Raw genomic sequence first — 114,719 nt, 5'->3', positions numbered from 1 at the left:
GAGCAGTGCCGACGTCTGGCCCACCACGTTGGCCGCGCGGGCGCCCCCGACGGACCGGCCGGCAAGCACGTCGACAAGTCGTTCCGAGCCGAGCAGGCTGCCGCGCAGGCGTAGGTCCGGCCAGATGCCCTCCTGCACGCCGGCGATCGCGACCAGGTCCCATTCCAGGCCCTTCGCCGCGTGCGCGGTGAGCAGTCGTACCGCCGCGCCCCGGTCGGCGGTCGGCGCGATGGTGTCGGCCGGCAGGTCCTGGGCGAGCACGTGGTCGAGGAAGACCTCGGTACGGGCCCCGGGCAACCGGTCGGTGAAGCGGGCCGCCGCGTCGAAGAGGACCAGCACGGCGTCCAGGTCCCGGTCGGCCGCCTCGGCCCGCCGACGCCGGGCCAGGTCACCCTCGCCGGCCGCCGGCCGCCCCTGGGCTATCGCGCCGGCCCACCGTTCGGCCAGCCCGCTGGTGTCCCAGACCTCCCAGAGGACGTCCTCCGCGGTGGCACCGGGTTGGGCGGCGGCGTCCCGGGCGGTGGCGAGCAGCCCGGCCACCGCCTGCGCCGGCTCCGCCCACCTCCGGTCAATGCCGGCCAGCTCCGTCGGGTCGCGCAACGCCTCGACGATCAGCTCTCCGGACGGGCGGCGGTCACCTCCGGCCAGCGCCAGGGCGCGCAGCCCCTGCCGGAGCCGCCGTTCGGCCAGCGGGTCCGCTCCGCCCAGCGGCGAGTGCAGCAGCGCGACGGCGGCCTCCTCGTCCAGGCGGGCCGGTTCGAGGGCGCACCGCAGCAGGAGCAGCAGTGGCGCCACCGCGGGTTGCAGGTGCAGGGGCAGGTCCTCGCCGTGCACCACGGTCGGGACGCCGGCGGCGTGCAGCGCACGTTGCAGGGTGGGCAGCTGGAGGGCCGTGGATCGCACCAGCACCGCCATCCGCGACCACGGCACACCGTCGAGCAGGTGGGCCGAGCGCAGCATGTGGGCCAGCCAGGCGGCCTCGCTGGTCGCCGAGCGGAACGTGTGCACCTCGACCGCGCCGGCCGGGGCGTCCGGCAGCGGGTGCAGCCGGCGATGCGCCATCGGACCACGCAGCCGGCGGCCCAGCCGTGCCATCGCGGCGAGCAGCACCGGGCCGGAGCGGTACGACGTGGTCAGCAGCACCTGCGCGGCCGGCGCTCCGGAGGCCGTCCGGAAGCGGTGCCGGAAGGTGGACACTCCGGCCGGGTCGGCGCCCCGGAAGGCGTACGTGGAGGAGTCGGGGTCGGCGAACGCCACGAGCGGCTTGCCCCCGCCGGCGATGACCGAGAGCAGTTCGAGTTGGGCGGGATCGGTGTCGGCCAGCTCGTCGACGTACACGTGGGCGAGACGGCGGCGCTCGGCGGCCAGCAGCTCCTCGTCGTCGCGGAGCAGGCCGGTGGCGGCCCGGACCAGCTCGGCGGGGTCGTACGCGATCGAGCCGCGATTGCTGACGTCACGCAGCGCGAGCACCGCGACGTACTCCCGCAGGAAGCGGGCCGCTGCCGGCCAGTCGTTACGGCCCAGCTTCTCGCCCAGCCGGGCCAGCTCCACCGGGCCCACACCGCGTTCGGCGGCACGCATGAGCAGGTCACGCAGTTGACCGGCGAACGCCCGGGTCCGCAGGGCCGGGCGCAGGTCGGTGGGCCAGCCGACCGGGTCGTCCTCGGGCTCCTCGCCCACCACGTCGAGCAGCTCGCGGATGATCAGATCCTGCTCGGGGCCGGTGAGCAGGCGGGGTGACGGCTCGCCGCGTTCGGCGGCGGCGCGGCGCAGCAGCCCGAAGGCGTACGCCGGGAAGGTGCGCACCAGCGGCTCACGCAGCACCCGGTAACCGTCCTGCGCGATCCGGGCCTCGATGCGCTGGCGCAGTGCGGTGGCACCACGACGACCGAAGGTCAGCACCAGGATCCGTTCGGGGTCGACCCCCTCGACGACCCGGGCGGCGACCGCCTCGACGAGGGTGCTGGTCTTGCCGGTGCCGGGACCGCCGACGACGAGCATCGGCCCGTCGGTGTGCCCGACGATCTCGGTCTGGACGGGATCGACGCGCGAGCGTGGGCTCCCCGATGCGGTCGCCTCGGCCACGACACCGTCGTCACCCGGCGCGGCGGCACCGCTCACGTCCGCGTCCCCCAGCGTCGGCCCCTCGGGCCGCCGCACCAACCGGTACGCCTGCATCACCAAATCCCATCATCCCCCTACGACACCGACCCCACCCCACCTCGTCGCGTCGGACGTGAAGGTGGCGGCACGACACGCCGACGGCCCTGCCGCCACCCTCACATTGAGTCAGGGTAGGTGGGACTCCAGCGCTTTCAAGGCCTCGGGGACCGTGGCGACCACGGTCAGCAGGCCGAGACCGGCGGGTTTGAGGAAGTGCTGGTCGGTGATGGTGTGCAGCCAGTCCAGCAGGGGCCGGTAGAAGCCGTCGGTGTCGATCAGCACCATCGGCTTGGTGTGCAGGGCGAGGGTGGCGGTGGTCCAGACCTCGAACAGCTCGTCCAGGGTGCCCAGGCCACCCGGCAGGGCCAGGAACGCGTCCGACCTGTCGATCATGAGGGTCTTGCGGCTGGCCATCGAGTCGGTGACCAGCAGCTCGTCCGAGGCGAGGTCGGCGACCTCCAGGTCGACGAGCGCCTGCGGGATGACGCCCACGGTGCGCCCACCGGCGGCGCGTGCGCCGTCGACCACCGCGCCCATCATGCCGACACAGCCACCGCCGCTGACCAGCGTGTGACCGCGCCGGGCCAGCTCCGCGCCGGTCTCGGTGGCGAGGTCGAGCCAGCGTTGGTCGAGGGTGCGCGACGAGGCGCAGAAGACGCAGACGGCGGCCATCAGTCCTCCCGGGGCCGGTCGGCGGTCTGCTCGGCGGCGGCCTGCTGGTCCGCACCGGTACGGGCGACGGCCTCGTCGCGGACCGCCTCCTGTTCGGCGGAGAGCGCGGCCTCGGCCTCGACGATGTGGCGGACGGCCGCGTTGACGTCGTCGGTGAGGCAGATCAGGTCCAGGTCCACCGGGCCGATCTTGCCGCTGGCGGCCATCGTGTCGCGCAGCCAGTCGAGCAGCCCCTGCCAGTACGCCACCCCCATCAGCACGACCGGGAAACGGGTGACCTTGCCGGTCTGTACCAGGGTCAGCGCCTCGAACAGCTCGTCCATGGTGCCGAACCCGCCGGGCAGCACGACGAACGCCTGCGCGTACTTGACGAACATGGTCTTGCGGGCGAAGAAGTAGCGGAAGTCGATGGCCAGGTCGACCCAGTCGTTGAGGCCCTGCTCGAACGGAAGCTCGATGCCGAGCCCGACGGAGAGCCCGCCGGCCTCGGTGGCGCCCCGGTTGGCAGCCTCCATCACGCCCGGCCCGCCGCCGGTGATGACCGCGTAGCCGGCGCGGGCGAGGGCGCCGCCCACCTCCTCGGCGAGTCGACACTCGGCGGTGTCCGGACCGCTGCGCGCCGAGCCGAACACGCTGACGGCCGGTGGCAGGTCGGCGAGGGTGTCGAAACCCTCGACGAACTCGGACAGGATGCGCAGCGCGCGCCAGGCGTCCCTGGTCTTCCAGTCGCCGCGCCCGCGCGAGTCCAGCAGCCGCTGGTCGGCGGTGCTGCTCGGGATCGCGCCCCGACGCAGCGTGACGGCACCCCGATGCCGCTCCTGCCCGGGAGCGCGGCCGGCCTCCCGCCCGTTGTTCTGGCTCATGCAGCAACCGTAGTGGAGCCGCACATCCTCAGGGTCCGGGGCGGGGAGCCCGCGAAATAGTTCGCGATCAAGGGCAACTATTTGGCGGTCCCGTACGTCTTACTATTCACATACCGGGTATGCCCGGCGCGCGCCTTCGGGGGAGGAGACAGCGTGATCAGCAACAACGAGATGATCCGGATCCGTCGACAGATGCAGCGACGGATCCGAGACGTGGTGGCCGAGCGCCGCCGCATCCGCGCCCTCGATCCCGCCCTTCCGCCCGCCGCCACCCCTTCCGGAGCCGATCAAGAGGTTCGCGTCGCCGACAACGGGCCAGGCTGACGCGAACCTCTTGATCACCGGAGACGCGGGCAACGACCAGGCCCGACCGGATCAGGCCGGTGCGAGCCAGCGGTGCAGGGTTGCCGCCCCGTCGCGGATCTTGCTGATCTCGACGTGCTCGTCGGGGTGGTGGGCGAGGTTCGGATCGCCGGGGCCGAAGTTCAGCGCGGGAATCCCCATCGCCGCGAACCGGGCCACGTCCGTCCAGCCCAGCTTGCCGATCGGGGCGGCGCCGACCGCCGCCAGGAACTCCTTCGCCGGGGCTGCGCCGAGCCCGGGCGGGGCACCGGCGATCGAGTCGGTGACCCGCACCTCGAAACCGGCGAACACCTCACGCACATGTGCCTCCGCCTCGGCGGGGGTACGGTCCGGGGCGAAGCGGTAGTTGACCTCGACCTCGCACAGGTCCGGGATCACGTTGCCGGCCACCCCGCCGTTGATCCGTACCGCGTTCATGCCCTCGCGGTAGTCGCAGCCGTCGATGGTGACCCGGCGCGCCTCGTACGTCTGGAGGCGGCGCAGCACCTCCCCGGCACCGTGGATGGCGTTCACCCCGTGCCAGGAGCGCGCCGAGTGGGCGCGTACGCCGGTCGTGGTGACCACCGAGCGCATGGTGCCCTGGCAGCCCGCCTCGACGATGCCGTACGTCGGCTCCAGCAGCACGGCGAAGTCCGCCTCCAGCCACTCCGGGTGTGCCTGGGCGACCAGGTTCAGCCCGTTGTACCGGGACTCGATCTCCTCGGCCTCGTAGAAGAAGTACGTCACGTCGTAGCGCGGGTCGGGCAGCGTCACGGCCAGGTGCAGCGCGTACGCGGTGCCGGACTTCATGTCGGAGGTACCGCAGCCGTACATCAGGTCGCCGCGCATGGTCGACGGGAAGTTGTTGTTCAGCGGCACCGTGTCGAGGTGACCGGCCAGCACGACGCGCTGCGACCGGCCCAGGTCGGTGCGGGCCATGACGGTGTTGCCGTGCCGGTACGTGGACAGGTGCGGTACGCCCCGCAGCACCTCCTCGACACAGTCGGCGATCGCCTTCTCGTTGAGGGACACGGACTCTATGTCGACCAGTACGCGGGTCAGCTGCACCGGATCGGCGAGGACCTCGGGGGTCAGCGGGTTCTCCATGGTTCGCACGGTACCTTCAGGTCTGTCAGCGCGAGGAGCGAGCCGAGGCCGGCGTGGCCGCGACCGAGAGGTGCAACAGTGACGTCCGCAGATTCCGCCTGGGGTATCGGCCTGGCCACCGTCACCGCCGAGGGGCAGGTGCTCGACACCTGGTACCCGACCGGCAAGCTGGGCCTGGGTGAGCTGCCGCTGGTCGACGGCGAGGACAAGTCGGACGTGCTGGACCTGCCGCCGGGAGCGTTGGGCGACCGGCCGCTGCCGGGTCTGCGTACCGTGCAGGTGGTCACCGTGATCGGCTCGCTGGACGATCCGATCAAGGACGCGTCCGACGCGTACCTCCGGTTGCACCTGCTCTCCCACCGCCTGGTGCGGCCCAACCAGCTCAACCTCGACGGCATCTTCGGCAAGTTGGCGAACGTGGCCTGGACCTCCGCCGGGCCGTGCCCGCCGGAGCGGGTCGACGAGCTGCGGGTGATCGAGCGGGCGGCGGGCCGGCACCTGTCGGTGTACGGCGTGGACAAGTTCCCCCGGATGACCGACTACGTGGTGCCCGCCGGTGTGCGGATCGCCGACGCGGACCGGGTCCGTCTCGGCGCCCACCTGGCCGCCGGCACCACCGTGATGCACGAGGGCTTCGTCAACTTCAACGCCGGCACCGCGGGCACCTCGATGGTCGAGGGGCGGATCGTGCAGGGCGTGCTGGTCGGCGACGGCTCCGACATCGGCGGCGGCGCCTCGATCATGGGCACCCTCTCCGGTGGCGGCACCGAGAAGGTGAGCATCGGGGAGCGGAGCCTGGTCGGCGCGAACGCCGGCGTGGGCATCTCCCTCGGCGACGACTGCGTGGTCGAGGCCGGCTGCTACATCACCGCCGCCTCCAAGATCACGCTGCCGGACGGTCAGGTGGTCAAGGCCCGCGAGCTGTCCGGCGTGGACGGGCTGCTGTTCTGGCGCAACTCGGTGACGGGCGCGCTGGAGGCCCGCCCGCGCACCGGCCGTGGCATCGAACTGAACGCCGCACTGCACGCCAACGACTGACGTCCCCGCCGGGTCCGCGGCGCACGGCCGCGGACCCGACAGGGGTACACCTCAGCGCAACCGGTACGCCTGGATGATCCGTTCGGTCACCGTGTTGCCGGCGGCGTCCCGTGCGGTGGCCCGCAGGGACGCGTAGCCGGGGCCGGCGGGGTGCCGGACGGTGGCCGTCCACCCGTGCCCGCCGTTGCGGACCCGCGCGGGTTGCCAGGTGCGTCCGCCGTCGTAGGAGACGTCCACGCTGAGCGCGGTGACGCGCGAACCGGGTGCACCGGGCTGTCGCTGCACCTGGACCGGGATGACCAGGCTGGCACCGGCCGACGCCGCGTTGTCGTCATCGAGCGGCGGCGTGAACCGGATCGCCGACAGCGGCAGGTACCGGTAGTCGTCGCCGGGCACGTGCCCGGACCGGAACGTCCACGCCGCGCCGACCTCGGTGCTCAGGTCGGTGAAACTCCGCTTCGCGGACACCTCCAACCGGTAGCCGGCCGCCCCCGGCGGCACCGTGAACTGCCCGTACCCGGCCTCTGGCAGCTCCTGCACCAGGACACCGTCGCGGTAGAGGGCGGTCCGTGCGCTGTCGACGACCGATCCGCCGGCGTGGCCGTCGGCGTCGCCGTGCAGCGGCAGGCTGACCGCGATCTCGTCACCGAGGCGGGTGACGCCCTGACCCGGCCAACGCGGCGTCGGGAACAACGGCCCGTACGGCGCGCTGTTCCAGGTCTCCCGGACGTGCCGGCCGGCCCGGTACTCCGTCGGATCGGAGACGAACATCGCCTTGATGTCGGACCACCCATCCTCGGTGGGCACCCCGAAGGTCAGCTCGGAGGACCAGCGCACGCCGTTGGTGTTGTAGTGCTCGACCCGCTTCCCCGGCACCGCCGTGGGCAGGACCGTGGCCCAGCCGCCCAGATCCGGTTCGAGGTGCGGGTAGACCACCCGGTCGGCGGTCGTCCCGGCGTACCCGCCCCGGAACTCGTGGGTGACCGTGGCCAGGTCCCGTGCGCGGTAGTTCCGGTCGAAGCCGGTCGGCATCCGACCGGGGATCTTCTCGCTGAGCGCGTACAGGTAGGGGCTGCTGGCCGCCTCGGGCTTACTCCACTGACTGCTCACCGTGCCGAAGAACCGTGCGCCGGAGACCGCCCGACCGATGTTGCCGGTGGTCAGGCCGGTGAAGTCGAACGCGAGCAGACCGAAGCCGTAGGCGCTGTCGTCGGGGTTGACGAAGTTCGAGCCGAGTTCGACCAAATCCGGTGCGGCCGAGCGCTCCGGAACCGTGGTACGCACCGGCCGGGCCCTGCGGGCGTCGAGGGTGGCCGTCACGTCGCGATCGAGCACCAGCTCGGGCTGGGCCAGCTGGGCCGCGCCCTCCTGTCCGTTGAAGATGATGGTGACCAACGCGTACCGCCCCCTGGGTACGCGGACCTCGACGGTGCCGTCCGGGTCGTACAGGTCGCGGCCGGCGAGGGTGTCCAGGTCGACAAGCGCGGTCACGTACTCACCGGATGCCGCACCGTCGACGCCGAGGTGCCGGACGGTGAGCTGGTAGCTCTCCACCTCCCGGTTGACGGCGACCGGGGTGACCGCGACGGCGGTTCCGGAGCGGGCCACGATCCGGCCGGTCCAGTAGCCGTCCGTGCCGACCCGGGTGTCCACGGTGACCGTGGTGCCGGCGGTTCCACCGGCCGGTACGGTGACCCGTCCCACGCCGAGGGCGAACATGCCGGCCGGGGCGGGCTGGCCGTCGGGGCCGGTCACCTCCAGGGTCAGGTCGAGGGTGAGCGCGTCCGGGCCGTCGTTGTGCCAGTCGACCTGCCGGCTGACCGGGGTGTCGTCGTCGTGCGGCCAGGCCGGTTGACCGAAGGAGACACTGACCGGCGTGCTGGTCACCCGCTGGGTGATCGCCCGGGCCACGTCGACGCGGCCGGCACCCTGCTGGAACGCCGTCTGCTCCGGGTGCGGCTTCGCCGAGGCCATCAGGGTCGCCTTGAGCTGGGTGGCCGTCCATCCGCCGTGCTGCTGGGCGAGCAGTGCCACCGCGCCGGTGACGTGCGGCGCGGCCATCGAGGTGCCGGAGAGCGCGACGTACCCGTCCCCCACCGGCTCGCCGATCTGTCCGTTCTTGGCGCGAGCGGCGACGATCTCCACGCCTGGTGCGGTGATGTCCGGCTTCAACCCGCCGTCGCCGACGCGCGGGCCTCGGCTGGAAAAGTCCGCGAGGGCGTCGTCGCGGTCCACCGCGCCGACCGTGAGCGCAGCCTCGGCGCTACCCGGCGAGCCGACCGAGCCGTCCGTACCGTCGTTGCCGGCGGACAGGACGAAGAGCGCGCCCGTCTGCGCGGTCAGCGACTCGACCGCCGCCTCCAACGGGTCGACGTCGGGGGTGTCCGTGCCGCCCAGGCTCATGTTGATCACATCGGCGTGCGCGTCGACGGCCGCCCACTGCATGCCGGCCAGGATCGCCGAGTCCTGGCAGCCGTACTCCTCGCAGACCTTGCCGTTGAGCAGCGTGGCATCCGGGGCGACGCCGTGGTACTTGCCGCCGGACGCCGCACCGCTACCCGCGATGATCGAGGCGACGTGCGTGCCGTGGCCGACCGTGTCGTCGGTGTCGGCGGCCTCGGTGAAGTTCTCCGCCTCGGCGATCCGACCGGACAGGTCGGGGTGGCTGGCGTCGATGCCCGTGTCGAGCACCGCCACGCGGACACCGCGACCGGTGAAGCCGGCCTGGTACGCGGCGGGCGCGCCGATCTGCGGCACGCTGTGGTCGAGGGTGACCTGCCGTCGCCCGTCGAGCCAGATCCGATCGGCGCCCCCCGCCGTGCCGATGCGGGCACCGGTGCCGGTGAGCGATGCCCAGACCGCTGCGGCTCGCTGCTTGTCGGCCGTGGCGGCGAACCCGCCGATGGCGGGCAGTTCGGTCGTGACCGTGAGCCCCGTCGGCGCGGCCGTGCCCTTGCGGGCCTGCGCGCCGGTGGTGACCAGCACCGGCAGGTTGTCGCGGCGCGCGTCGTCGTAGCCGGCGGCGATCAGCGCGGTCACGTCGAACAACCGCCGGTCGACCCGGCCCGCTCGGACCAGGGGCAGGGCGTCCTGCGGTAGCACCGTCAGGTGGCCCCGGTCGCGGGTGGTGAGGAACCGCTGGTGCGTACGCCCCGGTCCGGGACGTACGGAGGCGGACCCGGATGTGGTGACGGTGACCCGGTCCCCGGTGAGCAGGGTGACGGTCTGTCCGGTGGCCCTGCTCGCGGACTGCTCGGCGGCGGGTGCGGTGGGGGTGCGCGGTGGGCTGGCCGTGGCGACCGCCGGGTTGCCCAGGGTGAGAGCTGCCACGGCGGTTGCGGCGATGATTTTCCTGCGTCGATGCAACGGATCCTCCTCGGTGGAGCGTCGATACCACTGGAAGCACATTGACCACCGTCATAGTTGCATACCTGGTATGCAAAATTGGCGTCCAAAATATGACGGACCGGCCAACCCGCTCCGAGCCCAGCCGGCATCATCGACCGGGTGACCTCCATGAAGGACCGGATGTTGGCGGGCGAGCCCTACCTCGCCGACGACCCCGAACTCATCGCCGACCTGGACCGGGCCGCCCGGTTGATGGAACGCTTCAACACCAGCTCGGCGGCCGACCCCACGGCCCGACTGGCGGCGCTCCGTGACCTGCTCGGAGACCTGGGCGACGACACCTGGATACGTCCGCCGTTCTACTGCGACTACGGCTGGAACATCCGGATCGGACCCCGCAGCTTCATCAACTACCAGTCGGTGTTCCTCGACGTCGCCCCGATCATCCTCGGGGCGGACGTCCAGGTGGGACCGAACGTGCAACTGCTCACCCCGACCCACCCGGTGCAGCCCGGCCCGCGCCGCGACAAGTGGGAGGCCGCCAAGCCGATCACCATCGGCGACAACGCCTGGCTCGGCGGCGGCGCGATCGTCCTGGCCGGAGTGACGATCGGCGCGAACACCGTGGTCGGGGCGGGCGCGGTGGTCACCCGCGACCTGCCCGCCAACGTCGTCGCCGTCGGCAACCCGGCCCGACCGGTCCGCGACCTCGACGGGGCCTGAGCCGGGACAGCTCGGCGGCGTCGATCAGGCCGCGAGCGCGGTCACGCCTCCGGCGCTTCCGGCAGACGCACCACCAGGTCGGCGTGCTCGGCGCTCGGGGTGATGAGAGCGGCGTTGGCCTCGTCGCTGCCCAGCGCCCAGGCGCGGGCCTCCTCGGGCGACCGCCCGTACGCCTCGTGCCGGGCGGTCAACCGGCGCTGGCGCAGCCCGGCGTCCAGGTCGAGGAACCATGCCTCGTGCAGCAACGTCCGGACCTCCTGCCACGGAAAGTCCGGCACGAGCAGATAGTTGCCCTCGGTCACCACGAGGCGGACCGACGGCTGCACCTCGATCGCCCCGGCCACCGGTTCCTCCAGGTCCCGGCGGAACTCCGGCGCGTACACCGACGTCGGCTCCAGCCGGCGCAACCGGCGCAGCAACGAGACGTACCCGTTGGCGTCGAAGGTGTCGATCGCGCCCTTGCGGTCGGCGCGGCCCAACCGGACCAACTGCGCCTGAGCCAGGTGGAAGCCGTCCATGGGTACCAGCCGCGCGCTCGCCCCCACCTCGGCGACGATCCGCTCGGCCAGGGTGGACTTCCCGGCCCCGGGCGCGCCGGTGATGCCGAGCAGTTGCCGCGGGCCGGCGTCGGCCAGCGACCGCGCCCGCGCCACCAGCTCGTCGACGGCCAACACCTCGGCCGGCGGCATCAGCCGAGCACCGGATCGCTGATCGTGAACCGCGCCTGCACCGCCGCCTGCACGGTCTGCGGCTGCGGGTCCAACTCCAGCTCGGGAACACCGCCGGCACCGCCCCCGACGTCGAAGGCGGCCGCGCGGGCGAACATCGGACGGTCGGCCGGACCGACGTCGGCCAACTCGATGAGCGCGGTGACGCGGGCGCCCAGCGCCTCGGCGTACTCCCGGGCGCGCAGCAACGCGTCGCCGATCGCGGCGTGCCGCGCCTCGCGGTGCGCCGGGCTGTCCGGGCGCAGCTCCCACCAGGGGCCGGCCACCTGCACCTGGTCCTGGTCGGCCAGCCGGAGCATCAGCTCGCCGAGAGCGGTGAAGTCCGTGACAGTGACGGTGGTGGTGACGCTGCCCAGCCAGCCCACCACCCGTTCGCCCGAGCGCTTGGTCTGCGGCCGGACCCACAGGTCGCCGGTCTCCCGCCGGGCCACCGCCGGCTCGGAGCCGTCCAGCAGCACCCGCACGGCGGCCGCCCCCTCGGCCAACTGGGCGAGCGTCGCCTCCCGGTCCCGACCACGGGCCGTCACGGTGACCGCGAACCGGGCCAGCTCGGGCGGCACCTCCCGGGTCACCTCGCCGCGCACCTGCACCACCGGGCCGTCCGTCGCCATGCCTGCCAGCCTAGTCAGCCAGCGGCAGCAGCGCCGGGTAGGAGACGACGTCCGGACCGACCCGGCAGCCCGTCAGATGGCCGCCGGCGTCACCCAGCTCGCGCAGCCAGGCCACCTCGACGGCATGGTCACCGCCGGCCGGGAACTCCCGGTCCGCCGGGACGAACCGGCGGCCCCGCAACGCCGACCGGGCCGCGCCGGCCTGCGCGTACCGGGCGGTCAACCCCGTCGCGTCGCCGGCTCGCAACGCGTCCGCCAGCTCGTCCAGGAGTACGCGCACCTCGGCCAACTCGTCCAACACCCGCTCGCGGTTGCCGAGCAGCATGTTGGCCGTCCGCTCGGCCGGGGTGCCGGCGACCCGGGTGCCGTCGGAGAAGCTGCCCGCTGCCAGCGCCAACACCGCGTCGCGCAGCGGCGACCGCTGCGTCGCCCCGGCGAGCGCGCCGGCCAGCAGGTGCGGGACGTGCGACGCGAGTGCGACGACCGAGTCGTGCGCCGGCGGGGACATCGGCACCACCCGGGCGCCGAACAGCTCCACCAGGAACCCGGCCAGCCAGCGGAAGGCCAGCGTCGCCGCACCCGGCGACGGGCACAGCACCCAGGCGGCACCGGCGAGCAGCGACGGGGAGGCCGCCGCCAGGCCGGCGGACTCCGCCCCCGCCATCGGATGCCCGGGTACGAAGCGGTCGGTGAGCCCGAGCCGGTCGGCGGCCTCGGCCACCTCGGCCTTGGTGCTGCCCACGTCGGTCAGCACGCAGCCCGGCGCGGTCACCTCGGCGACCTGTGCCAGCGTTCGGGCGAGGGTGGGCAGCGGGCCGCAGAGGAAGACCAGGTCCCGACCGGACACGGCCTCCTCGACCGCGTCGGGGGCCGACACACCTCGTGCCCGCGTGCGCTCCCGGGTGACCGGATCGGGGTCCCAGCCGGTCACGTCGAGGCCCGCGTCGCGCAGCCGCAACAGCACCGAACCGCCGATCAGACCGGTGCCGACCACCGCCACCCGCAGCCGGGCGTACGGCCCGTCCGCCTCCCGGCGGCCCTGTGTCGGATTGCCGGTCGACGTGGTGGCAGGGGCATCCGGCGTCGGGACGGTCGTGCCGTCGGTCATCGCCGGGCGTCCCGGGTCAGGCCCGCAGTCGGCCGGCGACCGCGGCGACGTGCTCGTCGGACTCGGTCAACGCCACCCGGACGTACCGCTGGGCGGAGGGGCCGTAGAAGACGCCGGCGGCGACCAGGATGCCACGCCGGGCCAGCCAGTCGACCGTCTCCCAGCAGTCCTCGTCGCGGGTCAGCCAGAGGTAGAGGCCCGCCTCCGAGTGCTCGATCGTGAAACCGGCCTCGGTGAACGCGGCGCTCAGCACCTCACGCCGGGCACGGTAGCGCTCCCGCTGCTCGGCGGCGTGCTGCTCGTCCCCCAGGGCCGCCACCATCGCGGCCTGCACCGGCGCGGGCACGATCATGCCGGCGTGCTTGCGGATCTTGAGCAGCTCGGCGACGAGAGCCGGATCGCCGGCCACGAACCCGGCCCGGTAGCCGGCGAGGTTGGACCGCTTGGAGAGCGAGTGCACGGCGAGCACCCCGGTGTAGTCGCCGCCGCAGACCTGCGGGGACAGCACCGAGACCGGCTCGGCCGACCAGCCGAGCGGCAGGTAGCACTCGTCGCTGGCGACGACCGCGCCGCGCTCCCGCGCCCAGTCGACGACCTTGCGCAGGTGCGCCGCGGGCAGCACCCGGCCGGTCGGGTTACCGGGCGAGTTGATCCAGACCAGCCGGACCCTCGGCGTCGGACCGACCGAGGTGAGCGAATCGGCGCGGACCACTGTCGCGCCAGCGAGCCGGGCCCCGTCCTCGTACGTCGGGTACGCGATCGACGGCACGATGACCACGTCGCCGGGGCCGATGCCGAGCAGGGTGGGCAGCCAGGCGACCAGCTCCTTGGAGCCGATGGTCGGCAGCACGCCCAGCCCGTCGACGCCCGCGCCACAGGCTCGGGCGACCCATGCCGCGATAGCGTCGCGCAGCGCCGGGGTGCCGGCGGTCAGCGGGTATCCCGGCGCGTTGGACGCGTCCGCCAACGCCTGCCGGATCACCGCCGGGACCGGGTCGACAGGTGTGCCCATGGAGAGGTTGATCAGACCCTCCGGATGCGCCGCGGCCAGGGTGGCCGCGGCGTCCAGGGTGTCCCAGGTGAACTCGGGCAGCCGTGCCGAGACCGGCGCGGGCCGGTTCAGTGGCCTTCGCCGCGCGGCGGCTGCGCGGCGACGAAGGTGGCGTCCTTCTCCACCTTGCCGATCTTCGAGGCGCCCCCGGGCGAGCCCAGGTCCTCGAAGAACTCGTAGTTCGCCCCGGTGAAGTCCTTCCACTGCTCGGGGACGTCGTCCTCGTAGAAGATCGCCTCCACTGGGCAGACGGGCTCACAGGCACCACAGTCGACGCACTCGTCGGGGTGGATGTAGAGCATCCGGTTGCCCTCGTAAATGCAGTCGACCGGGCATTCCTCGATGCATGCCTTGTCGAGCACATCCACGCACGGCTCGGCGATGATGTAGGTCACCGGTCTTCTCCTCCGCAAGACGCGCCGCGATCTCCCGCGACGGTAAGAGCCTAGTATCTCGCCGGGGAAGGGGTCGATCGTGCTCCGACAGCAGGATGTGGGACATCGGATCGTGGTCCGCCGGATTGTGGGGATTCGCGAAGGCCGACCGCTGTTCTCCGACGCTCTCGGCGAGTTGGTGGAGTTGAGCGAGACTCATCTCACCCTCGCCACGGCGCAGGGTCCGCTGCGCGTTCCGGTGGCGCAGGTGCACCGGGCCAAGCGGGTGCCGCCGACCCGCAGGCCGACCGCCGCCGCGGTGGTGGCGTTGGAGCGGGCCGCCGACGAGGCGTGGCCGGCCCCGACGCGCGGCCACCTCGGTGACTGGCTGCTGCGCTCGGCCGAGGGGTGGACCGGTCGGGCCAACTCGGCGCTGCCGATCGGCGACCCGGACCGACCGCTGCCGGCGGCGGTGGACGCGGTCGAGCGCTGGTACGCCGAGCGGGACCAACCCGCGATGATCAACACGCCGCTGCCGCTCGCCGCGCCGGTCGGCGCCGAGCTCGACGAACGCGGCTGGGGCACCCGCCCGCCGACACTCGTCCAGACCGCGCCGCTCCCTCTGGCAGCCCTCGCGGTCACCGCCGCTCCCGCCGTCGACACGATCCTGGAGTTGGCGACCGCGCCGAGCGCGGAGTGGCTGGCGGTCGCCGCCGGCCGCAAGGGGGGTCTACCGGACGCCGCCCGGCACGTGCTCACCGCCGTGGACCAGGTCTGTTTCGCCCACGTGTACGTCGACGGCGCGCTGGTGGCGATCGGCCGTGGCACGGTGACCGGCGAGGGCCGCTGGCTGGGCCTGAGCCTGATCGAGGTGCTCCCGCCCGCACGCCGTCAGGGGCTGGCCCGGCGCGTCGTCGACGCCCTGGCCGCATGGGGCGCCTCGCTCGGCGCGACCCACGCGTTCCTCCAGGTGGAGCAGCGCAACACGGCGGCGATAGCGCTCTACCGGACGCTCGGCTTCGTCACCCACCACACCTACCTGACGCGGGTCGCCCCGAGCTGACCCCCCGCTCGTCGATCTTGCACTTGGTGTGGCGACGTAAGGGGCATTCCGCTCATCCCGACAACCGGAAGTGCAAGATCGACGCGAGGTTCTGGGTGGTGCCCGACGGTCAGCGGCGGACCACCCGGCGGGGCTTGGCGGCCTTGACCTCGGCGTAGCGCTTGAGCTGCCGAGAGCGATAGTCGCGGCCGAGCGCGGTGAGCACCAGGTATCCGATCAGCACCCCTGCGCCGGTGGCGAGCAGGTAGAGCCAGATCTGGGCGAAGAACGTACCCGCACCGCCGGCGAACGGGCTGTGGCCGACCAGCAGCGGCCCGACCAGCACGGTCAGGGCCATCGCGGCCCCCACCACGAGGACCATGTCGGCCGCCCAGTCGGCCAGCGGTCGCCGGCTACCCCAGCGGAACGCCACCACAGCCAGGATCAACCCGATCACCACGAACATCGCCAGTGACACCCGGTCGGCGGCAGCGTCGTCGCTGTCGAAGCCGAATCGGGTGATCAGCCGGGCGACCACGTTGACCGCGAACAACGCTCCCGTGAGCACCCCGACATCACGCCACCGTCTGTCCATCGCACGACCTCCTGCCGTACGCCCCTTTTCGCGGGGCCGCTTCCCTGGCAGGAATATCTACCACCCGTACCTGTGTGACGTCACCAGCCGCCGAGTGTGTTCGGCGGGGCGAGGATCTGCCGGAAACCCATCACGGCGAACGTCATCGCGCCGACCACGATCATCGCCAGGCCGACCCAGTTGTCGCCGGACAGCAGCAGATCGCCCTCGGTGGTGCGGATGGCGGCCACCGCCATCAGGGCGAACCACGGCACCGCCGGCAGCGCCACCGCCCAGCGACGGCCGACCACCTCGTGCGCGAACCAGCTCAGCGCGATGTTCGCGCCGACGGCGAGCAGCACCGAGAACCCGATGAGCTGCCCGCCGACCCGGAGGGTGGCCAGCAGCAGCTCCAACACCCCCGTCACGACGCCGGCCACCACCACGACGATCGCGCCGGCCACCCGTAGGCCCAGGTCCAGCAGTCGCGGCGGCGGCCCCGCCGGTGGCGGGGCGTCCTGGTCGTTCAGGAGCGACATCGGCGCGGCGGGCAGCGTCACCGGAGGCCGGCCGCCGCGACCGGGGAGCGGTCCACGTCGGCCTCCTGAGACAGCCCGGCGAAGAGGTCGTCCTCCCAGCGGTACGGGCCGACGCCCGGACCCTTCTCGCCCACGGCCAGGGTGAAGAACTCCACCCCCATGAACTCGCCGCCGAAGTTGCCGGCGATGGAGTAGAGCCACGAGGTTGCCGGGATCTGGGTGGCGTGCGCCCGCATCGCCGCCTCCTTGGCCGAGTGCTGGTCGGTGCCGTCGATCCGGGCGGCGATCTGCTCGTCCGGGGTGCCGAAGGGCAGCTCGGCCAGGTCCTGGATGCCGGCGAACGGGTTGTCCGAGGACTCGGCGAAGTGCGCCATGCCGGCCTCCAGCACGCTGAGCGGCATGGCCGTCCAGTAGACCTTGGCCGGGGCGCAGCCCTCGACCGCTGCCAGCTCGACGGCGCGCATCGCCACCCGGTGCGCCTGGATGTGGTCGGGGTGGCCGTAGAAGCCGTTCGGGTCGTAGGTGATCAGCACCTGCGGACGTACCTCTCGCATGATCTTCACCAGGTGCCCGGCGGCCTCGTCGAGGTCGGCCTGCCAGAAGGCCCGGGGGTGCTCGTTCGTCGCGAGGCCCATCATGCCCGAGTCACGGTAGCGACCTGCGCCGCCGAGGAAGCGGTGGTCGGCGACGCCGAGCGCCGCGCAGGCGGCGGCCAGCTCCGCGACCCGGTACCCGCCGAGCTGGTCGGCCTCGGCGGCGGCGAGCTGCGCGAGCGCCGGTACGTGGATCTCCCCCTCCTCGCCGAGCGTGCAGGTCACCAGCGTGACGTGTGCGCCGGTGGCGGCGTAGTGGGCCATGGTCGAGCCGGTGCCGATCGACTCGTCGTCGGGGTGCGCGTGGACCAGTAGCAGGCGGCGGTCGGGCAGCGTCGTCACGACGGTCACTCTAACCGGCGGTTCTCCCCCGGGGTCGTTCGACGCGTCCGCCCAGGTCGGCCACATCACGCCCGGCGCGGCTCTACGATTTGGCCTGTGGACTTTCCGGAGCTGGCCGCCCGTACCCGCCGGTTCAGCCACGGCGCGCCACGGGCTGTCTCCGTGGCCGCGGACGGCTCCCGGGTGATCTTCCTGCGCTCCGCCGGCCCGGAGGATCCGGCCGACGCCCTGTGGCTGCTGAACGTGGCGACCGGCGAGGAACACCTGGTGGCCGATCCGGCGACCCTGCTGGGCGCCGACGGAGACCTCCGGGCGCTGTCCCCCGGTGAGCGGGCGTTGCGGGAGCGACTCCGGCTCACCGCCGCCGGCATCGGCTCGTACGCGCTGGACGCCGCCGGCCGCGTGGCCGTGTTCGCGCTGGCCGGCCGGTTGTTCCGGGCCGACCTGGTGCACGGCGACGTGGTGGAGGTGGCCGCCGTCGGCCCGGTGCTGGACCCTCGACCCGATCCGACCGGCGAACGCCTGGCCTACGTGACCGACGCGGCCGAGGGCGTACGCCGGGGTGAGCTGCGGGTGATCGACGCCGACGGCACCGACACCCTGCTGGCCGGCGAGGACGCGGGCGTGAGCTGGGGGTTGGCCGAGCACATCGCGGCCGAGGAGTTCGGGCGGTACCGGGGTTACTGGTGGGCTCCGGACGGGCGCATGGTGCTCGCCGCCCGGGTGGACGAGTCCCGGCTGGACCGCTGGTACCTGCACGACCCGGCCGAGCCGGGCCACCCGCCGACGGCTGTCGCGTACCCCCGGGCCGGCGGCCCGAACGCCGAGGTGAGCCTGCACCTGCTCGACCTCGACGACGGCTGGGTCGACGTGCACTGGGACCGCGAGACCTACCCGTACCTGGCCGGCGTGAGCTGGGCGGAGGGCAGCCCGTTGATCACCGTGCTGCGCCGCTCGCAGCAGCACGGGCTGGTGCTCGCGGTGGACCCACGCACCGGCGAGACCCAGGTCCACGCCGAGCTGGCCGACCCGCGCTGGGTGGAGCCGATCGCCGGCACTCCCGCGCATCTGCCCGACGGGCGGGTACTGGTCGGCGGCGAGCTGGCCCACGACGGGTACGACGCGCGCTGCCTGTTCGCCGATGGCACGCTGCTCACCCCACCCTCGCTGTACGTGCGGCGGGTGGTGGGTCGACTCCCGGCCGTCAGCGGTCCCGCCGACCTGCTGGTGGAGGCGAGTGACGGGGAGCCGAGCGAGCGGCACCTGTTCCGGGTCCGTACGACGATCGGCGGTGGGGTGGACGCCCGGCGGCTCACCACCGACCCGGGCTGGCACACGGCGGCCGTCGGCGGGGACGTGCTGGTGGTCGGTACGGCGTCGCTGGACCACGCCGGGGTGCGGTGGACGGTGTCGCGCGGCGGGCAGGAGGTGGCCGAGCTGCGATCTCTGGCCGCCGACCCGCCGTACTCTCCGCTGCCGCTGCTGGAACGGGTGACCGACCGGCGGCTGCCGGCGGCGGTGCTCTACCCGGACAACCACGTGACGGGCCGGCGGCTGCCGGTGCTGCTGGACATCTACGGCGGCCCGGGCCACCAGGAGGTGGTGGCGGCGCGGGCCGCGTGGTTGGAGCGGCAGTGGTGGGCCGACGCCGGCTTCGCCGTCGTCACGATCGACAACCGGGGTACGCCGGGAGTGGCCCCCTCGTTCGAGAAGGCGATCCACCGGCGACTGGCCGACGTCATCCTGACCGACCAGATCGACGCGTTGACCGCCCTCGCCGGCAAACACCCGGACCTGGACCTGGGTCGGGTGGCCGTACGCGGCTGGTCGTTCGGCGGGTGGCTGGCCGGGTTGGCGGTGCTCCGCCACCCGGAGCTGTTCAAGTGCGGCATCGCGGGCGCTCCGGTGACCGACTGGACGCTGTACGACACCGCGTACACCGAGCGGTATCTCGGCCTGCCCGAGGACGGCATGGACGTGTACGCCCACCACTCGCTCATCGAGCTGGCCGCCGAGCGGATCACCGGCCCGGACCAGGCTCGCCCGCTGCTGCTGGTACACGGGCTGGCCGACGACAACGTGGTGGCCGCGCACACGCTGCGGCTGTCGGCCGCGCTGTTGTCGTCCGGCCGCCCACACGCCGTACTGCCGCTGACCGGCGCGACGCACATGGCCGCGAACGGCACCGCCGAGCGGCTCCTCCCACTGGAGCTGGAATTCCTGCGTACGCACCTGCGGTGAGCGGCCAGGATCCGCGCCAGGGAAACTACCTGTCGGGAACCGCCGTGTTTGCCTCCGCGCAGGTTGCGCCCTGTCCCGCGAGGACTGTTTCGCGGAATGACGCCACGACGGGCCGAAGATCGACCCGGTGCCAGGCCGCCCACAGTTGCACGGCTCCCCCGTACCAGGGGAGTTCCCGCACAACGATGCCCTCGACCATGCTCCGGACCATGCTCCGCTGAACGAGCGCGAGGCCGAGACCGGAGGCGACCAGGCCCAGTGCCGTGAGCGGATCGGCCGCGTCGAGGCGGATGTCCGGTGTGAAGCCGTAGGCCAGGCATGACGTGACAAACGTGTCACGCCAGCCCCGGTCCTGCGAGTCGCCAACCGCGATCCACGGCTGCCCGTTAACGTCGTCGGGCATCAGCTTCTCCTGCGCAACGAGGAGATGACTGGCGGGAAGCGCGAGCAGCAGCGGATCTGTCAGGAGGGGGTACGCCTTCAGATCCGGATCGTCCTCGGGTGGCGGCGTGCGGACCAGTGCGATGTCCAGACTGCGCTGGCGTAGGCCTTCGAACTGCTCGGTCGACTCCTGGTCGTACAGCGCGACATGAATCTCCGGACGCTCCTCACGCAGGACGCGAAGAGCAGTGGGCAGGATGCCGGTGTGTATGGCGTCGGTCACGTAACCGATGCACAGCCCACCCTCCTCGCCGCGGCCGAGCCGCCGGCCAAGGTTCTCCAGCCTGTCCGCGTGGCGCAGTAGAGCGCGGGCCTCAGTCAGGAAGAGACGGCCGTCGGAGGTCAGGCGGATGCGCTGCTGACTCCGCTCGAAGAGGGTGAGGCCCAGGCTCTTTTCGAGCTGGGCGATTTGCCGGCTGAGTGGCGACTGGGACATGTGCAGCCGGTCGGCGGCCCGTCCGACGTGCTCGGCCTCGGCGACGGCCACGAAGTACCGGAGTTGTCGGAGGTCAAGCATGTAGGACCTCGCAGGACTCAAGTAAGTCGTGGTAAGTCTTGGACAGTCTCATGAGTGGATCATAATCTTGGACTCGCACAACCGGTCAATCGTACAATTGTTCATGTATCGTACGAATTTACATTAAGAGGCTCACATCATGTCGATCAAGTCCGTCCTTCCTGGTGCACTCGGATTCGGCACCGCGCCGCTCGGCAACATGTTCCGCGACATTCCCGACGGAGAGGCGGCGGCCACCGTCGATGCCGCATGGGACCAGGGCATCCGCTACTTCGACACGGCACCGTTCTACGGCGCGGGCCTCGCCGAGATCCGGCTCGGCAACGTGCTGTCAGAGCACCCGCGCGACGAGTACGTCCTCAGCACCAAGGTCGGCCGCGTCATCCTCGACGAGATCGAAGATCCAGCCACCCGCGACCTGGGCGAGAAGGGTGGCCTCTTCGAGCACGGCCGCCCGAACAAGGTCCTCAACGACTACAGCGCCGACGCCACCCTGCGCTCCATTGACGACAGCCTCAAGCGCCTCAAGACCGACCGCCTCGACATCGTCTGGGTGCACGACGTAGCCCAGGACTTCTACGGGGACGACTGGCTGGCCGTCTACGAGTCGGCCCGCACGGGTGCCTTCCGCGTCCTACAGAGGCTGCGTGACGAGGGTGTCATCAAGGCATGGGGTCTGGGTGTCAACCGGGTGGAGCCCCTGGAAATCACCCTCGATCTTGACGAGCCCAAGCCCGACGCCTTCCTCCTCGCCGGCCGCTACACCCTCCTGGACCACGACCATGCTCTGCAGCGCCTGATGCCGGCCGCTGCGGCCCAGGGCGTGGACATCGTCGTCGGTGGCCCCTACAGCTCGGGAATCCTTGCCGGCGGTACGCACTTCGAGTACCAGCAGGCACCTGCAGCCATCATCGAGAAGGTGACGCGGATCAAGGCACTAGCCGAGCGGTACGGGATTACCGTCAAGGCCGCCGCGCTGCAGTTCGTCCTCGCCAACCCGGCCACGGTTGCCGCGATCCCCGGTGCCACGAAGCCCAGCCGCATCGCGGAAGACGTGGCCGCCCTCAACGAGACGGTGCCGGCTGCCTTCTGGACGGCCCTCCGGGAGGAGAAGCTGATCGCCGACTCCGCGCCCGTACCCGCCGCCTGACCGTTCATCCCCTCTCTGACTCAGTTCCTCAGGAGATTCCCGTGGCCACAGCGACTGAATTCATCGACGTTCCCGTTTCGCCCGACCGCACCTGGCAGCTCATCGGCGGCTTTGACTCCCTTCCCGAATGGCTGCCCTACATCCCGAGCAGCGAACTCAGCGAGGGTGGACGCGTCCGCACCCTCACGAACGAGGACGGCGGCGTCATCGTGGAGCGTCTCGAAGCCTTCGACAATGCGGCACGCACCTACAGCTACTCCATCCTTAAGGCCCCCTTTCCCGTCACCGACTATTTCTCCACCCTCAGCGTGCACGCCGTAGCTGAACAGAACAGCGCCCGCGTGCAGTGGTCAGGAACCTTCACGCCGGTCGGCGTCAGCGACGAAGAGGCCATCGCCCTGTTCCACGGCATCTACCGGGATGGTTTGGCCGCACTGCACCAGACACTCACCGTGGCCGCCGCTTGACAGCTGAGGCTGCCCCCACTGGAACTGGACTTCCTGCGTACACGTATCGACGGTGAGCGGCTACCCCCGTTCTGGCAGCGCTGCCAGAACGGGGGTAGCCCGCCGATCCCCGCTGGCGGACGGGGTCAGCCCTTGGGGCTGGGACCGAACCGGTTGGCTCCGGGCGTGCTCTCCAGCACGAAGGACACGATCAGGACGATGGCGCCCACGATCGGCACCAGGGCGATCAGCAACCACCACCCCGTCTTGTCGGTGTCGTGCAGGCGTCGCACCGCGACGGCCAGCGTCGGCAGCAGCAGCGCCAGGGAGGCGACGAGGCCGATGAAGCCGGAGGGCCCAGCCCCCCGCGTCCCGATATCCGTGCAGCCGGGCGTCGACGGCGTAGGAGTAGCCGTTGTCGAGGTCCGGAAAACGAAACTTGTCGGCTGCGGCGTCGAGCTGTTCGAGGATGTCGGACGAGCGCACAGCCGAGCACTGTACTGCGGTCAACGCGTTCGGCTCTCCCAGGCCGGCTGCCTGGGCCGATCGTTGTGCACGACGACGTCGGCGTGCCGAGTCGGGTGGACGGTGGCGAAGTAGAGCTGCTGGGAGGGGATGTACCGCTCGCGCCAGCGTCGTTCGACGTCGGCCCGGGGTGACAACCGCTCCCGGAGCACGGCACGGTCCACGGTCCTCTCGAGGTCCGTCGACAGGAAGATGCGCAGGTCCCACCGGTCGATCAGTTCCGGACGCAGGAGAAAGACGCCGTCGAAGACCAGCACGGCGTCGACGGGAGCGGTGGTGACCGGCGGGGACAGCACGGTGTCCGTGGCGCGGTCGTACACCGCGTGCTGAAAACGTCGATCTCCGTTCGGGCCGAGCGGATCGAGCAGCACCCGGTTGAGCGCGTCGTTGTCGTGGGTGTCGTGGTAGCAGCCCTCGGCCGAGTACTCGCCGCGCGGATAGCGCCGCGCCCGGGGAAAGAGGAAGTCGTCGATCGTCGCCCGGATGACGTCGCGACCCTGCCCGCGCAGGACGACGGCCAGTTCGTCGGCGAGGGTGGTCTTACCGCTGGCGGGCGGCCCGTCGACCGCGACCCGCGTCGGGTGCACGACCGTGACGGACCCGACCGCCTCGGCCAGGCGACCGAGCAACTCGTCGCGGGTGCCGTGGTCCACGGTCTGCACCGTCCTCATTTCGCGAGGGCCGCCATGCGGCGCGGTCAGTGTCGGAGACGCCCACTCCTTGCTGGAGCTGACCCACCGTACCCATCGGGGTTGGACCGTCACGCTCACAGCACCCCGAGGTTGATGGCGAGCTGGGTGATCGTGGGTGGGGCGTCCGGGTGACGGGCGGCGTGGGCGACCACGTCCCGCGCCGACGGCCGGTGGCGGATCTCGGCCGGCGCGATGCTGTCGGCCCGAACCAGAAGCCGGCCGCGTTGCCGGGGTCGTTCGTCTGGAGGTGGGCGCGCGGCGCGTCGATGAGGTGTGCCGCGCGGTGCTCGACCGGCAGCCACCGCCAGCCGTCCCGCCGGATCGCCTCCCGATGCAGGGTGACCGCCCGCGAGCCGTCCCCCAGCTCCACCGCGGCGGTGACCCGCGCCAGCTCGACGGCCGTCGGCCCGAACGCCGTCCGGTGGTGATCGTGTCCGTCGCCCACCCCAGCGGCCAGCTCGGCTGCCTCGCCCAGCAGGTCACCGGCCGCCCGGTCGCAGGTAGGCGACCCGTCGACCGATCGGAACCGGATCACCGCCCACGACGCCACCGCCGATCCGGCACCGCCCGAGTCGTCTCCTCCACCGGTATCCGCTCCGACTCGGCCTGCGCCAGCAACCGGCGTTTGGCCGCTTCCCGTTCGTCGGCGTCGATCTGCTCGCCACGACTGACCACCTCGTCGTCAGAGTTGGACATCATCGCCTCCGCTGCTGGTGGCACCGGCCGGCTCGGCCGTCGCATGCAATCCACAATGACGCTGCACTGTCATCTGATGCAGCGGCATGTGAGGGGTCATAACGGGCACATTCCCGGCGACATTAAGGCGACGCACCGCTATTGTGGCGAACATGAATGCCCCGAACACCGCCCTACGCGCGGTCCGCACCGGGATGCGTATGAGCCAGGACGACTTCGCCCGCGCGCTCCAGGCCGCCGGTCGACGCGTCGGCGAGCCCAACGATGCCAACAAGAGACTCGTCCAACGCTGGGAGTCTGGCGCGATCGCCGCGCCACGACCCATGTATGCCCGCGCCCTGGAAGTCGTCACCGGCCTGCCGGTCTCGCTTCTCGGCTTCGCCGCGATTCCCGACGGCCGCGCAGTCGACGACCAACACGGTGGGCACGACGTGACCTCACCCATGTCCGATCTGGCCACGCCGACGCCCAAGCCACTCGCGGTCCACGCGTCGTACGAGGGTATCTGGCTCAGCCGCTACCAATTCCACTCCAGCGGCCGGGGAGAATCATTCGCCGGGCAGCACTTCGTGGTCGTGCTCCAGCACGGCGATCGACTGACGGTGCGCAGCCTTCCCGGCTCAGCCGCATCGTCACTGTCGATGGATCTCACCGTCGACGGTGCCGTGGTCACCGGCACCTGGGTGGAGCAGACCGATCCGGCCGGCTACTACCGGGGCGCTCGCTACCACGGCGCCATCCAGCTCCTGGTCGAGCCCACCGGCCGGCGGATGGCCGGAAAATGGGTCGGGTTCGGCAAGGACATGGACGTCAATACCGGCCCATGGGAACTGACCTTCCGAGATGCTTCCACATCGAAGACGACGCTCGACCGTTACAACACGTCGCCCGATTAGGCGCTCCGCCACCTCGTCCGCAGCCTCGTCGTAGTCCGAGCGGTGGTCAGCGCTCGTCTGCCGCCCGTGGCGCAGGTGTGCTCAGCCGTGGGCCCGGATCTGGTCGAGCCAATCGACGGCCAGCCGGCGTCCGTCCGGGAGCCGGTCGTCCCGGCCCCTGAGCATGTCGTCGAGTGTAGGCGGCCGCCGTGTCGGCGCGACCGTCGAAAACGCCCCTCGGGTCCCGCCGGGGCTGTCAGACCGTCGGCGGCCAGCGGTGGGTTCGCCACTCGTGCCACGTCGCGAACCCGGCCGGCGGCTCGTCGATGGGCTCGCTGCCGTCGAGCTCGCCCGGCGTCGGGATGTCGATGCGGGCGGCCCAGTCGGCGAGTTCCGCGTCGGACATCGGCCACGTCGTGTGGGGCGCGTCGGCCTGGCGCTGGTCGAGCCGTCTGCGCTGCTCGGCCGGGGTGAGTTCGAAGTAGCGCAGCTCCACCGCCACGCCGAGGTCGGCCGCTGCCTGCCGGAGGGCGGAGCGCTCGTCCCGACCCCAGAGGCCGAAGTCGATCACGACATTGGTGCCGAGTTCGAGGGCGCGCAGCCCGATCTCGATGAGTCGTCCCTCGATCACGTCCGAGGCCGCAGGCGGATTCTCGACCCCGTAGAGAGCCTTCACCCACTCGTCCTTGGTCAGACGAAGTGCCTCCTGCTCGACCTCGATCTGCCGGGCGGCAGTCGTCTTTCCGGTACACGGGAGCCCCACCGTCAGGAACAGTGTCGGTCGCGTCAGCACGGATGCCATCCGCTCAGCATGCCCGGATCTCCCAGGTTGGCAGCGGGGATCGTCGTTGTGCACGATGACGTCGGGCCAGGTTCGCACAGAGCCGAGCACAACTCAGTCAAGCCAGCAGATCACCGCGTCGCCGTCACTGGCGGCCGCGGCGAAGAAGGTCTGGACGCCGGGCAGATAGTGGGCCACCCACGCCAGCTCGCCGGGCTCTTCCCAGGTCTGTGGGTAGACCTCGGCCAACTTCAGCTCCTGGGGGTCGACACCCCCGATCAGGGTCTCCTGGGTGAGCGCGGCCAGCTGCGAGGCCGCGACCGTCACCTGCGACGGGGTGAGGTAGGAGGGCGGCCCGTAGCCCCAGTCGTCTTCGAGGTTTTCCAGGAAGTCGAACATCTCGTCGCTGTCGGGTTCGACGTCCGGCAACTCCACAAAGCTCTCCGCGCCGAGGACCAGCGGGACTTCGAAGCCGAGCCGGTCGAGGAGGAAGTCGAGCCCGTGCCACGCCCTGTCGGTGCCGGTCCAGCGATCGGAGTTGTCGTCCCGCGCGCTCATGGCGTGCTCGTAGGCCCAGCCGAGGTCTGCCTTGGCCCGCTCCAATTCGTCTGGCGAGACGCGCAGCCAGTTGCCGTTCATGCTCACGCCGCCAAACCTAGATCCCGGCTACGACAGGACTCGCGCCGCGCTGCCACTGACCGGCGCCACCGCATGGCTGCCAACGGCACCGCCGAGCGGCTGCTCTCGCTGGAGCTGGAATTCCTCCGTACGCACCTGGGGTGAGCGGCCGCACTTCCAAGATCGCACTCGGGTCCAGGAGCGAGTGGTACTCCCGGCGCCACAAACCTCTGCCGCGAAGGACTCGTCACGTTAGGCGAGATCGGTTACGGTCTCTGCAACAAACGCATGTGACGACGCGGGGGCCGCCCTGATCGTTGAACCGGCGCCTGCCCGAGCCGGCCGTCACATCACGGGAGGACAGCGTGTCGGATTATCCGAAGATGATCGTCCCGGTCGACCACATCGAGCCGGTGCCTCGCCGGATCCGAGCTTTCCTCGGCGGCGAGCAGGTACTGGAAACCACGCGGGCGTTGTACGTGTGGGAGTGGCCGTTCTTCCCGCAGTACTACATCCCCGTCGACGACCTGAATCGCGACCTGTTGATCGAGGGCGAGCACACCGAGGTGACCCGGCGCGGGACCGCACGGCTGCACGGGCTGCAGGTCGGCGAGACGGTCCGTCCTTCGTGCGGGCGGTTGTACGGGGACGACGCGCTTGCCGGGTTGGCGAACACGATCCGGTTCGACTGGGCAGCCATGGATGCCTGGTTCGAGGAGGACGAAGAGGTCTTCGTGCACCCCCGGAACCCGTTCGCGCGGGTGGACGCGGTGCGTTCCACCCGCAGCGTCAGGGTGGAACTGGAAGGCGTCGTCCTGGCCGAGTCGACATCGCCCGTGCTGGTCTTCGAAACCGGTCTGCCGCCCCGCTACTACCTCAACCGGACCGACGTGAACTTCAAGCACCTCGTGGCGTCGCCGACGAGGACCGCCTGCCCGTACAAGGGCCAGATCAGCGACTACTGGTCCGTCCGAATCGATGACCAGACCCACCCGGACCTGGCTTGGTCGTACGACTTCCCGACCGCCGCACTCCTGCCGATCGCCGGCCTGATCGCCTTCTACAACGAGAAAGTCGATCTCTTCGTCGACGGCGAGCGACAGAGCCGGCCGTCAACGCCCTTCCACTGAACCAACCGCACGCCCTGGCACCGCATCGAACAGGTTCCCAGGTGCACGGATGCCCAGCACGCCCGGCGGCATTGTTGAGCGGGGACCCTGCCTATCCACGGTGTGACCTACGGCTGCACGTACGCGTTGGCGAACGACGGGTAGCCGAAGACGCTGCAGACGAAGACCGCGCCTCGGCAAGATGGCCGAGCCGTTCCTCGCTCACCGCAACTCGCAATCTTGGACAGTTTCCGTTAGCACGTAACGGAAACTGTCCAAGATCTGTAGCCGAGGCTTCATGTCAGTCGTCCTCGATCCGCCCGGTGGCGGGATCGACCATGGCCAGGTAGTCGCGGATGTTCTCCCTGTGCTCGTCGAGCGACAGGCCGCGCGTCGGACCGACACCGAATCCGTAGCCGGGCCTCGGTCCGCTGAGCCATGTGTAGTCGGTGCCGTCGCACTCATTCGGGCGGAGGGAGAACGTCTCTCCGTCGACATCGACCGTGACCGACGTCGCGTCGTCCGGAGGTACGGGGCGCAGGCCGGGTACGGCGTTCCGATCGACGTCGCCGTCATCGGGGTAGATGGGCTTCACATGGCCATCATCGCGCGGCAAGGACCACCCGCCGGCAGAACGGCGAGGGCCCCCTCCCGACGACGCTGTCGGAAGAGGGCCCTTGCCTGCCTGCGCTACGGCTTCACGTACGCGTTGACGAACGACGGGTAGCCGAAGACGCTGGAGACGAAGACACCGCCGGCCTTCGAGCCGTGCACGTGGTAGGCCACGTCGACGTACATCGGCACCACCGGCGCGTACTCCTTCATGATCCGCTCGTCCAGCTTGGCCCACTCCGGGCCCTGGTCGGCCGGTGCGAGCGCCAGGATGCGGTCCATCTCGGCGTTGATCGTCGGATCGTTGAAGTACGACTGGTTGCTGTTGCCCTCGGCCTTGATGGTGCGGCCGTCGTAGAGCACCGGCAGGATCGCCGCGCCGCTCGGCCAGTCCGCCGCCCAGTTACCGATGTACAGGTCCCAGGGGTTGTCCTTCTTCTTGATCTCGTCGAGCTTCGCGTCGTCGGAGATGTTCCGCAGCGTGATCTTGAAGCCGGCACGCTCCAGGTTGACCTTGAGCTGGGCGCCCTGCTGCTGCTCGGTCGAGTTGTCGGCGACACCGAGGACCAGCTCCGGCGTCTGCCCGCCGAGGAGCTCCTTGGCCTTCGCGACGTCACCGTTCGGGCCCGCCGGGTACGCCTCGTACGCCTTGTAGCCGATCGTGGCCGGCGGCATCAGCGTGGTCAGGGGGGCGGCGACGTTCTGGCCACCGAGCGCCTTGACCATGCCCTCCCGGTCGATGGCGTAGTTGAGCGCCTGGCGAACCTTGAGGTCCTTGACCCGCTGGTTGTTGATGACGAGCTGGTTGGCGCTCGGCGTCGGCGAGAGGATGGTGCGCGACTTCAGCGCGGCGTCCCCGGCCACCTTGGCGACCAGCGAGGCGGGTACGGCGTTGAAGGCGAGCGCGCTCTGGTCGGCGCCGTTGTCGGCGATCACCCGGTTGTTGGCGGCGTCCGCGGTCGGGCCGAAGGACCAGACGAACTGGTCCGGGTACTGGTGCCGGACCGGGTCGGTGTTCGGATCCCAGTTGGGGTTGCGGTCCAGCGTGATCTGCACGCCGACCTGGTTCTTGGCGACCTTGTAGGGGCCGGACGAGAACGGCTGCTTGTCCAGGTCGATGCCGGTGTCCTTGTCGGCCGGCAGCGGCGCGGTGGTCGGCAGCGAGACCGCGAACGGCAGGTCACAGCGGGGCTTGGCGAACTCGAACCGCAGCGTCTTCGCGTCCGGCGTGGTCAGGCCGGGCGGCAGGGACGTCTTGTTCTTCTTGAAGTCCCACTTGGTGTCGAACTGCGGGCTGTCGGCCAGCCACTCCTGGAGGTAGGTCGGGCCGCCGGAGAGGTCCGGGTCGAAGGAGCGGGCGATGCCGTACGCGATCTCCTTGGAGGTGATCGGACGGCCGTCCTCGAACTTCACCCCGTCCTTGATCGTGAATTCCCAGACCTTGCAGTCGTTGTTGACGTTCTTGCCCGGCGTCTCGGCGAGGTCACCGACGAGGACCAGACCACCCTTGCCGTCGTCCTTCCAGGTGGTCAGGTAGCGCGCGAAGAGCGGGTTGGTCATGAGACCCGCGAACGAGTACGTCCGCTGCGGGTCGAGATGGGAGATCGGCGACTCCCGGATGATGGTGAAGGTGCCGCCCTTCGCGGCGCCGCTCACCTCGGCCGCCGGCCCCTTCGAGTCCTTGGGGTCGGTCGCGATGACCCCGGTCTGCTGCCGGTTGTTGTCCACCGTGGTGCCCTCGCCCGTGTTCTTCGAGCACGCACCCAATGCCACAACCAGAGCGATCGCGCCGCCTGCGGCAACCGCCACGCGTGGTCGCATGAAGTACCTCCTTCACCCATGTGCCGTGCGGTTTCGTCGGGGCGAGAACCGCCGACGTCCCGAGGATCGTAAGGAAAAAAATCTGCAAGTTGTGTAACAGTTGTCGATAAATTCCGCCAGCAGCCGCCCGCGGGACGGCGATCGGCTCAGCGCAGTCGGACCCGTGGGTCGATGGTCGCGTACAGCAGGTCCACCAGCACGTTCGCCAGCACCACGAAGACGGCGGCGATCAGCACGGTGGCCATGATGGTGGGCAGGTCACCCGAGCGCACGGCGTCCACCGCCGTACGCCCCAACCCCTGGATGCCGAACGTCGTCTCGGTGATCACCGTGCCGCCCAGCGCCCCGCCCACGTCCAGCCCGGCGATGGTCACCACCGGAGTGATCGCCGCGCGCAGCGCGTGTCGCCCGTACACCATGGGTTTGGCCAGGCCCTTGGCCCGCGCGGTCCGGACGAAGTCCTCGGACAGCGTCTCCAGCATCTGCGCCCGCGACAGCCGGGCGTAGATCGCCGAGAACAGGAAGGCCAGCGCCACCCAGGCGAGTACCAGCCCACTCGCCCACTTCGCCGGATTGTCGAAGAGGGACGTGTAGCTCGGCACCGGCAGCCACCGCAGGTTGTAGACGAACACCAGCAGCAGCACCGCGCCCACGAAGTAGAGCTGCAACGAGGCGCCGGTCAGCGAGAAGCCGATCGCCAGCCGGTCCACCCAGGTGCCCCGACGCAGCGCCGAGACCATGCCCAGCCCCACCCCGAGCAGCAGCCAGAGGACCGCCGCCGGGATCACGATGCTCAACGTCACTGGCAATACCCGGGCGATGGTGTCCGAGACGGCCTCGTTGGTGACGTACGACCAGCCCAGGCAGGGCGCGTCACAGCGGCCACCCTGGGCGCTGCCCAGGTCCCGACCGGTCACGATGCCCTTCATGTAACCGGCGTACTGGCTGATCAGCGGGTCGTTGAGGCCCAGGTCGTCGCGGACCCGTTCCAGCCGCTCCGGGTTGCAGTTCTTGGAGCAGATGCTGCTCACGGGATCGCGTGGCAGGGCGAAGAACATCAGGAACGTCAGCACGCTCACCGCGAACAGGGTCAGCGTCGCCGAGAAGAGTCGCTTGATCAGAAATCGCGTCATGAGGTGACCCCTACCGGGACGACTTCGGGTCGAGCGCGTCCCGCAACGCGTCGCCGAAAAGGTTGAAGGCGAACACCAGCGCGAAGATCGTGATGCCCGGGAAGAACACGTACGCCGGGTCGGTCTGGAGGAAGTCCAGACTGCGGTAGATCATCCGGCCGAAGCTCGGCGTCTCGTCGCTGAGACCGACGCCGATGAACGACAACGCGGCCTCGCTGGTGATGAACTGCGGCACCGCCAGGGAGAACGACACCAGGATCGGCGCCCAGATGTTCGGCAGGAGCTGCCGGAAGATGATGTGCCCCAACCCGGCGCCGCTGGCCTTGGCGGCCTCGACGAACTCCCGCTCGCGCAGCGCGATCACCTGCCCGCGTACCAGGCGTGCCGTGCTGGTCCAACCGAAGATCGCGAACACGGCGATGAGCACACCCACCCCGAACGCCGACGACACCTGCCCCCGCTCGCCGTAGAAGCGCAGCGTGATCGTGGGGGTGAGCGCCAACGCGATGATCAGGAACGGCATGGCGAGAGTCAGGTCGGTGATCCAGTTGATCACCGCGTCGAGCCAGCCACCGAGGTAACCGGCCAGCGCGCCGAGCACGATGCCGATCGCGGCCGTGATCAGGGCCGCGGCGAACGCGATGAACAGCGACGTGCGCAGCCCGTAGATCAACCGGATGAAGATGTCCCGGCCCAGCCCCGGTTCCAGACCGAACCAGTGCTCGCCGGTGACCCCGCCGACGTAACCGAGCGGCATGCCGAAGCCGTCGAGCAGGCTCTGGAACTGCTCGCGCGGCCCGACGCCGTAGACCATCTCGATCAGCGGGGCGGACAACCCCAACACCATGAAGAAGACCAGGAGTACGCCGCTGACCACGGCCGTACGGTCGCGGCGCAGCCGCATCCAGGCGAGCTGACCTGGCGACCGACCGACGACGCCCGTGGCCTCCGGTCCGCCCGCGTCCGAGCCGGACTCGATCTCGGCCAGCGCCACACCCTCCACCGGGGACAGGCTCACGACGACACCTCCTCGACGTTCGGGGCCGCCACCTCGGGGCCGGCGCTGTTGCCGGCCGTTTCCCCTTCGGGGCTGATGCCGGCCGTTTCCCCTTCGGGGAAGTGACACGCGGTGGCTTGCCGGCCGCCGTCGCGCGGCACCAGCGCGGGCTCCTCGGTGGCGCACACGTCCTGCGCCTTCCAGCAGCGGGTACGGAACCGGCAGCCCGACGGCGGATCGAGCGGCGTGGGCACGTCACCCGTCAGCCGGATCCGGCCCGCCGGGCCGAGCTGCGTGACGTCCGGGATCGCCGAGAGCAGCGCACGGGTGTACGGATGCTGCGGGCGCTCGTAGATGTCGTTCCGGTCGCCGATCTCCACGATCCGGCCCAGGTACATGACCGCGACCCGCTGGCAGAAATGCCGGACCACGGCCAGGTCGTGCGCGATGAACACGAACGCCAGATCCAGCTCCCGTTGCAGGTCGCGCAGCAGGTTGACGACCTGCGCCTGGATCGAGACGTCGAGCGCGCTCACCGGCTCGTCGGCGACGATCAGCTTCGGTCGCAGCGCGAGCGCACGGGCGATGCCGATGCGCTGGCGCTGACCGCCGGAGAACTCGTGCGGGTACCGGTTGTAGTGCTCCGGGTTCAGCCCGACCAGCTCCAGCAGCTCCTGCACCCGCGCCTTGATCCCACCGGGCGGCTTGATGCCGTTGACCTGCAACGGCATCGCCACGATCCGGCCGACGGTGTGCCGGGGGTTCAGCGACGCGTACGGGTCCTGGAAGATGATCTGGAGTTCCTGCCGCAGCGGGCGCAGCTCCCGCCGGCCCGCGTGGGTGATGTCCCTTCCGGCGAACTCGATGCTGCCGCTCGTCGGTTCCAGCAGCCGCACCAGCATCCGGCCGGTGGTCGTCTTACCGCAGCCCGACTCCCCCACCAGGCCGAGCGTCTCGCCGGGGCGCACGTCGAAGTCGAGCCCGTCGACCGCCCGCACCGTGCCGGTGGCGCGCAGTCCCTGCCGTACCGGAAAGTGCTTGGTCAGCCCGCGGACCCGCAGCAGTGGTTCGTCGCTCATCGGGCCACCCCCACGGATGCCACGTTCTCGGCGTAGATCGCGCTGCGCTCCTCGGCGCTCAGGTGGCAGGCGACCAGGTGGCCGTCGCCGCCCGCCGGCCGCAACTCGGGCACCTCGGTGCGGGACCGGTCACCGACCCGGTCGTCGTAACGGCAGCGCGGGTGGAAGGCGCACCCGGACGGCAGGTTGATCAGGCTGGGCGGATTGCCGGGGATCGGCACCAGGTCCGCGTCCGCGTCGCCGTGCAGCGACGGCACGCTGGAGAGCAACCCCCAGGTGTACGGATGCTGCGGCGAGCGGAGCACCTGCTCCACGCTGCCGTGCTCCACGGCCCGCCCGCCGTACATGACCAGCACGTCGTCGGCCACCTGACCGACGACGCCGAGGTCGTGGGTGATCAGGATGATCGCGGAGTGGAACTCGGCCTGGAGGCCGGCGAGCAGATCGAGGATCTGCGCCTGCACGGTCACGTCCAGCGCGGTGGTCGGCTCGTCGGCGATCAACAGCGCCGGGTCGTTGACCAGGGACATCGCGATCATCGTCCGCTGGCGCATGCCACCGGAGAACTCGTGGGGGTACGCATCGAAGCGGCGGTCCGGTTGCGGGATGCCCACCCGGCCCAGCATGTCCACCGTCCGCTGGCGGGCCTCGCGCCGGCTGGCCTTCGGGTGGTGCACCCGGTACGCCTCGGCGATCTGCTTGCCGACGCTGTAGTACGGGTGCAGCGCGGACAGCGGATCCTGAAAGATCATCGCCATGTCCCGGCCGCGCAGCCGACGTACCTCCTCGTCGGGCAGACCGACGAGCTGCCGGCCGCCGACGGAGATCTCCCCGGTGATGGTGGCTCGCTTGGGATCGTGCAGGCCGAGAATGGCCAGCGACGTGACGCTCTTGCCGGAGCCGGACTCGCCGACGATCCCGAGCGTGCGCCCCCGCTCGACGGCGAAGGACACCCCGTCGACCGCGCGCACCACGCCGTCGGAGGTGTCGAACCGAACCCGCAGGTCGCTCACCCGCAGGTAGGCATCCGAGCTGTCCACGGCACCTCCCTCAGTGACGAAGAGAACTTACAACAATGTCCAGAGGGTGAAAATAAGCTACAAGCTCGGCACGTGTCAGCGGGCCCGAGCGTAACGAGTCCGCATCGGCCCTGAACAGCCCTCACCTCGGGCACTCATGGTCTTGAGAGCACGCCAGGTGCGACCATTGGGCGAGCTGCCAGCAGAGGATGCCCGTGGCACGAGGTGGAGGTGACGATGACCGCGGCGGTGTTCAACCACGAAGGCCCGTGGAGCGAAGAGGACTACCTCGCCCTCGGCGAGACGCAGCAACGCGTCGAACTCTTCGACGGGAGCCTCCACGTGACCCCAGCCCCCACCCCCCGACACCAGCGCATCTCCCGCAGGCTCGGCAACATCCTCGAAGCAGCCACCGGGCCCGCCGGCCTCGAATTACTGGAGGCGGTGAACGTCCGACTCCGCCCCGGTCGGATCCCGATCCCCGACCTCGTGATCACCGGTCCGATCGACTTCGACGAACTCAACGTCGAAGCGGGTGATGTGCGGTTGGTATGCGAGATCATCTCACCGAGCAATGCATCCACCGACAAGGTGTTGAAGATGCACTATTACGCCGCCGCCGGGATCGGGTGGTTTCTGTTGGTGGAACAGGAGACCGGCGCGCTGCACCTCTACCGTCGCCAAGGCGGCCACTACGTCGAAGTAGGGGCCGCGAAGCGCGGCGAGGTTCTGGAACTGACCGAGCCGGTGAAAGTGACCATCCGGCCGGAAGAACTTCTTCCCTGACGGGTGTCGGTCCGCTGCCCTAGGGTCGTCGCATGACCGAGTTCGACGCGGCCACCGCCGCCGTGCAGGCCGCCCTCGATGCGGGAGCGCGGTACGCCGACGCGCGGGTGATGTACCGCCGCTACGAGTCGATGACCGCGCGCAACGGCGACGTGGAGGAGCTGACCCAGGACGAGAGCATCGGACTGGGCGTCCGGGCCCTGGTCGGTGCGAGTTGGGGCTTTCACGCCGTACCCGATCTGTCGGACGCCGCCGCCCGCGACGCCGGGCGGCGCGCGACCCGGACCGCGATGGCGAGCGCGCGGGTGCCCGGCCCCCCGGTCGACCTGGTCGAGGTCGAGGCCGTGACCGCGAGCTGGTCCTCGGACTGCCGGGTCGACCCGCTCGGAGTGCCGCTGTCCGACAAGGGTGACCTGCTGGTCGGCGCGACCCGCACGATGGCCGAGCACGGCGCGGACCTGGCCGAAGGGCTCTACCAGATCTGGGACACCGCGAAGTGGTTCGTCTCCAGCGAGGGCCACCGCATCGACCAGCGGATCCGCGAGTGCGGCGGCGGTATATCGGCCACCTCGATCGGCGACGGCGAGACGCAGCGGCGGTCCTGGCCCAGTTACCGGGGGCAGTACGGCACCACCGGCTGGGAGCTGGTCGAATCGCTCGACCTGGCCGCGCACGCCGCGCAGATCGCCGAGGAGTCCCGGGCGCTCCTCACCGCGCCACCCTGCCCGGCCGGCGAGACGGATCTGATCCTCGGCGGCGAGCAGTTGGCCCTGCAGATCCACGAGTCGGTGGGGCACGCGATCGAGTTGGACCGGATCCTCGGCTGGGAAGCCGCGTTCGCCGGAACGTCCTGGCTGGACCTGGCCCAGCTCGGCTCGCTGCGCTACGGCTCCGAACTGATGAACATCACCATCGACCCGACGATCCCCGGAGCGTTGGGCAGCTTCGGCTTCGACGACGAGGGCTCACCCGCCGTCAAGCGGGACGCGGTGCGCGACGGCCGCTGGGTGGGCGTGCTCGCGGGCCGCGACTCCGCAGCCATGGCGGGCCTCGACTACGGCGGCAGCGTCCGCGCCGACGGGTGGGCCCGACTGCCGATGGTGCGGATGACGAACGTGGGCCTGGAACCCGGCCCGCACACCCTGGACGAGATCATCGCGGCCACCGATGACGGTGTGTTGATGGACCTCAACCGCTCCTGGTCGATCGACGACAAGCGGCTCAATTTCCAGTTCGGCTGCGAGGTCGGCTGGGAGATCAAGAACGGTCGGCGGGGGCGGATGCTGCGCAACCCGACGTACACCGGGATCGGCCCGCTGTTCTGGCGTTCGATGGACATGCTCTCCGGCGAGACCGTGCCCTGGGGGACACCCAACTGCGGCAAGGGCCAGCCGGGCCAGATCGGGCACACCGGCCACCCGGCCGCGCCGGCCCGCTTCAAGAACGTCCGGGTAGGGGTGTCCGCGTGAGTGGGTCGACGGAGTTGGAGCTGGCGGGGCAGGTCGTCGAGCTGGTCCGGCGGGCTGGTGGCCCGGCAGTGCAGGCCGAGGTGGTGGTGACCCGGGCGGACCTGGCGCTCACCCGCTTTGCCAACTCGGCCATCCACCAGAACGTCTCCGAGTCGAACGTCGGCGTCCGGCTGCGGGTGCACGCCGACGGGCGGACCGTCGCCGGGAGCGGCAGCATCGTCACCTCCGACGGGTTGCAGGCGCTCGTCGAACGGACCCTCGCCGCAGCGCGCCTCGGTCCACTCGACCCGGGGTGGCCCGGCCTGGCGCCGCCCACGCCCGCGCCGGTCGCGCCGCCCGTCGACGAGGCGACCGCCTACGCCGAGCCGGACCAGCGGGCCGACCGGGTGGGCGCGTTCGTGGCCGCCGCCGGGGGCCTCACGACTGCCGGTTACTGCCGTACCGCGCACCGCTCGTCGGCGTTCGCCAACTCGGCGGGGCACAGCGCGTACGGCCGCTCGGCGGAGGCCGCGATGGACGGCATCGCGCGACGCGACGGCGCGGACGGTGTCGCGCGGCGCAGCGCGGACCGGCTGTCCGACCTCGACGGCGCCCAGCTGGGCGCACACGCCGCCGCCAAGGCGCAGGCGGCGGCCGATCCGGTCGAGTTGCCGCCGGGACGCTACGAGGTGGTGTTCGAGCCGGCCGCCGTGGCGGACCTGTTGCAGAACCTGTGCTGGTACGGCTTCAACGGCAAGCGGTACGCCGAGCGGCAGTCCTTCGCCGAGCCGGGCGCGGCACAGTTCGACCGGCTGGTGACCCTGGTGGACGATCCGCTCGGCGCGTCGGGTCTGCCGTTCGACGCCGAGGGCACCGGCCGGCGGGCGGTGACGTTCGTCGACGAGGGCACCACGCTGGCGGTCGCGCACGACCGGCGGACCGCCGCCGAGGCGGGTGCGGAGTCCACCGGGCACGCGATTGCGGGCGGTGCCGCCTGGGGGCCCATGGCCCGTAACGTCCGCCTGGCCGCCGCGGCGGCGGGCCCGATGAGCGCGACCGGCCGGAACACCACGGGCTCGGCGGCCGGCGCGGTCGTCGACGCGGACACCGCGGCGCTGGTCGCCGGGGTACGACGGGGACTGCTGGTCACCGATCTCTGGTACACCCGTGTGCTCGACCCGAAGAGCCTCGTCGTCACCGGGTTGACCCGCAACGGGGTGTGGCTGATCGAGGACGGCACGGTCGTCCGGGCGGTCCGCGACCTGCGGTTCACCGAGTCGTACCCCCGGGCGCTCGGACCGGGTGCGGTCCTCGGGCTGGGCTCCGAGACCGTGCGTCAACCGGATCGGGTGGACGGTGCCTGGTGGGCGGCGCCCTCGGTGCGGCTGGCGTCCTGGCACTTCACCGGCGGCGCGTCGGGCTGATGTCTCCGGCTATCCGGCGCGCCGACGGCGTTTTCGCAGGCCAGACACACGGGACACTCCCTTGCGCGGACGGCTCGCAAAGATCGGCGTAACGTGTGTCACTTAGCTGCGTCGGTCGATCCGACGTGGTCGTTGGTGTGCGCATGACGTGGCAGCGGGTGCGGGTTCGCCGGTCCGCGTGCCGACCGGAGAGATCAGCCCGCCCGTACGGGCCCGTCGAGGAGACGACTCGAATGACTTCAACGGCAACGAGGCCGCGGGGGGCGCGGGCGCGCGCCGCCATCACGGCGAAGACGTTGCGTACCGACCGATGGTGGTTCGCCCCGCTGATCACGGTGATCGGGCTGAGCGCCTGGGTGGCGTACGCGACGGTCCGGGTGTTCATGCACAAGTGGTACTGGGTGGACCAGTTCCACTACCTGACCCCGTTCTACTCCCCGTGCGTGACCGACCGGTGTGTCGAGCAGGCCTCGCACTTCGGCAGGTTCCTGCCCGGCTGGTGGATCATCCCGGACGCCGCGCTGACCCTGCCGTTCCTGCTGCTGTTCCGGCTCACCTGCTACTACTACCGCAAGGCGTACTACCGGTCGTTCTGGCTGTCGCCGCCGGCCTGCGCCGTCCCGGACGGCCACAAGGAGTACGGCGGGGAGACCCGTTTCCCGCTGCTCGGGCAGAACCTGCACCGCTACTTCTTCTACGCCGCCGCGATCATCTCGCTGATCAACACGTGGGACGCGATCCTCGCCTTCCACTCGCCCAAGGGCTTCGGCTTCGGGCTGGGCAACCTCGTCCTGCTGCTCAACGTGGTGATGCTCTGGGCGTACACGATCTCCTGCCACTCCTGCCGGCACATCATCGGCGGCCGGCTCAAGCACTTCTCCAAGCACCCGGTGCGCTACCGCGCGTGGACCTTCGTCTCGGCGTTGAACGTCCGGCACATGCAGCTCGCCTGGATCACCCTCGGCACCCTCGCGCTGACCGACTTCTACGTGATGGCGCTGTCTGCCGGCTGGTTCAACGACCTGCGGTTCATCAACTAAAGGGCCCCTGACATGACCACAACCACTCGCATCGAACGACACCACTACGACGTCGTCGTCATCGGGGCCGGCGGCGCCGGTCTGCGCGCCGCCATCGAGGCCCGCCTCGCCGGCAAGAAGACGGCGATCATCTCGAAGTCGCTGTTCGGCAAGGCACACACGGTGATGGCCGAGGGCGGCGCCGCGGCCGCGATGGGCAACGTGAACAGCCGCGACAGCTGGCAGGTGCACTTCCGCGACACCATGCGCGGCGGCAAGTTCCTCAACAACTTCCGGATGGCCGAGCTGCACGCGAAGGAGTCGCCGCAGCGGATCTGGGAGCTGGAGACGTACGGCGCGCTCTTCGACCGTACGAAGGACGGCAAGATCTCCCAGCGCAACTTCGGCGGGCACGAGTACCCCCGACTGGCGCACGTGGGCGACCGGACGGGCCTGGAGCTGATCCGCACCCTCCAGCAGAAGATCGTCTCGCTGCAGCAGGAGGACAAGCGCGAGTTCGGCTCGTACGACGCCCGGATCAAGGTCTTCTCCGAGACGACCATCACCGAGCTGCTGCTCGACGGTGACCGGGTCGCGGGCGCGTTCGGCTACTACCGCGAGTCCGGGGAGTTCATCCTCTTCGAGGCGCCGGCCGTGGTGCTGGCCACCGGCGGTGTCGGACGCTCCTACAAGGTCACGTCGAACTCCTGGGAGTACACCGGGGACGGGCACGCGTTGGCGCTGCGCGCCGGGGCGACGCTGATCAACATGGAGTTCCTCCAGTTCCACCCGACCGGCATGGTCTGGCCGCCCTCGGTGAAGGGCATCCTGGTCACCGAGTCGGTCCGTGGCGACGGTGGTGTCCTGAAGAACTCCGAGGGCAAACGGTTCATGTTCGACTACGTCCCCGACGTCTTCCGCAAGCAGTACGCGGAGACCGAGGAGGAGGCGGACCGCTGGTACACCGACCCGGACAACAACCGGCGTCCGCCGGAGCTGCTGCCCCGTGACGAGGTGGCCCGCGCGATCAACAGCGAGGTCAAGGCCGGTCGGGGCTCCCCCGCCGGCGGTGTCTTCCTGGACATCGCGAGCCGGCGCTCGGCCGACGAGATCCGCCGCCGGCTGCCCTCGATGTACCACCAGTTCAAGGAGCTGGCCGACGTCGACATCACCTCCGAGCCGATGGAGGTCGGGCCGACCTGTCACTACGTGATGGGCGGCGTCGAGGTGGACCCGGATTCGGGTGCCGCCTTCGGCCACGTCCGCGGCCTGTTCGCCGCCGGCGAGGTGTCCGGCGGCATGCACGGCTCCAACCGCCTCGGCGGCAACTCCCTGTCCGACCTGCTGGTGTTCGGCAAGCGGGCGGGCGGCCACGCGGCCAGCTACGCCGACGGGTTGTCCGCCCGGCCGAAGGTGGCCGTGGACGCGGTCGAGGCAGCCGTGGAGACCGCGTTGGCCCCGTTGCAGCGGGACACCGGCGAGAGCCCGTACACCCTTCAGCAGGACCTCCAGGCGGTGATGGGAGACCTGGTGGGCATCATCCGGCGCGAGGGCGAGCTGGCCGACGCGCTGGTGCGGCTCGCGGAGCTGCGCGAGCGGGTGGCCAAGGTCAGCGCCGCCGGCGGTCGCCGCTACAACCCGGGCTGGCACCTCGCCCTGGACCTGCGCAACATGCTTGTCGTCTCGGAGTGCACCGCGAAGGCGGCGCTGGAGCGGCAGGAGTCGCGGGGTGGGCACACCCGCGAGGACTATCCGACGATGGAGCCGAAGTGGCGGCAGGTGAACCTCGTCTGTTCCCTGGACGGCGACGCCGTACGGCTCACCCATAAGCCGTTGCCGAAGATGCGGCCGGAGCTGATCGGCCTCTTCGACCGGGCGGAGCTGGCCAAGTACCTCACCGACGAGGAGCTCACCGACTTCGACGCTCTCGTCTCCGACGCTGGAGAGGCGGACAACCGATGAGCGAGAAGCGTCAGTTCCGGATCTGGCGGGGTGACGAGACCGGCGGCGACCTGCAGGACTACATGGTCGAGGTGAACGAGGGCGAGGTCGTCCTCGACGTCATCCACCGCCTCCAGGCCACGGATGCGCCCGACCTGGCCTGCCGATGGAACTGCAAGGCCGGCAAGTGCGGCTCCTGCTCGATGGAGATCAACGGCAAGCCGCGACTGGGCTGCATGACCCGGATGTCGACCTTCGGTGACGAGGAGACCGTGACGGTCACGCCGCTGCGGACCTTCCCCGTCATCCGGGACCTGGTCACCGACGTCTCGTTCAACTACGAGAAGGCACGGGAGACCCCGGCGTTCGCCCCTCCGGCGGACGTCGCCCCGGGCGACTACCGGATGCAGCAGGTCGACGTGGAGCGCTCGCAGGAGTTCCGCAAGTGCATCGAGTGCTTCCTGTGCCAGAACGTCTGCCACGTGATCCGCGACCACGAGGAGAACAAGCAGGCGTTCTCCGGTCCGCGGTACTTCATCCGGGCGGCCGAGCTGGACATGCACCCGCTGGACGCCCGGACCGACCGCAAGGAGTACGCCCAGGCCGAACAGGGCCTTGGTTTCTGCAACATCACCAAGTGCTGCACCGAGGTCTGCCCCGAGCACATCAAGATCACTGACAACGGGATCATCCCCATGAAGGAACGCGTCGTCGACCGCAGGTACGATCCCCTTGTGTGGCTTGGTAGCAAGATCTTCCGTCGGGGCGAGACGCCCCAGACCAGCGTGACCACCGCCCGTCAGGGCTCGGCGAGCCTGCCGGGTACGAGCCGGGGCGGCGTGCACTCGCACGCTGGCGGCTCGCACGACCCGCAGGCCGAGGCGCAGGCGCAGAGCGGCGTCAACTGGCACCGCGAGGTCCCCCACCCGACCGCTCCGGCGGTCGACGACCGGGGCAAGCTGCCGCTGACGGAGCTCACCTTCGACCGGGCAGCCGCGCCGTCGCCGTTCGGCGACGACGTGACCTTCCCGCTGCCTCCGGAGCACCTGAACTTCGCCCACCCGGACCAGGACGACAAGCACTAGTCAGACCACCAGAGACGGGGGCTGTCGGCTTTGCCGACAGCCCCCGTCCCCGTCTCCCCCACCCTCTCCCCACCCCTGGGCCCGTTGATCATGAAGTTATTGCCCTGCCTACCGGCGTGTCATGGCAACAACTTCATGATCAACGGGATGGTGGAGGAGGGCGGGCGGGAGGGCGGGAGGGCGGGAGGGGGCGGGGTTAGGGGGTTTTTAGGTGGGGGCGTAGGGCTGCCACTATGGGGGCGTCGGCTGGGAGCCAGGTCACCGAGTCCAGCTCGTCGACGGTCAGCCAGCGCAGCGCCTGGTGCTCCAGCGCCTGCGGCTCGTCCCCGTGCAGCAGGCGGGCGGCGTACACCTTGAGCACCGAGCGGCCGTGGGCCATTCGGACGTTGCGGCCGACCCGACCGCCGATCTCGACGCGTACGGCCAGTTCCTCGGCGCACTCCCGGATCAGGGCCTCGGCCTCACCCTCCCCCGGCTCGACCTTTCCACCGGGGAACTCCCACATGCCGGCCACCTCCGGCGGAGCGGAGCGTGCGCAGGCGAGCACGCGTCCGTCCCGGATGATCGCCGCTCCCACGATCACTTTCAGGTCCCGTCGTTGGGCCTGCCCGCCACCATTAGCCCGTTCGGTCTGCACGGGCGTCCAGGGTGCCAGATCAATCGGCGGTTTGGGTACCGACACCGTCCGCTAGGTCAATAGAACACGGAAGTGTGGGCGTGGACACCCCCAGCGAGCGACGACAGACTAGGAGGCACCGACAAGACACGGGATGGCGACGATTTGGCCACAAGCCGGCAACGGCGCTTGGGGGGTGCGGTGATGCGCGTGCTGTTCAGCAGCAGAGCCAAGCACGACTACCTTTCCGACGCGTTGACCTTGCTAACTGGTTGGACGCGGGAAGGTGAACAGATCCGGCGGACGCTGGTGATCGACGATACCCAACACGCGGCCCTGACTGAACGGGTCAAGGTCGTGGCGGACGCTCTGCACCTGCGCCCCGAGATCAGCCGCCGGTCCGACAGCACCCTCATCCGGGTCGGGCACGGCAACGGCGAGCCTCTCACCGAGGGCGAGGTCCTGCTGGCCGCCCGCATCGAGGACGCCTACCGGGCGGTCACCGAGTCCTGACGAGCCACCCGGGCACGGTGGCGCCGGTTTCCTAACCTGGGTCGCATGGCGAACATCGCGTACGACCGCAAGGAGCAGGTCCAGCAGATCGAGAGCGGGCTTCTCGACGGCGAGCAGATCATCGCCGTCTACGACGCCGTCGGCACCGGCACCGGGTTCATCGGGCTGACCGACCGGCGCGTGATCATCCAGGACCGGTCCTTCGTCGGTAAGCGGTATGCGATCACCAGCATCCCGTACTCGAAGATCACCAGCGTGAGCGTGGTCAGCAACAAGTCCTGGGGTGGGTCGTTCTTCTCCACCGGCGCGATCGCGATCCACGTCGGCACCCACACGTACGAGGTGGAGTTCCGCGGCGCGCAGAAGAGCCACCACGTCCACAACGTGATCCTGCACCACATCTCCTGACGACCCTTCCGGCCGTGAGCCCGGCGGGCACGAGTGCCCTGCCGAGTTCACGGCGCCCGGATGTGTCTGATGGGGCGGGCTGTCAGCAAGCAGGGCCGGGGAAATCTCCGTTCACTGCACGAAGATGTTGACAGATGGTCGCATCTCGCCGCAGATGCGCAGAACGTCGTGAATCGGGTGGTCCTCGAACGCCTTCACCAGCGTGGTGTCCAGCACCTGGGTCTGGTGGTCGATCGCCGGGTAGGTGGTCTGGGTGAGCAGGTAGTCGAAGCGCGCCGCCCACTTGCGGGCGCCCAGCCGCGCGGTGGTCGAGCAGTTGTCCACCATGAACGAGACGCCCCGGGCGTACATGTACGCGTTGAGCGAGTCGGTGGCCTCGATCACCGATTCGTTGGCGATCTCCGAGTAGGGGTGGCCCATCTCGATGAACGTGTCGACCTGGCCCATCATGACGCCGCAGTACACGCCAGCGGTGAACGGGTCGAGCGGAACGTCGTCGTCGACACGGTTCTGCCGGGCGACCACGCCGACGCGCCACATGTCGGCCTGGTCGATCTTGCCCATCGGGAACTCGGAGAGGCGTTTGCCGGCCATGATGACGCTGCGGATCTCGTTGCCGGAGGCCACCTCGTCATAGATCTCGCGGGTCAGCTCCAGACCGACCGGGTAGGCCGCGGCGTACGCCTCCGCGAAGACTGCCCTGTCGTCGTCGTCGAGGTTGCGGTACAGCCCGATCAGGCCCTCCTTCGACACGGTCCGCGAGATCGGGCCGGTCACGCTGTCGACCGAGTCGCGGTACGCGTCGGTCTCGCTCCGCCCCTGCGCTCGGAAGCGCCGATAGAGGCTCTCCACGATGCCGTGCACCCCGCCGAGCAGGATGGACCGCTCGCCGGTGAGATCGGACAGGAACTCCGAGCGCAGCGTCGTCTTGAACGTGTACGGCGCGCCGACACCCACCGACCAGCCGATGGCCCGGTCAACGGCGCGCCCACTGGCGTCCTGCTCCACCGCGATGCTCGAGTTGATGCCCGCGCCGTTGGTCTGGCGCCCCTGCAGGTAGAGGGCACGAACCGAGGCGCCCATTCCCTTGGGACACATCGCGATGACGTCGACGCCCTCGGGGAATCTGCCGCCCTGCTGCTCGAGGTAGCCGAGCAGGAAGCCGTGCGACAGACCAAGGGTGGCGCCGGGCCGCAGGGCCGCAAAGATCTGCTCGTACAGGGCTGCCATCGCGGCGTCGGAGATGAGGAGCAGCACCATGTCGGAGGCGCGGATCACCTCGAACATCTCGCCGAGCGTGCCGTCGGCCTCGCTGAACCCGGCCGCGCGGGCCTTGTCGACCGAGGAAGAGCCGGCCCGGAGGCCGACCACGACCTTCAGGTCACCGCCAGCGAGCGAGTCCCGCAGGTTCTGCGCCTGCGCCGAGGCCTGCGGACCCCAGCCGATGACGCCGATCTGGTTGATGCCCTCGAATGCGCGCGGTAGCCGGTCGAACAGATGACGCCCGCCGACCACGATGGCCTCGCGGGTGCCGTTCAGGTCGATGTACCTCTTGTCGAAGACGTTCGTGTCGAAGTCGAGTCTGTGCGTGGTCACGTCGATCTGCCCCTGTCGTCGGTCCTTCATCCTCGACACTAAGGCGCGCCGTCTTGCCAGATAGTGGACTTCTTCTACCGCACTGCGAGACGGTGCAGCTAGCGGCCGGACGGTGACCCTCGGTTGCCTCCGTGCTGGCGGATGCAGTTGTGAGCGATATACCTCAGAGTCATATTCATACCTCTGAGGTATATCGCTCACCCGCACATCGACAGGGCGGGAGCCCGGCGGGCGTAAATGCCTTGCCGGGCTCGCGGCGTCTCTGGTGTCCTCGGTCGGTAGCCACGCGAAGGGAGCAGTGCCATGCCCAACACGACGAAGTCCCCCCGACCGAACGTCATCCGACTTGAGGAAACGAGGCTTCGTGAGCAGAACTGCTCTTCCCAGGACGCGCGTCACTGAGCACAACCCCGGAGGCCGCTGATGTCGGTCTTCGACGATCCCGGCCTCTTCGGCCGGCTGTGGTCCGCCGGCTACGACAGCCCGGGCAACCCCGACCCGGCCCCCGCCGTCGACTTCCTGGCGGATCTGGCCGACGGTGGTCCGGTCCTGGAACTGGCGATCGGCACCGGCCGGGTCGCGCTGCCACTGGCCGAGCGCGGCCTCAGCGTGCACGGCATCGAGGCGTCCGAGGAGATGCTGGCGCAGATGCGGGCCAAGCCCGGCGGCGACCAGATCCCCGCGGTCGTCGGTGACATGGCGGACGTGGGCGTGCAAGGCCCGTTCCGCCTGGCGTACCTGGTCTTCAACACGCTGTTCAACCTGGTGGACGCCGAGCGGCAGGCGGACTGCTTCCGCAACGTCGCCCGGGTGTTGTCGCCCGGCGGGGCGTTCGTCATCGAGGCGTTCGTCCCCGACCCGCGCAGCTTCGATGCGGACGAGCAGGTGCAGGTCCGCGAGGTGACCGAGGACTCCGCGACGATCCGACTGCACCGGTACGACCGGCCGGCGCAGCGGTTCATCCGGCAGACCATCACCTTCGACGGCAACGGTGTGCACCTGAAACCGTTCGCCATGCGGTACGCCTGGCCGCACCAGATCGACGAGATGGCGCAGCAGGCGGGGCTGCGGCTCACCGAGCGGTACGCCGACTGGCACCGGCGGCCGTTCACGGCGGACAGCCCGTCACACATCTCCGTCTACCGGGCGGAGTAGCGACGGTCGACTCGGGTTCCGCGCCTCCAGACGTGACCGCGGAACCCGAGTCGATTCCGGTCCCGGCAACCTGACCGCTTCCGCGCTGCGCTGAATCTGCTGACAGCAGTCTCCACTGGTCGTCGGCAGCGATGTCAGATCGACTGTGGTCATGCCACGATTTCCGCGCACCTCGCTGTACTGGCCGGTGGTCACCCATCCCCTGCTGCGGCGCGTACTGCCCGGGCTGGCCGTCTCCGCGCTCGGCGACGGCATGGCGGTGGTCGCGGTGACCTGGCTGGCCATCCAGCTCGCACCGACCGGTCAGCGCGGTCTCTGGATCGCGGTCGCCGTGGCCGCGTACACCCTGCCCAGCGCTGTCGGAACGGTGGTTTTCGGTCGGCTGCTGCGCGGACGCAGTGGTGCCCAACTCGCCGGGTGGGACGCGATCCTGCGGGCCGCCGCGCTCGCCGCGATCCCGATCGCCCACCTGACCGGCACACTGACGATCGGGCTGTACGTCGTCCTGCTCGCCGCGTCCGCCCTCCTGCACTCGTGGGGTTCGGCCGGGCGGTTCACCCTGATCGCCGAACTGCTGCCCCAGCGACACCATCTGCCGGCGAACGCGGTGCTCACCACCATCTCCGGCTTTGCCACCATCGTCGGCCCACCGCTGGCGGGCATCCTCATCGGATGGGTGGGGCCGGTGTGGGTCATCGCCGTCGACGCCGCCACCTTCGCCGTGCTTGCGCTCACCTATCGGCTCGCGCTACCCAGCACCGGGACGATCCATCGGTACGACCGCAGCGCCTCCCGTACCGCAGGGTTCGCGCTCATCCGCCGTCAGCCCGCACTGCTGGGCCTGCTGGTGCTGAGCGTCGCGTTCTTCTTCCTGTTCGGTCCGGTGTACGTCGCCATGCCGCTGCACCTCACCGACGACCTGCGGGCGTCCGCGACGCTGCTCGGCGCGTACTACACCGCCTTCGGCGTCGGCGGCCTCGTCGGCGGTGTGGTGGCCGGGCATCTCCGTCACTGGCCGCTACGGGCAACCACCATCGGCATCGTCATCGGGTTCGGCGTCGCCATGCTGCCCCTCGGCCTGGGCACGCCCGTCGGCGTGTCCCTGCCGGCCTTCGCCCTGGCGGGTCTGATCTGGGCGCCGTACATGTCCACGTCGATGGCACTGTTCCAGCGCAGCGCGTCGACCGAGCAGCTCCCGGCGGTGCTCGCCGCGAACGGCGCCGTGCTCGTGCTCGCGGTGCCTCTGGGCACCATGCTCGGCGGCCCGCTGGTCGGTGTCATCGGTCCCCGCCCGACGCTGCTCCTCTGCGGTATGGCGATCCTGGTGCTCGGGCTGGTCGCGGCAGGGTTCGTCACGCTGCGACGGCATACACCAGGTCCCGTCAGAGTGCCGCGCCGGTCCAGCTCGCGACCCTGGCGCTCACAAGGCGAGCGCGAGGCCGAGGCCGATCAGCACTGACGCGGCGGCGCCCGTCGCGAAGACCCGCCTGCTCCGAGGCGGCATTCCCCACGTGTTGTCCAAGAACGGCACGCGCTGGCCGCTGATCCTGCCGCGCAGCCACCTCGCGGTGAGGAACAGCAACGTCCAGACCATGGCGGCACCGAACGCACCGACCAGGCCGGAGGCCAGCGCTTCGCCAACCGGGGTGTGCGCGGCCAGCCGATAGGCGTCCGAGGAACGCCGGTCCTTGCGGAGGATGGTGGGAACCTGGCCCGCCAGCACGAGGCCAGACAGCGCTATCGGGGTGAGCCAGGGCTGCCGCATCGGCGGCGCCTCGAGCCGTGCCGAGTCCGCAAAGAGGAAGAGGATGAACGACCCGAATGGCAGCCAACTCAGCACGACGACCAGCGGCAGCCAAGCGCCGGACATGACATCGACCAGCATGACCATCAGGTCGTCACCGACGAGCATGCCGGCACCGAAGATCGCGAACCACAGCACCAGGTAGGCGAAGCCGAACCGTCGTAGATCCGGAGGCGTCACGGTCGTGGAGTGTATTCAGCAGCGGTGACACGTCAGCCGCAGGCTGCGGTCGTCGATCCGGCGAAAGGTCGCCGGATCGAGGGCCCCGACGGCGGCTGCCGGCGTCCGTCAGAGTCGGCGGGCGCGAAGGACGCCGGTCAGCATGGGCAGGGTGAAGTCTCCCTCGGCGGTCTCTGCCCGGGTGGCCAGGAACTCGCGGATTCGGTCGAGCGTGGCCGTCCGCTCCGGTTCCGGCATGACCAGCAACCCGGCCCGGGTGGCGAGCGTCGCGACCAGGGAGTCGGCGCTCCGGCGCTGCCCGTGGAGAAACTCGGCCTGCTCTGGCGTACCGAACCGCTCGGCAGTCCCGTTGCCCGGCCTGAGCAGGCCTGCCGTCGCCGCGCGCCAACTGCTCCAGGTGTCACGCGGACCGATGGCCGCGCTCCCGCTGACCCCTTCGAGGGCGGCCACCCAGTCCACCCGGTCGTCCATCACGTTCCACAATCCGGCCAGGATGCCGCCGGGCGTCAGGACCCGGGCGATCTCCGGCCCCGCGACGGCCATGTCGAACCAGTGCAGGGCGTTGCCGGCCAGCACCGCGTCGACGGACGCGTCCGGCAGGGGGATCGCCTCCGCGCTACCCGAGAGGGCCCGCACGGTCGGCAGCTCTCGGCGTAGCTGGGCGAGCATCGCCGGGTCAGGTTCCACCGCCACGACGTCGACGCCGAGCGCCACCAACGTGGCGGCCAGCTTGCCCGTGCCCGCACCGAGGTCGAGCACTCGCGAGCCCGGAGCGACCTCGACCGCCCACCGCGCGGCGGCCTGCGCGTAGTCCGGGCGATGCCGGGCGTACGCGGCCGCCGCCGAACCGAACGACGAGCTGAGCACCACCGTCGTCACCGCCCCTCTGCCTGTCGGTGTCCACATCATCGCGCAGCGGGAGATTTCGCGCCGTCCTCGCCGGACCTGGCGTCCTTGGCCGGTGCCGCCGCTGCTGACCGAGGACGAGTACAAGGCGACCATGGGCCCGAACCCGACCCGCGTGGGGCCGGAGGCGTGAAGTTGCGCCCCGACGCGCCACACGCCGAAGCTGAATTCACCTCTAGCTGTACTCAGCCTGCGTCGAGGTCATGCTGGCCTCAGCGTGCCGGACCCCACCGTTACTCAATGCTACGGTGACGCCATGTCTGCGGTGCCCGAGTGGATGCGACCGCCCCGCCTTGAGGGATGGTTTGCCGATGACCTCGATCATCTCGCCGAGGCCCCCCGTCACACCGAGCTGATCGACGGAGCACTCGTCTTCATGATGTCTCCCCAGCGGGCCTGGCACAGTCGAGTCGTCTCCGCCTTGTTGTTCGCCCTCGCGAAGCAGGCGCCAGCGGGCGTCGAGGTCGAACGGGAGATGACCATCCGACTCGACCCGCGGAACCGTCCCGAGCCGGACCTCCTTGCCACGAAGGCGCCCTACTACGACCCCGATCGTACGTTCTACACGCCGGATCAGGTGCTGTTGGTCGTCGAGGTGGTCTCGCCGGAGTCGGCTCACCGTGACCGGACGGTGAAGCTGCGAAAGTACGCGGAGACGGGCATCGCAAACTACTGGCGGGTCGAGGAGGAGGAGGGTGCGCCGGTGATCCACACCTACGAGCTGGACGGGCCGACCCAGTTGTACGCGCCGACGGGGATCCACCGCCACGAGCTACGCCTCACGAGACCATTCGCGATCACGATTGACCTCGACAGGCTGGTACCCGGCCGCAAGGGATGACCCGAGCAGCGGCCCTGAGGGTGGGGCGAAAGGACCCGCACTACACGTTGAAGCGGAACTCCACCACGTCGCCGTCCTGCATGACGTACTCCTTGCCCTCGATGCGGACCTTGCCCGCCGCCTTGGCCGCCGCCATCGAACCGTGCTCGACCAGGTCTTTGTAGGAGACCACCTCGGCCTTGATGAAGCCGCGCTGGAAGTCGCTGTGGATGACACCCGCGGCCTCCGGCGCGGTCGCGCCGGTCGGGACGGTCCAGGCTCGTGCTTCCTTCGGGCCGGCCGTGAGGTACGTCTGAAGCCCGAGCGTGCGGAAGCCGACGCGGACGAGCTGGTTGAGGCCGGGCTCGTTCTGCCCGATCGACTCCAGCAGCTCGCGGGCCTCCTCCTCGGGCAGGTCCACCAGCTCGGATTCGATCTTGGCGTCCATGAAGACGGCCTCGGCGGGGGCGACCAGGGCACGCAGCTCGTCGAGGAACGCCTCGTTGGCCAGCTCGGCCTCGTCGACGTTGAAGACGTACAGGAAGGGCTTGGTGGTGAGCAGGTGCAGCTCGCGCAGGTGCTCCAGCTCGATCTTCGCGGCGGCGGCCCCGGAGTAGAGGGTGGTGCCGCCGTCGAGCACCTCGATCGCGGCCTTCGCGGCGGCGACCGCCGCAGCCCGGTCCTTGCGGAGCTTGGCCTCCTTCTCCAACCGGGGCAGCGCCTTGTCCAGGGTCTGCAGGTCGGCGAGGATCAGCTCGGTGTTGATCGTCTCGATGTCGTCGGCCGGCGAGACCTTACCGTCGACGTGCACCACGTTCGGGTCGGAGAAGGCCCGGACGACCTGGCAGATCGCGGAGGCGTCGCGGATGTTGGCCAGGAAGGCGTTGCCCCGACCCTGTCCCTTCGACGCGCCGCGCACCAGGCCGGCGATGTCGACGAACGACACCGGCGCCGGCAGCACCTTCTGCGAGGAGAAGATCTCGGCCAGCTTGCCCAGCCGCTCGTCGGGCAGCCCGACCACGCCGACGTTGGGCTCGATGGTGGCGAACGGGTAGTTCGCCGCCAGCACGTCGTTCTTGGTCAACGCGTTGAAAAGCGTGCTCTTGCCGACGTTGGGCAGGCCGACGATCCCGATGGTGAGACTCACGACGAGCCAGCTTACGCCGGTGCCGAGCGCGCCGGTCCACGCGGCTCCGATTCGACCGGGCCGCGTGCTGCCCCTGGTCGCGCGTCGGCGGGTCCCGGCGCTGGAATCCCGTTGCTACCCTCTCGATGTCACGTGCGACGTTAGGGGGCGTTGTGGACCAGGTGACGGAGTTCGACCGGCTTTTCCAGCAGACCCGACAGGCATTGGCGTCGATGCGTTCGACCGGTCAGGTTCCCGACGGCCTGGACGTCGAGCCGGCGCGGGGCACCGGGTCCGCGGCGGGCGGCCAGATCGAGGTCGTGGCGGTCGGTCAGCGCGTCGAGTCGGTGACGGTGGACCCCCGCGCTCTGCGGATGGGCACCGAGATGCTCGGCGAACAGATCACCCTGGCGGTCAACGCGGCGTTGGACGACCTGCGCCTCGCGGCCGGTGATCCCGGCGACGCGCCAGAGGTCGACCCGGTGGCGCTGGGCCAGCAGCTCGACGAATTGCAGAACGAGTCGGTGCGCAGCATGGCGGCGATGACCGATGCGCTCACCGACGCGGTGCGGCGCATCCAGCAGGCAGCGAGGTGATGTCATGCCCGAGGACCTCCAGGTGCATCCGCCCGCGCTGCGGCAGGGCGGCGGCCACCTGACGACGGTCGCCGAGCAGCTCGCCGCGCAGTGGGAGGCGCTGCGCGCGCGGACGGCCTCGATGGGCGACATCTTCGGCGACGACGACGTGGGCGGCCTGATCGGCATGTCGTACCAGGCGGCCGAGGAGATCGCGGCGGAGTGCCTCGGGTCGGTCGTCGACGGGCTGCGCGGCTTCGGTGACGGGTTGGGCCTGATGGCCGACCAGTACGACCTGGTCGAGCAGGACAACGACGCCCAGTTCACGACGATGAGCTGGTAGGCGGGTCGATGGGGATCATGCTGCCCGGCGAGCTCGCCGGCCTGCTCAACGAGCTGGGCTACACCTGGCCCAAGTCGGACGAGACGAAGATGTTCGAGCTCGGCCAGATGTGGATGGAGATGGCCGACTCGCTGCACAACGCGGCAGCGGAGGGTACGGCGGCCGCGCAGCGGGTGCTGACCGGCAACCAGGGCGATGCGTTGACCGCGTTCCAGGAGCGCTGGGAGGCCAGCGGTTCGGCCATGTCGGTGCTGCGGGACGGCGGCACCGGCGCGCAGATGGTGGCGGCGACGCTCTTCGTGTGCGCGCTGATCGTCCTCGCCCTGAAGATCAACGTCATCGTCCAGCTGATCATCCTGCTGGTGCAGATCATCCAGGCTCTCGCGACGGCCGCCCCGACGTTCGGCGCCTCCCTGCTGGAGATCCCCGTCTTCAAGAAGCTCACCGACATCGTCCTGAACATGCTGATCGACCAGGCCATCGGGGTGGTCCTGGGATGACCTCTCCCCTGCCCGAGCTGTACATCGGCGTCGACGTGGAGGCGGACGGGCCGATCCCCGGGCCGTACAGCATGATCTCGCTGGGCATGGCCGTGGCCGGTCGTCCGGACCTGACCTTCTACACCGAGCTGCGTCCCATCTCCGACGAGTTCGTGCCGGCCGCGCTGGCCGTGTCGGGCCTGGACCGGGACCGGCTGCTCCGCGAGGCGCCCACCGCGCCGGACGCGATGGCAGCGGCGGCCGCCTGGGTCAACGGGCTGCGCCGGATCGGCCGCCCGGTCTTCCTCGCCGCGCCCGCCGTCTGGGACGGCATGTTCGTCCACTGGTACTTCGTACGCTTCGTCGGCCACAGCCCGTTCGGCGCCACCGGCTCCGGCGTCGACCTGCGCAGCTACTGGATGGGGCTGACCGGCAGCGAGTGGGTCCAGACCCGCAAGGGCAAGATCAAGCACGAGCTGGGTCTGCACGACGTGCCGCACACCCACCACGCCGGCGAGGACGCCGCCGAACTGGCCCAGGTCTTCGACGCCGTGCTGCGCCGCCGGCAGTCGGGTGAGACGGCATGACCGGACGGCGGGACCTGCCCGACGGGGCCACGACGGCCGCCCGGGGCATCGTGGCGCAGGCCGCCCGGAGCATGATGCGGCGGGCCGACGACGTGGCGGGCGAGACGGCCGAGGCGGCGACCACCCGGGCCGCCCGGCGGATCCCGCAGGGCTTCACCGAACGGCAGTGGACCCGGTTCGCCCGAGGCGCCCGGCAGACCCAGCGGCAGGCCGGTCTTCCGGACGGCGACCTGGTCGCTCACGGCAGCCGCGTACGCGGCACCGCCCGCCCGGACTCCGACATCGACGTGGCGCTCATCGTCGACGACAAGACCTTCTTCGACCTGGCCGAGCGCTCCCTGTCCCGGGCACCGGACGGGACCCGGCTGCGCAAGACGATGCTGCGCCGCATCAACGAGAACGGTCAGCTCGCCAGCTTCGACCTGGGCACCGACTTCACCCATCTGCGTCGCGAACTCATGGACACGCACGTGCCGCACAAGGTGCAGTTCTCCGTGCTGCGCCGGGGCGGCAAGTTCGACAACGGCCCGTTCCTCCCGCTCGATTGAGCGGTCCGGCATCTGGCAAGGTGGCACACGTGCAGACGACGTTGCAGTTCCTCATCATGGTCGACGGACCGCTGACGGCGGCGGAGCTGCTCGACCTGATCCGCACCCGGCTGCCCGACGCGGTGCCGTACCGACGGGACTCGGTGGACGTGCGGGGCAACCTGCTGGAGATCAACCCCAACGAGGACGCCGACCCACGGCTCGCCGCCACCGACGAGGACGACTACCTCTACTTCCGGTGGCGGGTGGAGCTGACCCCGATGGACAGGGCGGTCGACGAGGCGCACCAGATCGCCCTCGCCCGGGAGCTGCTGCGATCCATCGAGGGGCCGCAGGTGCGGGCGACCGTGTGCGCCGCGTTCGAGGACCGGGTCTGACCGACCCTCAACGAAGCAGGCGGGGCGCGATGACCGCCTCCCGCACACTGCCGTCCGCGCTGCGACTCACCTCGTACGCCGAGACGCCCTCGCGGTCGGCGACCGCCTCGACGAGCCGGGCCCCCCGGTAGACCAGGCCGACCCCGTCGTCGGTGCAGTGGCTGGTCGGTAGGGTCCCGTCGCCGACCAGCCCGTGCATCAACGGTCGGCGCTGGGCCTCGCTGTCGTAGTGCACGCCGTTGCCGTACGGCAACCAGCCCAACGCCTCGGTGTAGCCCCGCAGGCGGGGGCCGAAGCTGTCGGTGGCACCGCCCACGTGCCAGCAGATCGAACCGGCCGAGACGCCCGCCAACACCACCCCGGCCTGCCAGCACTCGTGCAGGATCTCGTCGAGCCCGTGCACCCGCCAGACCGCGACGAGGTTGGCGACGCTGCCGCCGCCCACCCAGATCACGTCCTGGGCGAGCAGGTGGGCGCGGACGTCGTCGACATTCGGCATCGGGAACAGCGCGAGGTGGGACAGGCGGAACCGCGTGTCGGCGAACGCTCCGTAGACGGCCGCGAACGAGGTGGGCTGGTCGCCGACGGCCTGCCCGAGGTAGCAGATCCGCGGCTGTGGCCCGGCCTCGGCCAATTCGGCGGCCAACTCGAAGATCGGGCCGGGACGCAGATCGGCGGGCCCTCGGTCACCTCGGAAGAAGCCCATGCTGGTGGCGAGGATGGTGGGTTCACTGGCGGGCATGGGAGATCCTTCCGTCGGCGCGGTACGCCGTACCATCCTGCCGCGCTCAGCCGGCCCGGCGCTGGCGGGGAATGTGGGCGGGCTGCCCGCTGGTCGGGTCGGCGGTGCTCGGCGCGCCGGGAGAGATCGTCTGCGCGTCGGGCCGGCACCTCGCCGCGCTGGCTCCGGCGCGAGGCTCGACCTCCCCGGGAGGCAGTTCGTCGAACGGCCGCTCGGTCGCGGGCAGTTGAGCGGCAGCGGCGCGGGGCAGGGTGAACCGGTCCGCTGCCGCCGGGCCGGCGGAGACCGACTCGCGCAGCATCCAGCGCACCTCGTCGGCCGTCCAGCCGAGCCCCGGACGGGCGGCGATCTCACCGATGAGCCGCCGGCCGACTGTCGTGTCGTCGTCGTAGAAGCGCATGCACCAGTGATGCGTCCACATGCCGAGCGCGCGCAGGCCCGCGTCGTCGAGCGACCGGACCAGCCGACCGCAGGCGGTGTCGACGAACGGCTCCGCCTCGTCGGCGGACCGGTCCCGCTCGATGGCGCCCACGGCGGCCGGCGCGACGGCCCGCATCCGGCGGTAGAAGGACTGCGCCACCGCGCGGGGCAACGGAGGGAACGAGCCCTGTGTCGACGCCGCCACCCGACCCGCAACGCTCATCATCGCCGCCCCCCTTCTTGAGTTGGTGGCGCGACGCTACCCGGCGGGACCGACACTTCCGGGCGGAAATCCCCCACCCTGCCCTCTTTCCCCTGGTGATCAAGAGGTTCGCGTCATGCGGCAGGGTGTGTCGTGACGCAAACCTCTTGATCACCGCACGCGGAGTGGGAGGTGGGCTGTCAGGTCCGAATCCCGCCAGCCGAGGGCTCTGCCGGCGGGGCATCATCGGTGATGTGGAGATGGACTTCGAGCGGTGCTACCGGGCGGTGGACAGTCGTGACCAGCGGTTCGACGGCTGGTTCTACACCGGTGTGACGTCGACGGGGATCTACTGCCGGCCGTCCTGCCCGGCGGTCACCCCCAAGCGGCAGAACGTCCGGTTCTTTCCGTCGGCCGCCGCCGCACAGGGCGCCGGGTTGCGTGCCTGCCGCCGCTGCCGCCCGGACGCCGCGCCCGGCTCGCCCCAGTGGGACGTCCGCGCCGACGTGGTGGGCCGGGCGATGCGGCTGATCGCCGACGGGGTGGTCGACCGGGACGGCGTACCGGGGCTGGCCGCCCGCCTCGGCTACACCGAGCGGCACCTGCACCGGATGCTGCGCGCCGAGATGGGTGCCGGACCACTCGCGCTGGCCCGTGCACAGCGCGCACAGACCGCCCGGATCCTGATCGAGACGACGGGCCTGGGAATGGCCGAGATCGCGTTCGCCGCCGGCTTCGGCAGCGTGCGGCAGTTCAACGACACGGTCCGCGAGGTGTACGCGACCGCTCCCTCCGAGCTGCGGACGGCTCGCGGCCGACACCTGGCGGCGGTCGGGGCGGGGACGATCACGCTCCGGCTGGCGTACCGTCCGCCGTTGCACGCCCGCGCTCTGCTGGACTTCCTCGCGGTGCGCGCGCTGCCCGGTGTGGAGGAGGTACGCGACGGGACGTACCACCGGGGGTTGCGGTTGCCGCACGGCCCCGGCCAGGTGGCCCTGACCCCGGCGGACGGGCACGTCTCGGCGACGCTGCGCCTGACCGACCTCCGCGACCTGGCGCCGGCGGTGGCCCGCTGCCGCCGGCTTCTCGACCTGGACGCGGACCCGGAGGCCGTCGACGCCACGCTGGCGGCGGACCCGGCCCTGGCTCCGGCGGTGGCCGCCGAGCCCGGCATCCGCGTCCCCCGTGCGGTGGACGGCTTCGAGATGGCCGTACGCGCGATCGTGGGCCAGCAGGTCTCGGTGGGTTCCGCCCGCACCACACTGACCCGCCTCCTGGCCAACCGTGTCGATCATGAAGTTGTTGCCCCCGAGGACGGCGTGTCGCGACAACAACTTCATGATCAACGCAGCGACCTGCGGGGGTTTCTCACGCCGGAGGAGGTCTTGGGGGTGCCGGAGGGCGCTTTCGGGATGCCGGTGCGGCGGCGGGAGACCATTCTCGGGCTTGCCCGCGCCGTCCTGGACGGCACTGTGGACCTGGCGCCGGGCGGGGACCGGGAGGAGACCGTGCGGCGGCTACTCGCGTTGCCCGGCATCGGCCCGTGGACCGCCAGCTACCTCGCCATGCGGGCCCTCGGCGACCCGGACGTCCTCCTCGACACCGACCTCGCGATCCGCCGGGGCGCAGCAGCGCTCGGCCTGCCCGAGGACACCCTCCACGCGCACGCCGAACGGTGGCGCCCCTGGCGGTCCTACGCCACGATCAGACTCTGGAGAGCGGCATGAACATCGACAGCACCGTACTGACCACTCCGACCGGCCCACTCAGCATCCTCGCCGACAGCGACGGTCAGGTCCTGGCGGCCGGTTTCACCCCGGACGCCGAGGCTCTGCTGCCCCTGATCCACCCGACCCTGCGGGCGTCGGTACGGCAACGCGCCGACCTCGGACCGACCACCGGGGCCGTCCGGTCCTACCTGGACGGGGACCTCACCGCCATCGACACGGTCCCGGTACGGCAGCACACCGGCGGCGAGTTCATGGCGCACGCCTGGCAGGTGCTGCGGGACGTCCCGCCGGGCGCCCCGGTCACCTACACGGCATACGCGACGCTGGCCGGCCGGCCACCGGCGGTGCGGGCCGCGGCGGCCGCCTGCGCGCGCAACGCGGCGGCGCTCTTCGTGCCCTGCCACCGGGTGCTGCGGACCGACGGGAGCCTCGGCGGCTACCGCTGGGGGCTGGACGTGAAGAAGTGGCTTCTCGGTCATGAGCGGCGGTTGACGGCAAGCTGACAACTACACGGGCACCCAATGACGCTACCGTCGGGTAGTGCCTGTGGAGAGCGACGGCGACCGGGCCGCCCGGGTCGCCGCGGGCCGCCACCCCGTGCACAACCTCTGGCGGCTACGCCGCTACCTGCGCCCGTACTCCACCGAGTTCGCCTGGTTGCTGGTCGCCGGGCTGGCCGGCACGGCCGCCGGGATCGCCGTACCCCTGGTGGTGCAGCGGGTGGTGGACGGGCCGGTGGCCCGCCACGACCCCGCCGGTCTGCTCCAGCTCGGCGGCCTGGCGCTGCTGCTCGGCGTGGTCGAGGCGGTGCTCATCTTCATCCGCCGGTGGGTGCAGTCGTCCTCGGCGGTCGGGATGGAGGCCGCGCTACGCGCCGACGTCTACGCGCACCTGCAGCGGCTGCCGGCCAGTTTCCACGACCGCTGGCAGTCCGGCCAACTGCTCTCCCGGATCACCAGCGACCTGTCGGTGATCCGCCGGTTCCTGTCGTTCGGTGTCTTCTTCCTGGTGCTCAACCTGACCACCTACGTGGTGGTGGTGCTGCTGCTGATCCACCTGCACGCGGCACTCGGGCTGCTGGTCGCGGCCAGCGCGGTGCCCCTGCTGCTGATCACCCGCCGGTTCGGCCGGCACTACCACACCGCGTCCCGACGGATGCAGGACCAGCAGGGCGATGTGGCGACGCTTGTCGAGGAGACCGCGCACGGCCTGCGCACCATGAAGGCGTACGGGCGGGGGCCGGAGCTGGCCGCCCGCTTCGCCGACGGGGCCCGCACGCTGCACGACACCGGCGTGGGCAAGGGTCGACTCCTGGCGAACACTGCGGCGCTGCTCGACCTGGTGCCCAACCTGACTCTGGGCGTGGTGCTGGTGGCCGGGGCGGCCGCCGCCGCGCGCGGGGTGCTCACCATCGGCGAGCTGGTGGCGTTCGCCAGCCTCCAACTGATGCTCATCTGGCCGGTGCAGTCACTGGGCTGGATCATCGCCAACGGCCAGGAGGCGGCCACCGCCGCGGACCGTGTCCAGGAGGTGCTGGACACTCCGCCGCAGATCGTGGACGCTCCCGACGCGCTCGCGTTGACCCGCGACGCGGTGCAGGGCCGGCTCCGCTTCGAGCGGGTCGCCTTCCGCTACCCCGGCGCCGCGACGGGCGTCCTGCACGAGATCGACCTGACCATCGAGCCGGGTGAGACGCTCGCCCTGGTCGGGGCCACCGGCTGCGGCAAGAGCACGCTGCTCTCCCTGGTGCCCCGACTGCACGAGGTGACCGGCGGCCGGATCACCCTCGATGGGCACGACCTGCGCGAACTGCGGCTGGCCTCGCTGCGCCGACTGGTCGGGGTGGCGTTCGAGGAGCCCACCCTCTTCTCCATGTCGGTGTGGGAGAACCTCACCCTGGGCCACCCGGACGCCGACGACGACGAGGTCCGCGCGGCCCTCGCGCTGGCGCAGGCCGACTTCGCGTACGACCTGCCGTGGGGTCTGGCAACCCGGGTGGGTGAGCAGGGGTTGTCCCTCTCCGGCGGTCAGCGGCAGCGGCTGGCGCTGGCGCGGGCGGTGCTCGGTCGCCCAGCGCTGCTGGTGCTCGACGACCCGCTGTCCGCCCTCGACGTGCACACCGAGGCGCTGGTCGAGGCGGCGCTGCGCCAGGTGCTGCGTGCCAGCACCGCGCTCCTGGTGGTGCACCGGCCGTCGACGATCGCGCTGGCCGACCGTGTGGCCCTGCTCGACGGTGGACGGATCACCGCGATCGGCCGGCACTCGGAACTGCTCGCCAACGTGCCCGCCTACCGCGCGTTGCTCGCCGCCGAGCCAGCACCGGCACGACCGACATCTGCCGGCGCCGCGGAACCACCCCCCGCGCAACCGGCTCCCCCGCAATCGGCCGCTGCTCCATCGGCCGCCGCCCGCGCGGGCGGTACCGAACCCGGGCGCACCGGGCCGACGGGGTCTGGCGCGTCCGCATCGGACGGCTGGGGGTTGGTGCGCTCGTGACCTCCCCGGAGCAGGTCGACCCGCCTCCCGAGAAGGAGCCGGAGCTGACCCGCTGGCGGGGAACGGCCACCGACCCGGAGGCCGACCGAAGTCGGGCCGAGGAGAGCACCCCGGAGGCGGTCGCCCGGCTGCGCCGGCACAGCCGGGCCCTGCTGGCCGACCTGCTGCGCCCGCACCGGGGGCGACTCGCCGCGGCGGTCGGCCTGCTGCTGGCGCAGAACGCCGCCGCGATGGCCGGCCCCTACCTGGTGATGGTCGGCATCGACCGGGCCATCGCCCCGCTGCGCGCCGGAGACCCCACCGGACTTGTCGCCGTCGCCGGGGCGTTCGGCGTCGCCACCGTGACGGAGTACGCGGCCCGTCGCGGCTTCCTCACCCTCTCCGCCCGCATCGGCCAGGCCGTCCTGCTGGACCTGCGGCAGCGGGTGTTCGGGCACTTCCTGCGACTGTCCGTGGGCTTTCACGAGCGGTACACGTCGGGCCGGATGGTGTCCCGCCTGACCAGCGACCTGGACTCCATCGCCGAGCTGGTCGACGGCGGGATCGACAGCCTGGTGCTGGCCGCGCTGTCGATCCTGTCGGTGGCCGCCATCCTGCTCTGGCTGGACCTGCCGTTGGCCGCGGTGACGCTGCTCGCGTTCCCGTTCCTGTTCTGGCTCTCGCGTTGGTTCGCACGGGCGTCGGCCACCGCCTACCGGCGGACCAGGGAAGCCGTCGCGCTGGTCATCGTGCACTTCGTCGAATCGATGCGGGGTATCCGCGCGGTGCAGACGTTCCGCCGGGAGCCCCGCAACCAGCGGATCTTCGTGACGCTCGGGGACGACTACCGGCGCGCCAGCCTGGACGCGTTCCGGCTGATCGCCACGTACTCGCCGGCGATCAAGTTGGTCGGCAACGTGACCGTCGCGGTCGTGCTCTGCTACGGCGGATGGCGGGTGCTCGGCGGGCGGACCGAGGTGGGGGTGCTCGCCGCGTTCCTGCTCTACCTACGGCGCTTCTTCGAGCCGATGCAGGAGCTGAGCCAGTTCTACAACTCGTTGCAGTCGGCGACGGCGGCGCTGGAGAAGCTGGCCGGGGTGCTCGACGAGCGGCCCTCCGTCGCCGAACCGGCCCGGCCGGTGCCGCTGCCCCGCGGTCCCGGTCACGGCGAGCTGACCTTCCGGGACGTCTCGTTCGGCTACCGTGCCGACACGCCCATCCTCGCCGGGCTGGACCTGCGGGTGCCGGCCGGGCAGACGGTCGCGCTGATCGGGCCGACCGGGGCGGGCAAGTCGACGATCGCCAAGCTGGTGGCCCGGTTCCACGACCCGGACACCGGCACGGTCCTGCTGGACGGGATCGACCTGCGCGCGGTGTGCGACGCCGACCTGCGCCGCGCCGTGGTGCTCGTGACCCAGGAGAACCACCTGTTCAGCGGAACGGTGGCAGAGAACATCCGGTTCGGCCGGCCGGCTGCCGACGACGCCGAGGTGCGGGCCGCCGCACAGGCGATCGGCGCGCACGACTTCATCGCCGCGCTGCCCGACGGGTACGCCACGCAGGTGCACCGACGCGGCGGCCGGCTCTCCGCCGGGCAGCGGCAACTGGTCGCGTTCGCCCGGGCGTTCCTGGCCGACCCGACCGTGCTGATCCTCGACGAGGCGACGTCGTCGCTGGACGTGCCGACGGAACGGCTGGTGCAGCGGGCGCTCGGCACCATCCTGCGGGACCGGACGGCGCTGGTGATCGCACACCGCCTCTCCACTGTGGAAACCGCCGACCGGGTGCTCGTCGTCGACGGCGGGCAGGTCGTCGAGGACGGCCCGCCGGCCGTGCTGGTCGGGTCCGGCGGCCGGTACGCGGCCCTGCACCGACAGTGGCGCGACTCGCTCGTGTAGGACCGGCGATACGCAACTCCGTGGCCCGGCACCCTGCTGATGCCTACGATCGGCAGATGACCGATACGGCGAGGACGGCCCGCGCCGGCGTTCCCGAGCGTCCCAGTCTGGACGGGCTCGAGGACCGCTGGGCGCAGCGCTGGCAGGAGGAGGGCACGTACGCGTTCGACCGCTCGAAGGCGACCGTTCCGGGTCGCGGCGCGGCGGCAGACGCGCCGAGCCGGAATGGTCGTAGGAAGGACGTGTACTCCATCGACACCCCGCCGCCGACCGTATCGGGCGAGCTGCACATGGGGCACGTCTTCTCGTACACGCACACCGACACCGTCGCGCGCTACCAGCGGATGCGCGGCAAGGCGGTCTTCTACCCCATCGGCTGGGACGACAACGGGCTGCCCACCGAACGTCGCGTGCAGAACGTGTACGGGGTGCGCTGCGATCCGGCGTTGGCGTACGACCCGGTGTGGCGGCCCCCGGCCACCCCTGTCGACGACGCCGCGCGCCGCGATCCGACGCCGATCTCGCGGCGCAACTTCATCGAGTTGTGCGAGCGGCTGACGGTCGCCGACGAGCAGGTCTTCGAGGCCCTCTGGCGGCGGCTCGGGCTCTCGGTGGACTGGTCCCTGACGTACACGACGATCGGTCGGATGGCCCGCGCCACCAGCCAGCGGGCGTTCGTGCGCAACCTGCGCCGGGGTGAGGCGTACCAGGCGGAGGCGCCGACGCTGTGGGACGTCGGCTTCGCCACCGCGGTCGCCCAGGCCGAGTTGGAGGACCGGGAGCGCCCCGGCGCCTACCACCGGCTGCGGTTCGTCGGGCCCGGTGGGCGCGAGGTGCTCATCGACACCACCCGGCCGGAGCTGCTGCCGGCGTGCGTCGCGCTGGTCTGCCACCCCGACGACGAGCGGTACGCCGACCTGGTGGGCGCGACCGTGCGCAGCCCGCTGTTCGACGTCGAGGTGCCGGTGCGTGCCCATCCGCTCGCCGATCCCGCGAAGGGCACCGGCGTGGCGATGGTCTGCACGTTCGGCGACCTCGCCGACGTGACCTGGTGGCGGGATCTGGACCTCGACACCCGGGTGGTCGTCGGCCGCGACGGCCGGCTGGTCTCGGAGCCGCCGGCCGGTGTGCCGGCGGGGCCGTACGCGGCGCTGGCCGGGCAGACCGTCAACGGGGCCCGGCGGGAGATCGTCGGGATGCTGGCCGACGCGGGCGACCTGGTCGGCGAGCCGCGTCCGGTGACCCATCCGGTCAAGTTCTACGAACGCGGTGACCGGCCACTGGAGATCGTCTCGACCCGGCAGTGGTATCTGCGCAACGGCGGACGCGACGCCGACCTGCGGGCGACGCTGCTGGCCCGGGGCGCGGAACTGCACTGGGTGCCGGCGCACATGAAGCACCGCTACGACAACTGGGTGGGCGGCCTGACCGGTGACTGGCTGGTGAGCCGGCAGCGCTTCTTCGGAGTGCCGGTGCCGGTGTGGTACCGGCTCGACGACACTGGCGAACCGGACTGGGCCCGCCCTCTCACGCCGGACGAGTCGGCGCTGCCGGTCGACCCGTCCAGTGACCCGGCGCCCGGCTTCGACGAGTCGCAGCGCGGCCGACCGGGCGGTTTCATCGGCGACCCGGACGTGCTGGACACCTGGGCGACGTCGTCGCTGACCCCGCAGATCGTCGGCGGCTGGGAGACCGACCCCGATCTGTTCGCGCGGGTCTTTCCGATGGACCTCCGCCCGCAGGGACAGGAGATCATCCGGACCTGGCTGTTCGACAGCGTGGTCCGGTCGCACTTCGAGCACGGGGTGCTGCCCTGGCGGGACACCGTGCTGTCGGGCTGGATCCTCGACCCGGACCACAAGAAGATGGCCAAGTCCAAGGGGAACGTGGTCACCCCGCTCGCGCTGCTGGAGCAGCACGGCTCGGACGCGGTGCGCTACTGGGCGGCCAGCGGCAAGCCCGGCATGGACCTGGCCTTCGACCCGGCGCAGATCAAGGTGGGCCGCCGGCTGGCCACCAAACTGCTCAACGCGTCGAAGTTCGCGCTCGGCCTGGGCGCCGCGGACGCGCTGCGCGCGGTGTACGACAACTCCAGCTCGGCGCGTCTGACGCCACGCCGCGACCTGGAGCTGTCGGCGACCGCCCCGCTCGACCGGGCCATGCTCGCCGAACTGGGCACGGTGGTCAGCGCCGCGAGCACGGCCTTCGACGGGTACGACCACACGGCCGCCCTACAGGCCACCGAGGCGTTCTTCTGGCGGTTCTGCGACGACTACATCGAGTTGGTCAAGGAACGGGCGTACGGCACCGGAGCGGCGGCCGAGTCGGCCCGGGCGGCGCTGGCCTCGGCACTGTCGGTGCAGTTGCGGCTGTTCGCCCCCGTGCTGCCGTACGTCACGGAGGAGATCTGGTCGTGGTGGCGGTACGGCTCGGTGCACCGTGCGCCCTGGCCGACCACCTACGAGGTGGCCCGCACGATCGAGGGGACGGGCGAGCCCGCGCTGCTGCGGCTGGCCGGCGACGCGTTGGGGCAGGTGCGGCGGGCCAAGTCGGAGCGAAAACTGTCGATGAAGGCGGAGGTGCCGCTGGCCGAGGCGCTGGGCCCGGCGGCACTGTTGGAGCAGCTCACCCTCGTCGCCGACGACCTGCGGGCGGCCGGACGGATCGGCAAGCTCGACCTCCTGCCGGACCGCACCCCGGAACTCGTGATCGCCTGCGCCTTCTGATGACCGGAGTCCGCCGCCGCCCACCCCCCGGGGGCGGCGGCGGACCGGCCCTCACCAGCCGCGCAGGAAGCGCAGGCCGAGCAGGATGGCCACCACGGACGGCCCGACCAGCAGGGTGATCGCCTGGAGCCGGTACGGCATCCGGTGCCGGGTCAGCTCGCCCGCGTTGCCCAGCACGATCACCCCGGCCAGCATCATGAACGCGCCCCACCAGCCCGTCTCCAGGTGGACCACCCGGAGGTGGATCAGTTGCAGGGTCACACCGAGCAGCGCGCCGGTGAGCGCCAGCAGCGCCACCGCCCGGTGCAGACCACGGGCCAGAGGGTGTGCCGCCCGCCAGCCGTACGTGCCGGCGACCGCCAGGCAGGGCAGCACCACCATCAGCGGCCAGCCCTTCCCCATCGCCCCGAACATCAACAGCGCACCCACCACGAACGCCAGCGTTCCGACGCAGGCGACGACGTAACCGGCGAAGGCACGACCGCCACCGCGTGCCAGCAGTGGCCCGCCGCTGGCCGCGATCAACGCGGCCGGGATCAGGATGAAGCCGGCCCACCAGTGGAACCGACCGCTGCCCTGGGCGGCCGTCGCGACCGTCGCGGACGCCAACCCGGCGACGGCCAGACTGGTCAGCCAGGGCCGGCTGCTCCGCGAGTACTGGTCAGCCAATGGTCTGCGCTCCGCTTCGACACTCACTCCACCAGCCTCGGCCCTGGTCGCGGCCCGGTCCATCCGGCCAGCCCTACCCGTCGCCGGAGGGCTGGCCGCACCCGTACCGCCCTCAGCTCGTCTCGCCGGCCACGCTGAACGAACGCAGGCGGTCGATCGCCAGCACGGTGAAGCCGACGCTCACCAGCGCGGTCATCACCGCGGCGACCGGTACCGACACGCTGGCCTCCAGCAGCCCGCTCGGAGCGAGCCGGTCGGCGAGGGCGATCACGTACTGCTGGATGGAGAGCACCTTCGTGCCGCTGACGAAGTTGCCCAGCAACCCCTCCCAGATCAGCACGTAGACGAGACCGAGCAGCACCGGACGCCGGGTGACGAGGCTGAGCGCGAGGAACAGCGCCGAGTACGCCAACGCGCCGAGCGCGGACGCGGCGGCGAGCGCCAGTCCGAGGCGTACCGAATCGGCTAGCACGCCCGCGACGTAGAGCGGCACCGCGACGGTGGCCGCGCTCACCCCGGCGGCGACCGCGAGCTTCGGCAGCACGATCTGCCAGCGCGGCAACGGCTTGGTGAGGATGTGCACCACCGTGCCGTCGTCGATCTCCGCGCCCAGCACGCCCGTGCCGATGATCAGGGCCACCACCGGCAGTACCACCGCCAGGCCGAGGCCGACCAGCACCGGCGGACCCCACTCGCGCGGGTCCACGCCCAACGAACGGCAGAGGATGGCCAGGCCGAGCATGACCAGCGGCAGGGGAAGCAGCAGCAGGAACCGACGCCGGCCGAACAGCCCGCGCGCGGTGATCCAGGTAATGGTCGACATCTCAGCCTCTTTCGTTCGTGACTGCGGGGCTCACTCGCTGCGCTCGTTCACTCCTCGCACTCACCTCAGGCCTCCACCAGGTAGGAGAAGACGCTCTCCAGGGACTCGTCGGACGGCACCAGCTGACGCACCCGGATGCCCTTCTGCAGGGCGATCCGGGGCAGCGCCCGGGTGAAGGCGCCGTAGTCGCCGGCGCGCACGGTCAGGCCGGTACGGTCCAGCTCGACACCGCTCACCGACGCCTCGGCGATCAGCGCGACGGCAAGCGCCCGATCGTCGGTGGAACGCACCGCGAAGACGTGCGGCCGGTTGGTCATGAGCCGACGGATGGTCCGGAAGTCGCCGGAGGCGGCCAATCGACCCGCCACCATCACCTGCACCGTGCCGGAGACCTGCTCGACCTCCTCCAGGATGTGCGAGCTGAACAGGATCGTCCGCCCGGAGTCGCCCAGCTTGTGCAGCAGCTCCATCATGTGTAGCCGCTGGCGCGGGTCCATCCCGTTGAACGGCTCGTCGAGCAGCAGCACCTGCGGGTCGTGCACCAGCGCGGCGGCCACCCGGGCACGCTGGCGCATGCCCTTGGAGTACGTGCCGATCCGGCGGTCCTGCGCCGACTCCAGCTCCACCAGGTCGATGGCCCGTCGGGCCGCCGCCGCCGGATCGGCCAGCCGGTGCAGCTTGGCGCTGGCGAGCACGAACTCGTACGCGGTGAGGAAGCTCTGCACCGCCTCCCGCTCGCTGACCAGGCCCAGCCGACGGTAGACGTCGGGGTTGCGCCAGGTCGGCTCGTCGTCGAGGGTCACCGTGCCCCGTGACGGGGAGAGGAATCCGGCCATCATGTGCAGCAGCGTGGTCTTGCCGGCGCCGTTCGGGCCGAGCAGACCGGTCACCCCGGGGCCGAGGGTCATGCTGATGTCGTTGACGGCCACCACGTTGCCGTACCACCGGGACACCCCGGTCAGGCTCAGCGTGCTGCTCATCAGGAGGCGACCTTCCGGTAGCGGGCCAGCAGGAGGGCGGTCGCGCCGGCGACCAGCAGCACCGCGACCAGGGCGTAGACCGGACCGAACCCACCGATCGACGGGCCGCCCTGGTTGTCGGGGACCAGCAGGTCACCGAGCGACCAGATGCCCACCCCCTGCACCAGGGTGGAGGGCGAGGCCAGCCCCGCCAGCTCGTTCGCCGCACGGGACGGCAGGATGCTCAGCACGCCCACGATCGGGGTGGTCATCAGGAAGACCGCGACCACGCCACCGGCGGCGAACGCGCGCTTGCCGGTCATGGACGCGACCAGCAAACCGACCGAGGCGAAGACCACCGCCCACAACCCGGCGTAGAGCAGCCCGGGGAGCAGGTCGAGCAGCTCGTTCCAGACGCCACGCAGCCCGTCCTTGGTGGTGAACGCGGCACCGAGGAACATCACCAGTTGCGGCCCACCGAGCAGCAGCCAGAGGCCGGTGACCAGCGCCAGCAACTTGGCGAGCGCGTAGTCGGCGCGCGGCAGCGGGCGGGAGAAGTACAGCGGCAGCACACCACTGCGCAGGTCCCGGGAGACCAGCTCCGGCGCGGCCACCGCGACGAAGAACAGGACCAGCCAGCTCATCGCGTCGGCGAACTGGGCGTACGTGGCGACCGGCTCACCGAGCTGGCTGCGTACGGCGGCCAGGGCCACCGCGACCAGGGTGACGATGCCGATCACCAACCACGGGAAGATCTTGGCCTTGGCGCTGCGGCCGAACCCGAAGATCGCGCGCAGCCCGTGCAGGTAGAGCGCGCCGAAGACGTGCCGGCGGCCCAGTCGGGGACCCTCGTAGCGCTGATAGCCGATGTCGTGGATGACGCCGGTGGGCGTGGACCGCACGGCGGATGACAGCTCAGGCATGGGTGAGCTCCCTCGTGGCGAAGAGTTCGGCCACCCGGTGCCGGCGCTGGTCCAGCCGGTGCAGCGGCAGGTCCAGTTCGGCGACCGCGCCGAGGATCAGGTCGTAGGTACTGTCATCGGCGAGCGGTACGAGCAGCAGTCGGCCGTCGCGCGCCACCGGCAGGTCGAGCGCGGCGAGTCGGGCGGCCAGCTCCTCGGTGCCCTCGCTGACCTCCACGGCCAGCACGTCGGTGGCCGTGGTCATCGCGGAGATGTGGTCCGCGCGCAGCAGGCGCCCGCCGTCGATGGCGATCAGCGTGTCGCAGATGCGCTCCACCTCACCCAGCAGATGCGAGCACACCAGGACGGAGATGCCGAACTCGGTGCCGATCCGGTGCACAAGCGCCAGCATGGCGTCCCGCCCGGCCGGGTCCAGACCGTTTGTCGGCTCGTCCAGCAGCAGCAGGTCGGGGTCGTGCACCAGCGCCTGGGCCAGCTTGACCCGCTGCTTCATGCCCGTGGAGTAGCCGCCGACCGGCCGGTAGCGCTCCTCGTAGAGCCCGACGTGGCGCAGCGCCTCGGAGGCGCGCTCGCGGGCCACGGTGCGTGGCAGGCCGCTCATCCGACCGAGGTGGGTGACCAGCTCGGCGGCGGACAGGTCCGGTGGGAGGCAGTCGTGCTCGGGCATGTAGCCGACGCGGGCACGAACCGCCGCCGATTCGGTGGTCGGGTCGATGCCGAGCACCGAGACCTGACCACTGGTCGGGGCGATCAGGCCGAGCAGGATCTTGATCAAGGTGGATTTTCCGGCGCCATTCGCCCCCACCAGGCCGATGATCCCGGGCTCGACGGCGACGGTGAGGTCGGTGAGCGCGGTGACCCGACCTCCGTACGTCTTGGTGAGCGACTGGGTCGCGATCAGTGTCACAGGGCCAGCGTAGGGAGTCGATGCCCCCGGTCGACACCGGCGCGCCCCCGGAGCTCCCCTGATCCTCGCCGCGGCACACCCCTAGGGTCTCCGCACGTTTGCGCCGGTCCCGCGTTCGGTCAGACCCCGCCGCCGGAAAGTCCACTCCGGGGTGGCACGATTCACTTCCCGTTCACCGGGCAGTGTTCCGGGGGATATTCGACCGCCGACGCGGGAAGGATCGTGATGGTCGAGGTTGGCGTCCCCAAGGTGAGTGTCGTGGTGCCCGCGTACAACTGCGGACCCCACATCGAGAAGCTGGTGTCGTCGCTGCTGCGGCAGTCACTGCCGTCCGACGAGTTCGAGGCGATCTTCGTCGACGACGGATCCACCGACGACACAGGTGAGCGGCTGGACCGGCTCGCCGCCCAGCATCCGCACATCCACGTTGTGCACATCGAGAACTCGGGCTGGCCGTCGCGCCCGCGCAACCTCGGCATCGAGCGCGCCCGCGGCGAGTACGTCTTCTTCGCCGACGACGACGACTGGTTCGCCGACCAGGCGCTGGAGCGGCTCTACGACTGTGCGAAGACGTACGACGCGGATCTCGTGATCGGCAAGATGGCCGGGCACGGACGCGGCGTACCCCGGGAGCTGTTCCGCAAGAACCGCTTCGACGCCACGCTGGAAAACGCCCCGCTGATCGACAGCCTGACCTGCCACAAGTTGTTCCGCCGTTCCTTCCTCAACGAGCACGGGCTGCGGTTCCCGGAGGGCGGCAAGCGGCGGCTGGAGGACCATTCGCTGGTCGTGCGGGCCTACTTCGCGTCCCGCCGCACCTGCGTACTGTCCGACTACACCTGCTACCACCACGCGCAGCGGGCCGATGCCCGCAACGTGACCGCCGCGCGGCTGGAGCCGTCGAGCTACTTCGCGAGCGTGCGCGACGCGCTGGACGTCGTCGACGCGCACACCGAGCCAGGGCCGCTGCGCGACCGGCTGCACCGGCGGTGGCTGCGCAACGAGATGATCAACCGGCTGCGCGGCAAGCGGCTGTTGGACGCTCCCGAGGACTGGGTGGACCAGGTCGCCGGCGAGGTCCAGAAGATCATTCAGGAGCGGTTCGCCCCCGGGGTCGCCGCAGGCCTGCCGCCGTTGCAGCGGGCCGTGGCCTACCTGGTCGAGCGGGGCCGGGTCGAGGACCTTCGGCGGTTGGCCCGCTGGGAGGCGGGCATCGCCGGGCACGGCAGGATCGACGCGCTCGAGCCGGAAGAGCACGCCGTCACGGTGAGCGTGGCCGCCGAACTGCGCTCCGCGAACCACCCGATCGGCTTCCGCGCCGACGACGGGCGCGACGTGCTCGTACTCCCGGTCGACGAGATCTCGCCCGACGTGCTCGACTCCACCACGCAGGTCCGTAAGGCTCGTCTGGACGTGGTCGCCCGCCGCCGGGAGACCGGCGACGAGATCTTCCTGCCGGTGACGTTCCAGATCGAGCGGGTCGCCGGCCCGGGCGGCGCGGAGACGGTCCACCTGGTGCACCGCGCCACCACCACGATCGATTTCCGGACTCTCAACGGTGGCCGCACGCGGGGCAGTTGGCTCCTCAAGGCACGGATCACCAACGCCGGATGGACCGAGGACGCGCGACTGCCGCTGCTCTTCATCTGCCCGGCCGACGGCGCGGCTCCGCGTATCCGTGACGAGCGGAAGGTCTGGAACTGGCTGCGCTCGGCGGTGGGTCGCCGGGTACGACGCTGACTCGACCGCTCGGGTCGTGGAGTGGCGGCCTCGACCGATCGACCGTCGGCTGCGAAACTGTGTGCCGGTCAGCGAGTGGGGGGTGTGGATGAGCAACGGCTGGGTGCTGCCCGACGAGGTGCTCCGGGACGCGCCGGCGTACACGCCGCGTCCCGGTGAGCTGGCGGATCTGGAGCTGCTGCTGACCGGCGCGTACGCCCCCCTGACCGGCTTCATGACCCGCGCCGACCTGGTGTCGGTGAGTCGACGCGGCCGGCTGGCCGACGGCACGCCGTGGCAGGTTCCGGTGACCCTGCAGGTGCCGGCCGCGCTGGCGCAGGGCTTCGACCCGCGCGACGAGGCCCGTCGGGCTCTGGTGCTGACCGACGGGGAGGGCGCCCCGGCGGCCGCCCTCGACGTGGCGGACGTCTGGCAGGTGCGCGAGGGCGTCGCGGGCCTGGGCGGTGCCCTCCGTCGGCTCGGCGACGGCACGCACGGCCCCTTCCAACGGCTGCGCCGCAGCCCCGAGGAGGTCCGGGCGCTGCTGCCCCCGGGGCGGGTGCTCGGGGTCATCGCCGACCGTCCGCTGCACCGGCCGCAGCTCGCCCAGATCGCACACGCCGCCCGTACCCTCGCCGCCCACCTGCTGGTGATGATTCCGATCGGCGAGGGCGGTGTGGGCGGCCTCGCCCCGGAGGCGCTGGTACGCACGATCTTCGCCGCCCGGGACCGGATGCCTCCGGCCACCCTGGTCGGGGTGCCGCTGTCGCACCGCCGGGACGAGATCAGCGACGCTCTGCTGCGGGCCCGGGTGTCCGCCGCGTACGGGGTCACCCACCTGCTCTCCACCGGGGAGATGCTTTCCGGCGCGGGTCTGCGGGTGCTGGTGCCCCGCGAGCTGGCGTACGACAACCGCGACGGGCAGTGGCGCTGGCGGGAGGACATTCCGCCGCGTAACCGTCGCCTCGCGCTGACCCATGACGAGATCGACGACCTGCTCGACCGCGGCTTCCCGCTGCCCGAGTGGCACACCCCGCCGGCCGTGGCGAAGGAACTGGCCCGGGCCCGGCCGCCGCGCCGGCACCGGGGGGTCGTGGTGTTCCTGACCGGCCTCTCCGGCTCCGGCAAGTCCACTGTCGCGCGGAGTCTGGCCGACGCGTTGCGGGAGAACGGCGACCGGACGGTGACCCTCCTCGACGGCGACGTGGTTCGCCGAGAGCTCTCCGCCGGGCTCAGTTTCAGCAAGGCCGACCGGGATCTCAACGTCCGCCGGATCGGCTGGGTGGCGGCCGAGATCGCCCGGCATCACGGTGTGGGCATCTGTTGCCCGATCGCCCCGTACGCCGCGGCCCGCGCCACGGCACGGGAGATGGCCCTGGCCGCCGGGGCGGGCTTCGTGCTGGTGCACGTCGCGACTCCGCTCGAGGTGTGCGAGCAGCGGGACCGCAAGGGCCTGTACGCGCGAGCCCGTGCCGGTCTGCTGACCGGCATGACCGGCATCGACGACCCGTACGAGGAGCCGACGGACGCGGACCTGGTGCTGGACACCACCCATGTGAGCGTCGCGGAGGCGGTGCAGGCCGTCCTCGACCACCTGACCGAGACCGGCTGGGTGGAGTTGAAGATCCAGTCCGCCTGAGTCGACGCACCACCCTTTTCTTCCGCCGCTGCCGGGTACGCGCTAGTGTTCATCTTTGTTGGAACACGTTCGACCACGTGAGAGTACGTGGACCCCTGGGAGGCACGGCGGATGCTCGCTCGACAGCGGCAGTCGGCCATCCTGGATCGGGTCCGAGCCTCTGGCGGTGTCCGGGTGACCGACCTGGCCACCGAGTTCGGCGTCTCCGACATGACCATCCGCCGCGATCTGGAGACGCTGCACGAGCGCGGCCTGCTGGCCAAGGTGCACGGCGGGGCGACCGCGTCCGGTCCCGGCTCGACCGACGAGCCGGGCTTTCACGCCAAGTCCGTCCGACAACTGCCGGAGAAGGCCGCCATCGCGGACCGGGCGGCGCTGCTGGTCCGGCCCGGCGCGGCGGTCGCTCTCTCCGCCGGCACCACCACCGCCGAACTGGCCCGCCGACTGGTGGACGTCCCGGGCCTGACCGTGGTGACCAACTCGCTGCCGGTGGCCGAGATCCTGCACGCCGGGGGTCGGCCCGACCAGGCGGTGGTGCTCACCGGCGGTGTGCGGACGCCGTCGGACGCGCTGGTCGGCCCGCTCGCGGTGGCCGCCGTCCGGCGGCTGCACCTCGACCTGCTCTTCCTCGGCGTGCACGGCATCACCGAGCGCGCCGGCTTCACCACACCCAACCTGATGGAAGCCGAGATCGACAGGGCGTTGGTCGCCGCAGCCGACCAACTGGTGGTGCTCGCCGACCACACGAAGTGGGGCACGGTCGGCATCTCCTCGATCGTCGAGCTGGCGGCAGCCCAGGTACTGGTCAGCGACGAGGCGTTGCCTCCGCCCGCGCGACGGGTACTCGGCGAACAGGTGGGCCAATTGATCATGGTTAAGGCGACGAGGGCGGGCCGCGCGACGCGCACGCCGACGAGTGAGGGGACGGCGCCGTGAAGCGCACCGCGATCGACCTGGCCGACGGCCGGGAGCTGATCTACTTCGACGAGGACGACGCCGCCGTCCGCGACCAGCCGGACCGCCGCGACCTGCCGCCGCCGCCACCCGCGTCGCAACTGCGCTACGACCCGCTGGCCGACGAGTGGGTGGCGGTCGCCGTGCACCGGCAGACCCGTACCTTCCTGCCGCCCGCCAACGAGTGCCCGCTCGACCCGTCCGTGGGCGACCGACTGACCGAGATCCCCGCGCCGGACTACGACGTGGTGGTCTTCGAGAACCGGTTCCCCTCGCTGAGCGGCCGGGTCGCCGACGAGCCCGGCGAGATCACCCCGTTCACGCCGGTCCGGCCGGGCGTGGGTCGGTGCGAGGTGGTCTGCTTCACCTCCGACCACAACGCCTCCTTCGCCAGCCTCCCGCCGCGTCGCGTCCGCACGGTCCTGGACGCGCTCGCCGACCGGACCGAGGTGCTCGGCGAACTGCCCGGGGTGGAGCAGGTGTTCTGCTTCGAGAACCGGGGCGTCGAGATCGGCGTGACGCTGCACCACCCGCACGGGCAGATCTACGCGTACCCCTTCGTGACGCCGCGCACCCGGGCGTTGCTGGCGGCGGCCCGCCGGCACGCCGAGCGGACCGGTGGCAACCTGTACGCGGACGTGTTGGCCGCCGAGCGCGCGGCCGGCGACCGGGTCGTCACCGAGAACGAGCACTGGACGGCGTTCGTGCCGGCGGCGGCCCGCTGGCCGTTCGAGGTGCACGTCGCGCCGCGGCGCGTGGTGCCGGACATCCCGGCGCTCACCGACGGCGAGCGGGACGCCTTCGGGCCGCTCTACCTGGATCTGCTGCGCCGCTTCGACGGGCTGTTCGACATGCCGATGCCCTACATCGCGGCGTGGCACCAGGCGCCGGTGCGGATCGACCGCGAGCTGGGTCACCTGCACCTTCAGCTGTTCAGCATCCGGCGCGCCAAGGACAAGCTGAAGTACCTGGCCGGCTCCGAGTCGGGGATGGGCGTCTTCATCAACGACATCGCCCCCGAACGCGCCGCCGAACTGCTCCGCGCCGCCTGACCGGTCCGCCGGGGCTTCCGCGCGTCGGCCGGCTGGTCGAGCGTGGGGGCTGGGAAACAGGGCGCGGGGGGCCCGGGACAGGGCCCCCCGCAGGGAAGGGACGGCTGGCTGTGCTCGACACAGCCGGGAAGGCTGGCTGATCGGCACGCACACCGCGGTCGACCTCGGTCAACCTTCTGGACGCGACTGGCATCTCGTCCACCCTGGTCAACGAGACGTGCCGGGCCGGGGTGACGCCGCAGGCGTGTCGCCCGCCGGACACAGCGGAGCCCGCCGGCGGGTGCCGACGGGCTCCGGTGCTGGTGCTGTCGAATCAGGCGGAGAGCCGGCGGGCCAGGTTCTCGTCGAGCGCGTTCATGAACTCGTCGGTGCTCAGCCACGGGGCGTCGCGCGAGATGAGCAGCGCGAGGTCCTTGGTCATTTGGCCACCCTCGACGGTGTCGACGATGACCTGCTCCAGGGTGTTGGCGAACTCGGTGACCGCCGGCGTGCCGTCCAGCTTGCCCCGGTGGGCCAGGCCCCGGGTCCAGGCGTAGATCGACGCGATCGGGTTGGTCGAGGTCTTCTCGCCCTTCTGGTACTGCCGGTAGTGCCGGGTGACCGTGCCGTGCGCGGCCTCGGCCTCGACGGTACGGCCGTCCGGGGAGAGCAGCACCGAGGTCATCAGACCCAGCGAGCCGAACCCCTGCGCGACGGTGTCGGACTGCACGTCACCGTCGTAGTTCTTGCAGGCCCAGACGTACCCGCCCTCCCACTTGAGCGCGGCGGCGACCATGTCGTCGATGAGCCGGTGCTCGTAGGTCAGGCCGGCAGCGTCGAACTCGGCCTTGAACTCGGCCTCGAACACCTCGGCGAAGATGTCCTTGAACCGGCCGTCGTACGCCTTGAGGATGGTGTTCTTGGTCGACATGTAGACCGGGTAGTTGCGGTCCAGGCCGTACCGGAACGAGGCCCGGGCGAAGTCCCGGATCGACTCGTCGTAGTTGTACATGCCCATGGCGATGCCGCCGCCGGGGAAGTTGGCGACCTCCATCTCCATCGGCTCGCCGCCATCGGCCGGGGTGTAGGTGATGGTCACCGTGCCCGGGCCGGGGACGACGAAGTCGGTGGCCTTGTACTGGTCACCGTGGGCGTGCCGGCCGATGATGATCGGCTTGGTCCAGCCGGGGACCAGCCGCGGCACGTTGGACATGATGATCGGCTCACGGAAGACGACGCCGCCGAGGATGTTGCGGATGGTGCCGTTGGGCGACCGCCACATCTTCTTCAGGCCGAACTCCTCGACCCGGGCCTCGTCCGGGGTGATGGTGGCGCACTTGACGCCGACGCCGTGCTCCTTGATGGCGTTGGCGGCGTCAATGGTGACCTGGTCGTCGGTCTCGTCGCGGTACTGGATCGACAGGTCGTAGTAGTGCAGGTCGACGTCGAGGTAGGGCAGGATCAGCTGCCCCCGGATCTGCTTCCAGATGATCCGGGTCATCTCGTCGCCGTCGAGCTCCACGACCGGGTTGTTTACCTTGATCTTCGCCATCGGCCGGCGCTCCTCTCGGGGGACACGTGCTCAAGCAGTACGAGCGTACTGCAATTGGGCCGGCAGCCCCCAGCCGGCCTCTGCCGACCGGTGAAACCGGGCTGCACGACACAGCAGTTCCCTGACACCATCGCGCGATGCCACTGAGCCGCACCTTCGGGTCTATCACGGTCACGGCGCTCACCGACGGCGAGGGCGGCTTCTTCCAGCCCCGCGACGAGGCGTTTCCGCACGCCACAGCCGCGCAGTGGGCGGAGGCCGACCGCCGCGACCCCACCTCGGTCACCTCGGACGGGCAGTGGTGGCTGCCGTTCCGGAGCTTCGCGATCCGCTCCGGCGACGGGCCGGTGACCCTGGTCGACGCCGGGATCGGCCCGGCCGGCGCACCCGCCGCGAGTTGGGCGCCGGTACCCGGCCGGCTACCCGCCGAACTGACCGCCGCCGGCATCGATCCCGCCGACGTCGACACGGTCGTGCTGACCCACCTGCACAGCGACCACATCGGCTGGGCGGTCACCGGCACGCCCGGCAGGCCGTACTTCCCGAACGCGAGCTACCTGCTCCAGCGCGCCGAGGTGGACGCGGCCCGGGCGCTCAACCCGGGCCTACCGGCCGGCCTGATCGCGCCGTTGCGCGCCGCCGGCCAGCTCCGGGTGGTCGACGGCGAGGCAGACCTCACCCCGGCGGTACGACTGCTGTCCACTCCTGGCCACACCCCCGGCCACCAGTCGGTGCTCCTGACGGTGGCCGACGAGCGCCTGCTGCTCACCGGCGACCTCCTAGTGCACGCCGTACAACTCGTCGACCCCACCCTGGCGTACGCCCACGAGGAGGACCCCGACGAAGCAAGAGCCTCCCGCCTAACCACCCTGCACACCCACTCCCCCACCCTGCTGGCCACCCCCCACCTAGGCACCCCCTTCACCCCCCCGCCTACCCCACCTCCCCCCGGACCGCCCCCACCTCCCCCCGGACCGCCCCCGCCTCCCCCCGGACCGCCCCCGCCTCGCTCCCGTCGATCATGAAGTTATTGCCTCCGCACCCGGCGTGTCCGAGCAATAACTTCATGATCGACGCGTGTATCGGGGTGCGGGGCCGGGCGGGGGGGTGGAGTGTGGGAAGGGCGCGCCGGCTTGGCCGGCGCGCCCTTCGTTCGTCTCGCTGGGGTACTACATGCTGGAGATGTCGCCCTGCTTCGCGCGGACGGCCTCGGCCGCCTCGAGGAGGCTGGCGCGCTCGTCGGCGTCCAGGTCCGTCTCGACGACCCGACGGACGCCCTCGGCGCCGATCTCGGCCTCGACGCCCAGGTAGACGCCGGAGATGCCGTACTCGCCGTCGACCCAGGCGCAGACCGGCATGACGTCGCCGGAGTCCTCGGCCACGGCCTTCGCCATCCGAGCGGCGGCGGCGGACGGGGCGTAGTACGCCGAACCGGTCTTGAGCAGCGCGACGACCTCGGCGCCGCCGTTGCGGGTCTTGACGACCAGCTCCTCGATCTGCTCGGCCGGCATGGCGTCACGCAGCGGCTTGCCGTTGACGGTGCTCTTCGACGGCACCGGAACCATGGTGTCGCCGTGCGAGCCGAGGGTCAGCGTGCGTACGGACGCCACGGGCACGTTCAGCGCCTCGGCGACGAAGTTGCTGAACCGGGCGGTGTCGAGCATGCCGGCCTGGCCGAGCACCCGGTTCTTGGGGAACTGGGTGGCGATCTGCGCCAGGGCGGTCATCTCGTCCAGCGGGTTGGAGACGACGATGACGACGGCGCTCGGGGCGTACTTGGCGACGTTCTCGGCGACCTGACGGACGATCTTGGCGTTGGTCTCCAGCAGGTCCATCCGGCTCATGCCCGGCTTGCGGGGCAGGCCAGCGGTGATGACGACGACGTCGGAGCCCTCGATGGCCTCGTAGCCCTCACCGTTCGGGCCGGTGGTCACGCCGAGCACCTTGGTCTCGAAGCCCTCGATGGCCCGGGACTGGTTGAGGTCGAGCGCGAGGCCCGCCGGCTTGCCCTCCACGATGTCGGTGATCACGACGGTGTCGAAGACGTCGTACTCGGCCAGGCGCTGTGCGGTGGTGGAGCCGTAGAAGCCAGCCCCGACGACAGTGACCTTCTTACCCATGGTCGTCCCACTCCCTGATACCAGTCGGTTTTCCGGACCGTATCAGTCATCCTGGCACCGAACGGGCCAGGGGCGGCGGCCATCGCCGGGATGGGGCGAACGTCACCGGCGTCACCGGCGCACGGATCAGCCGCGCTCGGCGCGCTCCACCACGTTCGTCAGCAGCATGGCGCGGGTCATCGGGCCGACACCGCCGGGCATCGGGACGAGCGCGCCGGCCGTCTCCGCCACCTCCGGGTCGACGTCCCCGGTGTAGCGGCCCTTGCCGTCGGGGCCGATCACCCGGGTGATGCCGACATCCACGACCACCGCACCCGGGTTGATCATGTCGGGAGTGAGCAGACCCGGTACGCCGGCAGCGACGATGACGATGTCGGCGGCGCGCGTGTGCGAGGCGAGGTCCAGGGTGCCGGTGTGGCACAGGGTGACCGTCGCGTTCTCGCTGCGACGGGTCAGCAGCAGGCCAAGCGGACGGCCGACGGTGTTGCCCCGGCCAACGACCGCTACGGTGGCGCCGCGCAGCGCGACGTCGTGGCGGCGGAGCAGCTCGACGATGCCGCGCGGGGTGCAGGGCAGCGGGCCGTCGTAGCCGAGGACGAGGCGGCCCAGGTTGACCGGATGCAGACCGTCGGCGTCCTTGTCCGGGTCGATCAGCTCCAGCACCCGCTGAGTGTCGAGGTGGGCGGGCAGCGGCAGCTGGACGATGTAGCCGTGGCACGCCGGGTCGGCGTTCAGCTCGGCGATCACGTCGTCGACCTGCTGCTGGGTGGCATCGGCCGGCAGCTCCCGGCGGATCGAGGCGATGCCCACCTCGGCGCAGTCGCGGTGCTTGCCGTTGACGTACGCCTGGCTTCCCGGGTCGGCCCCGACCAGGACCGTGCCGAGACCGGGGGTGATGCCGCGCTCCGCGAGAGCCTTCACCCGTGTCCGCAGCTCGTCCTTGATCTCGCCTGCGGTCGCCTTGCCGTCCAGAAGCGTCGCCGTCACGCCCAGATCGTCTCATGTCCGGTAGCCGGCGATCCCGGGACCTCATTCCGGACGGCCGTCGAGGCCCCGGTCACACCGGAATCGGTAACGAAGAGTGACGTGCATTTCATCACTATGAGTGACGTCGCGTGTATTCGATCACGGCCGAAACGGTCGACGTCCACCCGGGAGGTGGAGAGGGGACGACGCGCCGAAGGGCGATGAATCCATCTCAGCCGAGCACGAAGAGGGCCCGGCGCGTCGACGATTGCGCAGCCCAGCGCCACCTGTCCGGTTTGGGGTAGCACGTCATGCAGGGCGGCGCAAGCAAGGTGTCCTCGGACCGTTACGCGCCCGCAACCGGGCCGTTGTCGACTGCCGGTAGCCGACCTACCGTTGCCGCTTGTTGCGCAGCGTAAACCCAGCGTCGGGCCTGACTGCGCAGCGTGAGGAGATGAGGAGGCTCTATGCGAGTTCGTAGACTCGCCGCCTGGACCGCCCTCCCGCTCGCGGTGACGCTGGGCCTCGCGGCCTGCGGCAGCGGCGGAGACGGTGGATCCGGCGGCAGTGGCACCTCGGCCGTCAGCATCCAGATCGGCGAGCCGAAGCACCTGGTTCCCACCAACACCACCGAGACGTCCGGCGCGCAGGTCCTCACCGGCCTGTTCAGCCCGCTCGTCGACTACGACGCCCAGAACAAGCCGTACGAGGTCGCCGCGCAGTCGATCACCTCGTCCGACAACAAGGTCTGGACGATCAAGCTGAAGGACGGCTTCACCTTCCACAACGGTGAGAAGGTCACGTCCGAGGACTACATCAACGCGTGGAACTACGGCGCGTACGCCCCCAACGGTCAGGACAGCAACTTCTTCTTCGAGAAGATCGCTGGGTACGCCGACCTGCAGGGCAAGGAGCCGAAGGCCAAGGAGCTGTCCGGGCTGAAGAAGGTCGACGACCTGACCTTCGCCGTGACACTCTCCGAGCCGTACATCGACTTCCGCACGATGCTCGGCTACACCGCGTACTACCCGATGCCGGACGCAGCGTTCTCGGCGCCGGGCGTGCTCAAGGACTCCTACGAGCAGGCACCGATCGGGCAGGGCCCCTTCAAGATGAAGGGCACCTGGCAGCACGACAGCAAGATCGACGTCGAGCGTTACGACGCGTACCCGGGTGAGAAGCCCAAGGTCAAGGACATCGAGTTCCGGATCTACCAGCAGCTCACCGCGGCCTACGCGGACGTCCTGGCCGACAACCTGGACGTGCTGCCGACGATCCCGACCGAGAGCCTGAGCACCGCGCCGACCGACCTGGGCGACCGGTACCAGACCAGCCCGATGTCGTCGTTCCAGTTCCTGGCGTTCCCGACGTTCGACAAGGACTACGCCAAGCCGGACGTCCGCAAGGCGATCTCGATGGCGATCGACCGTGACGAGATCACCAAGTCGGTCTTCAAGGGCTCGCAGCAGTCGGCGCGCTCCTTCGTCTCGCCGGTCCTGCCGGGTTACCGGGAGAACACCACGGGCGCGGCGGGCGAGTTCAACCCGACCGAGGCCAAGAAGCTCTACCAGGCCGCCGGCGGCCCGTCCAAGATCGTCATCTCCTACAACGGCGACGGCGGTCACAAGGACTGGGTCGACGCCACGGTCAACCAGCTCAAGGCCAACCTCGGTGTCGACGCCGTCGGTGTCGCGGAGCCGAAGTTCGCCGACCTGCTGACCAAGGTCGAGAAGAAGACGCCGGTGGGCGCGTTCCGCATGGGTTGGGTCATGGACTACCCGAGCATGGAGGACTACCTCGGCCCGCTGTACAGCACGAACGGCTCGTCGAACTACTACGGCTACAGCAACCCGGAGTTCGACAAGCTCGTCAAGGAGGGTTCCGCCGCCAAGACGCAGGGCGAGGCGATCGCCAAGTACCAGCAGGCGGAGGACATCCTGGCCAAGGACATGCCGGTGATCCCGCTCCGCTTCGGCGAGAACGTGTTCGGCCACTCGTCCAAGGTCAAGAACGTGCAGATGGACCTGTTCCAGCGGGTCAACCTCGTCAAGATCGAAGCGGCCAGCTGAGCTGACCAACGGTTGCGGGCCACCCGGGCGACGACGCCCGGGTGGCCCGGACCGCGCTATCCGGCACGGGCCCGCACGCGGGCCCCGGTGTCGGTGGCGCAGGCCTCCCCCGGGCCGGACGGCACGTCTCGGATATTTCGGGTACGACCAGAGATGCCGTCCTGCGACCCTTTCGCATATTTCCGGAGAGACTGCTAAGCATGTTCCGCTACATCTTGCGGCGCCTACTCCAGATGGTCCTGGCGTTCTTCGGGACCACCCTGATCGTCTACGCGCTGATGTTCGCCGGCCAGGGCGACCCCATCCAGGCCCTCGCGGGCGAACGCCCGGTGACGCCGGCCCAACGGGCCTACCTGACGGAGAAGTACCACCTCGACGCGACGGGCGTCGGCGGTTTCTTCTACCGCTACTTCGACTACGTCAAGAGCCTGCTCCAGGGTGACCTCGGCCAGTCCCTTACCGGCCGTCAGATCGGCGACATCCTCCAGGCGGCGTGGCCGGTCACCCTCAAGCTCGCGCTCATCGCGCTCGCCGTGGCGATCATCTTCGGGGTCAGCGCGGGCGTGGTCGCCGGCATCCGCCGAGCCAGCATCTTCGACAACTCGACGCTGGTGCTGACCCTGCTCGTGCTCGGCATCCCGACCATCGTGCTGGCCCCGCTCGCCCAGTACTTCCTGGGCGTCAAGTGGCAGCTCTTCCCGCCCACCGCCGGCTCCCAGCCGACGTTCTACGCGCTGCTGCTGCCGGGCATCGTGCTCGGTTCGCTGTCGCTGGCCACCGCCCTGCGGCTGACCCGTACCTCGGTGGCCGAGAACCTGCGCGCGGACTACGTCCGGACCGCGCGGTCCAAGGGCCTGGTCAAGCGCCGCATCGTCACCGTCCACGTGCTGCGCAACTCGCTCATCCCGGTGGTCACCTTCCTCGGTGTGGAGCTGGGCAACCTGATGAGCGGCGCGATCATCACCGAGGGCGTCTTCAACATCCCCGGCGTGGGCTTCAACCTCTTCCGCGGCATCCGCACCGAGGACGGCCCCCTGGTGGTGGGCATCGTCAGCGTGCTGGTCGTGGTCTACCTGGTCTCGAACCTGGTGGTGGACGTCCTGTACGCCGTACTCGACCCGAGGATCCGCTATGAGTGAGCGCAGCGAACGAATCATCAGCGCAGCGTGCTTGGGCTCTCATGCTGGCATCGAGCGCAGCGAGGTGCCGGCATGAGTGAGCGCAGCGAACGAATCATCAGCGCAGCGTGCCTGGGCTCTCATGCCGGCGCCGAGCGCAGCGAGGTGCCGGCATGAGTGACTTCGAAACGGTGGCGGCCAGCGAGAACCAGGCCGCACGGCGTGGCCCCTCGGGCGAGCCCGGCACACCCAACCAGGTCGGCGCGCCGCACAAGCCGCGCAGCCTGGCCGGTGACGCCTGGCGCGACCTGCGCCGCAACCCGATCTTCTGGATCTCGCTGGCGCTGGTCGTCGTCTTCACCCTGATGGCGCTCGCCCCCGGCGTGTTCACCGCCAACAGCCCGAACGACTGTCTGCTCTCGCGCCAGCACGCCGGGCCGTCCGGCGGGGCCATCTTCGGGTACGACTTCCAGGGCTGCGACACGTACTCCCGGGCGGTCTACGGCACGCGGGCCTCGCTGCTGGTCGGCGCGCTCGCCGCGCTCGGCACCGGCATCATCGCGCTGGTCGTCGGCATGCTGGCCGGGTACTTCGGCCGCTGGGTCGACGCCGTGCTCTCCCGGGTGATCGACGTGGTGCTCGGCATCCCGCTGCTGCTCGCGGCGATCGTCCTGCTCAAGCGGGTGTCCAGCGACAGCGAGAACGCCCGGATCGCCGCGGTGATCTTCGTGCTGGCCATCCTGGGCTGGACCACCGCCGCCCGGGTGGTGCGCTCCTCGGTGATCACCGCCAAGGAGCAGGACTACGTGGCGGCGGCCCGGATGCTCGGTGCCGGCAACGGCCGGATCATGTGGCGGCACATCCTGCCGAACTCGCTGGCCCCCGCCATCGTCGTGCTGACCATCGCGCTCGGGTCGTTCATCGCCGCCGAGGCGACGCTGTCCTTCCTGGGCATCGGCCTGAAGGCCCCGACCATCTCGTGGGGCCAGGACATCGACACCGGCCGGATCCACATGCGGGAGGCGGCGACGCCGCTGATCGTCCCGTCGGCCTTCCTCGCGCTGACCGTGCTGGCGTTCATCATGCTCGGCGACGCGATCCGTGACGCCTTCGACCCGAAGCTGCGGTGACTTCCATGCGAGCGCGAGGAGTGAGCGAAGCGAGCCCCGCAGTCGCGAGCGAAAGGCAGACACAGTCATGACCGTCGAACCCACGCCCGCCTCTGCCACTCCCGAGGGCGGCCACCTGCTGGAGCTGCGGGACCTGCACGTCGAGTTCCGGACCAACGAGGGCGTGGCCCGGGTGATCAACGGCGTGTCGTACCACCTGGACGCCGGGGAGACCCTCGCCGTCCTCGGTGAATCCGGCTCCGGCAAGTCGGTCACCGCACAGGCGATCATGGGCATCCTGGATACCCCGCCCGCGTTCGTCCGCTCCGGCCAGATCCTCTACCGGGGTCAGGACCTGCTCAGCGCCTCCGAGGAGCAGCGCCGGCAGGTCCGTGGCAAGGAGATCGCGATGATCTTCCAGGACGCGCTGTCCGCCCTGAACCCGGTGTTCCCCGTCGGCTGGCAGATCGGCGAGACGCTGCGCCAGCGCTCCGGAATGTCCCGGGGTGACGCCCGCCGCCGCGCCGTCGAGCTGATGGACCTGGTCAAGATCCCCGGCGCCGCCAAGCGGATCGGCGACTACCCGCACCAGTTCTCCGGCGGCATGCGCCAACGCGTCATGATCGCCATGGCACTGGCGCTGGACCCGAAGGTGCTGATCGCCGACGAGCCCACCACCGCGCTCGACGTCACCGTGCAGGCCCAGATCATGGACCTGCTGGCCGACCTGCGCCGGGACCTCAACATGGCCATGATCCTGATCACCCACGACCTGGGCGTGGTCGCCGGTGTCGCGGACCGGATCGCCGTCATGTACGCCGGTCGAATCGTCGAGCACGCCGACGTCCGCTCCCTCTACAAGGCGCCGGCCCACCCGTACACCAAGGGGTTGCTGGAATCGATCCCGCGCCTGGACGTCCGCGGCCAGGAACTGTCGACGATCAAGGGGTTGCCCCCGAACCTGATGCGCATCCCCTCCGGGTGCCCCTTCCACCCCCGGTGCCCGTACGTGCAGCAGGTCTGCGTGGACGTGGTGCCGCACGACCTGGTCCTCGGCGACGGCCGGACCAGCGCTTGCCACTTCGCGCAGGAGGTCCGTGATGACAGCGCCCGCTAGCTCCGCCAAGGTCCGGGGCGAGACCATCCTCTCCGTCGACAACCTGGTGAAGCACTTCCCGATCAGTCAGGGTGTGCTCTTCCAGCGGCAGATCGGCGCCGTCAAGGCCGTCGACGGCGTCAGCTTCGAGCTGCGCCGGGGCGAGACGCTCGGCGTGGTCGGCGAGTCCGGCTGCGGCAAGTCGACCCTCGCCCGGCTGCTGATGCGGCTGGAGACGCCCACGTCCGGGAGTGCCACCCTGGAGGGTAAGGACCTCTTCAAGGCGTCCGGGTCCGAGCTGCGTCGACTGCGCCGCAACATGCAGATGGTCATGCAGGACCCGTACACGTCGCTGAACCCACGGATGACTGTCGGCGACATCATCGGCGAGCCGTTCGAGATCCACCCGGACGCCGCCCCCAAGGGCAGCAAGGCCAAGCGGGTCCAGGAGTTGCTGGACGTCGTCGGGCTGAACCCGGAGCACATCAACAGGTACCCGCACCAGTTCTCCGGCGGTCAGCGTCAGCGCATCGGCATCGCCCGGGCGCTCGCGCTGCGGCCCGAGGTGATCGTCTGCGACGAGCCCGTCTCGGCGCTGGACGTCTCCATCCAGGCCCAGGTGATCAACCTGCTGGAGCAGCTCCAGGACGAGTTCGGGCTGTCGTACATCTTCATCGCCCACGACCTGTCCGTGGTGCGGCACATCGCCGACCGGGTCGCGGTCATGTACCTCGGTCGGATCGTCGAGATCGGCACCGAGGACGAGATCTACGAGCGCGCCACCCACCCGTACACCCAGGCGCTGCTCTCGGCCGTGCCGGTGCCGGACCCGGAGGTACGCGACCAGCGCACCATGATCCGGTTGGTCGGTGACGTGCCGAGCCCGGCCGACCCACCGAGCGGCTGCCACTTCCGCACCCGCTGCTGGAAGGCCCAGGACATCTGCGCCGTCGAGGACCCGCAGACGGTCCCGAGAGCGGCCGACCCGCACCCGTCCGCCTGCCACTTCGCCGAACTACGCTCCCCCACCACAGCCTGACCCCCGCCCCACCGGCCCCCTCCCGCCTCCCGCCGCCCGCCTCCCGCCTCCCGCCTCCCGCCTCCGCCGGTTGATCATGAAGTTGTTGCCCTGCACATCGGCGTGTCAGGGCAATAACTTCATGATCAACCGGTGGGAGGCCGGAGGGCCGGGAGGGCGGGAGGCCGGAGGGCCGGGAAGTCCGGGAGGGCGGGAGGTGGGTGGGTTAGTGGAAGAAGTGGCGGGTTCCCGTTAGGTACATCGTTACGTTGGCCTTCTTGGCCGCTTCGATTACCTCTTCGTCGCGGATCGAGCCGCCGGGCTGCACGATGGCGCGGACGCCGGCGTCGATGAGGATCTGCGGGCCGTCGGCGAACGGGAAGAACGCGTCCGAGGCGGCCACCGATCCGCGGGCCCGGTCGGCGCCGGCTCGGCTGACCGCGAGCTGCGCCGAGTCGACGCGGTTGACCTGACCCATGCCGACGCCGACGGTCGCGCCGTCCCTGGCGAGCAGGATCGCGTTGCTCTTGACCGCGCGGACCGCCCGCCAGGCGAACGCCAGGTCGCGCAGCAGCTCCTCGTCGGCCGCCTCGCCGGTCGCCAACCGCCAGCTCGCCGGGTCGTCGCCGGGGGCGTCCACCCGGTCGGCGACCTGGGTCAGCACGCCACCGGTCACCGGCCGCCACTCCATCTTCGCCGGGGTCCACGCGGGCGCGCGCAGCAGCCGGATGTTCTTCTTGCCCTGCAACACCTCGACCGCACCCTCGTCGAAGCCGGGGGCGACCACCACCTCGGTGAAGATGTCCGCGACCTGCCGGGCCATCTCAACCGAGACCGAGCGGTTGACCGCGATCACACCGCCGAACGCCGACACCGGATCGCAGGCGTGGGCCCGGCGGTGCGCCTCGGCCACGTCCGCGCCCACCGCGATGCCGCACGGGTTGGCGTGCTTGATGATCGCCACGGCCGGCTGGTCGGCGAAGTCGTTCGCGGCCCGCCAGGCGGCGTCCGCGTCGACGTAGTTGTTGTAGGACATCTCCTTGCCGTGCAACTGCTCGGCCTGGGCCAGCCCCGCCGGGGCGTCCGGGTCGGTGTAGAGCGCGGCCGGCTGGTGCGGGTTCTCGCCGTAGCGCAGCACCGTCGACTTGCGCAGCGCCGAACCCGCGAACGCCGGCCAGGAGTCGTCGGCCGGGGCCAGCTCGCGGGCGCACCACTGGGCGACGGCCACGTCGTACTCGGCGATGTCGGCGAACGCGCGGGCGGCGAGCGCGCGACGCTGGGCCAGGGTGAACCCGCCCTCGTCGAGCGCGCCCAGCAGCGCCGGATAGCCGGCCGGGTCGGTGAGCACCGCGACCGAGGCGTGGTTCTTGGCGGCGGCCCGCACCATGGCCGGACCACCGATGTCGATCTGCTCCACGCACTCCTCGACGCCCGCGCCGGAGGCGACGGTCGCCTGGAACGGGTAGAGGTTGGAGACCAGCAGGTCGAACGCGGCCACGCCCAGCTCGTCGAGCTGTGCCACGTGGGTGTCCTTGCGCAGGTCGGCGAGGAGGCCCGCGTGCACCTTCGGGTGCAGGGTCTTCACCCGGCCGTCGAGCACCTCGGGGAACCCGGTCACCGTCTCCACGGGCGTCACCGGAACCCCGGCGGCGGCGATCGTGCCCGCCGTGCTGCCCGTGGACACGATCTCCACACCGGCCGCGTGCAGGGCCTGGGCCAGCTCGACCAACCCGGTCTTGTCGTAGACGCTGACCAGCGCCCGCCGAATCGGGCGACGCCCGTCCTGAGTGGAACTCACGGAACCGTGACCTTCCTTCCGGTGATGGTCCAGCCTTCGCGGACCAGACGGCCGACCTGCTCGACGAGCTGGCGGCGCTCGGCTTCCTTGATGCGCTCGGTGAGGGTGTCCACGTCGTCGTCGTCGAGCACCGGCACCGCGACCTGCGCCACGATCGGCCCGGTGTCCATGCCGGCGTCGACGAAGAAGAGGGTGGCACCGGTGAGCTTCACGCCGTACGCGAGGGCGTCGCGCGGGCCATGGATGCCGGGGAACGCCGGCAACAAAGTGTTGTGGGTGTTCAGGTAGCGGTCGCCGAAGGCGGCGAGGAAATGCGGACCGACGAGCTTGAGGAAACCGGCGGAGATCACCAGGTCCGGTTGGTGCTTGGCGACGTGCGCGGTGAGCGCGCGGTCCCAGGCCTCCCGGCTGTCGTGGTCACGGACCCGCTCGACGAACGTCGGCACCCCGGCAGCCTCGGCCCGGTCCAGGCCCGCGATGTCGTCGCGGTCCGCGCCGACCGCCACCACCTGGGCGCCGTACGCGGGGTCGGCAGCGGCGTCCAGTAGGGCCTGGAGGTTGCTCCCGGAGCCGGAGATGAGGACGACGATGCGGGCGGCGGACGCGGGCTCGGTCACCGCAACACCCTATCGGGCAGGTCAGGAAGGCCCTTCGGCCGGGCGGCGCGCCGAATCCGTGACAGTGCTGGCGAGCATCGACCCGGTACGCTGCCGGTCGCCCGGGCTGGACACCGTGCCGGTCCGTACACCCCTGTCAGCGATCCGGCACGCCGACCGTGCCGTTGGAATGAGGAGCACCCCCATGCACCCCGGCGCCCACCCCCAGCAGCAGCCGCCGATCAACAACAACATGACGATGTCGATCGTCGCCATCTTCCTGTTCTGGCCCCTCGCCATCCCGGCGATCATCAACGCGTCGAAGGTCAACCCGCTCCTGCAGCAGGGTGACTATGCCGGTGCCCAGGCCGCCGCGGCGGAGTCGCGCAAGTGGTCGAAGTGGGCCCTCATCGTCGGCATCGCGTGGCTTGTCATCGTGCTGCTGTGCTGTGCATTGGGTGGTCTGGGCGCGATCATGAGTGGGAACAGCAGCAGCAACTGACGGAACCAGTCCAAGGAGTTCTCTCGAATGCAGCCCGGTAATCCCGGTCAGGACCCGTACGGCCAGCAGCCCAACGACCCGACCGCACCCCAGCCGCCGCACGACCCGTACGCCCCGCCGCCGGCCGCCCCGTACGGCCAGCAGCCCACCTCGGGCCAGCCGTACGGCCAGCAGCCGCAGGACCCGTACGGCGCACCCCAGGCCCCGTACGGGCAGCAGCCGCAGGCGCCGTACGGCCAGCAGCAGCCCTACGGCGCTCCGACGTACCCGAACGCCGGGTACCCGCAGGCCCAGGGGCAGAACAACACCCTCGGCCTGGTGTCGATGATCCTCGGCATCGCGTCGATCCCGCTGGTCTGCTGCCTCTACCTGGGCATCCCGGTGGGCATCGCGGGCGTGGTGACCGGTTACCTCGCCAAGCAGAAGGTCGCCCAGGGCCAGGCCAGCAACGCCGGTCAGGCCAAGGCCGGTCTGATCTGCGGCGCGGTCGGCGTCGGCCTGGGCATCCTGCTGTTCATCGTGGGCATCATCGGAAACGTGAACCTGCCGACCGAGCCCTGATCGGCAACCCACCCTGTCGGGGCGCTCCGGATTCCTCCGGGGCGCCCCGCCCCGTCCGCGCCCCCGCCCCGCCCCCCTGCCCCTGCTTCCGGGCGGTTGATCATGAAGTTATCGCCCCTCGCCACGGCGTGTCGTGACAACAACTTCATGATCAACCAGGGCGGGGGTGGGTGGGGTGGGTGGGGTGGGGTGGGCAGGGGGGTTAGGGGGTGGGGCGTGGTGGGGGTGGTGCTCCGGGGGTGCGGGCCAGCACGCGGGTTGCGGCGGCACCGAGTAGCGCGCCGACCGCGACGACGCCGGTCGCCACCGCGCCAACCTGCCAGGCCACCGGCCCGAGCTGGGCCAGCCGGCCCCCGCCGAGCGGCCCGCCGGAGGCCGCGGCGGCGACGCCGAGCAGCACGCCGGCCACCGGGCCCGCCAGCGCCGCCGGCACCAACAACTCCGCCCAGCGCCGGGGGGCGCGCTCCGGCCCGGCGACGCGGGCCAGCCGGCGGGCGAGCAGCCAGCCGGCGACCATCCCGGCCAGCACCGGCACCGCGAGCAGCAGGGCACCGAGGCCGTCCACCGGGCCACGCGGCAGGCCGGCGAGCAGGGGTACGGCCGGCAGCGCGCCGACGGACACCTCACTGGTACGCACAGCCGTGTCGACGCCGACCGCGAAACCCGGCCCGAGCAGATAACTGGTCGACCAGACGGCCGCGTTCGGCGCGTACGCCATGCTGACCAGGGTTATTCCGGCCTGCCCGGCCACCCCCGTCCGGTACGCGCCGATCATGTCCGCCGCGTCGCCACCGCCGGTGGCCACGGCCAGGCCGGCCGCGCCGGCGCCCGCGCCGAGCAGCAGGAGCGCGGCCACCAGACCGGTGCGTACGCCGTCGCGCAGCGGGCCGGGTATCCGGGTGACGAGCAGTCGGGTGACGGCGGTGATCCGGATCGCGCCGACCAGCGCGCCGAGCGTGCCGAAGATCGCGAACGTGACCGCCGCGCGCACCGGGGACACCTGTGGCCCGTACGCGCGGATCAGCACGGCGGCGAGGGCGCCGAGCAGCGCGTACGCCAGACCGACCGATCCGGCCGCGACGAGCGCTCGGCGCGGTGAACGGCTGTCGCGGGCGCCGATCGCGCGGCTCACGTGCACACCGGCCCGGGTCAGTCGCCAGAGCGCGAGCACGGTCAACGCCAGCGGGGCGAGCCCGAACGAGCCGGCTTCGGTGTGCAGCGGCACGCCGTGCCCCACCAGCCAACCGGCCAGCGCGGTACGCAGGGTGCCGCCCAGCGTGGTCGAGTCCGCACCGAGCTGGACCAGGCCGAGAACGATCGCCACCGGCAGGTAGGAGGTGAGCGCGGCCCCGCCGGCGGCCACCCCGGCGGCGACGGGCAACGGCGCCCGTCCACGCGGCGACGCACCGGGGCGGGGCGCGGGCACCCGTCGGCGCGGCGCGGCGCGGTCGACCGGCCGGTCGTCGGCGCGTACGCCGCCGGTACGGCTGGGACGGTCAGGGGTGACGGGGGACATCCGCTCTACTCTGGCACGTCGCGCGGACGGTGGCAGTCCGATAACCCGCCCCGGAGGGCGGCGAGTTGGGCGAACCGGGTTCCGGACGCCCCGGTCGGGTCTAGCCTCGGCCCAGAGGGGGGTGGCCGTCGCAACCCTCGGGTCACACCCACCGGTCGCGACCCGGGGCCGTCCGCCGCCCATGACCGCCCGGAGGCATTCGTGACGACCGCATACCCGCCGCCCCCACCACCGCCTGCCAGGGGCCGGGACCGCACCACGCTCTGGGGCGTGCTGGGCATCGTCCTCGGCCTGATCTGTTGCGGCATCCTCGGCATCATCTTCGGCTACCTGTCACTGCGCGACGCGCGGCGCAACGGTCAGTCGCCGGTACTCGGCTACCTCGCCATCGCGTTCGGCGTGATCAACATCATCGGTGGGTCGATTCTGCGCCTCACCGGCAACTACCCCTTCTGGAACAACGACTGAGCCGAGCGACCGTACGACGAAGGCCGACCGTACGACGAAGGGGCCGACCGGTTCCGGTCGACCCCTTCGCTGTTGCCCTGCCGGCTCAGTTGCCGGACATGATCTCCCGCATCAGCTTCGCGGTCTCGGTCGGCGTCTTGCCGACCTTGACGCCGACGGCTTCGAGCGCCGCCTGCTTCGCCTCGGCGGTGCCGGCCGAGCCGGAGATGATCGCGCCCGCGTGGCCCATGGTCTTGCCGGGGGGCGCGGTGAAGCCGGCGATGTAGCCCACCACCGGCTTGGTGACGTTGGCCTTGATGAACTCGGCGGCCCGCTCCTCGGCGTCGCCGCCGATCTCACCGATCATCACGATGGCGTCGGTCTCCGGGTCGGCCTCGAACGCCTTGAGGGCGTCGATGTGCGTGGTACCGATGATCGGGTCGCCACCGATGCCGACGCAGGTGGAGAAGCCGATGTCGCGCAGCTCGTACATCATCTGGTAGGTCAGCGTGCCGCTCTTGCTGACCAGGCCGATCCGGCCGGAGCCGGTGATGTCGGCCGGGATGATGCCGGCGTTGGAGGCGCCCGGCGAAGCGATGCCCGGGCAGTTCGGCCCGATGATGCGGGTCTGCTCGCCCTGCGCGAGGTTGTACGCCCAGAACGCGGCCGTGTCGTGCACCGGCACGCCCTCGGTGATCACCACGGCCAGCGGAATCGCGGCGTCGATCGCCTCGACCACGGCGGCCTTGGTGAACTGCGGCGGTACGAAGATGACGGTGACGTCGGCCCCGGTCTCGGCCATGGCGTCCGCCACGGACGCGAAGACCGGCAGCTCGGTGCCGTCGAAGTCGACCTTCTGGCCCGCCTTGCGCGGGTTGACGCCGCCCACCACGTTGGTGCCGGCGGCGAGCATCCGCCGGGTGTGCTTGGAGCCCTCGGAGCCGGTCATCCCCTGGACGATGACCTTCGAGTCCTTGGTCAGCCAGATAGCCATGATCAGACCCCCGCAGCTGCCAGCTCGGCGGCCCGCTCGGCCGCACCGTCCATGGTGTCCACCCGCTGTACGAGCGGGTTGTTCGCGCCGTCCAGGATCGCCCGGCCGGCCTCGGCGTTGTTGCCGTCGAGACGGACGACGAGCGGCTTGGTGACCTGCTCGCCGCGCTGCTCGAGCAGGGCCAGCGCCTGGATGATGCCGTTGGCGACCTCGTCGCAGGCGGTGATGCCGCCGAAGACGTTGACGAAGACGCTCTTCACGGCCGGGTCGGAGAGCACGATCTCCAGCCCGTTCGCCATCACCGCGGCGCTCGCGCCGCCGCCGATGTCGAGGAAGTTGGCCGGCTTGACGTTGCCGTGCCGCTCACCGGCGTACGCGACGACGTCGAGGGTCGACATGACCAGACCCGCGCCGTTGCCGATGATGCCGACCTCACCGTCGAGCTTGACGTAGTTGAGGTCCTTGGCCTTGGCCGCCTGCTCCAGCGGGTCCACCGAGGCCTGGTCGACCAGGGCCTCGTGGTCCGGGTGCCGGAACGCGGCGTTCTCGTCCAGGGTGATCTTGGCGTCGAGCAGCAGCAGCCGCCCGTCGCCGTTCTTGGCGAGCGGGTTCACCTCGACCAGGGTGGCGTCCTCGGCGACGAACGCCTGCCACAGGCCGACGGCCACCTCGACGACCTGGTCGGCGACCTCGGCCGGGAAGCCGGCCGCGGTGACGATCTCCCGGGCCTTGGCCTCGTCGACACCGGTGTTCGCGTCGATCGGCGCCTTCACCACGCGGTCCGGGGTCTCGGCGGCGACCTGCTCGATGTCCATACCGCCGGCCACGCTGGCGATGCAGAGGAAGGTGCGGTTCGCCCGGTCGAGCAGGTACGAGAAGTAGTACTCCTCGGCCACGTCCGCCGTCACGGTGATCATGACCTTGTGGACGGTGTGGCCCTTGATGTCCATGCCGAGGATGTCGGTGGCCCGCGCCACCGCCTCATCCGGGCCCTCGGCAAGCTTTACGCCACCGGCCTTACCTCGGCCGCCGACCTTCACCTGCGCCTTGACGACCACTCGACCGCCGAGGCGTTCGGCGATCGCGCGGGCCTCTTCCGGGGTCGTGGCGACGCCGCCGGCAAGCACGGGCAAGCCGTGCCGCTCGAACAGGTCCCGCCCCTGGTACTCGTACAGGTCCACGATTGCGCGTCCCGTCCCGTCTCCGCGGCGCGCCGTCGCGCCGCCACCAGCGTTCAGAAAACAGTTTGACGCCTGTCATCTGTTGAAACAGGCCATTGGCGGCAGCCTAGCGAGGTGGGCACCGCCGGCAACCGAGCGGGTGCGCGGTGTGCGGTAATGCACAACTCCGCGTCGAGCGGGGCGAATTCCGGCCGCGTCGCGCGCGCCGTCAATCGTCCGGAGGATGTTGCCGGGGGTCCGTAACCCGCCCGTCGGGGCGTCGTTGAGTCAGGTGTCGGCGCGCTGAGCAGCGCAAAGACGGGATACGGCCGATGCCCTGTCGGTCGAGGGGTGGCGGCGGGGCATCGTGCATAGAGGGGCCGGACGTGTGAGGGGTGCGTCCGGCCCCTCCCCCGTGCCCAGATTCCGGCGCTCCCGGGCACGACTGCCGTCCGGAGCGGCCGCCCTCAGGCGACCGGCTGCGCCACGTTCTCGCGGACCCACTCGACGATCGCCTGGGTGGTGGCGCCCGGCGTGAAGATCTTCGCGACGCCCAGCTTCGCCAACTCCGGGATGTCGTCGTTCGGGATGATGCCGCCACCGAAGACGACGATGTCCCTGGCGTCGCGCTCGCCGAGCAGCTCCAGCACCCGGCGGAAGAGCGTCATGTGCGCGCCGGAGAGCACGGAGAGACCGACAGCGTCGGCGTCCTCCTGGATGGCCGTCTCCACGATCTGCTCGGGCGTCTGGTGCAGGCCGGTGTAGACGACCTCCATCCCGGCGTCCCGCAGGGCGCGGGCGACGACCTTCGCGCCGCGGTCGTGGCCGTCCAGACCTGGCTTCGCGACGACGACCCGAATTCGAGAGCTCATCAGCGCACACCTTTCACCGGCTCCACGGCCTTCACCTGAACGAACGGTAACCCGCCCGAGCGGGGTCGGGAAATCCGGGCCGGAAACACGTACGACATCCCGGCGGTCACGGACGCGACCCATGGCAGCCACCACCGGGCCGGCCGTGTCGTCAAGCCGGACGAGTCCGCCGGATCGGTCACGCTCGGCGACGAACGGGTGGTTACGGGGGCACCGTTCGACGGCGGAATGCATGACAATCACGGACGCAAACGGACAGATCGACACGCCAATTCGGCGGTCTGGCTTGTGACTCGCCTGGTGGTTGGCTAACGTGTCCACGGTTGTCATCAGGTCCATGGACGGGTGACGACGCGGTCGGCAGACGTTCAACTGAGCTTCACGGACGCTTACCGGCCGCCTCGGAACCCCGACAACGGAGGGTGTGCGTGCGCCAGCGCCTGTCGTCTGAGCCCGATCGATATCGCGGTCGCCGCCGCGTCCCCACGCCCCCGCGTAGCCGCTACGCGGCAGTCGTCACCACCGCCTTCGTCGGCGCAGGCATCGTCGCGCTGGGCGCCTCGGCCCTGCCGGACGCCAAGGACGTCAGCCCCTCGGTACTCGACGAGCTCAAGCAGGCGTCGATCACGAGCCAGGACGCCGCGGCCCGTGCCGACAACGCCGACCGCGCCTCCCGGGACAGCCGCACGAAGGACGCGGCCGAGCCCGAGGTCTGGATGCTGCCGCTGCAGGGCTACGACTTCAACTCCCCGTACGGAATGCGGTGGGGCAAGCTGCACACCGGTGTCGACCTGGTCGTCCCCGAGGGCACGCCGTACGTGGCGGTCCACGACGGCCTGGTCACCAAGGCCGGCTGGTTCGGCGGCTACGGCTACACGGTGATCGTGCAGCACGCCGACGGCAGCGAGGCCATCTACGGCCACTCCTCCGCGGTCAGCGTCAAGGAGGGCCAGCAGGTCAAGGCGGGCGACCAACTCGGCCTCGTGGGCCAGACCGGTCACGCGTACGGCACGCACCTGCACCTCGAGCTGCATGTCAAGGGCGCGCCGATCGACCCCGTTCCGTACCTGCAGGAGCGCGGAGTGGACATCAAGCTGCAAGTAGAGGCAATCTACAGCGAGGTAGCCGCGTCCTGACGCTGCGTACTGACCGTTGGCCGCCCGGATCTGTCGATCCGGGCGGTTTTGCTTGCGCCGACCCCCGGCGATGTCTCCTGGGTCACAGCAGCGACTGTGGCCCAGCACACAGGCCGACATGATCGCTTTTGCGGGCAGAACGGTCCAGACAGGTGCGTAACGGTCCGGATTGCCCGGAGCTGGCGAGCGGGTCGTCCGGTCCCGGCGGTCACCCCGAGAGGCCCGGCACCAGTATTTCGAGGTCAAGTGCCCCTCGACTGTGAAGGCCCGCCGTGCAGGAAGACAGCCCCGTCCAGAACGAGAACACCCCCGACACCACCGACGAGCAGCCTCGGCGCGCCCGCCGGCGGAACCGCCTCATCGTGCTCGGCGCGGCCGGTCTGGTCGCCCTCGGGCTGGGCGGCGTCGCCGTCGCCACCACCGGACCCGACCGGCCCGCGCCCACCACCGTCTCGCTCGACGCGCAGTCCCGGGCCGAGGCCGCCAGTCGGGCCGACCGCTCGGCCCGCGAGTCGAGCCCGCCGGCCTCCCCGTCCGCCAGCCCGACCGTGAGCCCGTCGACGCCCAGCGCCAGCCCGTCGCCGACGAAGACCGCCACCGCCAAGCCAAAACCGAAGCCGAAGCCGAAGAAGACCGTCAAGCCGACGGCCGCCTGGGTCGACCCGATGCCGGGCGCGTCGGTCACCTCCTGCTTCGGCCAGCGCTGGGGCACCCTGCACGCCGGTATCGACCTGGCCCTGCCCTCCGGCACTCCGATCCGCGCCGCGGCGGCCGGTACGGTCACCCAGGCCGGCGACGCCGCCGACGGGTACGGGAACTCCGTCTTCATCGACCACGGCAACGGCTACCTGACCCACTACGCCCACCAGAGCCGCATCGCGGTCACCGTCGGGCAGAAGGTCAAGGCGGGCCAGGTGATCGGGTACGAGGGCGCGACGGGCGACGTCACAGGCCCGCACCTGCACTTCGAGGTGCACCAGGGCATGTGGAACCAGATCGACCCCGCCCCGTTCATGCGTACCCGAGGCGTAGACCTGGGCTGCTAACCCCCACCCCACCCCCACCCGCGCCGATCTTGCACTTTCTGCGGCGACATAAAGGGCAGGAGCCCCCATGTCGACAACCGAAAGTGCAAGATCGACTCGGTCGGTGGGGTGGGGTGGGGTGGGTGGGGTGGGTTGGGTTAGGTTGGGTTAGAGCTTGTCTACTGGGGCGTGGCGTAGCACCAGCCACATGGTCTGGTCGCCGAAGTCGATCTGTGCGCGGGCACCCGGGCCGTGGCCCTCGACGGCGAGCACCCGGCCCAGGCCGTAGCGCTGGTGGTTGACCCGATCGCCGGCCGCGACCTTCGGCCCCTGCGGCAACTCGCTGGCCGTGGTCAGGCGACTGCCGTCCACGCCGAGCCGCTGGGCGAGCTGGGCCGCCTTCGGCGTACCCCCGGTGAAGGTGCCGCGCCCGCCGGGCGCGCGGTCCGCGCGGCCACCGACGCCGCCTCCCCCGCCGGCCCACGAGGTGTACGACCCCTCGGTGCGCTCCCAGCGCACCAGCTCCGGCGGCAGCTCCTCCAGGAAACGCGACGGCGGGTTGTAGGACGGCTGCCCCCACGCGGAGCGGGTGACCGCCCGGGACAGGTAGAGGCGCTGCCGGGCACGGGTGATCCCCACGTACGCCAGTCGGCGCTCCTCCTCCAACTCGCGGGTGTCGCCGAGCGAGCGCAGGTGCGGGAAGACGCCGTCCTCGAGCCCGGTCAGGAAGACCACCGGGAATTCCAGGCCCTTGGCGGTGTGCAATGTCATCAGGGTGACGACACCCTGGTGGTCGGGATCGTCGGAGGGGATCTGGTCGGCGTCGGCCACCAGCGCGACCTGCTCCAGGAACCCGGCCAGGGTGGCCCGGTCCCCGTCCTCGCCCAGGGCCTCGATCCGCTCGGTGTATTCCCGGGCAACGCTGACCAGCTCCTGGAGGTTGTCGACCCGACCGGCGTCCTGCGGGTCGAGGCTCTCCTCCAGCTCGGTGAGGTAGCCCGAGCGGGTCAGCAGGGCCTCCAGCACCTCCTCCGGGGTGCCGGTCTCGGCCAGTTCCCGCGCGCCGTCGAGCAGCGCCACGAAGTCGCCGATGCCGTTCGCCGCCCGGGTGGAGATGCCGGGCGCCTCCCGGGCCCGGCGCAGCGCCGCGCCGAAGGAGATCCGGTCGCGGCTGGACAGCGCCTCGACGCAGGCCTCCGCGCGGTCGCCGATCCCCCGGCGCGGGGTGTTCAGCACCCGCCGCAGGCTCACGGTGTCGTCGTCGTTGACCACCGAGCGCAGGTACGCCAGAGCGTCGCGGACCTCCTTGCGCTCGTAGAAGCGCACCCCGCCGACGACCTTGTACGGCAGGCCGGCGCGGATGAACACCTCCTCGAAGACGCGGGACTGGGCGTTGGTGCGGTAGAACACCGCGACGTCACCGGGTCGGGTCTCGTCGGCGTCGACCAGCCGGTCGATCTCCCGGCCCACCCAGTCCGCCTCGGAGTGCTCGGTGTCCGCCACGTAGCCGACGATCCGCTCGCCGTCGCCGGCTTCGCTCCACAGCCGCTTCGGCTTGCGGGAGGTGTTGCGGTCGATCACCGCGTTGGCCGCGTTGAGGATGGTCTGCGTGGAGCGGTAGTTCTGTTCCAGCAGGATCGTCCGCGCGTCGGTGAAGTCCCGCTCGAACTCCAGGATGTTGCGGATCGTCGCGCCCCGGAACGCGTAGATCGACTGGTCGGCGTCACCGACCACGCACAGCTCGGCCGGGTCCAGCCCGTCGGTGCCGGAGACCAGCTCCTTGATCAGGACGTACTGGGCGTGGTTGGTGTCCTGGTACTCGTCCACCAGCACGTGCCGGAACCGCCGCCGGTAGCTCTCCGCCACGTGCGGGTGGGACTGGAGCAGGTGCACCGTCGTCATGATCAGGTCATCGAAGTCCAGCGCGTGCGCCTCGCGCAGCCGGCGCTGGTAGAGCGTGTACGCCTCGGCGAGCGCCCGCTCGTTCGGCCCACTGGCCCGCGCGGCGAACTGCTCCGGGTCGACCAGCTCGTTCTTGAGGTTGGAGACCTGGGCGGCCAGCCCACGGGCCGGGTAGCGCTTCGGGTCGAGATCCAGCTCACGGGTGACCAACTGCATCAGCCGGCGCGAGTCGTCCGCGTCGTAGATCGAGAACGTCGACTTGAGGCCGGCGTGCTCGTGCTCGGCGCGCAGGATGCGGACGCACGCCGAGTGGAACGTCGACACCCACATCAGGCGGGCTCGCGGGCCGACCAGCGCGGCCACGCGCTCCTTCATCTCGCCGGCCGCCTTGTTGGTGAACGTGATGGCGATGATCTCGCCGGGGTGGACGTCCCGTGCGGCGAGCAGGTACGCGATCCGGTGGGTGAGCACCCGGGTCTTGCCGGATCCCGCGCCGGCGACGATCAGCAACGGGGAGCCGGCGTGGCTGACCGCGTCGCGCTGCGGCCCGTTCAACCCGTCGAGGAGCTGCCGCGGATCGAGGCGCGCGAAGGCCGACCCGGGGCGGTTCGGACGGGCCGGCGCGGACTCCGGCGCGGGCGGGGACGCGGGGATGTCGAAGAGAGGATGCATCGCCCGACAAGTCTATGCCGCCAGTAGGACACTTCCCGACCGGTGCTGACCCGCCCGTCGCGTCGCCTGCGACCGGGACACGACTCGAGGATCAGCGGCGAATCCTTGCGGAGCGGAGACCGACGTGGGCATACTCGACGGCGTGATCGCTGCGCGCTACTACTTTTACTACGGCACCGGGAGTCCGGCTGCCGTAGGTCGCGCCTGATCGATCAGACCTGCGAAAAGCCCCGGGCTCCTGGAGTCCGGGGCTTTTTCGTCCCGGGTTGCGGGCAGGGGGCACCACAGCGCGAGAGGTACCCGATGATGACAGACGTGGTGGAGCAGAACGGTGGCCCGGCGCAGCCGGACCCGACACAGCCCTCGGCCGACGGCGGCGTGTCGGGGGCGGCGCCTCCGGTGGAAACCGGCGACCCGACCGATGCGCGCACCGGCACCGTGGAGCCGAACGCCGCCGCCCGGATCGTGCAGATTAGGGAGCGGATCGACGAGATCGACCACGCGTTGATCACGCTCTGGCAGGAGCGGGCCGCGCTGTCGCGGGAGGTCGGCGCGACGCGGATGGCCTCTGGCGGCACACGCCTGGTGCTCTCCCGGGAGCGGGACATCCTGGAACGATTCCGGCTCGCCCTCGGCGCCGACGGCACGCAACTGGCGCTCCTGCTGCTGCGAGCGGGCCGCGGCCCGCTCTGAGGGAACTTCCCGGTAGGCCACCGGCACTTCCGGGGCCCACCGGCCACTCCAGCGGGCGACAGGACGCCACCAGGCGGCGTCGGTCCGCTCAGCCGGCCCGGACAGACAGAACCGCCTGCCGTCGTCGTGGTGACGTCGGCAGGCGGTTCCGGTGACTCACGCCTCGTGGGTGGCGACGATCTCGCGTCGCTCCGCGAAGTGGCAGGCGCTCGGGTGATCCGAGTCGCGCCGGATCTCCAGCAGCGGGACCTGCTGGGCGCAGACCTCCTGCGCCTTCCAGCAGCGGGTCCGGAACCGGCAGCCCGAGGGCGGGCTGATCGGCGACGGCACGTCACCCGTGAGCCGGATGATCGTCTTGTTGTTCCGCTGGGTCGGGTCCGGCACCGGCACCGCCGAGAGCAGCGCCTGGGTGTACGGGTGGGTCGGCCGCTCGTAGATCTCGTCCTCGGTGCCGATCTCGACGATCTTGCCGAGGTACATCACCGCTACGCGGTCCGACAGGTGGCGGACCACCGACAGGTCGTGGGCGATGAAGACGTACGACAGGCCCAGCTCACCCTGCAGCTTCTCCAGCAGGTTCATCACCTGGGCCTGGATGGAGACGTCCAGCGCCGAGACGGGCTCGTCACAGACGATCACCTCGGGCCGCAGCGCGAGCGCCCGGGCGATGCCGATGCGCTGACGCTGACCGCCGGAGAACTGGTGCGGGTACCGGTTGATGTGCTCCGGGTTCAGCCCGACCAGGTCGAGCAGCTCGCGGACCTTGGCCCGACGGCTGCCCCGGGGCGCCACCTCCGAGTGGATGTCGAACGGCTCACCGATCAGGTCGCCGACCGTCATCCGCGGGTTCAGCGACGTGTACGGGTCCTGCATGACCAGCTGGATCTGCCGACGCAGCCGACGCAGCGCCCCACCGGAGAGCTTGGAGATGTCCTGGCCCTTGTAGACCACGCTGCCGGCGGTCGGCTTCTCCAGGTTCATGAGAACCCGGGCGAGGGTCGACTTGCCGCAGCCGGACTCGCCGACGACACCGAGCGTCTCGCCGGCCCGCAGACCGAACGAGACCCCGTCGACCGCCTTGACCTGACCGACGGTCTTCTTGAACACCACACCCTGGGTGACGGGGTAGTGCTTGACCAGGTCGCGGACCTCGAGGATGTTCTCAGACACGGTTCACCAGCTCCTCGGCGAAGTGGCAGGCGCTGGCCCGGGCGTGGCCCACCTGAAGCAGCGGGGGGACCTTCTCCCGGCACACCGGCTGAGCCATGGGGCAGCGCGGGTTGAACGGGCAGCCCGGCGGGATGTTCATCAGGTTCGGCGGGAGGCCCTTGATCGTCCGGAGCTGCTGCCCCTTCTCGTCGAGCCGCGGGATCGAGTCGATCAGACCCATCGTGTACGGGTGCGCCGGCTTGGCGTACAGGTCGTACACGTCGGCTTCCTCGACGATGCGGCCCGCGTACATGACGGCGATCCGGTCCGCGACGTCGGCGACCACACCGAGGTCGTGGGTGATCAGGATCATGCCCATCTGCCGCTCACGCTGGAGCTCCGCGAGCAGGTCCATGATCTGGGCCTGCACGGTCACGTCGAGCGCGGTCGTCGGCTCGTCGGCGATCAGCACCTCGGGGTCGAGCGCCAGCGACATCGCGATCATCGCGCGCTGCCGCATACCGCCGGAGAACTGGTGCGGATAGTTGTTGAACCGGCTCTTGGCGTTCGGGATCTTGACCTGGTCGAGCATCTCGATGGCGCGCTTCTTGGCGTCCGCGCGACCCATGCCCCGCCGAACCCGGAACTGTTCGGCGATCTGGAACCCGACCGTGAAGACGGGGTTCAGGGCGGAGAGCGCGTCCTGGAAGATCATCGCGATGCCCTCGCCGCGGATGCGGCGGCGCTCTTCGGCGGACATACGGAGCATGTCCTTGCCGTGGAAGCGGACCTGGCCACCGCTGACGAAGCCGGGGGGCGTGTCGAGGATGCCCATGATGGTCTGCGCCGTGACGCTCTTGCCGGAGCCGGACTCGCCGAGCACGGCGAGGGTCTCCCCCGCGTCGACGTGGTACGTGACCCCGTTGATGACCTTTGCGACGCCGTCCCGGGTACGGAACTCCACCCGCAGGTCGTCGACCTCGAGCAGCCGGCCGGAGGGACGCCCGGACCCGCCGGATCCCGGCGCGGACTGCTCGGACACGAGAATGTCGGACACTGGATCTCCCCTAGCGGAGTTTCGGATCGAGGGCCTCGCGAACCGCCTCACCGAGCATCACGAAGCTCAGCACTGCGGCGACGAGGAAGGCTGCGGGGAAGAACACCAGCCCCGGCGCGACCCGGATGAAATCCTTGCCCTCGCTGATCATGATGCCCCAGGACACCACCGGCGACTTCAGGCCGACACCCAGGAACGACAGGGTGGCCTCGGCGCCGATGAACGAGCCGACCATGATCGTGCCGTAGACCAGCAGCGGGGCCAGGCAGTTCGGCAGCAGGTGCTTGAGGATGATCCGACCGCTGCCGGCACCCAGCGCGCGGGCCGCGACGATGTAGTCGGCCTCTCTGGTGGCGAGCACCGAGGAGCGCATCAACCGCATCACGACCGGCCAGCTCAGCACGATCAGCGAGACGGTCACCAGGCCCATGATCTCGGCCTTGCTGTTGGTGCTGCCCGAGCCGTTGAACGTGGTGAGGATGACGATCGCGCCGAGCACGAACGGAACCCCGAAGAACACGTCGGCGATCCGGCTGAGCAGGGTGTCGACCCAGCCACCGAGGTAGCCGGCGATGATGCCCATGGTGCCGCCGACGAGCAGGGTGCCGAGCACGGAGAGCACGGCGACCACGACGGAGGCGCGTGCGCCGTAGATGACCCGGGCGTAGACGTCCCGACCCTGCAGGTCGTACCCGAACCAGGCGTCCCCGGACGCCTTGTTGAGGCTGCGCGAGAGCGATCCGTTGACCGCGTCGCCCGGGGCGAACAGCGACGGGAACGCCGCCATCAACAGGAAGATGACGATGAACGTGGCCGAGATCCAGAACAGGGGCTTGCGGCGCAGGTCGCGCCAGGCGTCGCCGAGCAGGCCACGCGGCTTCTCGTTGCCCTGCGGGCCGGGGGCGGCGGGGGTGTCGGTCACCTGCGGGGACGGGGTGCTGACGATCGATGCGGTGCTTGGGTCACTCATAACGGATCCTCGGGTCCAGGGCGGCGTAGAGCAGATCGACCAACAGGTTCATCACCAGATAGACGACCACCAGTACGACCACGATGCCAACCACGGTAGCGCTTTCCTTGGTGACGATCGCGCGGTAGACCTCGCGGCCGATTCCGTTGATGCCGAAGATTCCCTCGGTGACGATCGCGCCGCCCATCAGGGCGCCAAGGTCGGTGCCGAGCAGGGTGACCACCGGAATGAGCGAGTTACGCAGCAGGTGCACACCGACGACCCGGCGCATCGGGAGGCCCTTGGCGATGGCCGTGCGCACGTAGTCGGCACGGCGGTTCTCCGCGATGCTCGTGCGGGCCACCCGGGCGATGTAAGCCACCGACGCGCTACCGAGCACGAAGCCCGGGACGATCAGTTCGGACAACCGCATCTCGGACGAGACGGTCGGCTTGACGATGTGCCACTGCACACCCAGCAGCCACTGCAGCACGAAGCCGACGACGAACACCGGCAGCGCGAGCAGGAAGAGAGTGGAGACCAGGACCAGGTTGTCCAGGAAACCGTTGCGGCGCAGACCGGTCAGGATGCCGGCGCCGAGGCCGATGACGGCCTCGATGGCGAGCGCGACCAGGGCCAGCTTCAGCGTGTTCGGGTACGCCGTGGCGATGATGTCGCCGATGTCGCGCTGCGAGAATGTCTGCCCGAAGTCGCCCTGGAGGAGGTTCTTCATGTAGTTGCCGTACTGCACGAAGACGTTCTGGTCCAGGTGGTACTTCTCGGTCATGTACGCGACGTACTGATCTGGGCACCGGCGCTCGCCGCACTTGCCGGCGAACGGGTCGCCCGGGACGGACCAGACGAGCCAGTAGATCAGGAAGGTCGAGCCGATGAAGACGGGCACGAGTTGGAGCAGCCGTCTCAACAGATAACGGCCCATGGGGTGGTCCTCCAGACAGGGGGCGCGTCGGACGGCCGACACGGTGGTGACAACGTGGCGAGTGGAGTGTTGTAGCACCCACTCGCGGAACGGCCCCGGGTCGGGCTCACCGGATGTGGCGAGCCCGACCCGGGGTCAGACCGTACGGATCAGAGCTCGACCGAGGTGATGTCGAGTTCGCCGACGTTGTTCAGCTCGAGCTTCTTGATCTTCTCCGAGTGGCCGGACTGCTGGCCGTAGAAGTAGATCGGGATGCTCGGGACGTCCTGGTCGACAACCTCGACGGCCTTGGCGAACGCCTCGTGCGAGGCCTCCAGGCTCGGCGCGGCGCTGGCCTGCTTGGCCAGGGTGTCGACCTGCGGGTTGCTGTAGAGGCCGTCGTTGGAGGAGCCACCCTTGACGTAGAGCGGGTTGACCCAGTTCTCGACGTCCGGGTAGTCCTGCTGCCAGGCGGCACGGTACGGGCCGGTCATCTTGTGGGCGTTGATGTTCTGCCGGAAGACCGCGAAGGTCGGGATGCCCTCGGCGCGAGCGTTGATGCCGAGGTTGGTCTTGACCTGCTGCGCAACGGCGTCCATCCAGTCCTTGTGGCTGGAGTCGGCGTTGTAGTAGAAGACCATCTCACCGGTGAAGCCGCCGGCCTCGGTCAGCAGCTGCTTGGCCGTGGTCGGGTCGAACTTGCAGGCGGTGCAGTTGCCCGGCTTGGCGCCCGGGGTCAGCGGGTTCGCCCAGCTGTCGGCCGGCTTGCGGGTACCGAAGAAGATCTTGTCCGAGATCTCCTGCCGGTTGATCGACAGCGACACCGCGCGACGCAGCTTGGCGTTCTGGAAGCGCTTGTCGTAGATCGGGAACGCGATGAACGCGGTCGACGGGGTGACCGTGTTCAGGCCCCGGTCGCCGAGGTCCGTCTTCCACTTGTCACCGGCGAGCGCCGAGGTGGGGACAACCTCCATGAAGTCGAGGTTGTTGGCCAGCAGGTCGGCGTACGCGGCCGTCTCGTCCTGGTACAGCTTGACGTCGACGTCCTTGATCTTCATCTTGTCACGCAGGGCGTAGTCGTCGAACCGCGTGAGCTTGATGAGGACGTTGTCCTGCCACGAGACGAACTTCACCGGGCCGTTGCCGATCGGCTTCTTGCCGAACTCCTCGGGCTTCATGGTGAAGAACGCGTCCGGCAGCGGCATGAAGGCGCTGTAGCCGAGCTTGGTCGGGAAGACCGCGGTCGGGGCGGCGAGGGTGACCTCGAAGGTCTGGTCGTCGACGACCTTCAGGCCGGAGAGCTCCTTGGCCGTCGGGGTCGGGGCCTTCTGCGGGCCGTCCGCGCCGTCCGGGTCCTCGGTGTAGGTCTTGTCGAAGCCCGCGATGTCCGCGAAGAAGGAGCCGTTCTGCGCGCCGTTCGGCGAGTACGCGGCCCAGTTCCAGGCGTCGACGAAGTTCTTCGCCTTCACCTCGGTACCGTCGTGGAACTTGGTACCCTTCTTGATCTTGATCGTGAAGACCTTGGAGTCCTTGGTGTCGATGGACTCGGCCAGCGCGTTGCGCGGGGCCCCACCGTCATTCGGGTACTCGACCAGGCCGGTGAACAGCCAGTCGATGACCTTGCCACCGCCGGTCTCCGTGGTGTTCGACGGAACCAGCGGGTTCTCCGGCTGGACGCCGTGGATGACGATGGCGCCATCCTTGCTGGCGGCAGCGTCGCCGTCACCGTCACCGCTCGAGCAACCGCTCGCGACAAGCGCGGCAGCCGCGCTGAGCGCGATCGCGCTCGTCGCCCGCTTCGAGACTCTCATTCCGAGGGGCCTCCTCTTTCTAACCTGGTTCCGTCGTGGGTTTCACGCACGTTTGGGGGTGACACCGCCCGGCTACCCCGGGGCAGAGGTCGCCGGGACCACAGGGAAGTTGGGGACACCCCTGATGTTCCGATCCGCCGGGCTCCCCACCCGACGGGGCACGACCCTACGCAGGCGTCGCGACCACGAACCCGCCGGGAAACAGCGGAGATCATGGTCGTCGGCCGTACGGAGTGCCACACACCAAGGGTGAGGTGCTGCCACTGTGACACCCACTGGCCTCTTCCGTGAAGGTGCCGTTATCAAGCCGTTAGTTGCCCGCCATGATGTCGATACTTGAAAAATGATCATAAAACGGTCGCGCGGAGACTCGACACCTCGGCGTACATGACCTGCTGGGAGACCTGAGCAGCGCTCAGATCCGGTTTCTGCGCGCCGCTCCACCACCAGGATCGCCCGGCCCGTAGCCGGTCGTGCGCTCACCGTTCTTTGCCCGTCCGGACGATGTCCGCGTCCGCTGCACGGGCACCAGCACCGGCTGGGTGGACGAGGGTGTCGCGGACGGCTCTCTGATCATCGTGGTGCCGCGACGACATCGGCCCCGGCACCGAGACCGACGCGCGGAAACGGGACCGGGGCAGTATGGAACCACGGTTGATCTTTTGTCAGCCCCGCCCCGTAACATCCGTGGCATCTGCCCGAAATGCCGGCACAGAGGAATTGATCACACGAGCCGGCGGTCCGCCGCCCAGCGGGAGAGTTCGTACCGGTTGGACATCTGGAGCTTGCGCAGCACGTTCGACACGTGCGTCTCCACCGTCTTGATGGAGATGAACAGCTCCTTGGCGATCTCCTTGTACGCGTACCCCCGGGCGAGCAGGCGCAGCACCTCCCGCTCACGGTTGGTGAGCTGGTCCAACTCCGGGTCGGCCACCGGCGCGTCCGGTCGGGCCGCGAACGCGTCCAGCACGAACCCGGCCAGCCGAGGGCTGAACACGGCGTCGCCGTCGGCGACCCGACGGATCGCCGCGGCCAACTCGTCCGGAGAGATGGTCTTGGTGACGTACCCCCGGGCGCCGGCCCGGATCAGCCCGATCACGTCCTCGGCCGCGTCGGAGACGCTCAGGGCCAGGAACTTGACCTGCGGATGAGTGCGCCGCATCGCCTCCAGCACCGCGCGGCCACCGCCGTCGGGCATGTGGACGTCGAGCAGCACCACGTCCGGCCCGGTGACGGCGATCCGGGTGACCGCCTCGGCCACGGTGCTCGCCTCGCCCACCACCTCGACGTGGGCGCCCAGCTCGGCACGTACCCCGGCCCGGAACATCGCGTGGTCGTCCACGAGGAAGACCCGCAGGCGTTCGGGGCGGCTGGCCGTCTGGTCGGGCTGTTCCGTCGGCTGCTCGGCCATGGTCATTTGTTCCTCTCCGCCGCGGACGAGTCCCGGGAGATCGGCAGGATCAACCGGACCTCGGTCCCCTCCCCCGGGCCGGACCGGATTTCGGCCCGTCCGCCGTGCCGCTTCATCCGTCCGATGATCGAACCGCGTACGCCGTGCCGGTGGTCCTCCACCGTATCCGGGTCGAAGCCCTTCCCTCGGTCCCGGACGAACACGCTGACCTGATCGGGCTCCACCTCGGCGTAGAGCGACACGGTCTGCACACCGGCGTGCCGTGCCGCGTTCACCAGCGCCTCCCGCGCCGCGGCGACCAGCGCGCCGACCTTCTCGTCGGTCTCGCGGTCCCCCACCACCACCGCCTCCACCGTGATCGCGAAGGTGTCCTCGACCTCGGCGGCGGCCTGCTCCAGGGCTGCGGCGAAACGTTCGTTCGGCGAGGCCGTGGGCTTGTAGAGCCAGTTGCGCAACGAGCGCTCCTGCCCCCGCGCCAACCGCTGCACCGTCTTGACGTCGCCGGCGTTGCGCTGGATCAGCGCCAGTGTGTGCAGCACCTGGTCGTGCACCATCGCGGCCAGTTCGGCCCGCTCCTGTTCCCGGATGCGGCCCTCGCGCTCCGCGCGGAGCTGGTTGTACGTCCGCCAGAGCACCGGTGCCGCGACCACTCCGACCCCGGCCAACCCGACCAGCGCGAAGATCACCCCGTTGATCACCGCGTCGAAGTTCTGTGCCGGCGAGTAGACCGCCGCGACACCGATGATGCCGACCGCGACCAGCACCCCGCCCCCGATGAACCGGAGTACGAAGGCCCGCCGGTCGCTCTCCTCGACGACCGCCCCGAGCCACGGGACCGGCATCGCCTCGCCCCAGCGCCGCCGCCGCTCGGGCGCCGACTGGTGCCAGATCACGCCCGCGCCGACCGCGATGATGGCCACCAGCCAGCCGGCGGTGCCCGCCGCGCCCACCGAGTCGAAGACCATCACCTGGATCAGCAGGACACCGAGCCCGATCCCGACGAACGGCAGGAGCTGGGCCACATCCCGCCGGGGCGGCACGGCGGTGTCACCGGGCCGCAGCGGCACCACCGCCCAGAACGCCGCGTACAGCAGCAGTCCGAGCCCACTCAGCCCGAGCAGCACCATGAACGCGACTCGCACGCGCAGCACCGAGATGCCGAGGTGGTCGGCGATGCCGGCGGCGACGCCGGCGGCCATCCGATGCTCGGGGGCCCGGTAGAGGCGCGGAGGTGGGGTCACGATGCTGATCGCAGGCTCCCTGGTCACGGTGGTGGGCTGGGCGCGGGGCGGTACATCCGATCGTCACACGCTGCGGCGTCCGACGACCACGGGGACGCCCCCGACATTCCGGCCCCCCGGATCTCAGGGTGGCGTCAGGGTCGGGTCCTGAGGTCGTTCGGGCGAGGTGGGCAGCAGGATCGAGACATGACCGAGGAAGCTGCCCCGCCGCCCCGCCCCGGGTCGGCACAGCCGGGCGGTTCAGTACCGCCCGCACCGCCCACGACGCCCGCCGGCTGGACCGAGCCCACCACGTTCGGCCCGCCGACCGCGCCGCCGCCGGGCGCCACGTCCGGCGCGTACGAGCCGCCGAGCGCGGGCTACGCGCCCGGTGCCGGCTTCGCCGCCGGCACGGGCTACGCACCAGGCGGGGGTACGACCGGCACGGGCCACGGCCCCGGCGCGGGTACGCCTCCGGGGCCCGGCGCGCCGCTGGGCGGTGCCGGCTTCACCTCGCGGTACGGGCTGGTCCGGCCCCGCGACGGCCGTTACCTGGCCGGGGTCTGCGCGGCGATCGGGCGGGCTACCAACACCGATCCGGTGCTGTGGCGGGTGCTCCTCGCGGTGCTCGGGTTCTTCGGCGGTATCGGCATCCTGGTGTACGTCGCCGCCTGGCTGATCATCCCGAACGAGGGCGACACGGCGTCCCCGGTGGAGTCGATGCTGGGGCGGGGCCGCTCCAGCATGTCCCCGGTGACCGTGATCATCCTGGGCATCCTCGTGGCCGCGAGCTTCGGCTACATCGTCACCGACGCCTTCCGGGCGGTGCTGCTCGGCGCGGCCATCCTGATCGGCGGCGCGTTGCTGCTCAACCGGGACAACCGTGGGCCACAGCCCCCGGGCGGGCCGGTGCCGCCCTCCCCGGCTGGCACGCCACCCGGCCCGGTCCCCCCGGTCGCCTGGCCGGCTCCGACGTACGGCACGGTTCCACCCGCCGGTCCGCTGGCGACCGCGCCGCTGTCGGGTGGCGCGCCGTCGTACAGCGGCCCGCCGGAGAGCGCGTACGCGTCAATCCAGGGCGGCCAGCCGGCCACCATAGCGCAACCGACCGTCGGCGCGGAGCCGGTGTCCCAGCCGGCGGTGGTGTTCGGGGCAGGCCCGGTGTCCGCACAGCCGGCCGGCGTCACGACCGGACCGCAGGGCACCGGCTGGCCGGCGCCCGAGCAGGGCTGGCCGGGCAGCGGCGCGCCCACCCTCGCTACGCCCACCAGCGGCTGGCCTTCGGCACCGGTGACCGCCGTGCCAGCGGCCGGCCCTGTCAGCCAGCCGGGGACGACGACACCGGGCGGGTACCGCCCTCCGTTCGCGCCACACGGCCCGTACGCCACGCCGGCGCCGCCCGCGTACCCCCCGCCCAAGCCACCGAAGCCGCCGAAGCGGCCCCGGGAGCGTTCGCCGCTCGGCGCGGTGACCTTCTCGCTGATCTTCCTGGCGCTCGGCGTGGTCGCCCTGCTCGACCTGCTGGACGTCTTCGACGTCAGCGCCTCGGCGTACTTCGCGGCCGCGTTGGCCACCATCGGGCTGGGGCTGCTGGTCGGCACCTGGTTCGGCCGTGCACGCTGGTTGATCGCGCTGGGCCTGGTGACGGCCGCCGCGCTGGGCACGGCGACGGTTGCCGAGTCCTACGACCGGATCAGGGGCGTCGACGGCGCGGTCACCTGGGCGCCCACCGACTACCGCGACCTCGCCGACCGGTACGAGAACAGCTTCGGTGACGCCGTCCTCGACCTGCGGGGCATCGACTTCACGAAGCGGGACACCCAGGTGACAGTGGCGATCAACTTCGGTCAGGCAACTGTCGTCGTACCGCCCAACGTGGACGTCACCACGGTGGCCGACGTCAACGCCGGCGACGCCACTGTCTTCGGCAACCGCTCCGGCGGGATCGACGGCAAGCTGCGGGAGTCCACCGACCTGGGCGCGGACGGCCCCGGCGGCGGAAAGCTGCGCCTGTACATCCACGTCAATGCCGGCAACCTGGAGGTGACCCGGTGAAGGCTCACCGTACGGACCTGCTCTCGTTCGCATTCGGGCTGCTGTTCCTGGCCCTGTCGGCCTGGTGGCTGCTCGCTCAACTACTCGGGCTCGCGCTGCCGCCGGTCGGCTGGTTCCTGGCCGGCGCGCTGATCCTGATCGGAGTGTTCGGTCTGGTCGGCGCGTTGCGTTCGGGCCGCTCAGGCCGCCCGGAGCCGAACGAGATCGCCGAGCCGGGTACGACGGACGCCGCCACGGTCACGCCCGAGCCGGTCAGCGTCACACCCGAGCCCGGCACGGCCGAGCGCGGCACGCCGCAGACCGCCGCATTCGAGCCGGTCACCTTCGAGCCGGCCACGTTTGAACCCACGCCCGACGCGACGCCCACGGCTGAGCTGCGGACCCCGGAGCCGCCCACGGCGGACGTGGTACACCCCGCCTGGCTGGCCCACGCCCCGGCAGAGCCGGGGACCCCGCCGGACACGGCCGAGCCCGCCGAGCCGGCCCAGGTCGACCACCCGGTCACCCAGGCCGACGCGAAGCGGGCAACCGGTCCGGCGGTCGGCGATGCTCCGGCCGGTGACGACGATCCGACGGTCGGCGGGCATCCGGCCAGTGACGACGCTCCGGGGGTCGGCGACGAGCGGACGGGGCGGCGCGAGAGTTCCTGAGCCGGCTGTCGGCCCGCGCCGCCCCCGGCGAGGGTTCGGCGGTGCGGTCGGCGCGGGCAGGCGCATATGCTGGCTGGTGGAGATCTCGCCTCCGCCGGCCGGCCCGTCCCGCCATGGCGCCCCCGCCGCGATTCCCGTCTCTACCCCGTCAGGAGCCCGCCCGTCATGACGCAGTCCCCCGCCGTGCGTACCACCGGCCGGTCCGGTCCGGTCCGCATCGGCGAGCGCGCCGCCCGTACGCTCGTCGCCGAGCTGGCCCGGATGAACGACCCGAAGGTCGCCCTGCTGGTCGGCGCGAGCCCGGAGTCCGCGGTGCTGGCCGCGGCGATCGAGGCGTTGCTCCCCGGCGACCGGCTCACCGTGACACCCGCCGAGTCCTCCACCGCCGCCGCGCTCCGCGAGCACGTCACCGCCCAGGGCCGGTGGGTCGCCGACCGGGTACGCGTGGTCGACTCGCTCGGCGACGCCGAGGCCGCCGCGGTGGTCATCGCCGGCGAGGCGTTCACCGGCACCGCCGAGGAGGCCCGTAGCGGCATTCAAGGCCTGTCGAAGTACCTCACCGACGGCGCGGTGCTGAGCGTCGCCACCACCGCCACGCCGGGCCGGACCACCGGCGCTGCCGGCGAGCTGGCCCGCCAGGACGCCCTGTACGGCGTCGGCGGGGACCTGGTGCTGCGCAACTCGCCGCCGGTACGGGTCTACCGGTTGCGGTTCACGCCGGCCAGCCCGGCTGCGGCCGACCGGCTGGCTCCGGCGTACCGGCCGTCGAGCGTGCCCCTGACCAGAGGCATGCACATCGACTCGAACGGTGTGGCCGCGGCCGGCATCACGTTGGGTCTGGCGGCGCTGGCCCGGGTGGCGCGTCCGTCGTCCAAGCTGTGGCTGCTGCCGGCGCTGGCGGCCGGCCCCGTCGCCGCGTTCTTCCGTGATCCTCAGCGGGACGTGCCGGAGGACCCGAACGCCGTGGTGGCCAGCGCGGACGGGAAGGTCCTGTCGGTGCAGCGGCTGTACGACGAGCGCTTCGGCGACGGCGAATGGCTGCGCGTGGCGGTCTTCCTGTCGGTGCTGGACGTGCACGTCAACCGTGCTCCGGTCGCCGGCAAGGTGGTTGACTACTTCGTCGCCGACGGTGGCTTCGTCAACGCCATGAAGCCGGACGCCGAGCACAACGTCGCCGCGTACACCGTTCTGGACACCAGCCGCGGCACGGTGGTGGTCGCGCAGCGGACCGGCCTGATCGCCCGCCGCATCGTGCAGCGCGCGCCGATCGGTGCGCTGCTGGCCAGGGGCGAGCGTTTCGGGCTCATCCGGTTCGGCTCGCGGACCGACGTCTACCTGCCGGCCGACGCCGCGGAGCCGCTGGTGGGGCCGGGCGACAAGGTGATCGGCGGTTCCACGGTCATCGCCCGCTGGCGCTGAGACCGGGATGCGAAAACGGGGCGCCGCTGTCCGCGGCGCCCCGTTTCGTGTGTCTGATCAGGCGGTACGACGCTGGCGCAGCCAGAGCACCGGCCCGCTCACCAGGTAGCCGACCACGATCAGGGCGAACGTGAGCCGGATGTCGACGAGCGCGCCGACCACCGGGGCGAGCCAGAGCCACGGCGGCAGCTTCACCAGGCGCGCCAGCTTGGCGTACGGGAAGCTGGACACCATCGCGAAGGCGAGCAGTGCCACACCGGCCACCAGCACGAGACCGGGCACGGGCAGGCCGATCGCCACGGTGAGGGCGAGCACGGCGGCGGCCATGGTGGTCGGGACGCCGCAGAAGAAGCGACCGTCCTTCGGCGAGACGTTGAAGCGGGCCAGCCGGATCGCCGCACACGCCGCGACCAGTGCACACGCCACCGCAGCCGCGGCCGTCGACACGGAGCCGGCGAGCGAGGCGTAGACCACCACGGGTGCGGCGAGACCGAACGAGCACATGTCGGCCAGCGAGTCCATCTGGGCGCCGAACGGGCTGGCGACGCCCAGTCGACGCGCCAACGCACCGTCGAGCCCGTCGAAGATGACGCAGGCGATCAGGCAGAGGGCGGCGATGCGCACCTCACCCTGCATCGCGAGGAAGATCGCCAGCATGCCGAGCATCAGGCTCGACAGGGTGCAGGCGTTGACGACGGCGAACTTCATCCGGCGGGCCATCGTGCGCTCGCCGGGGAGCAGGGGGATCGATCCGGCGGTGGCCTCGTCGGTGTGCGCCATCGGCAGCGCCGGGCTGACCGGCATGACCGCCTCGATCTCGGCGCGAGTGACAGCCCCCGGCCGGCTGAGCCGGTCCAGGCCGTAGCGACGGCGCTGGCGGTCGGCGTACCGGTGCTCGGTCAGTGTCAGGTCGGTGGCCCGAGGGTCACCGTCACGGCGACCCACCCGGACCAGCAGCACCTGGCGGGCGAACGTGCTGCTGCGGCGCAACCGGCCCGCCCAGCGACGCCCTGCGGGGCGCGGACTGTCAGTCGTACGACGCCGGCGCCATGGGGCTCTCGGCACGTTTCCTCCATCACCGGATCGGCTTACCGCCGTAGGGCGGGTGTCCGGCTGTCTCGTGCCGGACCGTGCGTGGCCCGGCAGCCGTTTTGCGGAGTACACCATCGCATAGGGGAACATGGCTTGGCGATAGCTGCCGGCGGTACTTATCTGGTGCAAACCGCGCGAACCGCCTTGTTATTCCCATCCCGGGCTTCATCGCCCGTTTCCTCCACCATTCCCGTCTCTGACTCTACCGGAGGGTAGCCAACTCGGCTCGCTGAGCCGAGTGCTATGAACCCAGCTGTCCGATTGCCGAGGCAGCGATACCGGTCAGCGGCAGGTCAGCGGTATCGGCGGCGGTGAACCAGCCGGCCCGCGCGGTCGAGCCACCGGCGGACTCCGTCACCACCGCGTCGGTGGGTACGTCCACCAGCACCCGATAGATCACCCGGACGCCGTGCCAGTCCAGCGGACGACCCTCCGGGCCGAGCGCGGCCGGGTTGTGCAGGTTGTCCACGCCGAGCAACTCCACCACGCGGCCCACCTGACCACCCTCCTCGACGAGTTCCCGGAGCAGCCCGACGGTCGGCTGCTCGCCGTGGTCGGTGCCGCCGCCGGGCAGGTGCCACTTGCCGGCCCCGGGGTAGCCGTCGGCGATCTGGGTCAGCAGGATCCGCCCCGCCGGGTCGGTGACCAGCCCGTACGCCCCGAAGCGCAACCGCCGGTCCGGATGCGACGCCGGGAGTGGCTCGACGGACGGATACGCGTCGACCGGAAGTGGGACGACCGGCAGGCCGAGCAGTTCGGCGCTGAACGGCGTCAACGGCAGCTCGGTGGCGGCCTCGGGGCTGACCCAGCGACCCTCGACCGTGCCCCCGCCGGTGACCTCGGGCACATCGCCGCGCACGGTCATCTCGAAGAGCAACCGGTCGGTGTGCATCGACACACCGTCACCCGCGTCGGCGTCCACGTCCGCGACGACGGATCGCAACCGGCCCACCGAGACGGTCAGCCCGGTCTGCTCGGAGACCGTACGTACCACGGCCCGCTCAGGGTGCTCCGCATGCGCGACGAGCCCTCCAGGCAGCGACCAGACCCGCTCACCACCACCCCGAACGACCAAGAACCGCCTCAGCTGCTCGAAGAACCCATAAACAGCAACCCGCCGCGCCAAAACCCCCACACCCACTCCCCCGCTCCCCCGCCGCCCGGCCCGCCGGCCCGCCCCGCCGGCCCGCCCCGCCGGCCCAGCCCGGTGATCATGAAGTTATTGCCGTCCATCTCGGCGTGTCCTGACAATAACTTCATGATCACCGCGGTGCAGGGGTGATGCGGTGGAGGGGGGGAGGGAGGGGGGAGAGGGGGGAGGGAGGGGGGTCAGGTTAGTTGGGCTGCTTGGACTGCTTCTGCTGTCACCTCGGTGAGGTGGTCTGTGGGGAGGGCGCCCAGTTCTTCGCGGGCGAACCAGCGGGCCTCGCAGGTGGAGCCACCCACGTCGGCGATGGTCAGCGGGTTGGGCTGGTCGACCACCACCCGGTAGAAGGCGCGTACGCCGTGCCAGTCGATGGGGTAACCCTCCGGGCCCAGCGAGGCGGCGTCACGGTGGCTCGCGACACCCAGCAGCTCGACGAGGCGGCCCGCCTGGCCGGTCTCCTCGACCAGTTCCCGGATGAGCGCCGCGCCGGGCTGCTCGCCGTAGTCGGTGCCGCCGCCGGGCAGGTGCCAGCAGCCGGCGCCCGGGTAGCCGTCGGAGATCCGGGTGAGCAGCACCCGGCCGGCCGGGTCGGTGCACACCGCGTACGCGGCGAAGCGCTGGGCGCGGTGCAGCCCGTCCGGGCCGGGGACCGCGTAGAAGGAGGGGAACTCGGGAGCCTCGTCGGGCACCACGTCGGCCGAGGAGGCGGGCAGACCGAGGGCGCGCGCGGTGAACGAGCGCAGCGGCAACTGCCGCGCCTCGTCCAGGGTGTACCAGCGAGCGAGGTCGGTGGGGCGCTCGCCGGCCCGGTCGGCGAGGGTGCCGCCGCGCACCGTCACGCGGTAGATCAGCCGGTCGGTGTGGATGGTGATGCCGCGCTCGGGCAGGGCCCGCATGTCGGCGAGCACGTCCGCCAGGCCGCGGACGGCGACCGAGAGCCCCGTCTCGGCAGCGGTCTCGCGGACGACTGTGTGGTTGGGGTCCTCGCCGTGGTCGACCGCCCCGCCGGGCAGGGACCACGTGCCGGGGGTGCCGGAGCGCTCCGATGCGCGGACCAGCAACACTCGGCCGTCTGAATCAGCACAAACTGCGTATGCCGCGATCCTGCGAAGCGGCTCCAGCATGGTGGTCACGGGTCCAAATTCTCCCCGGGCCGCGTTACCGGAACGGAAAAGAGTCGGATTCCTGACTCCCGGCTTCCCGCTCAGGGATCGATCAGGGTAGGCATCCGGGCGGTCACCGAGGGCAGAGCGGGCCCCGGCGCGGACCGTGGAGACATGACACCTACCGCCGCTTCCCACGCCCCGTACAAGCAGCTCCGGCGACCCATCACCGACCGCATGGTGGCGGGGGTCGCCAGCGGCCTCGGCCGCTACTTCGACGTCGATCCCACAC

105 protein-coding genes and 4 pseudogenes (2 of these 109 running past the window's edge) are annotated in these 114,719 nt (G+C 70.8%); 51 read left to right on the top strand and 58 right to left on the bottom strand.

Features of this window, described 5'->3' with window-relative positions; translation table 11 throughout:
* From ABZV06_RS10635 to ABZV06_RS10625, 3 genes and pseudogenes are all read right to left on the bottom strand, one after another.
* Positions 1–2,178 (bottom strand): annotated as a pseudogene (locus ABZV06_RS10635) (ATP-dependent helicase); its annotated part reaches 132 nt to the left of the window's first position; the annotation flags it as partial.
* 111 nt (positions 2,179–2,289) lie between these two features.
* The gene (locus tag ABZV06_RS10630; protein WP_355237111.1) at positions 2,290–2,835 is read right to left on the bottom strand and encodes a TIGR00730 family Rossman fold protein; all 546 of its coding nucleotides are present in this window, start codon (positions 2,833–2,835) and stop codon (positions 2,290–2,292) included.
* Positions 2,835–3,698, bottom strand: a complete 864-nt coding sequence (locus tag ABZV06_RS10625) for a TIGR00730 family Rossman fold protein (protein WP_355237108.1) — start codon at positions 3,696–3,698, stop codon at positions 2,835–2,837. The genes ABZV06_RS10630 and ABZV06_RS10625 overlap by 1 nt, the downstream gene beginning before the upstream one ends.
* A gap of 153 nt (positions 3,699–3,851) precedes the next feature.
* On the opposite strand from ABZV06_RS10625, the gene ABZV06_RS10620 reads away from it, so the two are divergent.
* On the top strand, positions 3,852–4,022 hold the full coding sequence (locus ABZV06_RS10620; protein ID WP_355237105.1) for a hypothetical protein: 171 nt from the start codon (positions 3,852–3,854) through the stop codon (positions 4,020–4,022).
* A gap of 51 nt (positions 4,023–4,073) precedes the next feature.
* Here ABZV06_RS10620 and dapE read toward each other — a convergent pair whose 3' ends face one another.
* On the bottom strand, positions 4,074–5,147 hold the full coding sequence (dapE, locus tag ABZV06_RS10615) for a succinyl-diaminopimelate desuccinylase (protein WP_355237102.1): 1,074 nt from the start codon (positions 5,145–5,147) through the stop codon (positions 4,074–4,076).
* A 78-nt stretch (positions 5,148–5,225) separates the two neighbouring features.
* On the opposite strand from dapE, the gene dapD reads away from it, so the two are divergent.
* A complete protein-coding gene (gene dapD, locus ABZV06_RS10610; protein ID WP_355620335.1) occupies positions 5,226–6,185 on the top strand; it encodes a 2,3,4,5-tetrahydropyridine-2,6-dicarboxylate N-succinyltransferase in 960 nt (319 codons plus the stop codon).
* 51 nt (positions 6,186–6,236) lie between these two features.
* On the opposite strand, the gene ABZV06_RS10605 is transcribed toward dapD, so the two are convergent.
* Positions 6,237–9,593, bottom strand: a complete 3,357-nt coding sequence (locus tag ABZV06_RS10605) for a S8 family serine peptidase (RefSeq protein WP_355620332.1) — start codon at positions 9,591–9,593, stop codon at positions 6,237–6,239.
* A 120-nt stretch (positions 9,594–9,713) separates the two neighbouring features.
* Here ABZV06_RS10605 and ABZV06_RS10600 point away from each other — a divergent pair, with 120 nt between their 5' ends.
* Positions 9,714–10,256 carry a sugar O-acetyltransferase gene (locus tag ABZV06_RS10600; protein ID WP_355620352.1) on the top strand — a complete coding sequence of 181 codons (543 nt, stop codon included), beginning with the start codon at positions 9,714–9,716 and terminating at the stop codon, positions 10,254–10,256.
* A gap of 41 nt (positions 10,257–10,297) precedes the next feature.
* On the opposite strand, the gene ABZV06_RS10595 is transcribed toward ABZV06_RS10600, so the two are convergent.
* The 5 genes from ABZV06_RS10595 to fdxA are packed head-to-tail and all read right to left on the bottom strand — an operon-like array spanning position 10,298 to position 14,149.
* Complete coding sequence (locus ABZV06_RS10595; RefSeq protein WP_355620329.1) at positions 10,298–10,945, bottom strand: nucleoside/nucleotide kinase family protein; 648 nt, start codon at positions 10,943–10,945, stop codon at positions 10,298–10,300.
* Positions 10,945–11,595, bottom strand: a complete 651-nt coding sequence (locus ABZV06_RS10590; protein ID WP_355620326.1) for an SIMPL domain-containing protein — start codon at positions 11,593–11,595, stop codon at positions 10,945–10,947. Before ABZV06_RS10590 ends, ABZV06_RS10595 begins: the two co-directional genes overlap by 1 nt.
* Positions 11,596–11,605: 10 nt before the next feature.
* Positions 11,606–12,703: a prephenate dehydrogenase/arogenate dehydrogenase family protein gene (locus tag ABZV06_RS10585; RefSeq protein WP_355620323.1), complete on the bottom strand. Its 1,098-nt coding sequence runs from the start codon at positions 12,701–12,703 to the stop codon at positions 11,606–11,608.
* A gap of 16 nt (positions 12,704–12,719) precedes the next feature.
* Positions 12,720–13,826: a succinyldiaminopimelate transaminase gene (dapC, locus tag ABZV06_RS10580; protein ID WP_355237597.1), complete on the bottom strand. Its 1,107-nt coding sequence runs from the start codon at positions 13,824–13,826 to the stop codon at positions 12,720–12,722.
* Positions 13,823–14,149, bottom strand: a complete 327-nt coding sequence (gene fdxA, locus ABZV06_RS10575; protein ID WP_199523857.1) for a ferredoxin — start codon at positions 14,147–14,149, stop codon at positions 13,823–13,825. The genes dapC and fdxA overlap by 4 nt, the downstream gene beginning before the upstream one ends.
* Positions 14,150–14,228: 79 nt before the next feature.
* Here fdxA and ABZV06_RS10570 point away from each other — a divergent pair, with 79 nt between their 5' ends.
* Positions 14,229–15,191: a GNAT family N-acetyltransferase gene (locus ABZV06_RS10570; protein WP_355620320.1), complete on the top strand. Its 963-nt coding sequence runs from the start codon at positions 14,229–14,231 to the stop codon at positions 15,189–15,191.
* 109 nt (positions 15,192–15,300) lie between these two features.
* On the opposite strand, the gene ABZV06_RS10565 is transcribed toward ABZV06_RS10570, so the two are convergent.
* The 3 genes from ABZV06_RS10565 to mshB form a co-directional block, all read right to left on the bottom strand.
* Positions 15,301–15,765, bottom strand: a complete 465-nt coding sequence (locus tag ABZV06_RS10565; protein WP_355237082.1) for a hypothetical protein — start codon at positions 15,763–15,765, stop codon at positions 15,301–15,303.
* 80 nt (positions 15,766–15,845) lie between these two features.
* On the bottom strand, positions 15,846–16,283 hold the full coding sequence (locus ABZV06_RS10560) for a hypothetical protein (protein ID WP_355237079.1): 438 nt from the start codon (positions 16,281–16,283) through the stop codon (positions 15,846–15,848).
* 17 nt (positions 16,284–16,300) lie between these two features.
* On the bottom strand, positions 16,301–17,227 hold the full coding sequence (gene mshB / locus ABZV06_RS10555; protein ID WP_355237076.1) for an N-acetyl-1-D-myo-inositol-2-amino-2-deoxy-alpha-D-glucopyranoside deacetylase: 927 nt from the start codon (positions 17,225–17,227) through the stop codon (positions 16,301–16,303).
* An 87-nt stretch (positions 17,228–17,314) separates the two neighbouring features.
* Between mshB and ABZV06_RS10550 the strand changes: the two genes are divergently transcribed.
* Positions 17,315–19,459: a prolyl oligopeptidase family serine peptidase gene (locus tag ABZV06_RS10550; protein ID WP_355237073.1), complete on the top strand. Its 2,145-nt coding sequence runs from the start codon at positions 17,315–17,317 to the stop codon at positions 19,457–19,459.
* A 25-nt stretch (positions 19,460–19,484) separates the two neighbouring features.
* Here the strand turns inward: ABZV06_RS10550 and ABZV06_RS10545 are convergent, their stop codons facing one another.
* Positions 19,485–20,417, bottom strand: coding sequence for a LysR substrate-binding domain-containing protein (locus ABZV06_RS10545; protein WP_355237071.1), 933 nt, complete (start codon positions 20,415–20,417; stop codon positions 19,485–19,487).
* A 139-nt stretch (positions 20,418–20,556) separates the two neighbouring features.
* On the opposite strand from ABZV06_RS10545, the gene ABZV06_RS10540 reads away from it, so the two are divergent.
* Together ABZV06_RS10540 and ABZV06_RS10535 are read left to right on the top strand one after the other, a co-directional pair.
* Positions 20,557–21,567, top strand: a complete 1,011-nt coding sequence (locus ABZV06_RS10540) for an aldo/keto reductase (protein WP_355237069.1) — start codon at positions 20,557–20,559, stop codon at positions 21,565–21,567.
* A gap of 41 nt (positions 21,568–21,608) precedes the next feature.
* Entirely contained in the window at positions 21,609–22,034 is a 426-nt protein-coding gene (locus ABZV06_RS10535) for an SRPBCC family protein (RefSeq protein ID WP_355237066.1), read from the top strand.
* Between the two features lie 125 nt (positions 22,035–22,159).
* Here ABZV06_RS10535 and ABZV06_RS10530 read toward each other — a convergent pair whose 3' ends face one another.
* The 4 genes from ABZV06_RS10530 to ABZV06_RS10515 all read right to left on the bottom strand — a co-directional run bounded on the left by ABZV06_RS10530 (position 22,160) and on the right by ABZV06_RS10515 (position 23,926).
* The gene (locus ABZV06_RS10530; protein ID WP_355237063.1) at positions 22,160–22,306 is read right to left on the bottom strand and encodes a DUF805 domain-containing protein; all 147 of its coding nucleotides are present in this window, start codon (positions 22,304–22,306) and stop codon (positions 22,160–22,162) included.
* Between the two features lie 213 nt (positions 22,307–22,519).
* Positions 22,520–23,191 (bottom strand): cytidylate kinase family protein, encoded by a 672-nt coding sequence (locus ABZV06_RS10525; RefSeq protein ID WP_355237595.1) that lies wholly within the window; start codon positions 23,189–23,191, stop codon positions 22,520–22,522.
* 113 nt (positions 23,192–23,304) lie between these two features.
* On the bottom strand, positions 23,305–23,532 hold the full coding sequence (locus tag ABZV06_RS10520) for a hypothetical protein (protein ID WP_355620317.1): 228 nt from the start codon (positions 23,530–23,532) through the stop codon (positions 23,305–23,307).
* A 229-nt stretch (positions 23,533–23,761) separates the two neighbouring features.
* Complete coding sequence (locus ABZV06_RS10515) at positions 23,762–23,926, bottom strand: hypothetical protein (RefSeq protein ID WP_355237057.1); 165 nt, start codon at positions 23,924–23,926, stop codon at positions 23,762–23,764.
* Positions 23,927–24,069: 143 nt separating this feature from the next.
* On the opposite strand from ABZV06_RS10515, the gene ABZV06_RS10510 reads away from it, so the two are divergent.
* Complete coding sequence (locus tag ABZV06_RS10510) at positions 24,070–24,822, top strand: XRE family transcriptional regulator (protein ID WP_355620315.1); 753 nt, start codon at positions 24,070–24,072, stop codon at positions 24,820–24,822.
* Between the two features lie 235 nt (positions 24,823–25,057).
* On the opposite strand, the gene ABZV06_RS10505 is transcribed toward ABZV06_RS10510, so the two are convergent.
* Entirely contained in the window at positions 25,058–25,603 is a 546-nt protein-coding gene (locus ABZV06_RS10505) for an ATP-binding protein (RefSeq protein WP_355237051.1), read from the bottom strand.
* Positions 25,604–25,696: 93 nt separating this feature from the next.
* On the bottom strand, positions 25,697–26,221 hold the full coding sequence (locus tag ABZV06_RS10500; protein ID WP_355620349.1) for a YfbM family protein: 525 nt from the start codon (positions 26,219–26,221) through the stop codon (positions 25,697–25,699).
* Positions 26,222–26,565: 344 nt separating this feature from the next.
* Between ABZV06_RS10500 and ABZV06_RS10495 the strand changes: the two genes are divergently transcribed.
* A complete protein-coding gene (locus tag ABZV06_RS10495) occupies positions 26,566–27,330 on the top strand; it encodes a DUF427 domain-containing protein (protein ID WP_355237048.1) in 765 nt (254 codons plus the stop codon).
* Positions 27,331–27,610: 280 nt separating this feature from the next.
* On the opposite strand, the gene ABZV06_RS10490 is transcribed toward ABZV06_RS10495, so the two are convergent.
* The 6 genes from ABZV06_RS10490 to ABZV06_RS10465 form a co-directional block, all read right to left on the bottom strand.
* Complete coding sequence (locus ABZV06_RS10490; protein ID WP_355237045.1) at positions 27,611–27,904, bottom strand: hypothetical protein; 294 nt, start codon at positions 27,902–27,904, stop codon at positions 27,611–27,613.
* A gap of 95 nt (positions 27,905–27,999) precedes the next feature.
* On the bottom strand, positions 28,000–29,742 hold the full coding sequence (locus tag ABZV06_RS10485) for an ABC transporter substrate-binding protein (protein WP_355620312.1): 1,743 nt from the start codon (positions 29,740–29,742) through the stop codon (positions 28,000–28,002).
* Positions 29,743–29,888: 146 nt separating this feature from the next.
* A complete protein-coding gene (locus tag ABZV06_RS10480) occupies positions 29,889–30,875 on the bottom strand; it encodes an ABC transporter permease (RefSeq protein ID WP_355237039.1) in 987 nt (328 codons plus the stop codon).
* A 10-nt stretch (positions 30,876–30,885) separates the two neighbouring features.
* A complete protein-coding gene (locus tag ABZV06_RS10475; protein ID WP_355620309.1) occupies positions 30,886–31,893 on the bottom strand; it encodes an ABC transporter permease in 1,008 nt (335 codons plus the stop codon).
* Positions 31,890–32,951, bottom strand: coding sequence for a dipeptide ABC transporter ATP-binding protein (locus ABZV06_RS10470; RefSeq protein WP_355620306.1), 1,062 nt, complete (start codon positions 32,949–32,951; stop codon positions 31,890–31,892). The genes ABZV06_RS10475 and ABZV06_RS10470 overlap by 4 nt, the downstream gene beginning before the upstream one ends.
* On the bottom strand, positions 32,948–33,991 hold the full coding sequence (locus tag ABZV06_RS10465) for an ABC transporter ATP-binding protein (RefSeq protein WP_355237030.1): 1,044 nt from the start codon (positions 33,989–33,991) through the stop codon (positions 32,948–32,950). The genes ABZV06_RS10470 and ABZV06_RS10465 overlap by 4 nt, the downstream gene beginning before the upstream one ends.
* A 216-nt stretch (positions 33,992–34,207) precedes the next feature.
* On the opposite strand from ABZV06_RS10465, the gene ABZV06_RS10460 reads away from it, so the two are divergent.
* From ABZV06_RS10460 to ABZV06_RS10435, 6 genes are all read left to right on the top strand, one after another.
* Positions 34,208–34,756 (top strand): Uma2 family endonuclease, encoded by a 549-nt coding sequence (locus ABZV06_RS10460; RefSeq protein WP_355237027.1) that lies wholly within the window; start codon positions 34,208–34,210, stop codon positions 34,754–34,756.
* A gap of 32 nt (positions 34,757–34,788) precedes the next feature.
* Positions 34,789–36,225, top strand: a complete 1,437-nt coding sequence (locus ABZV06_RS10455) for a TldD/PmbA family protein (protein WP_355620304.1) — start codon at positions 34,789–34,791, stop codon at positions 36,223–36,225.
* On the top strand, positions 36,222–37,628 hold the full coding sequence (locus ABZV06_RS10450; protein WP_355620301.1) for a metallopeptidase TldD-related protein: 1,407 nt from the start codon (positions 36,222–36,224) through the stop codon (positions 37,626–37,628). Before ABZV06_RS10455 ends, ABZV06_RS10450 begins: the two co-directional genes overlap by 4 nt.
* A 233-nt stretch (positions 37,629–37,861) precedes the next feature.
* A complete protein-coding gene (locus tag ABZV06_RS10445) occupies positions 37,862–38,668 on the top strand; it encodes a hypothetical protein (RefSeq protein ID WP_355237018.1) in 807 nt (268 codons plus the stop codon).
* A gap of 12 nt (positions 38,669–38,680) precedes the next feature.
* Positions 38,681–40,609, top strand: coding sequence for a fumarate reductase/succinate dehydrogenase flavoprotein subunit (locus tag ABZV06_RS10440; RefSeq protein ID WP_355620298.1), 1,929 nt, complete (start codon positions 38,681–38,683; stop codon positions 40,607–40,609).
* A complete protein-coding gene (locus tag ABZV06_RS10435; protein ID WP_355237013.1) occupies positions 40,606–41,673 on the top strand; it encodes a succinate dehydrogenase/fumarate reductase iron-sulfur subunit in 1,068 nt (355 codons plus the stop codon). Before ABZV06_RS10440 ends, ABZV06_RS10435 begins: the two co-directional genes overlap by 4 nt.
* Before the next feature lie 196 nt (positions 41,674–41,869).
* Here ABZV06_RS10435 and ABZV06_RS10430 read toward each other — a convergent pair whose 3' ends face one another.
* Positions 41,870–42,310 carry a (deoxy)nucleoside triphosphate pyrophosphohydrolase gene (locus tag ABZV06_RS10430; protein ID WP_355620295.1) on the bottom strand — a complete coding sequence of 147 codons (441 nt, stop codon included), beginning with the start codon at positions 42,308–42,310 and terminating at the stop codon, positions 41,870–41,872.
* Between the two features lie 183 nt (positions 42,311–42,493).
* Between ABZV06_RS10430 and ABZV06_RS10425 the strand changes: the two genes are divergently transcribed.
* Positions 42,494–42,802 (top strand): 4a-hydroxytetrahydrobiopterin dehydratase, encoded by a 309-nt coding sequence (locus ABZV06_RS10425; RefSeq protein ID WP_355248457.1) that lies wholly within the window; start codon positions 42,494–42,496, stop codon positions 42,800–42,802.
* A 45-nt stretch (positions 42,803–42,847) separates the two neighbouring features.
* Positions 42,848–43,210 (top strand): PH domain-containing protein, encoded by a 363-nt coding sequence (locus ABZV06_RS10420; protein ID WP_355050625.1) that lies wholly within the window; start codon positions 42,848–42,850, stop codon positions 43,208–43,210.
* 111 nt (positions 43,211–43,321) lie between these two features.
* Here ABZV06_RS10420 and ABZV06_RS10415 read toward each other — a convergent pair whose 3' ends face one another.
* Complete coding sequence (locus tag ABZV06_RS10415) at positions 43,322–44,806, bottom strand: hypothetical protein (RefSeq protein WP_355620292.1); 1,485 nt, start codon at positions 44,804–44,806, stop codon at positions 43,322–43,324.
* 423 nt (positions 44,807–45,229) lie between these two features.
* Here ABZV06_RS10415 and ABZV06_RS10410 point away from each other — a divergent pair, with 423 nt between their 5' ends.
* Both ABZV06_RS10410 and ABZV06_RS10405 read left to right on the top strand, forming a co-directional pair.
* Positions 45,230–45,961, top strand: coding sequence for a class I SAM-dependent methyltransferase (locus ABZV06_RS10410; protein ID WP_355620289.1), 732 nt, complete (start codon positions 45,230–45,232; stop codon positions 45,959–45,961).
* A gap of 151 nt (positions 45,962–46,112) precedes the next feature.
* Positions 46,113–47,420 carry an MFS transporter gene (locus ABZV06_RS10405; RefSeq protein WP_355620286.1) on the top strand — a complete coding sequence of 436 codons (1,308 nt, stop codon included), beginning with the start codon at positions 46,113–46,115 and terminating at the stop codon, positions 47,418–47,420.
* Here the strand turns inward: ABZV06_RS10405 and ABZV06_RS10400 are convergent.
* Together ABZV06_RS10400 and ABZV06_RS10395 are read right to left on the bottom strand one after the other, a co-directional pair.
* Positions 47,382–47,945 carry a hypothetical protein gene (locus ABZV06_RS10400; protein WP_355620283.1) on the bottom strand — a complete coding sequence of 188 codons (564 nt, stop codon included), beginning with the start codon at positions 47,943–47,945 and terminating at the stop codon, positions 47,382–47,384. The genes ABZV06_RS10405 and ABZV06_RS10400 overlap by 39 nt on opposite strands.
* A gap of 108 nt (positions 47,946–48,053) precedes the next feature.
* Positions 48,054–48,824, bottom strand: a complete 771-nt coding sequence (locus ABZV06_RS10395; RefSeq protein WP_355620280.1) for a class I SAM-dependent methyltransferase — start codon at positions 48,822–48,824, stop codon at positions 48,054–48,056.
* A gap of 244 nt (positions 48,825–49,068) precedes the next feature.
* Between ABZV06_RS10395 and ABZV06_RS10390 the strand changes: the two genes are divergently transcribed.
* Positions 49,069–49,692 (top strand): Uma2 family endonuclease, encoded by a 624-nt coding sequence (locus ABZV06_RS10390; RefSeq protein WP_355620277.1) that lies wholly within the window; start codon positions 49,069–49,071, stop codon positions 49,690–49,692.
* Positions 49,693–49,732: 40 nt separating this feature from the next.
* Here ABZV06_RS10390 and ychF read toward each other — a convergent pair whose 3' ends face one another.
* Entirely contained in the window at positions 49,733–50,818 is a 1,086-nt protein-coding gene (ychF, locus tag ABZV06_RS10385; protein ID WP_355248478.1) for a redox-regulated ATPase YchF, read from the bottom strand.
* 152 nt (positions 50,819–50,970) lie between these two features.
* Between ychF and ABZV06_RS10380 the strand changes: the two genes are divergently transcribed.
* The 6 genes from ABZV06_RS10380 to ABZV06_RS10355 are packed head-to-tail and all read left to right on the top strand — an operon-like array spanning position 50,971 to position 53,706.
* A complete protein-coding gene (locus ABZV06_RS10380; RefSeq protein ID WP_355620275.1) occupies positions 50,971–51,393 on the top strand; it encodes a YbaB/EbfC family nucleoid-associated protein in 423 nt (140 codons plus the stop codon).
* A gap of 4 nt (positions 51,394–51,397) precedes the next feature.
* Positions 51,398–51,715, top strand: a complete 318-nt coding sequence (locus ABZV06_RS10375; RefSeq protein ID WP_355248484.1) for a type VII secretion target — start codon at positions 51,398–51,400, stop codon at positions 51,713–51,715.
* Between the two features lie 8 nt (positions 51,716–51,723).
* Positions 51,724–52,215 (top strand): hypothetical protein, encoded by a 492-nt coding sequence (locus ABZV06_RS10370; RefSeq protein WP_355248487.1) that lies wholly within the window; start codon positions 51,724–51,726, stop codon positions 52,213–52,215.
* On the top strand, positions 52,212–52,781 hold the full coding sequence (locus tag ABZV06_RS10365; protein ID WP_355248490.1) for an exonuclease: 570 nt from the start codon (positions 52,212–52,214) through the stop codon (positions 52,779–52,781). The genes ABZV06_RS10370 and ABZV06_RS10365 overlap by 4 nt, the downstream gene beginning before the upstream one ends.
* Positions 52,778–53,329 carry a nucleotidyltransferase domain-containing protein gene (locus ABZV06_RS10360; RefSeq protein WP_355248493.1) on the top strand — a complete coding sequence of 184 codons (552 nt, stop codon included), beginning with the start codon at positions 52,778–52,780 and terminating at the stop codon, positions 53,327–53,329. Before ABZV06_RS10365 ends, ABZV06_RS10360 begins: the two co-directional genes overlap by 4 nt.
* Before the next feature lie 29 nt (positions 53,330–53,358).
* Positions 53,359–53,706: a hypothetical protein gene (locus ABZV06_RS10355; protein WP_355248496.1), complete on the top strand. Its 348-nt coding sequence runs from the start codon at positions 53,359–53,361 to the stop codon at positions 53,704–53,706.
* Between the two features lie 7 nt (positions 53,707–53,713).
* Here the strand turns inward: ABZV06_RS10355 and ABZV06_RS10350 are convergent, their stop codons facing one another.
* Together ABZV06_RS10350 and ABZV06_RS10345 are read right to left on the bottom strand one after the other, a co-directional pair.
* Entirely contained in the window at positions 53,714–54,448 is a 735-nt protein-coding gene (locus ABZV06_RS10350) for a peptidase E (protein ID WP_355620272.1), read from the bottom strand.
* Between the two features lie 220 nt (positions 54,449–54,668).
* Positions 54,669–55,094: pseudogene (locus ABZV06_RS10345) on the bottom strand (hypothetical protein); the annotation flags it as partial.
* Positions 55,095–55,324: 230 nt separating this feature from the next.
* On the opposite strand from ABZV06_RS10345, the gene ABZV06_RS10340 reads away from it, so the two are divergent.
* The 5 genes and pseudogenes from ABZV06_RS10340 (at position 55,325) to valS (ending at position 63,899) form a co-directional block, all read left to right on the top strand.
* On the top strand, positions 55,325–56,797 hold the full coding sequence (locus ABZV06_RS10340; RefSeq protein WP_355620269.1) for an AlkA N-terminal domain-containing protein: 1,473 nt from the start codon (positions 55,325–55,327) through the stop codon (positions 56,795–56,797).
* Positions 56,794–57,303 carry a methylated-DNA--[protein]-cysteine S-methyltransferase gene (locus ABZV06_RS10335; RefSeq protein WP_355248505.1) on the top strand — a complete coding sequence of 170 codons (510 nt, stop codon included), beginning with the start codon at positions 56,794–56,796 and terminating at the stop codon, positions 57,301–57,303. Before ABZV06_RS10340 ends, ABZV06_RS10335 begins: the two co-directional genes overlap by 4 nt.
* 37 nt (positions 57,304–57,340) lie before the next feature.
* Positions 57,341–59,116: pseudogene (locus ABZV06_RS10330) on the top strand (ABC transporter ATP-binding protein); the annotation flags it as partial.
* 176 nt (positions 59,117–59,292) lie between these two features.
* Entirely contained in the window at positions 59,293–61,173 is a 1,881-nt protein-coding gene (locus ABZV06_RS10325) for an ABC transporter ATP-binding protein (protein WP_355248508.1), read from the top strand.
* A gap of 56 nt (positions 61,174–61,229) precedes the next feature.
* Complete coding sequence (gene valS / locus ABZV06_RS10320; RefSeq protein WP_355620266.1) at positions 61,230–63,899, top strand: valine--tRNA ligase; 2,670 nt, start codon at positions 61,230–61,232, stop codon at positions 63,897–63,899.
* 51 nt (positions 63,900–63,950) lie between these two features.
* On the opposite strand, the gene ABZV06_RS10315 is transcribed toward valS, so the two are convergent.
* The 5 genes from ABZV06_RS10315 to ABZV06_RS10295 all read right to left on the bottom strand — a co-directional run bounded on the left by ABZV06_RS10315 (position 63,951) and on the right by ABZV06_RS10295 (position 68,180).
* The gene (locus ABZV06_RS10315) at positions 63,951–64,595 is read right to left on the bottom strand and encodes a hypothetical protein (RefSeq protein ID WP_355248513.1); all 645 of its coding nucleotides are present in this window, start codon (positions 64,593–64,595) and stop codon (positions 63,951–63,953) included.
* Positions 64,596–64,680: 85 nt separating this feature from the next.
* A complete protein-coding gene (locus ABZV06_RS10310; RefSeq protein WP_355620263.1) occupies positions 64,681–65,391 on the bottom strand; it encodes an ABC transporter permease subunit in 711 nt (236 codons plus the stop codon).
* A 65-nt stretch (positions 65,392–65,456) separates the two neighbouring features.
* Entirely contained in the window at positions 65,457–66,371 is a 915-nt protein-coding gene (locus tag ABZV06_RS10305) for an ABC transporter ATP-binding protein (RefSeq protein ID WP_355620260.1), read from the bottom strand.
* A complete protein-coding gene (locus tag ABZV06_RS10300; RefSeq protein WP_355248522.1) occupies positions 66,371–67,273 on the bottom strand; it encodes an ABC transporter permease in 903 nt (300 codons plus the stop codon). The genes ABZV06_RS10305 and ABZV06_RS10300 overlap by 1 nt, the downstream gene beginning before the upstream one ends.
* Complete coding sequence (locus ABZV06_RS10295) at positions 67,266–68,180, bottom strand: ABC transporter ATP-binding protein (protein ID WP_355248525.1); 915 nt, start codon at positions 68,178–68,180, stop codon at positions 67,266–67,268. The genes ABZV06_RS10300 and ABZV06_RS10295 overlap by 8 nt, the downstream gene beginning before the upstream one ends.
* 225 nt (positions 68,181–68,405) lie before the next feature.
* Between ABZV06_RS10295 and ABZV06_RS10290 the strand changes: the two genes are divergently transcribed.
* The 4 genes from ABZV06_RS10290 (at position 68,406) to galT (ending at position 73,544) form a co-directional block, all read left to right on the top strand.
* Positions 68,406–69,920: a glycosyltransferase gene (locus ABZV06_RS10290; protein ID WP_355620258.1), complete on the top strand. Its 1,515-nt coding sequence runs from the start codon at positions 68,406–68,408 to the stop codon at positions 69,918–69,920.
* 88 nt (positions 69,921–70,008) lie between these two features.
* Entirely contained in the window at positions 70,009–71,538 is a 1,530-nt protein-coding gene (gene cysC / locus ABZV06_RS10285; RefSeq protein WP_355620255.1) for an adenylyl-sulfate kinase, read from the top strand.
* A 111-nt stretch (positions 71,539–71,649) separates the two neighbouring features.
* A complete protein-coding gene (locus ABZV06_RS10280; RefSeq protein ID WP_355620252.1) occupies positions 71,650–72,474 on the top strand; it encodes a DeoR/GlpR family DNA-binding transcription regulator in 825 nt (274 codons plus the stop codon).
* Positions 72,471–73,544, top strand: coding sequence for a galactose-1-phosphate uridylyltransferase (gene galT / locus ABZV06_RS10275; protein ID WP_355248536.1), 1,074 nt, complete (start codon positions 72,471–72,473; stop codon positions 73,542–73,544). The genes ABZV06_RS10280 and galT overlap by 4 nt, the downstream gene beginning before the upstream one ends.
* A 313-nt stretch (positions 73,545–73,857) precedes the next feature.
* Here the strand turns inward: galT and ABZV06_RS10270 are convergent, their stop codons facing one another.
* Positions 73,858–75,075 (bottom strand): NADP-dependent isocitrate dehydrogenase, encoded by a 1,218-nt coding sequence (locus ABZV06_RS10270; protein ID WP_355620249.1) that lies wholly within the window; start codon positions 75,073–75,075, stop codon positions 73,858–73,860.
* A gap of 137 nt (positions 75,076–75,212) precedes the next feature.
* Here ABZV06_RS10270 and ABZV06_RS10265 point away from each other — a divergent pair, with 137 nt between their 5' ends.
* Entirely contained in the window at positions 75,213–76,100 is an 888-nt protein-coding gene (locus ABZV06_RS10265; protein WP_355620246.1) for an MBL fold metallo-hydrolase, read from the top strand.
* A gap of 144 nt (positions 76,101–76,244) precedes the next feature.
* Here ABZV06_RS10265 and ABZV06_RS10260 read toward each other — a convergent pair whose 3' ends face one another.
* Together ABZV06_RS10260 and ABZV06_RS10255 are read right to left on the bottom strand one after the other, a co-directional pair.
* The gene (locus tag ABZV06_RS10260) at positions 76,245–77,195 is read right to left on the bottom strand and encodes a malate dehydrogenase (RefSeq protein WP_355247069.1); all 951 of its coding nucleotides are present in this window, start codon (positions 77,193–77,195) and stop codon (positions 76,245–76,247) included.
* A 126-nt stretch (positions 77,196–77,321) separates the two neighbouring features.
* Positions 77,322–78,182 carry a bifunctional methylenetetrahydrofolate dehydrogenase/methenyltetrahydrofolate cyclohydrolase gene (locus ABZV06_RS10255; RefSeq protein WP_355247066.1) on the bottom strand — a complete coding sequence of 287 codons (861 nt, stop codon included), beginning with the start codon at positions 78,180–78,182 and terminating at the stop codon, positions 77,322–77,324.
* Between the two features lie 446 nt (positions 78,183–78,628).
* Between ABZV06_RS10255 and ABZV06_RS10250 the strand changes: the two genes are divergently transcribed.
* From ABZV06_RS10250 to ABZV06_RS10230, 5 genes are all read left to right on the top strand, one after another.
* Positions 78,629–80,230: an ABC transporter substrate-binding protein gene (locus tag ABZV06_RS10250; protein WP_355620243.1), complete on the top strand. Its 1,602-nt coding sequence runs from the start codon at positions 78,629–78,631 to the stop codon at positions 80,228–80,230.
* A 200-nt stretch (positions 80,231–80,430) separates the two neighbouring features.
* Positions 80,431–81,369, top strand: a complete 939-nt coding sequence (locus tag ABZV06_RS10245; protein ID WP_355247061.1) for an ABC transporter permease — start codon at positions 80,431–80,433, stop codon at positions 81,367–81,369.
* Between the two features lie 152 nt (positions 81,370–81,521).
* Entirely contained in the window at positions 81,522–82,478 is a 957-nt protein-coding gene (locus ABZV06_RS10240) for an ABC transporter permease (RefSeq protein WP_355247058.1), read from the top strand.
* 67 nt (positions 82,479–82,545) lie between these two features.
* A complete protein-coding gene (locus ABZV06_RS10235; RefSeq protein ID WP_355247055.1) occupies positions 82,546–83,574 on the top strand; it encodes an ABC transporter ATP-binding protein in 1,029 nt (342 codons plus the stop codon).
* On the top strand, positions 83,558–84,592 hold the full coding sequence (locus ABZV06_RS10230; protein ID WP_355620241.1) for a dipeptide ABC transporter ATP-binding protein: 1,035 nt from the start codon (positions 83,558–83,560) through the stop codon (positions 84,590–84,592). The genes ABZV06_RS10235 and ABZV06_RS10230 overlap by 17 nt, the downstream gene beginning before the upstream one ends.
* A 205-nt stretch (positions 84,593–84,797) precedes the next feature.
* Here ABZV06_RS10230 and purH read toward each other — a convergent pair whose 3' ends face one another.
* A complete protein-coding gene (gene purH / locus ABZV06_RS10225) occupies positions 84,798–86,369 on the bottom strand; it encodes a bifunctional phosphoribosylaminoimidazolecarboxamide formyltransferase/IMP cyclohydrolase (protein ID WP_355620238.1) in 1,572 nt (523 codons plus the stop codon).
* On the bottom strand, positions 86,366–86,986 hold the full coding sequence (gene purN, locus ABZV06_RS10220; protein ID WP_355247047.1) for a phosphoribosylglycinamide formyltransferase: 621 nt from the start codon (positions 86,984–86,986) through the stop codon (positions 86,366–86,368). Before purN ends, purH begins: the two co-directional genes overlap by 4 nt.
* 184 nt (positions 86,987–87,170) lie before the next feature.
* On the opposite strand from purN, the gene ABZV06_RS10215 reads away from it, so the two are divergent.
* Positions 87,171–87,467: a CD225/dispanin family protein gene (locus ABZV06_RS10215; RefSeq protein ID WP_355247045.1), complete on the top strand. Its 297-nt coding sequence runs from the start codon at positions 87,171–87,173 to the stop codon at positions 87,465–87,467.
* A gap of 27 nt (positions 87,468–87,494) precedes the next feature.
* Entirely contained in the window at positions 87,495–88,028 is a 534-nt protein-coding gene (locus ABZV06_RS10210) for a DUF4190 domain-containing protein (RefSeq protein ID WP_355247042.1), read from the top strand.
* Between the two features lie 202 nt (positions 88,029–88,230).
* On the opposite strand, the gene ABZV06_RS10205 is transcribed toward ABZV06_RS10210, so the two are convergent.
* Positions 88,231–89,544, bottom strand: a complete 1,314-nt coding sequence (locus tag ABZV06_RS10205; protein ID WP_355247039.1) for a DUF6350 family protein — start codon at positions 89,542–89,544, stop codon at positions 88,231–88,233.
* A gap of 201 nt (positions 89,545–89,745) precedes the next feature.
* On the opposite strand from ABZV06_RS10205, the gene ABZV06_RS10200 reads away from it, so the two are divergent.
* Positions 89,746–90,012 carry a DUF4190 domain-containing protein gene (locus ABZV06_RS10200; RefSeq protein WP_355247036.1) on the top strand — a complete coding sequence of 89 codons (267 nt, stop codon included), beginning with the start codon at positions 89,746–89,748 and terminating at the stop codon, positions 90,010–90,012.
* 85 nt (positions 90,013–90,097) lie between these two features.
* Here ABZV06_RS10200 and sucD read toward each other — a convergent pair whose 3' ends face one another.
* The 3 genes from sucD to ABZV06_RS10185 all read right to left on the bottom strand — a co-directional run bounded on the left by sucD (position 90,098) and on the right by ABZV06_RS10185 (position 93,017).
* Entirely contained in the window at positions 90,098–90,985 is an 888-nt protein-coding gene (gene sucD, locus ABZV06_RS10195) for a succinate--CoA ligase subunit alpha (protein WP_355247033.1), read from the bottom strand.
* Positions 90,986–90,987: 2 nt separating this feature from the next.
* Positions 90,988–92,166, bottom strand: a complete 1,179-nt coding sequence (gene sucC / locus ABZV06_RS10190; RefSeq protein ID WP_355050665.1) for an ADP-forming succinate--CoA ligase subunit beta — start codon at positions 92,164–92,166, stop codon at positions 90,988–90,990.
* 446 nt (positions 92,167–92,612) lie between these two features.
* Entirely contained in the window at positions 92,613–93,017 is a 405-nt protein-coding gene (locus ABZV06_RS10185; RefSeq protein ID WP_355247028.1) for a cobalamin B12-binding domain-containing protein, read from the bottom strand.
* Between the two features lie 428 nt (positions 93,018–93,445).
* Here ABZV06_RS10185 and ABZV06_RS10180 point away from each other — a divergent pair, with 428 nt between their 5' ends.
* Together ABZV06_RS10180 and ABZV06_RS10175 are read left to right on the top strand one after the other, a co-directional pair.
* Complete coding sequence (locus ABZV06_RS10180; protein WP_355247025.1) at positions 93,446–94,153, top strand: M23 family metallopeptidase; 708 nt, start codon at positions 93,446–93,448, stop codon at positions 94,151–94,153.
* A 272-nt stretch (positions 94,154–94,425) separates the two neighbouring features.
* On the top strand, positions 94,426–95,199 hold the full coding sequence (locus tag ABZV06_RS10175) for a M23 family metallopeptidase (RefSeq protein ID WP_355247023.1): 774 nt from the start codon (positions 94,426–94,428) through the stop codon (positions 95,197–95,199).
* Between the two features lie 147 nt (positions 95,200–95,346).
* On the opposite strand, the gene pcrA is transcribed toward ABZV06_RS10175, so the two are convergent.
* Positions 95,347–97,752, bottom strand: coding sequence for a DNA helicase PcrA (gene pcrA / locus ABZV06_RS10170; protein ID WP_355247020.1), 2,406 nt, complete (start codon positions 97,750–97,752; stop codon positions 95,347–95,349).
* 303 nt (positions 97,753–98,055) lie between these two features.
* Between pcrA and ABZV06_RS10165 the strand changes: the two genes are divergently transcribed.
* Positions 98,056–98,445: a chorismate mutase gene (locus ABZV06_RS10165; protein WP_355247017.1), complete on the top strand. Its 390-nt coding sequence runs from the start codon at positions 98,056–98,058 to the stop codon at positions 98,443–98,445.
* 156 nt (positions 98,446–98,601) lie between these two features.
* Here ABZV06_RS10165 and ABZV06_RS10160 read toward each other — a convergent pair whose 3' ends face one another.
* The 7 genes from ABZV06_RS10160 to ABZV06_RS10130 form a co-directional block, all read right to left on the bottom strand.
* On the bottom strand, positions 98,602–99,615 hold the full coding sequence (locus ABZV06_RS10160) for a dipeptide ABC transporter ATP-binding protein (RefSeq protein ID WP_355247014.1): 1,014 nt from the start codon (positions 99,613–99,615) through the stop codon (positions 98,602–98,604).
* Positions 99,608–100,636: an ABC transporter ATP-binding protein gene (locus ABZV06_RS10155; RefSeq protein ID WP_355247077.1), complete on the bottom strand. Its 1,029-nt coding sequence runs from the start codon at positions 100,634–100,636 to the stop codon at positions 99,608–99,610. Before ABZV06_RS10155 ends, ABZV06_RS10160 begins: the two co-directional genes overlap by 8 nt.
* A 25-nt stretch (positions 100,637–100,661) precedes the next feature.
* Positions 100,662–101,621, bottom strand: a complete 960-nt coding sequence (locus ABZV06_RS10150; protein ID WP_355247012.1) for an ABC transporter permease — start codon at positions 101,619–101,621, stop codon at positions 100,662–100,664.
* A complete protein-coding gene (locus ABZV06_RS10145) occupies positions 101,614–102,540 on the bottom strand; it encodes an ABC transporter permease (protein WP_355247009.1) in 927 nt (308 codons plus the stop codon). The genes ABZV06_RS10150 and ABZV06_RS10145 overlap by 8 nt, the downstream gene beginning before the upstream one ends.
* Positions 102,541–102,689: 149 nt before the next feature.
* Positions 102,690–104,330, bottom strand: a complete 1,641-nt coding sequence (locus ABZV06_RS10140; RefSeq protein ID WP_355247006.1) for an ABC transporter substrate-binding protein — start codon at positions 104,328–104,330, stop codon at positions 102,690–102,692.
* A 724-nt stretch (positions 104,331–105,054) separates the two neighbouring features.
* Positions 105,055–105,741, bottom strand: a complete 687-nt coding sequence (locus ABZV06_RS10135) for a response regulator transcription factor (protein ID WP_355620346.1) — start codon at positions 105,739–105,741, stop codon at positions 105,055–105,057.
* A gap of 2 nt (positions 105,742–105,743) precedes the next feature.
* Positions 105,744–107,009, bottom strand: coding sequence for a PspC domain-containing protein (locus tag ABZV06_RS10130; protein ID WP_355246997.1), 1,266 nt, complete (start codon positions 107,007–107,009; stop codon positions 105,744–105,746).
* Between the two features lie 159 nt (positions 107,010–107,168).
* Between ABZV06_RS10130 and ABZV06_RS10125 the strand changes: the two genes are divergently transcribed.
* The 3 genes and pseudogenes from ABZV06_RS10125 to ABZV06_RS10115 all read left to right on the top strand — a co-directional run bounded on the left by ABZV06_RS10125 (position 107,169) and on the right by ABZV06_RS10115 (position 111,085).
* Positions 107,169–109,016: a PspC domain-containing protein gene (locus tag ABZV06_RS10125; RefSeq protein WP_355620233.1), complete on the top strand. Its 1,848-nt coding sequence runs from the start codon at positions 107,169–107,171 to the stop codon at positions 109,014–109,016.
* Positions 109,013–109,207 (top strand): annotated as a pseudogene (locus ABZV06_RS10120) (hypothetical protein); the annotation flags it as partial. The gene ABZV06_RS10125 and the pseudogene ABZV06_RS10120, both read left to right, overlap by 4 nt.
* Positions 109,208–109,831: 624 nt before the next feature.
* The gene (locus tag ABZV06_RS10115; RefSeq protein ID WP_355246992.1) at positions 109,832–111,085 is read left to right on the top strand and encodes a phosphatidylserine decarboxylase; all 1,254 of its coding nucleotides are present in this window, start codon (positions 109,832–109,834) and stop codon (positions 111,083–111,085) included.
* A gap of 57 nt (positions 111,086–111,142) precedes the next feature.
* Here ABZV06_RS10115 and ABZV06_RS10110 read toward each other — a convergent pair whose 3' ends face one another.
* The 3 genes from ABZV06_RS10110 to ABZV06_RS10100 all read right to left on the bottom strand — a co-directional run bounded on the left by ABZV06_RS10110 (position 111,143) and on the right by ABZV06_RS10100 (position 114,457).
* Entirely contained in the window at positions 111,143–112,075 is a 933-nt protein-coding gene (locus ABZV06_RS10110; protein WP_355620344.1) for a CDP-alcohol phosphatidyltransferase family protein, read from the bottom strand.
* Between the two features lie 343 nt (positions 112,076–112,418).
* A complete protein-coding gene (locus ABZV06_RS10105; RefSeq protein ID WP_355620341.1) occupies positions 112,419–113,264 on the bottom strand; it encodes an NUDIX domain-containing protein in 846 nt (281 codons plus the stop codon).
* Between the two features lie 242 nt (positions 113,265–113,506).
* Positions 113,507–114,457, bottom strand: coding sequence for an NUDIX domain-containing protein (locus tag ABZV06_RS10100; RefSeq protein ID WP_355246989.1), 951 nt, complete (start codon positions 114,455–114,457; stop codon positions 113,507–113,509).
* Between the two features lie 144 nt (positions 114,458–114,601).
* Between ABZV06_RS10100 and ABZV06_RS10095 the strand changes: the two genes are divergently transcribed.
* Positions 114,602–114,719, top strand: partial view of a PspC domain-containing protein gene (locus ABZV06_RS10095; protein WP_355620230.1) — the 5' end (the start) only. The gene runs 221 nt beyond the window's last position; 118 of the gene's 339 nt are visible here — the first part of the coding sequence; the start codon lies at positions 114,602–114,604; its stop codon lies off the right edge, out of view.

Origin of the sequence: Micromonospora sp. NPDC005172 (genome assembly GCF_040608555.1) — a bacterium.
Lineage (GTDB): Bacteria > Actinomycetota > Actinomycetes > Mycobacteriales > Micromonosporaceae > Micromonospora.
The sequence above is the reverse complement of the archived record's forward strand: the minus strand, read 5'-3'. Positions and strand labels throughout refer to the sequence as shown.

Bases quoted from the DNA above. Each gene is read 5' to 3' on its own strand.
- ABZV06_RS10595 (WP_355620329.1), bottom strand. From the start codon at position 10,945: ATGCCGCCGGCCGAGGTGTTGGCCGTCGACGAGCTGGTGGCGCGGGCG.
- ABZV06_RS10460 (WP_355237027.1), top strand. From the start codon at position 34,208: ATGACCGCGGCGGTGTTCAACCACGAAGGCCCGTGGAGCGAAGAGGAC.
- ABZV06_RS10565 (WP_355237082.1), bottom strand. From the start codon at position 15,765: ATGGACAGACGGTGGCGTGATGTCGGGGTGCTCACGGGAGCGTTGTTC.
- ABZV06_RS10365 (WP_355248490.1), top strand. From the start codon at position 52,212: ATGACCTCTCCCCTGCCCGAGCTGTACATCGGCGTCGACGTGGAGGCG.
- ABZV06_RS10370 (WP_355248487.1), top strand. From the start codon at position 51,724: ATGGGGATCATGCTGCCCGGCGAGCTCGCCGGCCTGCTCAACGAGCTG.
- ABZV06_RS10305 (WP_355620260.1), bottom strand. From the start codon at position 66,371: ATGAGCAGCACGCTGAGCCTGACCGGGGTGTCCCGGTGGTACGGCAAC.
- ABZV06_RS10410 (WP_355620289.1), top strand. From the start codon at position 45,230: ATGTCGGTCTTCGACGATCCCGGCCTCTTCGGCCGGCTGTGGTCCGCC.
- ABZV06_RS10480 (WP_355237039.1), bottom strand. From the start codon at position 30,875: ATGACGCGATTTCTGATCAAGCGACTCTTCTCGGCGACGCTGACCCTG.
- ABZV06_RS10445 (WP_355237018.1), top strand. From the start codon at position 37,862: ATGACTTCAACGGCAACGAGGCCGCGGGGGGCGCGGGCGCGCGCCGCC.
- ABZV06_RS10405 (WP_355620286.1), top strand. From the start codon at position 46,113: ATGCCACGATTTCCGCGCACCTCGCTGTACTGGCCGGTGGTCACCCAT.
- ABZV06_RS10145 (WP_355247009.1), bottom strand. From the start codon at position 102,540: ATGGGCCGTTATCTGTTGAGACGGCTGCTCCAACTCGTGCCCGTCTTC.
- ABZV06_RS10135 (WP_355620346.1), bottom strand. From the start codon at position 105,741: ATGGCCGAGCAGCCGACGGAACAGCCCGACCAGACGGCCAGCCGCCCC.
- ABZV06_RS10600 (WP_355620352.1), top strand. From the start codon at position 9,714: ATGTTGGCGGGCGAGCCCTACCTCGCCGACGACCCCGAACTCATCGCC.
- ABZV06_RS10250 (WP_355620243.1), top strand. From the start codon at position 78,629: ATGCGAGTTCGTAGACTCGCCGCCTGGACCGCCCTCCCGCTCGCGGTG.
- ABZV06_RS10605 (WP_355620332.1), bottom strand. From the start codon at position 9,593: ATGTGCTTCCAGTGGTATCGACGCTCCACCGAGGAGGATCCGTTGCAT.
- ABZV06_RS10485 (WP_355620312.1), bottom strand. From the start codon at position 29,742: ATGCGACCACGCGTGGCGGTTGCCGCAGGCGGCGCGATCGCTCTGGTT.
- ABZV06_RS10630 (WP_355237111.1), bottom strand. From the start codon at position 2,835: ATGGCCGCCGTCTGCGTCTTCTGCGCCTCGTCGCGCACCCTCGACCAA.
- ABZV06_RS10125 (WP_355620233.1), top strand. From the start codon at position 107,169: ATGACCGAGGAAGCTGCCCCGCCGCCCCGCCCCGGGTCGGCACAGCCG.
- ABZV06_RS10435 (WP_355237013.1), top strand. From the start codon at position 40,606: ATGAGCGAGAAGCGTCAGTTCCGGATCTGGCGGGGTGACGAGACCGGC.
- ABZV06_RS10205 (WP_355247039.1), bottom strand. From the start codon at position 89,544: ATGTCCCCCGTCACCCCTGACCGTCCCAGCCGTACCGGCGGCGTACGC.
- ABZV06_RS10440 (WP_355620298.1), top strand. From the start codon at position 38,681: ATGACCACAACCACTCGCATCGAACGACACCACTACGACGTCGTCGTC.
- ABZV06_RS10425 (WP_355248457.1), top strand. From the start codon at position 42,494: ATGCGCGTGCTGTTCAGCAGCAGAGCCAAGCACGACTACCTTTCCGAC.
- ABZV06_RS10230 (WP_355620241.1), top strand. From the start codon at position 83,558: ATGACAGCGCCCGCTAGCTCCGCCAAGGTCCGGGGCGAGACCATCCTC.
- pcrA (WP_355247020.1), bottom strand. From the start codon at position 97,752: ATGCATCCTCTCTTCGACATCCCCGCGTCCCCGCCCGCGCCGGAGTCC.
- ABZV06_RS10350 (WP_355620272.1), bottom strand. From the start codon at position 54,448: ATGCCCGCCAGTGAACCCACCATCCTCGCCACCAGCATGGGCTTCTTC.
- ABZV06_RS10270 (WP_355620249.1), bottom strand. From the start codon at position 75,075: ATGGCGAAGATCAAGGTAAACAACCCGGTCGTGGAGCTCGACGGCGAC.
- ABZV06_RS10165 (WP_355247017.1), top strand. From the start codon at position 98,056: ATGATGACAGACGTGGTGGAGCAGAACGGTGGCCCGGCGCAGCCGGAC.
- ABZV06_RS10280 (WP_355620252.1), top strand. From the start codon at position 71,650: ATGCTCGCTCGACAGCGGCAGTCGGCCATCCTGGATCGGGTCCGAGCC.
- ABZV06_RS10560 (WP_355237079.1), bottom strand. From the start codon at position 16,283: ATGTCGCTCCTGAACGACCAGGACGCCCCGCCACCGGCGGGGCCGCCG.
- ABZV06_RS10115 (WP_355246992.1), top strand. From the start codon at position 109,832: ATGACGCAGTCCCCCGCCGTGCGTACCACCGGCCGGTCCGGTCCGGTC.
- ABZV06_RS10235 (WP_355247055.1), top strand. From the start codon at position 82,546: ATGACCGTCGAACCCACGCCCGCCTCTGCCACTCCCGAGGGCGGCCAC.
- cysC (WP_355620255.1), top strand. From the start codon at position 70,009: ATGAGCAACGGCTGGGTGCTGCCCGACGAGGTGCTCCGGGACGCGCCG.
- ABZV06_RS10215 (WP_355247045.1), top strand. From the start codon at position 87,171: ATGCACCCCGGCGCCCACCCCCAGCAGCAGCCGCCGATCAACAACAAC.
- ABZV06_RS10515 (WP_355237057.1), bottom strand. From the start codon at position 23,926: ATGTCCAACTCTGACGACGAGGTGGTCAGTCGTGGCGAGCAGATCGAC.
- ABZV06_RS10360 (WP_355248493.1), top strand. From the start codon at position 52,778: ATGACCGGACGGCGGGACCTGCCCGACGGGGCCACGACGGCCGCCCGG.
- ABZV06_RS10210 (WP_355247042.1), top strand. From the start codon at position 87,495: ATGCAGCCCGGTAATCCCGGTCAGGACCCGTACGGCCAGCAGCCCAAC.
- sucD (WP_355247033.1), bottom strand. From the start codon at position 90,985: ATGGCTATCTGGCTGACCAAGGACTCGAAGGTCATCGTCCAGGGGATG.
- ABZV06_RS10150 (WP_355247012.1), bottom strand. From the start codon at position 101,621: ATGAGTGACCCAAGCACCGCATCGATCGTCAGCACCCCGTCCCCGCAG.
- ABZV06_RS10455 (WP_355620304.1), top strand. From the start codon at position 34,789: ATGACCGAGTTCGACGCGGCCACCGCCGCCGTGCAGGCCGCCCTCGAT.
- ABZV06_RS10245 (WP_355247061.1), top strand. From the start codon at position 80,431: ATGTTCCGCTACATCTTGCGGCGCCTACTCCAGATGGTCCTGGCGTTC.
- ABZV06_RS10375 (WP_355248484.1), top strand. From the start codon at position 51,398: ATGCCCGAGGACCTCCAGGTGCATCCGCCCGCGCTGCGGCAGGGCGGC.
- ABZV06_RS10310 (WP_355620263.1), bottom strand. From the start codon at position 65,391: ATGTCGACCATTACCTGGATCACCGCGCGCGGGCTGTTCGGCCGGCGT.
- ABZV06_RS10300 (WP_355248522.1), bottom strand. From the start codon at position 67,273: ATGCCTGAGCTGTCATCCGCCGTGCGGTCCACGCCCACCGGCGTCATC.
- ABZV06_RS10420 (WP_355050625.1), top strand. From the start codon at position 42,848: ATGGCGAACATCGCGTACGACCGCAAGGAGCAGGTCCAGCAGATCGAG.
- ABZV06_RS10335 (WP_355248505.1), top strand. From the start codon at position 56,794: ATGAACATCGACAGCACCGTACTGACCACTCCGACCGGCCCACTCAGC.
- ABZV06_RS10260 (WP_355247069.1), bottom strand. From the start codon at position 77,195: ATGGGTAAGAAGGTCACTGTCGTCGGGGCTGGCTTCTACGGCTCCACC.
- ABZV06_RS10470 (WP_355620306.1), bottom strand. From the start codon at position 32,951: ATGAGCGACGAACCACTGCTGCGGGTCCGCGGGCTGACCAAGCACTTT.
- ABZV06_RS10625 (WP_355237108.1), bottom strand. From the start codon at position 3,698: ATGAGCCAGAACAACGGGCGGGAGGCCGGCCGCGCTCCCGGGCAGGAG.
- ABZV06_RS10545 (WP_355237071.1), bottom strand. From the start codon at position 20,417: ATGCTTGACCTCCGACAACTCCGGTACTTCGTGGCCGTCGCCGAGGCC.
- ABZV06_RS10265 (WP_355620246.1), top strand. From the start codon at position 75,213: ATGCCACTGAGCCGCACCTTCGGGTCTATCACGGTCACGGCGCTCACC.
- ABZV06_RS10540 (WP_355237069.1), top strand. From the start codon at position 20,557: ATGTCGATCAAGTCCGTCCTTCCTGGTGCACTCGGATTCGGCACCGCG.
- ABZV06_RS10505 (WP_355237051.1), bottom strand. From the start codon at position 25,603: ATGGCATCCGTGCTGACGCGACCGACACTGTTCCTGACGGTGGGGCTC.
- valS (WP_355620266.1), top strand. From the start codon at position 61,230: ATGACCGATACGGCGAGGACGGCCCGCGCCGGCGTTCCCGAGCGTCCC.
- ABZV06_RS10185 (WP_355247028.1), bottom strand. From the start codon at position 93,017: ATGAGCTCTCGAATTCGGGTCGTCGTCGCGAAGCCAGGTCTGGACGGC.
- dapE (WP_355237102.1), bottom strand. From the start codon at position 5,147: ATGGAGAACCCGCTGACCCCCGAGGTCCTCGCCGATCCGGTGCAGCTG.
- ABZV06_RS10140 (WP_355247006.1), bottom strand. From the start codon at position 104,330: ATGAGAGTCTCGAAGCGGGCGACGAGCGCGATCGCGCTCAGCGCGGCT.
- ABZV06_RS10585 (WP_355620323.1), bottom strand. From the start codon at position 12,703: ATGACCGACGGCACGACCGTCCCGACGCCGGATGCCCCTGCCACCACG.
- ABZV06_RS10500 (WP_355620349.1), bottom strand. From the start codon at position 26,221: ATGAACGGCAACTGGCTGCGCGTCTCGCCAGACGAATTGGAGCGGGCC.
- ABZV06_RS10290 (WP_355620258.1), top strand. From the start codon at position 68,406: ATGGTCGAGGTTGGCGTCCCCAAGGTGAGTGTCGTGGTGCCCGCGTAC.
- ABZV06_RS10240 (WP_355247058.1), top strand. From the start codon at position 81,522: ATGAGTGACTTCGAAACGGTGGCGGCCAGCGAGAACCAGGCCGCACGG.
- ABZV06_RS10590 (WP_355620326.1), bottom strand. From the start codon at position 11,595: ATGGCGACGGACGGCCCGGTGGTGCAGGTGCGCGGCGAGGTGACCCGG.